Annotated in this window: 102 protein-coding genes, 1 rRNA gene and 3 pseudogenes (1 of these 106 only partly in view); 64 read left to right on the forward strand and 42 right to left on the reverse strand. The window is 71.6% G+C overall.

Features of this window, described 5'->3' with window-relative positions:
* Both rrf and ACWDGI_RS13435 read left to right on the forward strand, forming a co-directional pair.
* A 5S ribosomal RNA gene (gene rrf, locus ACWDGI_RS13430) occupies positions 1-93 on the forward strand; the annotation flags it as partial.
* 1,408 nt (positions 94-1,501) lie between these two features.
* Positions 1,502-2,518: a tetratricopeptide repeat protein gene (locus tag ACWDGI_RS13435; RefSeq protein WP_450759277.1), complete on the forward strand. Its 1,017-nt coding sequence runs from the start codon at positions 1,502-1,504 to the stop codon at positions 2,516-2,518.
* Positions 2,519-2,591: 73 nt separating this feature from the next.
* Here the strand turns inward: ACWDGI_RS13435 and ACWDGI_RS13440 are convergent, their stop codons facing one another.
* The gene (locus ACWDGI_RS13440) at positions 2,592-3,875 is read right to left on the reverse strand and encodes a DUF1015 domain-containing protein (protein ID WP_450758516.1); all 1,284 of its coding nucleotides are present in this window, start codon (positions 3,873-3,875) and stop codon (positions 2,592-2,594) included.
* A gap of 85 nt (positions 3,876-3,960) precedes the next feature.
* Between ACWDGI_RS13440 and ACWDGI_RS13445 the strand changes: the two genes are divergently transcribed.
* The 4 genes from ACWDGI_RS13445 to ACWDGI_RS13460 all read left to right on the forward strand — a co-directional run bounded on the left by ACWDGI_RS13445 (position 3,961) and on the right by ACWDGI_RS13460 (position 7,968).
* Complete coding sequence (locus ACWDGI_RS13445; RefSeq protein ID WP_450758518.1) at positions 3,961-4,989, forward strand: HAD hydrolase-like protein; 1,029 nt, start codon at positions 3,961-3,963, stop codon at positions 4,987-4,989.
* Between the two features lie 62 nt (positions 4,990-5,051).
* Entirely contained in the window at positions 5,052-6,095 is a 1,044-nt protein-coding gene (locus tag ACWDGI_RS13450; protein ID WP_450758520.1) for a FecCD family ABC transporter permease, read from the forward strand.
* The gene (locus ACWDGI_RS13455; protein ID WP_450758522.1) at positions 6,092-7,129 is read left to right on the forward strand and encodes a FecCD family ABC transporter permease; all 1,038 of its coding nucleotides are present in this window, start codon (positions 6,092-6,094) and stop codon (positions 7,127-7,129) included. Before ACWDGI_RS13450 ends, ACWDGI_RS13455 begins: the two co-directional genes overlap by 4 nt.
* Positions 7,126-7,968 carry an ABC transporter ATP-binding protein gene (locus ACWDGI_RS13460; RefSeq protein WP_450758524.1) on the forward strand — a complete coding sequence of 281 codons (843 nt, stop codon included), beginning with the start codon at positions 7,126-7,128 and terminating at the stop codon, positions 7,966-7,968. The genes ACWDGI_RS13455 and ACWDGI_RS13460 overlap by 4 nt, the downstream gene beginning before the upstream one ends.
* Here the strand turns inward: ACWDGI_RS13460 and ACWDGI_RS13465 are convergent.
* Complete coding sequence (locus ACWDGI_RS13465; protein WP_351699480.1) at positions 7,952-8,299, reverse strand: sterol-binding protein; 348 nt, start codon at positions 8,297-8,299, stop codon at positions 7,952-7,954. The genes ACWDGI_RS13460 and ACWDGI_RS13465 overlap by 17 nt on opposite strands.
* 42 nt (positions 8,300-8,341) lie before the next feature.
* Here ACWDGI_RS13465 and ACWDGI_RS13470 point away from each other — a divergent pair, with 42 nt between their 5' ends.
* The 5 genes from ACWDGI_RS13470 (at position 8,342) to ACWDGI_RS13490 (ending at position 13,721) form a co-directional block, all read left to right on the forward strand.
* A complete protein-coding gene (locus ACWDGI_RS13470) occupies positions 8,342-8,662 on the forward strand; it encodes a hypothetical protein (RefSeq protein ID WP_450758526.1) in 321 nt (106 codons plus the stop codon).
* Positions 8,663-8,669: 7 nt separating this feature from the next.
* Complete coding sequence (locus tag ACWDGI_RS13475; protein WP_450758528.1) at positions 8,670-9,485, forward strand: TlyA family RNA methyltransferase; 816 nt, start codon at positions 8,670-8,672, stop codon at positions 9,483-9,485.
* The gene (locus ACWDGI_RS13480) at positions 9,482-10,387 is read left to right on the forward strand and encodes an NAD kinase (protein WP_384489717.1); all 906 of its coding nucleotides are present in this window, start codon (positions 9,482-9,484) and stop codon (positions 10,385-10,387) included. The genes ACWDGI_RS13475 and ACWDGI_RS13480 overlap by 4 nt, the downstream gene beginning before the upstream one ends.
* A 204-nt stretch (positions 10,388-10,591) precedes the next feature.
* Positions 10,592-12,319, forward strand: a complete 1,728-nt coding sequence (gene recN / locus ACWDGI_RS13485) for a DNA repair protein RecN (RefSeq protein ID WP_450759279.1) — start codon at positions 10,592-10,594, stop codon at positions 12,317-12,319.
* Positions 12,320-12,587: 268 nt separating this feature from the next.
* Entirely contained in the window at positions 12,588-13,721 is a 1,134-nt protein-coding gene (locus tag ACWDGI_RS13490; protein WP_450758530.1) for a glycosyltransferase family 4 protein, read from the forward strand.
* A 3-nt stretch (positions 13,722-13,724) separates the two neighbouring features.
* Here the strand turns inward: ACWDGI_RS13490 and ACWDGI_RS13495 are convergent, their stop codons facing one another.
* From ACWDGI_RS13495 to ACWDGI_RS13510, 4 genes are all read right to left on the reverse strand, one after another.
* Positions 13,725-15,362, reverse strand: a complete 1,638-nt coding sequence (locus tag ACWDGI_RS13495; RefSeq protein WP_450758532.1) for a PucR family transcriptional regulator — start codon at positions 15,360-15,362, stop codon at positions 13,725-13,727.
* Between the two features lie 43 nt (positions 15,363-15,405).
* Positions 15,406-16,788: an FAD-binding oxidoreductase gene (locus tag ACWDGI_RS13500; protein ID WP_450758534.1), complete on the reverse strand. Its 1,383-nt coding sequence runs from the start codon at positions 16,786-16,788 to the stop codon at positions 15,406-15,408.
* Positions 16,789-16,918: 130 nt separating this feature from the next.
* Complete coding sequence (locus tag ACWDGI_RS13505; RefSeq protein ID WP_450758536.1) at positions 16,919-17,710, reverse strand: class I SAM-dependent methyltransferase; 792 nt, start codon at positions 17,708-17,710, stop codon at positions 16,919-16,921.
* A 251-nt stretch (positions 17,711-17,961) separates the two neighbouring features.
* On the reverse strand, positions 17,962-19,764 hold the full coding sequence (locus tag ACWDGI_RS13510; protein WP_450759281.1) for a glycoside hydrolase family 15 protein: 1,803 nt from the start codon (positions 19,762-19,764) through the stop codon (positions 17,962-17,964).
* Between the two features lie 512 nt (positions 19,765-20,276).
* On the opposite strand from ACWDGI_RS13510, the gene ACWDGI_RS13515 reads away from it, so the two are divergent.
* The 11 genes from ACWDGI_RS13515 to ACWDGI_RS13565 all read left to right on the forward strand — a co-directional run bounded on the left by ACWDGI_RS13515 (position 20,277) and on the right by ACWDGI_RS13565 (position 33,144).
* The gene (locus tag ACWDGI_RS13515; protein WP_450758538.1) at positions 20,277-21,965 is read left to right on the forward strand and encodes a CTP synthase; all 1,689 of its coding nucleotides are present in this window, start codon (positions 20,277-20,279) and stop codon (positions 21,963-21,965) included.
* 112 nt (positions 21,966-22,077) lie between these two features.
* Positions 22,078-22,704: an NUDIX domain-containing protein gene (locus tag ACWDGI_RS13520; RefSeq protein ID WP_450758540.1), complete on the forward strand. Its 627-nt coding sequence runs from the start codon at positions 22,078-22,080 to the stop codon at positions 22,702-22,704.
* Positions 22,705-22,875: 171 nt separating this feature from the next.
* Positions 22,876-24,933 (forward strand): tetratricopeptide repeat protein, encoded by a 2,058-nt coding sequence (locus ACWDGI_RS13525; protein WP_450758542.1) that lies wholly within the window; start codon positions 22,876-22,878, stop codon positions 24,931-24,933.
* Positions 24,934-25,077: 144 nt separating this feature from the next.
* Entirely contained in the window at positions 25,078-26,193 is a 1,116-nt protein-coding gene (ald, locus tag ACWDGI_RS13530; RefSeq protein ID WP_450759283.1) for an alanine dehydrogenase, read from the forward strand.
* A gap of 412 nt (positions 26,194-26,605) precedes the next feature.
* Positions 26,606-27,733 carry a ParA family protein gene (locus ACWDGI_RS13535; protein WP_450758544.1) on the forward strand — a complete coding sequence of 376 codons (1,128 nt, stop codon included), beginning with the start codon at positions 26,606-26,608 and terminating at the stop codon, positions 27,731-27,733.
* Positions 27,718-28,344: a hypothetical protein gene (locus tag ACWDGI_RS13540; protein WP_450758545.1), complete on the forward strand. Its 627-nt coding sequence runs from the start codon at positions 27,718-27,720 to the stop codon at positions 28,342-28,344. The genes ACWDGI_RS13535 and ACWDGI_RS13540 overlap by 16 nt, the downstream gene beginning before the upstream one ends.
* A gap of 18 nt (positions 28,345-28,362) precedes the next feature.
* Positions 28,363-29,454 carry a segregation and condensation protein A gene (locus ACWDGI_RS13545; RefSeq protein WP_450758547.1) on the forward strand — a complete coding sequence of 364 codons (1,092 nt, stop codon included), beginning with the start codon at positions 28,363-28,365 and terminating at the stop codon, positions 29,452-29,454.
* Positions 29,451-30,101, forward strand: a complete 651-nt coding sequence (gene scpB, locus ACWDGI_RS13550; protein ID WP_450758549.1) for an SMC-Scp complex subunit ScpB — start codon at positions 29,451-29,453, stop codon at positions 30,099-30,101. The genes ACWDGI_RS13545 and scpB overlap by 4 nt, the downstream gene beginning before the upstream one ends.
* 11 nt (positions 30,102-30,112) lie before the next feature.
* Positions 30,113-31,234, forward strand: a complete 1,122-nt coding sequence (locus ACWDGI_RS13555) for a pseudouridine synthase (RefSeq protein ID WP_450758551.1) — start codon at positions 30,113-30,115, stop codon at positions 31,232-31,234.
* A gap of 171 nt (positions 31,235-31,405) precedes the next feature.
* Positions 31,406-32,125, forward strand: a complete 720-nt coding sequence (locus tag ACWDGI_RS13560; protein WP_450759285.1) for an NUDIX hydrolase — start codon at positions 31,406-31,408, stop codon at positions 32,123-32,125.
* Positions 32,122-33,144 carry an ADP-ribosylglycohydrolase family protein gene (locus ACWDGI_RS13565; RefSeq protein ID WP_450758553.1) on the forward strand — a complete coding sequence of 341 codons (1,023 nt, stop codon included), beginning with the start codon at positions 32,122-32,124 and terminating at the stop codon, positions 33,142-33,144. The genes ACWDGI_RS13560 and ACWDGI_RS13565 overlap by 4 nt, the downstream gene beginning before the upstream one ends.
* Here ACWDGI_RS13565 and ACWDGI_RS13570 read toward each other — a convergent pair.
* The 3 genes and pseudogenes from ACWDGI_RS13570 to ACWDGI_RS13580 form a co-directional block, all read right to left on the reverse strand.
* Positions 33,141-33,827: a nucleotidyltransferase domain-containing protein gene (locus tag ACWDGI_RS13570; protein WP_450758555.1), complete on the reverse strand. Its 687-nt coding sequence runs from the start codon at positions 33,825-33,827 to the stop codon at positions 33,141-33,143. The genes ACWDGI_RS13565 and ACWDGI_RS13570 overlap by 4 nt on opposite strands.
* 22 nt (positions 33,828-33,849) lie before the next feature.
* On the reverse strand, positions 33,850-34,350 hold the full coding sequence (locus ACWDGI_RS13575; protein ID WP_450759287.1) for a Rieske (2Fe-2S) protein: 501 nt from the start codon (positions 34,348-34,350) through the stop codon (positions 33,850-33,852).
* Positions 34,351-34,383: 33 nt separating this feature from the next.
* Positions 34,384-34,587 (reverse strand): annotated as a pseudogene (locus ACWDGI_RS13580) (DUF6529 family protein); the annotation flags it as partial.
* Here ACWDGI_RS13580 and ACWDGI_RS13585 point away from each other — a divergent pair.
* The 6 genes from ACWDGI_RS13585 (at position 34,573) to der (ending at position 39,573) form a co-directional block, all read left to right on the forward strand.
* A complete protein-coding gene (locus tag ACWDGI_RS13585; RefSeq protein WP_450758557.1) occupies positions 34,573-35,016 on the forward strand; it encodes a YidB family protein in 444 nt (147 codons plus the stop codon). The pseudogene ACWDGI_RS13580 and the gene ACWDGI_RS13585 sit on opposite strands and share 15 nt — an antisense overlap.
* A 96-nt stretch (positions 35,017-35,112) precedes the next feature.
* Complete coding sequence (gene aroH / locus ACWDGI_RS13590; RefSeq protein ID WP_450758559.1) at positions 35,113-35,475, forward strand: chorismate mutase; 363 nt, start codon at positions 35,113-35,115, stop codon at positions 35,473-35,475.
* Positions 35,472-36,557, forward strand: a complete 1,086-nt coding sequence (locus tag ACWDGI_RS13595; protein ID WP_450758560.1) for a prephenate dehydrogenase — start codon at positions 35,472-35,474, stop codon at positions 36,555-36,557. Before aroH ends, ACWDGI_RS13595 begins: the two co-directional genes overlap by 4 nt.
* A gap of 96 nt (positions 36,558-36,653) precedes the next feature.
* The gene (cmk, locus tag ACWDGI_RS13600) at positions 36,654-37,340 is read left to right on the forward strand and encodes a (d)CMP kinase (RefSeq protein WP_450758562.1); all 687 of its coding nucleotides are present in this window, start codon (positions 36,654-36,656) and stop codon (positions 37,338-37,340) included.
* A complete protein-coding gene (locus tag ACWDGI_RS13605) occupies positions 37,298-38,017 on the forward strand; it encodes a lysophospholipid acyltransferase family protein (protein ID WP_450758564.1) in 720 nt (239 codons plus the stop codon). Before cmk ends, ACWDGI_RS13605 begins: the two co-directional genes overlap by 43 nt.
* 77 nt (positions 38,018-38,094) lie before the next feature.
* Entirely contained in the window at positions 38,095-39,573 is a 1,479-nt protein-coding gene (der, locus tag ACWDGI_RS13610) for a ribosome biogenesis GTPase Der (protein WP_450758566.1), read from the forward strand.
* A 55-nt stretch (positions 39,574-39,628) separates the two neighbouring features.
* On the opposite strand, the gene ACWDGI_RS13615 is transcribed toward der, so the two are convergent.
* Together ACWDGI_RS13615 and ACWDGI_RS13620 are read right to left on the reverse strand one after the other, a co-directional pair.
* Entirely contained in the window at positions 39,629-40,039 is a 411-nt protein-coding gene (locus ACWDGI_RS13615; RefSeq protein WP_450758568.1) for a hypothetical protein, read from the reverse strand.
* Between the two features lie 160 nt (positions 40,040-40,199).
* Positions 40,200-40,985, reverse strand: a complete 786-nt coding sequence (locus tag ACWDGI_RS13620; RefSeq protein WP_450758570.1) for a hypothetical protein — start codon at positions 40,983-40,985, stop codon at positions 40,200-40,202.
* 541 nt (positions 40,986-41,526) lie between these two features.
* Here ACWDGI_RS13620 and ACWDGI_RS13625 point away from each other — a divergent pair.
* Together ACWDGI_RS13625 and ACWDGI_RS13630 are read left to right on the forward strand one after the other, a co-directional pair.
* Entirely contained in the window at positions 41,527-42,219 is a 693-nt protein-coding gene (locus ACWDGI_RS13625; RefSeq protein ID WP_450758572.1) for a transglycosylase family protein, read from the forward strand.
* Positions 42,220-42,681: 462 nt separating this feature from the next.
* Positions 42,682-42,897, forward strand: coding sequence for an I78 family peptidase inhibitor (locus ACWDGI_RS13630; protein ID WP_450758573.1), 216 nt, complete (start codon positions 42,682-42,684; stop codon positions 42,895-42,897).
* Between the two features lie 108 nt (positions 42,898-43,005).
* On the opposite strand, the gene ACWDGI_RS13635 is transcribed toward ACWDGI_RS13630, so the two are convergent.
* Positions 43,006-44,037 carry a phosphatase PAP2 family protein gene (locus ACWDGI_RS13635; protein ID WP_450758575.1) on the reverse strand — a complete coding sequence of 344 codons (1,032 nt, stop codon included), beginning with the start codon at positions 44,035-44,037 and terminating at the stop codon, positions 43,006-43,008.
* A gap of 238 nt (positions 44,038-44,275) precedes the next feature.
* On the reverse strand, positions 44,276-45,607 hold the full coding sequence (locus ACWDGI_RS13640; protein ID WP_450758577.1) for a mannosyltransferase family protein: 1,332 nt from the start codon (positions 45,605-45,607) through the stop codon (positions 44,276-44,278).
* Between the two features lie 260 nt (positions 45,608-45,867).
* On the opposite strand from ACWDGI_RS13640, the gene ACWDGI_RS13645 reads away from it, so the two are divergent.
* Positions 45,868-47,475, forward strand: a complete 1,608-nt coding sequence (locus ACWDGI_RS13645; RefSeq protein WP_450758579.1) for an MFS transporter — start codon at positions 45,868-45,870, stop codon at positions 47,473-47,475.
* A 101-nt stretch (positions 47,476-47,576) separates the two neighbouring features.
* Positions 47,577-48,770 (forward strand): acyl-CoA dehydrogenase family protein, encoded by a 1,194-nt coding sequence (locus tag ACWDGI_RS13650; RefSeq protein WP_450758581.1) that lies wholly within the window; start codon positions 47,577-47,579, stop codon positions 48,768-48,770.
* 37 nt (positions 48,771-48,807) lie between these two features.
* Here ACWDGI_RS13650 and ACWDGI_RS13655 read toward each other — a convergent pair whose 3' ends face one another.
* Positions 48,808-49,248 carry a cell division protein SepF gene (locus tag ACWDGI_RS13655; RefSeq protein WP_351699550.1) on the reverse strand — a complete coding sequence of 147 codons (441 nt, stop codon included), beginning with the start codon at positions 49,246-49,248 and terminating at the stop codon, positions 48,808-48,810.
* Between the two features lie 889 nt (positions 49,249-50,137).
* On the opposite strand from ACWDGI_RS13655, the gene ACWDGI_RS13660 reads away from it, so the two are divergent.
* The 10 genes from ACWDGI_RS13660 to ACWDGI_RS13705 all read left to right on the forward strand — a co-directional run bounded on the left by ACWDGI_RS13660 (position 50,138) and on the right by ACWDGI_RS13705 (position 59,858).
* Positions 50,138-50,299, forward strand: coding sequence for a hypothetical protein (locus ACWDGI_RS13660; RefSeq protein WP_450758583.1), 162 nt, complete (start codon positions 50,138-50,140; stop codon positions 50,297-50,299).
* A complete protein-coding gene (locus tag ACWDGI_RS13665; protein WP_450758585.1) occupies positions 50,296-52,053 on the forward strand; it encodes an FAD/NAD(P)-binding protein in 1,758 nt (585 codons plus the stop codon). The genes ACWDGI_RS13660 and ACWDGI_RS13665 overlap by 4 nt, the downstream gene beginning before the upstream one ends.
* A gap of 36 nt (positions 52,054-52,089) precedes the next feature.
* Entirely contained in the window at positions 52,090-52,221 is a 132-nt protein-coding gene (locus ACWDGI_RS13670; RefSeq protein WP_450758587.1) for a hypothetical protein, read from the forward strand.
* On the forward strand, positions 52,218-52,376 hold the full coding sequence (locus ACWDGI_RS13675) for an amino acid ABC transporter ATP-binding protein (protein ID WP_450758589.1): 159 nt from the start codon (positions 52,218-52,220) through the stop codon (positions 52,374-52,376). Before ACWDGI_RS13670 ends, ACWDGI_RS13675 begins: the two co-directional genes overlap by 4 nt.
* 22 nt (positions 52,377-52,398) lie before the next feature.
* Positions 52,399-53,214: an LLM class flavin-dependent oxidoreductase gene (locus tag ACWDGI_RS13680; RefSeq protein ID WP_450758590.1), complete on the forward strand. Its 816-nt coding sequence runs from the start codon at positions 52,399-52,401 to the stop codon at positions 53,212-53,214.
* A 93-nt stretch (positions 53,215-53,307) separates the two neighbouring features.
* A complete protein-coding gene (locus tag ACWDGI_RS13685) occupies positions 53,308-54,084 on the forward strand; it encodes a DUF1684 domain-containing protein (protein ID WP_450758592.1) in 777 nt (258 codons plus the stop codon).
* A 250-nt stretch (positions 54,085-54,334) separates the two neighbouring features.
* Positions 54,335-55,234, forward strand: coding sequence for a S1 family peptidase (locus ACWDGI_RS13690; protein WP_450758594.1), 900 nt, complete (start codon positions 54,335-54,337; stop codon positions 55,232-55,234).
* 123 nt (positions 55,235-55,357) lie between these two features.
* The gene (locus ACWDGI_RS13695) at positions 55,358-56,206 is read left to right on the forward strand and encodes a slipin family protein (RefSeq protein WP_450758596.1); all 849 of its coding nucleotides are present in this window, start codon (positions 55,358-55,360) and stop codon (positions 56,204-56,206) included.
* A 232-nt stretch (positions 56,207-56,438) separates the two neighbouring features.
* Entirely contained in the window at positions 56,439-57,518 is a 1,080-nt protein-coding gene (locus tag ACWDGI_RS13700; protein WP_450758598.1) for a S1 family peptidase, read from the forward strand.
* A gap of 258 nt (positions 57,519-57,776) precedes the next feature.
* On the forward strand, positions 57,777-59,858 hold the full coding sequence (locus ACWDGI_RS13705; RefSeq protein ID WP_450758600.1) for a SpoIIE family protein phosphatase: 2,082 nt from the start codon (positions 57,777-57,779) through the stop codon (positions 59,856-59,858).
* A 38-nt stretch (positions 59,859-59,896) separates the two neighbouring features.
* On the opposite strand, the gene ACWDGI_RS13710 is transcribed toward ACWDGI_RS13705, so the two are convergent.
* Together ACWDGI_RS13710 and ACWDGI_RS13715 are read right to left on the reverse strand one after the other, a co-directional pair.
* On the reverse strand, positions 59,897-60,142 hold the full coding sequence (locus ACWDGI_RS13710; RefSeq protein WP_450758602.1) for a hypothetical protein: 246 nt from the start codon (positions 60,140-60,142) through the stop codon (positions 59,897-59,899).
* Positions 60,139-61,635 carry an MFS transporter gene (locus tag ACWDGI_RS13715; RefSeq protein ID WP_450758604.1) on the reverse strand — a complete coding sequence of 499 codons (1,497 nt, stop codon included), beginning with the start codon at positions 61,633-61,635 and terminating at the stop codon, positions 60,139-60,141. Before ACWDGI_RS13715 ends, ACWDGI_RS13710 begins: the two co-directional genes overlap by 4 nt.
* Before the next feature lie 168 nt (positions 61,636-61,803).
* Between ACWDGI_RS13715 and ACWDGI_RS13720 the strand changes: the two genes are divergently transcribed.
* The 3 genes from ACWDGI_RS13720 to ACWDGI_RS13730 all read left to right on the forward strand — a co-directional run bounded on the left by ACWDGI_RS13720 (position 61,804) and on the right by ACWDGI_RS13730 (position 64,711).
* Entirely contained in the window at positions 61,804-62,706 is a 903-nt protein-coding gene (locus tag ACWDGI_RS13720; protein WP_450758606.1) for a LysR family transcriptional regulator, read from the forward strand.
* Between the two features lie 201 nt (positions 62,707-62,907).
* Positions 62,908-63,873 (forward strand): alpha/beta fold hydrolase, encoded by a 966-nt coding sequence (locus ACWDGI_RS13725; protein WP_450758608.1) that lies wholly within the window; start codon positions 62,908-62,910, stop codon positions 63,871-63,873.
* 172 nt (positions 63,874-64,045) lie between these two features.
* On the forward strand, positions 64,046-64,711 hold the full coding sequence (locus ACWDGI_RS13730) for a CBS domain-containing protein (protein WP_450758610.1): 666 nt from the start codon (positions 64,046-64,048) through the stop codon (positions 64,709-64,711).
* Here ACWDGI_RS13730 and ACWDGI_RS13735 read toward each other — a convergent pair.
* The 3 genes and pseudogenes from ACWDGI_RS13735 to ACWDGI_RS13745 form a co-directional block, all read right to left on the reverse strand.
* Positions 64,677-64,922, reverse strand: a complete 246-nt coding sequence (locus tag ACWDGI_RS13735) for a hypothetical protein (protein WP_450758612.1) — start codon at positions 64,920-64,922, stop codon at positions 64,677-64,679. The two genes, ACWDGI_RS13730 and ACWDGI_RS13735, sit on opposite strands and share 35 nt — an antisense overlap.
* A gap of 47 nt (positions 64,923-64,969) precedes the next feature.
* Positions 64,970-65,381: pseudogene (locus ACWDGI_RS13740) on the reverse strand (amino acid kinase family protein); the annotation flags it as partial.
* Positions 65,377-65,577 (reverse strand): annotated as a pseudogene (locus ACWDGI_RS13745) (ornithine carbamoyltransferase); the annotation flags it as partial. The pseudogenes ACWDGI_RS13745 and ACWDGI_RS13740, both read right to left, overlap by 5 nt.
* A gap of 40 nt (positions 65,578-65,617) precedes the next feature.
* On the opposite strand from ACWDGI_RS13745, the gene ACWDGI_RS13750 reads away from it, so the two are divergent.
* A complete protein-coding gene (locus tag ACWDGI_RS13750) occupies positions 65,618-65,962 on the forward strand; it encodes a hypothetical protein (protein WP_450758614.1) in 345 nt (114 codons plus the stop codon).
* A gap of 186 nt (positions 65,963-66,148) precedes the next feature.
* Here ACWDGI_RS13750 and ACWDGI_RS13755 read toward each other — a convergent pair whose 3' ends face one another.
* Both ACWDGI_RS13755 and ACWDGI_RS13760 read right to left on the reverse strand, forming a co-directional pair.
* On the reverse strand, positions 66,149-67,132 hold the full coding sequence (locus ACWDGI_RS13755) for a DNA polymerase Y family protein (protein ID WP_450759289.1): 984 nt from the start codon (positions 67,130-67,132) through the stop codon (positions 66,149-66,151).
* A gap of 5 nt (positions 67,133-67,137) precedes the next feature.
* Positions 67,138-70,590 (reverse strand): DNA polymerase III subunit alpha, encoded by a 3,453-nt coding sequence (locus ACWDGI_RS13760; protein ID WP_450758616.1) that lies wholly within the window; start codon positions 70,588-70,590, stop codon positions 67,138-67,140.
* 683 nt (positions 70,591-71,273) lie between these two features.
* On the opposite strand from ACWDGI_RS13760, the gene ACWDGI_RS13765 reads away from it, so the two are divergent.
* Positions 71,274-72,134: an esterase/lipase family protein gene (locus ACWDGI_RS13765; protein WP_450758618.1), complete on the forward strand. Its 861-nt coding sequence runs from the start codon at positions 71,274-71,276 to the stop codon at positions 72,132-72,134.
* Positions 72,135-72,208: 74 nt separating this feature from the next.
* Here the strand turns inward: ACWDGI_RS13765 and ACWDGI_RS13770 are convergent, their stop codons facing one another.
* Entirely contained in the window at positions 72,209-73,165 is a 957-nt protein-coding gene (locus tag ACWDGI_RS13770; protein ID WP_450758620.1) for a lytic polysaccharide monooxygenase auxiliary activity family 9 protein, read from the reverse strand.
* Between the two features lie 228 nt (positions 73,166-73,393).
* Between ACWDGI_RS13770 and ACWDGI_RS13775 the strand changes: the two genes are divergently transcribed.
* The gene (locus ACWDGI_RS13775; protein ID WP_450758622.1) at positions 73,394-73,843 is read left to right on the forward strand and encodes a GNAT family N-acetyltransferase; all 450 of its coding nucleotides are present in this window, start codon (positions 73,394-73,396) and stop codon (positions 73,841-73,843) included.
* A 20-nt stretch (positions 73,844-73,863) separates the two neighbouring features.
* Here ACWDGI_RS13775 and ACWDGI_RS13780 read toward each other — a convergent pair whose 3' ends face one another.
* Positions 73,864-73,998 (reverse strand): hypothetical protein, encoded by a 135-nt coding sequence (locus tag ACWDGI_RS13780; RefSeq protein WP_360489678.1) that lies wholly within the window; start codon positions 73,996-73,998, stop codon positions 73,864-73,866.
* A gap of 140 nt (positions 73,999-74,138) precedes the next feature.
* Here ACWDGI_RS13780 and ACWDGI_RS13785 point away from each other — a divergent pair, with 140 nt between their 5' ends.
* Positions 74,139-74,753 carry a class I SAM-dependent methyltransferase gene (locus tag ACWDGI_RS13785; RefSeq protein WP_450758624.1) on the forward strand — a complete coding sequence of 205 codons (615 nt, stop codon included), beginning with the start codon at positions 74,139-74,141 and terminating at the stop codon, positions 74,751-74,753.
* Positions 74,754-74,834: 81 nt separating this feature from the next.
* Here the strand turns inward: ACWDGI_RS13785 and ACWDGI_RS13790 are convergent, their stop codons facing one another.
* A complete protein-coding gene (locus ACWDGI_RS13790) occupies positions 74,835-75,335 on the reverse strand; it encodes a DUF402 domain-containing protein (RefSeq protein WP_450758626.1) in 501 nt (166 codons plus the stop codon).
* On the reverse strand, positions 75,316-76,245 hold the full coding sequence (locus tag ACWDGI_RS13795) for a GNAT family N-acetyltransferase (RefSeq protein WP_450758628.1): 930 nt from the start codon (positions 76,243-76,245) through the stop codon (positions 75,316-75,318). The genes ACWDGI_RS13790 and ACWDGI_RS13795 overlap by 20 nt, the downstream gene beginning before the upstream one ends.
* 70 nt (positions 76,246-76,315) lie before the next feature.
* On the opposite strand from ACWDGI_RS13795, the gene ACWDGI_RS13800 reads away from it, so the two are divergent.
* The gene (locus tag ACWDGI_RS13800; protein WP_450758630.1) at positions 76,316-76,684 is read left to right on the forward strand and encodes a GntR family transcriptional regulator; all 369 of its coding nucleotides are present in this window, start codon (positions 76,316-76,318) and stop codon (positions 76,682-76,684) included.
* A gap of 203 nt (positions 76,685-76,887) precedes the next feature.
* Here the strand turns inward: ACWDGI_RS13800 and ACWDGI_RS13805 are convergent, their stop codons facing one another.
* Both ACWDGI_RS13805 and ACWDGI_RS13810 read right to left on the reverse strand, forming a co-directional pair.
* Positions 76,888-77,658 carry a DUF72 domain-containing protein gene (locus ACWDGI_RS13805; RefSeq protein WP_450758632.1) on the reverse strand — a complete coding sequence of 257 codons (771 nt, stop codon included), beginning with the start codon at positions 77,656-77,658 and terminating at the stop codon, positions 76,888-76,890.
* Positions 77,659-77,673: 15 nt separating this feature from the next.
* Positions 77,674-78,768, reverse strand: a complete 1,095-nt coding sequence (locus tag ACWDGI_RS13810; protein ID WP_450758633.1) for a DUF5925 domain-containing protein — start codon at positions 78,766-78,768, stop codon at positions 77,674-77,676.
* A gap of 175 nt (positions 78,769-78,943) precedes the next feature.
* Here ACWDGI_RS13810 and ACWDGI_RS13815 point away from each other — a divergent pair, with 175 nt between their 5' ends.
* Positions 78,944-80,368 (forward strand): GH39 family glycosyl hydrolase, encoded by a 1,425-nt coding sequence (locus ACWDGI_RS13815; protein ID WP_450758635.1) that lies wholly within the window; start codon positions 78,944-78,946, stop codon positions 80,366-80,368.
* A gap of 24 nt (positions 80,369-80,392) precedes the next feature.
* Here the strand turns inward: ACWDGI_RS13815 and ACWDGI_RS13820 are convergent, their stop codons facing one another.
* The 5 genes from ACWDGI_RS13820 to ACWDGI_RS13840 all read right to left on the reverse strand — a co-directional run bounded on the left by ACWDGI_RS13820 (position 80,393) and on the right by ACWDGI_RS13840 (position 87,729).
* On the reverse strand, positions 80,393-84,244 hold the full coding sequence (locus tag ACWDGI_RS13820) for a lipopolysaccharide biosynthesis protein (RefSeq protein WP_450758636.1): 3,852 nt from the start codon (positions 84,242-84,244) through the stop codon (positions 80,393-80,395).
* Positions 84,237-85,037: a polysaccharide deacetylase family protein gene (locus tag ACWDGI_RS13825; RefSeq protein WP_450758638.1), complete on the reverse strand. Its 801-nt coding sequence runs from the start codon at positions 85,035-85,037 to the stop codon at positions 84,237-84,239. Before ACWDGI_RS13825 ends, ACWDGI_RS13820 begins: the two co-directional genes overlap by 8 nt.
* Entirely contained in the window at positions 85,030-86,043 is a 1,014-nt protein-coding gene (locus ACWDGI_RS13830; RefSeq protein WP_450758640.1) for a glycosyltransferase family 2 protein, read from the reverse strand. The genes ACWDGI_RS13825 and ACWDGI_RS13830 overlap by 8 nt, the downstream gene beginning before the upstream one ends.
* The gene (locus tag ACWDGI_RS13835) at positions 86,040-86,861 is read right to left on the reverse strand and encodes a glycosyltransferase family 2 protein (protein ID WP_450758642.1); all 822 of its coding nucleotides are present in this window, start codon (positions 86,859-86,861) and stop codon (positions 86,040-86,042) included. The genes ACWDGI_RS13830 and ACWDGI_RS13835 overlap by 4 nt, the downstream gene beginning before the upstream one ends.
* A gap of 421 nt (positions 86,862-87,282) precedes the next feature.
* Positions 87,283-87,729: a hypothetical protein gene (locus tag ACWDGI_RS13840; protein WP_450758644.1), complete on the reverse strand. Its 447-nt coding sequence runs from the start codon at positions 87,727-87,729 to the stop codon at positions 87,283-87,285.
* Positions 87,730-87,988: 259 nt separating this feature from the next.
* On the opposite strand from ACWDGI_RS13840, the gene ACWDGI_RS13845 reads away from it, so the two are divergent.
* Positions 87,989-88,786 carry an SGNH/GDSL hydrolase family protein gene (locus ACWDGI_RS13845; protein ID WP_450758646.1) on the forward strand — a complete coding sequence of 266 codons (798 nt, stop codon included), beginning with the start codon at positions 87,989-87,991 and terminating at the stop codon, positions 88,784-88,786.
* A 112-nt stretch (positions 88,787-88,898) separates the two neighbouring features.
* Here ACWDGI_RS13845 and ACWDGI_RS13850 read toward each other — a convergent pair whose 3' ends face one another.
* From ACWDGI_RS13850 to ACWDGI_RS13865, 4 genes are all read right to left on the reverse strand, one after another.
* On the reverse strand, positions 88,899-90,506 hold the full coding sequence (locus tag ACWDGI_RS13850; protein ID WP_450758648.1) for a serine/threonine-protein kinase: 1,608 nt from the start codon (positions 90,504-90,506) through the stop codon (positions 88,899-88,901).
* 45 nt (positions 90,507-90,551) lie between these two features.
* Positions 90,552-92,405 (reverse strand): nickel transporter, encoded by a 1,854-nt coding sequence (locus tag ACWDGI_RS13855; RefSeq protein WP_450759291.1) that lies wholly within the window; start codon positions 92,403-92,405, stop codon positions 90,552-90,554.
* Positions 92,406-92,434: 29 nt separating this feature from the next.
* Positions 92,435-93,841, reverse strand: coding sequence for a tetratricopeptide repeat protein (locus ACWDGI_RS13860; RefSeq protein WP_450758650.1), 1,407 nt, complete (start codon positions 93,839-93,841; stop codon positions 92,435-92,437).
* Positions 93,842-94,046: 205 nt separating this feature from the next.
* Positions 94,047-95,570 (reverse strand): DUF4331 domain-containing protein, encoded by a 1,524-nt coding sequence (locus ACWDGI_RS13865; protein ID WP_450758652.1) that lies wholly within the window; start codon positions 95,568-95,570, stop codon positions 94,047-94,049.
* Between the two features lie 206 nt (positions 95,571-95,776).
* On the opposite strand from ACWDGI_RS13865, the gene ACWDGI_RS13870 reads away from it, so the two are divergent.
* The 3 genes from ACWDGI_RS13870 (at position 95,777) to ACWDGI_RS13880 (ending at position 97,518) form a co-directional block, all read left to right on the forward strand.
* Positions 95,777-96,319 (forward strand): sigma-70 family RNA polymerase sigma factor, encoded by a 543-nt coding sequence (locus tag ACWDGI_RS13870; RefSeq protein WP_450758654.1) that lies wholly within the window; start codon positions 95,777-95,779, stop codon positions 96,317-96,319.
* The gene (locus tag ACWDGI_RS13875) at positions 96,316-97,119 is read left to right on the forward strand and encodes an anti-sigma factor (protein WP_450758656.1); all 804 of its coding nucleotides are present in this window, start codon (positions 96,316-96,318) and stop codon (positions 97,117-97,119) included. Before ACWDGI_RS13870 ends, ACWDGI_RS13875 begins: the two co-directional genes overlap by 4 nt.
* A 126-nt stretch (positions 97,120-97,245) precedes the next feature.
* A complete protein-coding gene (locus ACWDGI_RS13880; RefSeq protein ID WP_450758657.1) occupies positions 97,246-97,518 on the forward strand; it encodes a hypothetical protein in 273 nt (90 codons plus the stop codon).
* Between the two features lie 15 nt (positions 97,519-97,533).
* On the opposite strand, the gene ACWDGI_RS13885 is transcribed toward ACWDGI_RS13880, so the two are convergent.
* The 3 genes from ACWDGI_RS13885 to ACWDGI_RS13895 form a co-directional block, all read right to left on the reverse strand.
* Positions 97,534-98,730, reverse strand: a complete 1,197-nt coding sequence (locus ACWDGI_RS13885) for a CaiB/BaiF CoA transferase family protein (RefSeq protein ID WP_450758659.1) — start codon at positions 98,728-98,730, stop codon at positions 97,534-97,536.
* A gap of 175 nt (positions 98,731-98,905) precedes the next feature.
* Entirely contained in the window at positions 98,906-99,682 is a 777-nt protein-coding gene (locus tag ACWDGI_RS13890) for an ABC transporter permease (RefSeq protein ID WP_450758661.1), read from the reverse strand.
* Entirely contained in the window at positions 99,679-100,614 is a 936-nt protein-coding gene (locus tag ACWDGI_RS13895; protein ID WP_450758662.1) for an ATP-binding cassette domain-containing protein, read from the reverse strand. Before ACWDGI_RS13895 ends, ACWDGI_RS13890 begins: the two co-directional genes overlap by 4 nt.
* 63 nt (positions 100,615-100,677) lie before the next feature.
* Here ACWDGI_RS13895 and ACWDGI_RS13900 point away from each other — a divergent pair, with 63 nt between their 5' ends.
* Complete coding sequence (locus ACWDGI_RS13900) at positions 100,678-101,388, forward strand: TetR/AcrR family transcriptional regulator (protein ID WP_450758664.1); 711 nt, start codon at positions 100,678-100,680, stop codon at positions 101,386-101,388.
* Between the two features lie 25 nt (positions 101,389-101,413).
* Here the strand turns inward: ACWDGI_RS13900 and ACWDGI_RS13905 are convergent, their stop codons facing one another.
* The 3 genes from ACWDGI_RS13905 to hmgA are packed head-to-tail and all read right to left on the reverse strand — an operon-like array spanning position 101,414 to position 104,709.
* The gene (locus ACWDGI_RS13905) at positions 101,414-102,565 is read right to left on the reverse strand and encodes a type ISP restriction/modification enzyme (protein WP_450758666.1); all 1,152 of its coding nucleotides are present in this window, start codon (positions 102,563-102,565) and stop codon (positions 101,414-101,416) included.
* A 12-nt stretch (positions 102,566-102,577) separates the two neighbouring features.
* Positions 102,578-103,327, reverse strand: coding sequence for a GntR family transcriptional regulator (locus tag ACWDGI_RS13910; protein WP_450758668.1), 750 nt, complete (start codon positions 103,325-103,327; stop codon positions 102,578-102,580).
* 26 nt (positions 103,328-103,353) lie between these two features.
* Entirely contained in the window at positions 103,354-104,709 is a 1,356-nt protein-coding gene (gene hmgA / locus ACWDGI_RS13915; protein WP_450758670.1) for a homogentisate 1,2-dioxygenase, read from the reverse strand.
* 157 nt (positions 104,710-104,866) lie between these two features.
* Here hmgA and ACWDGI_RS13920 point away from each other — a divergent pair, with 157 nt between their 5' ends.
* From ACWDGI_RS13920 to ACWDGI_RS13955, 8 genes are all read left to right on the forward strand, one after another.
* Entirely contained in the window at positions 104,867-105,592 is a 726-nt protein-coding gene (locus tag ACWDGI_RS13920; protein WP_450758672.1) for a hypothetical protein, read from the forward strand.
* 64 nt (positions 105,593-105,656) lie between these two features.
* Complete coding sequence (locus ACWDGI_RS13925) at positions 105,657-106,274, forward strand: TetR family transcriptional regulator (RefSeq protein WP_450758674.1); 618 nt, start codon at positions 105,657-105,659, stop codon at positions 106,272-106,274.
* A 235-nt stretch (positions 106,275-106,509) separates the two neighbouring features.
* A complete protein-coding gene (locus tag ACWDGI_RS13930; RefSeq protein WP_450758676.1) occupies positions 106,510-107,970 on the forward strand; it encodes a CitMHS family transporter in 1,461 nt (486 codons plus the stop codon).
* Between the two features lie 23 nt (positions 107,971-107,993).
* On the forward strand, positions 107,994-109,238 hold the full coding sequence (locus ACWDGI_RS13935; RefSeq protein ID WP_450758678.1) for an MFS transporter: 1,245 nt from the start codon (positions 107,994-107,996) through the stop codon (positions 109,236-109,238).
* A gap of 101 nt (positions 109,239-109,339) precedes the next feature.
* A complete protein-coding gene (locus tag ACWDGI_RS13940; protein ID WP_450758679.1) occupies positions 109,340-110,101 on the forward strand; it encodes a hypothetical protein in 762 nt (253 codons plus the stop codon).
* Complete coding sequence (locus tag ACWDGI_RS13945) at positions 110,088-110,744, forward strand: class F sortase (RefSeq protein ID WP_450758681.1); 657 nt, start codon at positions 110,088-110,090, stop codon at positions 110,742-110,744. Before ACWDGI_RS13940 ends, ACWDGI_RS13945 begins: the two co-directional genes overlap by 14 nt.
* 187 nt (positions 110,745-110,931) lie before the next feature.
* Entirely contained in the window at positions 110,932-111,384 is a 453-nt protein-coding gene (locus ACWDGI_RS13950) for a DUF3574 domain-containing protein (RefSeq protein ID WP_450758683.1), read from the forward strand.
* A 102-nt stretch (positions 111,385-111,486) separates the two neighbouring features.
* Positions 111,487-112,410: the 5' portion of an aldehyde dehydrogenase family protein gene (locus ACWDGI_RS13955; RefSeq protein WP_450758685.1), read on the forward strand. 465 nt of this gene lie beyond the right edge of the window; only the first 924 of its 1,389 coding nucleotides appear in the window; the start codon lies at positions 111,487-111,489; its stop codon lies beyond the right edge, outside the window.

The raw sequence follows: 112,410 nt of genomic DNA on the forward strand, positions 1-112,410 counted from the left end.
ACGCCCGGTTACATTCCGAACCCGGAAGCTAAGCCTTACAGCGCCGATGGTACTGCAGGGGGGACCCTGTGGGAGAGTAGGACACCGCCGAACAATCTTTGAGGACCCCTGGTCACCAGCGTTCAGCTGGGACCAGGGGTCCTTTTGTTTTTACAATGCTTGTGTACCTAAGACAGGAGTCACCATGTCCACCAACTCTCCCGACGAGCGACCGGAGCGCGACCAGCGGCGACGGGACAGTGGTGACCGCGGTGACCGTGGCGGATACCGCGGCGACCGCAACGACCGCAGCAACGACCGCGGAGACCGCGGCGGTTACGGCCGTCGCGACGACAATCGCGGCGGCAGCGGAGGCGGTGGCTACGGTCGCCGCGACGACAACCGCGGTGGTGGATACGGCCGTCGGGACGACCGTCGTGGTGACGAGCGTCGCGGCGACGACCGCGGGGGCAGCGGTGGCGGTGGCTACGGTCGGCGCGACGACAACCGCCGTGACGACAACCGGCGTGATGACCACCGTGGTGGCGACCACCGTGGTGGTGACAACCGCGGTGGTGGCTACGGCCGTCGGGACGACAACCGCGGTTCCCGTCCGGCGTTCCAGCGGGACGACCGTGGCGACCGGGGCGGCTTCCGTCGGGACGACAACCGTGGCGGCGGTGGCTACCGCGGCCGGGACGACCGGCGGGACGACCGTGGTGACCGTCCGGCGTTCCGCCGTGATGACCGCGACGACCGTGGCGGTCGCAGCGACTTCCGTCGGGACGACAACCGTGGTGGTGGCGGCTACCGCGGCCGGGACGACCGGCGCGATGACAACCGTGGTGGCGGCGGTGGCTACGGTGGCCGCCGGGACGACAACCGCGGTGGTGGCGGTTACGCCCGCCGCGACGACCGCCGTGACGACAACCGGCGCGATGACCACCGTGGTGGTGACAACCGTGGTGGTGGCTACGGCCGTCGGGACGACAACCGCGGTTCCCGCCCCGCGTTCCAGCGGGACGACCGTGGCGACCGGGGCGGTTTCCGCCGGGACGACCGCGGTGGCGACCGTCCGGCGTTCCAGCGGGACGACCGTGGCGACCGGGGTGGCTTCCGCCGGGACGACCGCGGTGGCGACCGTCCGGCGTTCCGTCGTGATGACCGCGGCGACCGTCCGACGTTCCGTCGTGACGACCGCGACGACCGTGGCGGGCGGAGTGACTTCCGTCGGGACGACAACCGGAGCGGTGGTGGCTACCGGGGCCGGGACGATCGGCGTGACGACCGCAGGGACGACCGGCGCGACGACAACCGTGGTGGCTTCCGCGGCCCCCGCAGCGACGACCGCCGTGATGACCGCCGAGACGACCGTGGCGGCTTCCGTCGGGACGACAACCGTGGCGGCGGTGGTTACCGCGGCCGGGACGACCGACGTGACGACCGGCGTGGCGACGACCGGCGCGGCGGTGGTGGTTACGGACGCCGTGACGAGCGGGAGCGGGACCGCGACCGGGAGCCCATCAAGCGGCTGCCGATCCCGGAGGACGTCACCGGCGACGAGATCGACAAGGACGTACGGCAGGAGCTGCAGAGCCTGCCCAAGACGCTCGCGGAGGACGTCGCCAAGAACCTGGTGATGGTCGCGCGGCTCATCGACGAGGACCCCGAGGGCGCGTACGGCTACTCCAGGGTGGCGCTGCGCCTCGCGTCCCGTGTCGCCGCGGTACGGGAGGCCGCCGGGTTCGCCGCGTACGCGAACCAGAAGTACAGCGAGGCACTCGCAGAGTTCCGGGCCGCGCGGCGGATGACCGGCAGCGTGGACCTGTGGCCGGTCATGGCCGACTGCGAGCGTGGGCTCGGGAGGCCGGAGAAGGCGCTGGACATGGCCGGCGCCCCCGAGGTGCACAAGCTCGACAAGGCCGGCCAGGTCGAGATGCGGCTCGTCGCCGCCGGTGCCCGGCGTGACATGGGGCAGCTGGACGCGGCCATCGTGACGCTGCAGAGCCCCGAGCTGGCGTCCAACTCCGTGCAGCCGTGGACCGCGCGGCTGCGGTACGCCTACGCCGACGCCCTGCTCGAGGCCGGGCGTGTGGACGAGGCGCGGGAGTGGTTCGCCAAGGCCGTCGAGGCCGACCGGGACGGCAGCACGGACGCCTCCGACCGGCTGGCCGAGCTGGACGGGGTCGAGTTCGTCGACGCCCTGAACGACGAGGACACGGAGACGGACGCGGACGCGGAGACGGCGGCGGACGAGGACGAGGACCTGGACGAGGGCCCGGACGAAGACGCGGATGACGACGCGGACGAGTCCGAGGAGACCCTCGTCGAGACCGAGACCGCGACCGAGCCCGAGGCCGCGACCGAGCCCGAGACCGAGCCCGAGGCCGCGACCGAGGCTGCCCCCGCCCCCAAGGCTGAGCCCGAGGCAGCGCCCGAGACCGCCATCGAGCCCAAGGCGGAGTCCGAGACCGCCATCGAGCCCAAGGCGGAGTCCGAGCCCGTGTCTGAGGCCGAGGCCGAGGCCGACAAGGACTGATCACCGCGTTCGACAAAGGGCAGGCTCCGACCGGAGCCTGCCCTTTGTCGTTGTCGTCTTGTCGTCGTCGCTCTCAGATGTCGAGCGCCCGCAGCACCAGCCCCGACGCCGGCTTCGGGCCGAAGGACGTCGACTTACGGGGCATCGTCACGCCTTGGCGGGCCAGGTCGCGGACGACCTCCTCGCGGACCGGGTGCAGGAGGACGGCCGTGCTGCCGGCCCGTTCGGCCTTGGCGACCGTCGCCGCCGTGTCGTGGATGTACGCGATGTGCGCGTTCGAGTCCTCGGGGATGCGCCAGACGTGGTCGAGGAGCGTGGCGTGCAGGACGGTGGCGTCGAGCGTGCGCCACGCGGCCGGGCGGTCCGCGGGGATCGTGCGGGCCAGGAGATCCGGGTCCGGGCGGTCGATGAGGTGGAAGGTGCCGTCACCGGCCAGCAGGAACGCGTTGCCGGCACAGGCCGCGTCCGCGAGCGCCTCCTGGGCCTGCGGCAGGGGGACGTCGAGCCGTCGTACCCGGAAGTGGTCCCGCACGGCCGCCAGGGCGTCCGCCACCGGCAGGCCGTGCAGCAGGCGGTGGATGGCGCGGACGCGCAGCGGGTAGCGGCCGGTGTCGACCAGGAGCACCAGGCCGTAGTCCCAGGGGCTGGGCGAGGCGTGCTCCGCGCGTAGACGTAGGTAAGTGGCCCAGCGGTGATGGCCGTCGGCGATCAGGGCCTGGTGGTGGGCCAGGTCGGACTGGACACGTGCCACCTCGGCCGGATCGGTGATCGACCAGAGGCGGTGGTGGAAGCCGTCCTCCGTGGTGGTGGCCAGGAGCGGGGGGCGGTCGGCCGCCGCTTCGACGACTTCGGCGGCCGCGCCGTTGCCCCGGTAGGTCAGGAGAAGGGGTTCGAGGTTCGCGGAGGTCGCGCGCATCAGGGCCGCGCGGTCGGCGACCACCGGGGGCATGACCTCCTCGTGCGGCAGCACCACGCCCTCCGACGGTTCCGAGACCCGCAGGGCGCCGATGACGCCGCGCTGGAGCATGCCGTTGCCGTCGTGCTGCTCGTAGACGTACAGGCCGGGTTCGGGGTCCGTGGTGAGGACACCCTCGGCCTGCCAGCGGTGCAGGGTGTCGGCCGCCTGTTCGGTGCCGGCGCTGGGGGTGCCGGCCTGGGGAAGGATCAGGCGGACGATGTTGTACGGGTCGGCGGACTGGAGGTGGTGTACGCCGTCGGGGCGTACGACGACGTCGTACGGTGGGGAAGTGACGGCGGCGAGGCTGCCGACCCGGTCGGGGTCGTAGCGAAGGCCTCGGAACGGGTTGAGTTCCAGGCCTCGGCGCTCCGTTGCTTCCGAGTGACCTGCAGTGTTCATCCCGGCATCGTACGTGTGTCAGTGGCGTGCGGGATGATCGATGGGGAAAGGCGGGGCAACGAAGAGTGACGAGGAGCGATGGGGAATGAGCCAGGGTGTCAGGACGGGTCCCGAGGGCAGCGGACAGGCTCTGAGCACGGCGTATGACACGGCGCTGCTGGATCTGGACGGCGTGGTGTACGCGGGCGGCAGCGCGATCGCGCACGCAGTGGAGTCGCTGGCGGCGGCCCGCGCGGGCGGGATGCATCTGGCGTACGTCACCAACAACGCGCTGCGGACGCCGGACACGGTGGCGGGGCATCTCACCGAGCTGGGGATCCCGACCGGCGCCGAGGACGTCATCACCTCGGCGCAGGCGGTCGCGCGGCTGATCAGCGAGCAGGTGCCGGCGGGGGCGCGGGTGCTGGTGATCGGCGGGGAGGGGCTGCGGGTCGCGCTCCGGGAGCGGGGGCTCGAGCCGGTGGAGTCGGCGGACGACGATCCGGCGGCGGTGGTGCAGGGCTTCGGCGGTCCCGATCTGCCGTGGGGACGGTTCGCCGAGGCGTCGTACGCCGTCGCGCGCGGGGTGCCGTGGTTCGCGTCCAACACCGATCTGACGATTCCCAGCGGGCGCGGGATCGCCCCGGGCAACGGCGCGGCGGTGGAGGTCGTCCGGATCGCGACCGGTGCCGAGCCGCAGGTGGCCGGCAAGCCGCTGCCGCCGATGCACCGGGAGACGGTCCTGCGGACGGGTGCGAAGCGGCCGTTGGTGGTCGGGGACCGGCTGGACACCGACATCGAGGGCGCGTTCAACGGCGAGGTCGACTCGCTGCTCGTCCTGACCGGCGTCACCGACGGGCGGCAGCTGCTCGCCGCGCCGCCGCAGCACCGGCCGACCTACGTCGACGCCGATCTGCGGGGGCTGCTCACCGGGCAGCCGGAGGTGACGGCGGACGGCGACGGCTTCCGGTGCGGTGGCTGGACGGCGACGGCGGCGGCGAACGGCCTGGAGCTGGAGGGGGACGGCGAAGCCCTCGACGGCCTGCGGGCCCTGTGCGCCGCGGCCTGGACGGCGGCCGGGGAAGGCTCCTGCGAGCTGGACGGAGGCAAGGCGCTGGCCCGGCTCGGGCTCTGAGTCCACGCTGCTCACGGGACCGGGCATCGAAAGCCAAGGGGAGGGTAGGCTAACCTAACCGGGTGTTGGTCGACAGTCCTCCCGAACAGCGCGCGGAGACCGCCCCCGCGCCCCCAACCCGCCGGGCGATACGAACCCTTGGGCTCCTCGGCTCCGTCGCGGTCCTGATGCTCGTCGCCCTGGCGAGCATCGCGATCGGAGCGAAAGAGCTGCCGCTGGACCAGGTCTGGCACGGCCTGTTCCACAACACGGGGACGTACGGCGACGTGGTCGTCGACGAGCGGCTGTCCCGGACCGTGCTCGGTCTGCTGGCCGGTGCCGCCCTCGGCCTGTCCGGGGCGGTGCTCCAGGCACTCACCCGCAACCCGCTCGCCGACCCCGGACTCCTCGGTATCAACGCGGGCGCGTCGGCCGCGGTCGTCACCGCCATCACCTACTTCGGCGTCACCACCCTCAACGGCTATGTGTGGTTCGCCTTCTTCGGGGCGGCCGCGGTGGGCGCCCTGGTGTGGTTCCTGGGCGGCAGCCGGGGCGCCACCCCGGTCCGGCTGGCGCTGGCCGGCACGGCTATCAGCGCCGCGCTCTACGGCTACCTCCAGGCCGTGATGATCACGGACGGCGCGGCGCTCAACAAGTGGCGGTTCTGGACGGTCGGTTCGCTGGCCTCCGCGAACAACTCGACGATCATGCAGGTACTGCCGTTCCTCGTGGCCGGCACCCTGCTAGCCCTGGGCCTCGCCCGGCCGCTGAACGCGGTGGCGATGGGCGACGACACCGCCCGTGCCCTCGGCGCGAACCTGGGCCGCACCCGGGCCCTCGCCATGCTCGCGGCCGTCGTGCTGTGCGGCGCGGCCACCGCGGCATGTGGACCGATCGCCTTCGTCGGCCTGATGGTGCCGCACGTCGTGCGCTCCTTCACCGGCCCCGATCTGCGCTGGATCCTGCCGTACGCGACGATCCTGTCGCCCGTGCTGCTGCTGGGCGCCGATGTCGTCGGCCGGGTCGTCGCCCGTCCCTCGGAGCTTCAGGTCGGCATCGTCACCGCGATCATCGGCGGGCCGGTCTTCATTCTTCTCGTACGACGGCGGAGGACGGCCCAGCTGTGAGGAACACGCGTACCCTACGCACCCCTGGCGGGCTCTCCCTGCGGACGGAGCTGCGCGCGCTGGTCGTCGTGACCGCGTTGCTGCTGGCCGCGTGTGCCGCGAGTGTCGTGCTGATCGGCACCGGCGACTTCCCGATCTCCTTCGGCGACGTGGTGAGGACGCTGGCCGGCAACGGCACCGCGGGCCAGGACTTCATCGTCAACGAACTGCGGCTGCCGCGCGTTCTGGTCGGTCTGCTGGTCGGCGCCTCGCTCGGCCTCGGCGGCGCGCTGTTCCAGTCGATCTCCCGCAACCCGCTCGGCAGTCCGGACGTCCTCGGCCTCTCCCAGGGTTCGACGTCCGGCGCGCTCGTCGTCATCGTGCTGACGTCCGGGGACGCGGCCCAGGTCACCGTCGGCGCGCTGGTCGGCGGTCTGCTGACCGGCCTCGCCATCTATCTGCTCGCCTGGAAGCAGGGCGTGCACGGCTACCGGCTGGTCCTGGTCGGTATCGGCGTGTCGGCGGTCGTCACCGCGGTCAACGGCTATCTGCTCACCAAGGCCGACTTCGTCGACGCGACCCGGGCGGTCGTCTGGATGACCGGTTCCCTCAACGGCCGGGACTGGAGCCAGGTCTGGCCGCTGCTCGCGCTGTGTGCCGTCCTCGTCCCGGCGGCTCTCGCCAACGCGCGCGGCCTGCGGATGATGGAGATGGGCGACGACGTGTCCAACGCCCTCGGCGTGCGCGTGGAGCGGGTACGGCTGCTGCTGATGGTGTCGGCCGTGCTGCTGACCGCGGCCGCCACCGCCGCCGCGGGCCCGGTCAGTTTCGTGGCGCTCACCGCCCCGCAGCTCGCCCGCCGTCTCACCCGCTCGCCCGGCCCCAACCTGCTGCCCTCGCTCTGCATGGGCGCCACCCTGCTGGTCACCGCCGACTGGGCCTCCCAGCGCGCCTTCGGCGCGGACCAGCTGCCCGTGGGCGTGGTCACCGGCGTCCTCGGCGGGATCTACCTGCTGTGGCTCCTCGTCACCGAACGCAGGGCGGGCCGGATATGAGCGCGAATCCCCAGACAGACAGCAAGAGGAGCACAGTGAACCGCCTGTCCGCCGAGAACGTCACCCTCGCCTACGACCAGCGGGTCATCGCCGAGCAGTTGTCGGTGGAGATCCCCGACAACTCCTTCACGGTGATCGTCGGCCCCAACGCCTGCGGCAAGTCGACGCTCCTGCGCGCGCTGTCCCGGATGCTCAGGCCCAGCCAGGGCCGGGTGCTGCTCGACGGGCAGGTCATCCAGTCGATGCCGGCGAAGAAGGTCGCCCGCACCCTCGGCCTGCTGCCCCAGTCGTCCATCGCGCCCGACGGCATCACCGTCGGCGACCTGGTCGGCCGCGGCCGCTACCCGCACCAGGGACTGCTGCGCCAGTGGTCCGCCGAGGACGAGCGGGTCGTCCAGGAGTCGATGGCCCAGACGGGTGTCGCCGAACTCGCCGACCGGTACGTCGACGAGCTGTCCGGCGGTCAGCGGCAGCGTGTGTGGATCGCCATGGCGCTCGCCCAGCAGACCCCGCTGCTACTCCTCGACGAGCCGACCACCTACCTGGACATCCAGCACCAGATCGACGTCCTCGACCTCTGCGCCGAGCTGCACGAGGAGCAGGGCCGGACGCTGGTCGCCGTGCTGCACGACCTCAACCACGCGGCCCGGTACGCCACCCATCTCATCGCGCTGCGCGACGGCGAGGTGATCGCCGAGGGCGCCCCGAACGACATCGTCACCGCGAAGCTGGTCGAGGACGTCTTCGGGCTGCGCTGTCAGATCATCGACGACCCGGAGACAGGCACCCCGCTGGTGGTGCCGGCCGCCCGGAAGGCACGGCTCACAGCAGCTTCCTGAGCCGGAACAGGTCCAGCAGGTTCGCGTCCAGTTTCACCCGGCCCGAGCCCCAGGCCCCGGCGAAGTTCAGCTCGCCGTCGACCAGGGCCACCAGGTCGTCGCCGGCCATGGCCAGCCCGATCTGCGCCTTCTCCCGCGGCGGCCCGGGAAACGTCTCCTCCACCTCGATCCGGCCGCCGGTGAGCCGGCCCGCGAAGGTGACGTCCAGGTCGGTGATGTGGCAGCTGACGGTTCGGTCCATGGCGGCGGCCGCGCGGACATCGCCCTCGGCGCCGCCCATGGTGTGGGAGAGCTTGTCGAGTGCGGCGCGGCACTCCTCGATCGTGGCCATCGCGATCGACGGTACCCCAGCGGTTCGGGGTAGCGTCGGGGCATGACCGACTCTGTGCCCGAGGGCCGGGTGGCGGAGGCGGCGGAAGCGGTACCGGCCGAGCCCGAGTACGACCCCGCCGCCCCGGCCCCGTTGAACGTCCCCCGCACCCCCACCGGCGACGCCGAGGTCGACGACCGGCTCGACCGGCTGGGCGACGCCGACCACCTCGCCACGGACGGGCATCTGGAGGTGTACGAGGATGTACACCGGGGGCTGCGCGACGCGCTCACCGCGCTCGACGCCCGCCCCGGGCCTCCGGCGCCCACACCGCCGTACGGCGACCGGGCGCCCACACCGTCGTACCACCAGAGCAGGAGCTGAACCGAACGTGGCAGGAGTCGCACGCCGCCGTCTGGACGCGGAGCTGGTCCGCCGTAAGCTGGCGCGCTCGCGCGAGCACGCCAGCCAGCTGATCGCCGCCGGGCGGGTCACCGTCGGCAAGACCCTCGCGACCAAGCCGGCCACCCAGGTGGAGACCGCCGCGGCCATCGTGGTGCAGTCCGACGACAGCGACCCCGAGTACGTGTCCCGGGGCGGTCACAAGCTGGCGGGGGCGCTGGCGGCGTTCGTCCCGCAGGGGCTCGTGGTCGAGGGGCGGCGGGCGCTGGACGCGGGTGCGTCCACCGGAGGCTTCACCGACGTGCTGCTGCGCGCGGGCGCCGCGCATGTCGTCGCCGTCGACGTCGGATACGGCCAACTCGCGTGGTCTCTGCAGAGCGATGAACGCGTCACCGTCAAGGACCGTACGAACGTACGCGAGTTGACGCTTGAAGCGATCGATGGGGAGCCTGTGGATCTTGTCGTGGGTGATCTGTCCTTCATCCCGCTCGGGCTGGTGCTGCCGGCCCTGGCGCGGTGTGTGAAGCCGGACGCCGACCTGGTGATGATGGTCAAGCCGCAGTTCGAGGTGGGCAAGGAACGGCTGGGCAGCGGGGGAGTCGTACGGAGTCCGCAGCTGCGGGCGGAGGCCGTGCGGGGGGTCGCCGAGCGGGCGTGGGAGCTGGGACTCGGGGTGAACGGTGTCACCGCCAGTCCGCTGCCCGGGCCGTCCGGCAATGTCGAGTACTTTCTGTGGCTGCGGGCCGGGGCACCCCGACTGGACCCGGCCGACGTTGACCGTGCAGTGGCGGAGGGGCCGCGTTGACACAGAACCGAGCTCGTACTGTTTTCCTGCTGGCCCACACCGGGCGGCCTGCGGCGATCCGCAGCGCCGAGCTTGTGGTGAAGGGGCTGCTGGCGGCCGGAGTCGGCGTGAGGGTCCTGGATTTCGAGGCCCGCGACCTGCCGCTTCCCGAGGAGGTCGAACTCGTCGAGGAGGCCTCGCCGCACAGCCTCGACGGCTGCGAGCTGCTGATCGTGCTCGGCGGTGACGGGACGCTGCTGCGCGGCGCCGAGTTCGCACGGGCCTCCGGGGTGCCGATGCTCGGCGTCAACCTCGGCAGCGTCGGCTTCCTCGCGGAGGCCGAGCGGGACGACCTCGACAAGGTCGTGGACCGGGTGGTGAGCAGGGCGTACGAGGTCGAGGAGCGGATGACCGTCGACGTCGTCGTGCACCGCAACGGGGACATCGTGCACACCGACTGGGCGCTGAACGAGGCGGCCGTGCAGAAGGCGGGCGCCGAGAAGCTGCTCGAAGTGGTGCTGGAGATCGACGGGCGGCCGGTGACGGGGTTCGGGTGCGACGGGATCGTGCTGTCGACGCCTACCGGGTCCACGGCGTACGCGTTCTCCGCGGGCGGCCCGGTGGTGTGGCCGGAGGTGGAGGCGCTGCTCATGGTGCCGATCTCCGCGCACGCGCTGTTCGCCAAGCCGCTGGTGACCTCGCCGGACTCGGTGCTGGCGGTGGAGGTGCTGCCGCACATCCAGCCGGGCGTGCTGTGGTGCGACGGACGGCGGACCGTCGAGCTGCCGCCGGGGGCGCGGGTCGAGGTGCGGCGGGGGGCGGTGCCGGTGCGGCTGGCCCGGCTGCACCACGCGTCGTTCACGGACCGGCTGGTGGCGAAGTTCGCGCTGCCGGTGTCCGGGTGGCGGGGGGCGCCGCAGTAGCGTTTCGAAAGGGGGGCGGGGAGCGTCGGCGAGTGCGGGTGCTTCGTGGCCTGTCGCGCAGTTCCCCGCGCCCCTTGGCAGGTGTACTCGCCGGCGTGTCGATGCGGCCCCGCCCCCTTGGGGACGCCTCCACCCGCCCGAGTGACAAGGGCACCTCGCACTCTGCGGCCCCGACCTCGTAAGGTCTTCTCCGTGCTGGAAGAAATGCGGATACGGTCGCTCGGGGTCATCGACGACGCTGTCGTCGAGTTGTCGCCGGGGTTCACCGCCGTCACCGGTGAGACCGGTGCGGGCAAGACCATGGTGGTCACCAGCCTGGGGCTGCTGCTCGGTGGGCGGGCCGATCCCGCGCTCGTGCGGATCGGCTCCGAGAAGGCGGTCGTCGAGGGACGGCTCACCGTGCCACCTGGCACCTCCGCGGTCGTACGGGCCGAGGAGGCAGGCGCCGAGCTGGACGACGGGGCGCTGCTGATCAGCCGTACCGTTTCCGCCGAGGGCCGCTCCCGGGCGCACCTCGGCGGGCGGAGCGTGCCCGTGGGGCTGCTCGCGGAACTCGCCGACGACCTGGTGGCCGTGCACGGCCAGACCGACCAGCAGGGCCTGCTGAAGCTGTCCCGGCAGCGGCAGGCCCTGGACCGGTACGCCGGCGACGGGGTCACCGTGCCGCTCGCCAAGTACGGCGAGGCCTACCGGCGGCTGCGGGCCGTGGCGGTGGAGCTGGAGGAGATCGTCACCCGGGCGCGTGAGCGGGCCCAGGAAGCCGACATGCTGCGCTTCGGCCTCGATGAGATCGCCGGCGTGGAGCCGCGGGCCGGCGAGGACGTCGAGCTCGCCGAGGAGGCCGAGCGGCTCGGGCACGCCGAGGCGCTGTCGTCGGCCGCGACCGCCGCGCACTCCGCGCTCGCGGGCAACCCCGAGGACCCCGAGGGCATCGACGCGACCACCCTCGTGGCGGGCGCCCACCGGGCCCTGGAGGCCGTACGGTCGCACGACCCGGCGCTGGCCGCGCTCGCCGACCGGATCGGCGAGGTCGGGATCCTGCTGGGGGACGTGGCGGGCGAGCTGGCCGGATACGCCGACGACCTCGACGCCGACCCGCTGCGGCTCGCGGCCGTGGAGGAGCGGCGCGCCGCGCTCACCGCGCTCACCCGCAAGTACGGCGAGTACGGCGACGGCATCGACGCGGTGCTGGCCTGGGCCGAACGGGGTGCCGCGCGGCTGACCGAACTCGACGGCGACGACGAGCGGATCGACGGGCTGACCGCCGAACGCGATGCCCTCCGTGCGGAACTGAGCGGGCTCGCGCAGGCGTTGACCGACGCGCGTACCGAGGCCGCCGCGCGCTTCGCGGCCGCCGTCACCGCCGAGCTGGGCTCGCTCGCGATGCCGCACGCGCGCGTGTCCTTCGACATCCGCCAGACCGAGGACCCGGAGGGCGTGGAGGTCGGCGGGCGCACGGTCGCCTACGGTCCCTCGGGCGCCGACGAGGTCGAACTGCTCCTCGCCCCGCACCCCGGCGCCCCGCCCCGGCCGATCGCCAAGGGCGCCTCCGGCGGTGAGCTGTCCCGGGTGATGCTCGCGGTGGAGGTCGTCTTCGCGGGCACCGACCCGGTCCCGACCTACCTCTTCGACGAGGTCGACGCGGGCGTCGGCGGCAAGGCCGCGGTCGAGATCGGCCGTCGGCTGGCGAAGCTCGCCAAGTCGGCGCAGGTGGTCGTGGTCACGCACCTCCCCCAGGTCGCCGCCTTCGCCGACCGGCAGTTGCTGGTCGAGAAGACGAACGACGGGTCGGTCACGCGCTCGGGTGTGAAGGTCCTGGAGGGCGAGGAGCGGGTCCGGGAGCTGTCCCGGATGCTCGCCGGACAGGAGGACTCGGAGACGGCACGGGCCCACGCGGAGGAACTGCTCGCCACCGCGAGAGCGGACGCCTGACGCGCCCCTGCGGGGGGCGCGGGGCCTCGTCGGTGAGCGAGGGCTCCGCCAGGTGGGCGCGACAACGCGCCCACCCCTCCGCGCGCGAGCCCGCGCCCGTGCCCCCTCGGCTTGCCGTACTGTCACTCTCACGGGTGACACACTCCGGCGCGTGCCCCGGCCCGCCCCGGTATGCCCCTCCTCGGAGCCCCGCAGTGCCCCCCTCGGCCGATACCTTCTCTACGTACCCTCGTGACCGCCCCGACGCCGAACACAGGAGCCCGGCTGCGTGAGCCCCGTGAGCAGCAACGCATCGCACGGTCAGTCGCCGCTGCGCACCGTGCAGGTGCTGGGCGGTGGCAACGCCGGCAGCAGTGCGCACGTGCGTTCGCTCGCCGCCGGTCTTGTCGCACGGGGCGTGCGGGTCACGGTGTGCGCCCCCGTCGAGGCCGACCGCGCCTACGACTTCTCGGGCGTCGGCGCCGACCACGTCCACGTACCGCGCAGCAGTGACCCGGGGTCGGTGGCCGCGCTGCGTGCCGCCTGTACCGATGCCGACCTGGTGCACGCGCACGGTCTGCACGCCTCCTTCCGTGCCGTGCTGGCGCTCAGCGGCCGCAGTACCCCGCTCATCGTCACCTGGCACAACCGGGCGGAGGCCGAGGGCGCCCGGGCGCATCTGCTGCGGATGCTGGAGCGACGGGTGGTGCGCACGGCCGCCGTGGTGCTGGGCACGACCTCCGACCTGGTGGACCGCGCCCGCCGTACCGGCGCCCGGGACGCGCGGCTCGCCGCCGTGACGCTGCCCGGTCTACGGCGGCCCGTGGAGCAGGAGGACGCGGACCGGCTGCGGCCCAAGGTGCGGGCCGAACTCGGCGCCATGGGACGGCCGTTGCTCATCGCGGTCGGCTCCCTCGACCGGCACCGCGGCTATGACGTCCTGCTGGACGCGGCACGTGCCTGGTGCCGGCTCGATCCGGTACCGCTGCTCGTCATCGCGGGGGAGGGGCCGCTGCGTGCGGTGCTGCAGCGGCGGATCGAGGACGAGCAGCTGCCCGCCCGGCTCATCGGCCGCCGCGACGACGTCGGCGAACTGCTCGCCGCCGCGGATCTGGCGCTGCTGCCCAGCAGTTGGGAGTCGCGTTCGGTACTGGCCCAGGAAGCCCTGCACGCGCGTGTGCCGCTCGTCGCGACCGCTGTCGGCGGTATCCCCGACCTGGTCGGCGACGCGGCCGAACTCGTCCCCTACGGCAACGCTGCCGCCCTCGCCGACACCGTCCTACGACTGCTCGACGACCCGGAGCGCTGCGAGGAACTGCGCGAGAAGGGCGCCCGGCAGGCGGCGAGCTGGCCGACGGAGGACGAGACGGTCACCCAAGTGCTCAGTGTGTACGACGAGTTGACCCAGCCCCGGCCGCTGTAGCGGCTACGGGGCGTGCCGGCGGGCCCGCAGGGCGAGGCTCAACGCCAGGACCACCTGGGGGTCGTCGAGGTCGGTGCCCAGCAACTCGCCGATCCGGGCGAGCCGGTTGTAGAGGGTCTGCCGGTTGAGGTGGAGTTCACGGGCCGTCTCCGCCTTGCGGCCGGCATGCGCCAGGTAGGTCTCCAGGGTGGGCAGCAGGGGCGGCCTGGAGCGGTTGTCGTGGTCCCGGAGCGGGCCGATCGCCCGGTCGACGAAGGCCGCCAGGTCGGGGTGGTCGCGCAGCCGCCACAGCAGGAGGTCGATGTCGAGGCGGCGGGCGTCGTACCAGGGGCGGTCGGACAGGCCCTGGGCCGCCGTCGCCGTCTCGGCCGCGTGCCGCAGACCCGCCGAGGCGGCCGCCCAGCCGCCGGCCGCCCCGACCACCACGACCGGGGGAGCGGACCCGGGACGCCGCATCCCGGCGCGCTCCACGCCCGCCCGCAGCGCCGCCGCGACCCGGTCCGCGACCGTCGCCCGCTCCGCCTCCGAGCGCAGGCCCAGCAGGAGCGGTACCCGGCCCTCCACCGGCCGTACCCCGAGGAGCACGGGCGCGCCCACGGCCGCCAGCTCCTCGCCGACCGCCCGGGCCAGTACCGCCCAGCCCCCGCTCGGGGACAGCGAGTCGCCGACCCGCATGACCACCGGCAGCAGCGGGCTGTTGCCGGGCTTGAAGCCGAGGACGCGGGCCTGGGACGGGGCGTCCGCCGCGGTGATGCGGCCCTCGGCGAGATCGGTCAGGAAGTCGCCGCGGCCGCGGGCCGCCAGCTCCTCCTCCTGACGGGCCTGCATCAGGACGACGGCCAGGATGCCGGCGGCCCGCTCGGCGGCCATGCGGTGCACGGAGGTGAGCGGCCCGCGTACCGGCAGCAGCACCAGCCGGGCGCGCACCGAGCCGGTCCCCGGTCCGCCGCCCGGCACATCCACCAGGACGGCCCCGGTCGGCGGCGGCGCGTGCTTGTGCTGGCCGCGCAGCCCCTCCCACACCTGGAGCGGATCCGCGCCCTCGGGCCCCGATCCGGCGGCGTACAGCAGCTGGCCGTCGGTGGTCTCCAGGAAGACCGGGTTGCCGCAGAAGCCGGCGAGGATCGCCAGGACCTGGGGGACCCCGCCGCCGCCCAGCAGGGCCTCGGTGCAGCGGCGGTGCACCTCCTCGGCGCGCTGGAGGAGCGTGTAGTGGTGGTTGACGATCTCGGTGTGGATCTCCTCCGTCACCGTCACGAAGGGCACCTCGCGGTGCAGCGCGACCAGCGGCAGTCCGGTCGCCCGGGCGGTGTCGACGAGGGTGGCGGGCAGCCGGGAGAAACGCGGGCCCAGCTCCACCACCAGGGCGGCGATGCCCCGATCGGCGAGCGTGCGCACGAACGCCCGCTGGTCGCCCGGCCGGGTGCCCAGCCCGTAGCCGGTGGTGAGCAGCAGCTCGCCGCCCTTCAGCAGCGAGGCGATGTTCGGCACCTCGCCGGCGTGCACCCAGCGCACGGTCCGGCCCAGCCGGTCGGCGCCCGCCAGGATCTCCGGGAGCCCGCTGCGCAGCCCGGGCAGCTCCAGCGCCCGCTGCACGGTGATCCCGTGGGTGTCGAATCCGCTGCCCGTACCGCTGTCCATGGAGCGGACGCTACCTGGGCGAACGGCTTCCCGGCACCTTCCGCTAGAGCGGTTCGATGTTGTGGTTGAAGCGGAAGACGTTGTCGGGGTCCCAGGTCCGCTTCACCTTGCCGAGCCGCAGCGCGTTCGCCGTGCCCAGACCGGCCCGCACCCGCTCGGGGCCCTCGTCGCCGATGAAGTTGAGATAGACCGCCCCGGTGGACCAGGGCCGTACCGCGCTGCGGACGTCCCGCACCCAGGCGACCGCCTGTTCGTCGTCCTCGGGCCGAGCCCACATGCCGAAGGGGTGCACCGCCCAGGCCGCGCTCCGGTACGGCACCGGGTACTCGGCCGGCCCGGCCGCGATCGCCCCGCCCTGCGGGAACAGCACGTGCTGGGTGCCGGACGGCACCGGCATGCCGTCCGCGCAGGCGCAGTAGGCGTCCACCGCCTCGTCGGGCAGCGCGGCCAGGTACTCGGCCGACCAGTAGTTCCGCAGCCCGGCCGGGAAGTCGAGCATGCACTGCACCTCGGTGTACGGCATCGGGCCGACCACCTCCGCCTCGTGCGGCAGCGCCAGCAACGGCTCGGCGACCTTCCGCAGGCCCTCCTCGCCGCCGGCGTAGGTCACCAGGGCGACGCACACCAGCCTGCCCACCAGGTGCTCCGGTACGAACGGCAGCGGCGGGCCGGTGAGGTACTGCACCACGCCGGCCGCCTCGTCGGGGCCGGTGCGGATCACCTCGCGGAAGGTGCGCACCGCGTCCGGGCCGGACTGCGGCGCGAACAGCAGCAGCGCGATCGAGAAGGCCGGCAGTTCGTGCAGTTCGAGGGTGAGGGCGGTGGCGACGCCGAAGTTCCCGCCGCCGCCGTGCAGGGCCCAGAACAGCTCCGGGTTCTCGTCGGCGCCGGCGTGCGTGAGCTCGCCGTCGGCGGTGACCAGGTCGACGCCGAGCAGGTTGTCGACGGCCAGGCCGAAGGCACGGTCCAGCCAGCCCGTCCCGCCGCCCAGCACGAAGCCGCCGACACCGGTGGTGGGGGCCCGGCCACCGGTGGTGGCGAGGCCGTACGGCTCGGTCGCCCGGTCCAGATCGCTCATGGTGGCGCCGCCCTGCACGCGCACCGCCTCCGCCGCGGGGTCGACGGTCACCGTGTGCATCCCGCGCAGGTCCACCACGAGCGCGCCGTCGCCGGTCGCCGAGCCCGCCACACTGTGGCCGCCGCCACGCACCGCGATCGCCAGGTCCAGCTCCCGGCCGAACCGCACCGCGCGGACCACGTCGGCGTCGTCGGCGCACTGGGCGATCACGGCGGGCCGCCGGTCGATCATGGCGTTGAAGACGGCACGGGCGTCGTCGTACCCGACGTCCCCCGGCGCGAACACCGTACCGACCAGATCCTCACGCAACGCGGCGAGCGCCGTGTGCGCCTTGGAGGGGGAAGCCATGGCCGCCCCCCTTTCGCAAAGAGGGGATTCGTCCTAGACCAACCTAAGCACGAGCGCCCCGCAAGGGGCGCGGGGAAGCGTCGGCCATGCGGCTGCCGCCGCGTGGGCGCGACCAGCCCCCCACGGCGGGTCAGCCCGGCTTGACCGCCAGCGTCGCAAAATAGTTCGACATGTATTGAGCGGATGCGTTGGATTGGTGCGGCGCTTCCGCGAAGCCGGTGAGGACGAACCCCGCGGCGAGTTGCCCGCCGATCTGGTCGGTGAGGGTGTGGCTGTATTCAAGAGCGGCATCCGCGCCGAACTTCGTGGCGCGTTCCTCGGCGGAGTACTGCGTGACATCGCTGTAGGGCAGCTTGTGCACGACGATCAGCTCGCCGCGCTCGTCGAGCGCCTCGTGGTCGAACAAGTACACATCAGGGTTGAGGAAGCCCGCGAGCAGAGTTCCGCCCGGTCGCAGGACGCGGAAGCACTCACGCCACACCGGTGCCAAGTCCGGTACGAACAGGTTGGAGACCGGATGGAATACGACGTCGAATGTCGCGTCGCCGAACGCGCTGAGGTCGCGCATGTCGCCCAGGACGGTGCGCAGCTCGAGTCCCTCGCGCGCCGCCACCATCTGGTCCTGGCCGAGCTGGCGGGGTGAGTTGTCGAACACGGTGACCCGCGCCCCTGCAGCGGCGAGGATCGGACCCTGCTGGCCACCGCCGGAGGCCAGGCACAACACGTCCTTGCCGGTCAGGTCCGTCGGCAGCCAGGAGCGGTCGACCGGCTCATGCCCGACGAGAACGATCGACCAGTCGCCCGTGCGGGCGCGCTCGACATCCTCAGCACTCACCGGCGTCGACCACTCGTTTCCCTCTTGGACATACCTGTCCCAGGCTGCCCGATTGTGGGCAACGGGGTCGACAACAATGTCCTGCACGATTAACTCCCTGCAACAGCCAAGCGGACACCTGCGGTACTGACAGTTCGGTGCCGCTAGCCAACATGATTGCGGGGTGCGGGCTCAACCAAATTGTCGGGCGTCCGAAGTACTCCAGAACGGCCCGGTTGAAATCGCGCATTCCGGTGTCGCTGGTCAGACCGACGCGGCAGACCGGCCAGCGCTTGTGGCCGTCGTCGGTGTACTTGCCTTCTTCCTTGTTGGGGAACGGGATCCCACACGACCGCCACCTACCCCCCGTACGCCCCCGACGCCGTGAGGCGGAGCGCCGTGTCGATCAGCGGCACATGGCTGAACGCCTGCGGGAAGTTCCCCACCTGCCGTTGCAGCCGCGGATCCCACTCCTCCGCCAGCAGCCCGAGGTCGTTCCGCAGCGCGAGAAGCTTCTCGAACAGCTTCCGGGCCTCGTCGACGCGGCCGATCATCGCGAGGTCGTCGGCCATCCAGAACGAGCAGGCCAGGAACGCCCCCTCGTCACCGGGGAGGCCGTCCACGCCCTCCTCGCCGCCCGAGGTCGGGTAGCGCAGGATGAAGCCGTCCGACGTGGACAGCTCGCGCTGGATCGCCTCGATGGTGCCGATGACCCGCTTGTCGTCCGGCGGCAGGAAACCCATCTGGGGGATCAGCAGCAGCGACGCGTCCAGCTCCTGCGAGCCGTACGACTGCGTGAAGGTGTTCCGCTCCTTGTCGTAGCCCCGCTCGCAGACGTCCCGGTGGATGTCGTCGCGCAGTTCCTTCCAGCGCTCCAGCGGGCCGTCCGCGTCCCCGGACTCGATCAGCTTGATGGTGCGGTCCACCGCCACCCAGGCCATCACCTTGGAGTGCACGAAGTGCCGGCGCGGGCCGCGCACCTCCCAGATGCCCTCGTCCGGCTCGTCCCAGTGGTCCTCCAGGTAGCGGATGAGCTTCAGCTGGAGGAGGGAGGCGTAGTCGTTGCGCGCGAGGCCGGTCATGTGGGCCAGGTGCAGGGCCTCGATGACCTCGCCGTAGACGTCCAGCTGGAGCTGGTGCGCCGCGCCGTTGCCGACCCGGACCGGGGTCGAGTTCTCGTATCCGGGCAGCCAGTCCAGCTCGGCCTCGCCCAGCTCGCGCTCGCCCGCGATGCCGTACATGATCTGCAGGTTCTCCGGGTCGCCGGCGACCGAGCGCAGCAGCCACTCGCGCCAGGCGCGGGCCTCCTCGCGGTAGCCGGTGCGCAGCAGCGAGGAGAGCGTGATGGCGGCGTCGCGCAGCCACGTGTAGCGGTAGTCCCAGTTGCGGACGCCGCCGATGTCCTCCGGCAGGGAGGTGGTGGGCGCGGCCACGATGCCGCCGGTCGGGGCGTACGTCAGCGCCTTCAGCGTGATCAGGGAGCGGATCACCGCCTCGCGGTACGGGCCGTGGTACGTACAGTGCTCGACCCACTCCCGCCAGAACTCCTCGGTCGCCTCCAGCGACTGCTCGGGCTCCGGCAGCGCCGGCGGCTCCTTGTGCGAGGGCTGCCAGGAGATGGTGAACGCGATCCGGTCGCCGGGGGCGACGGTGAAGTCGGCGTAGGTGGTGAGCGCCTTGCCGTAGGTCTCCGCGGAGGTGTCGAACCACACGGAGTCGGGGCCGGCGACGGCGACCGTGCGGCCGTCGTGCTTGTGCACCCAGGGGACCACCCGGCCGTAGGAGAACCGCATCCGCAGCATCGAGCGCATCGGCACCCGGCCGGTGACGCCCTCGACGATCCGGATCAGCTGGGGCGCGCCGTCACGCGGCGGCATGAAGTCGGTGACCCGGACCGTGCCGCGCGGGGTGTCCCACTCCGACTCCAGGATCAGCGAGTCGCCGCGGTAGGTGCGGCGGGCGGCGGTCGGCGGCTCGGAGTCGGCCGCGTGGGCCGGGCCGAGCCGCCAGAAGCCGTGTTCCTCGGTGCCGAGCAGACCGGCGAAGATGGCATGCGAGTCGAAGCGGGGCAGGCACAGCCAGTCCACTGTGCCGTCCCGGCAGACCAATGCCGCGGTCTGCATGTCTCCGATGAGTGCGTAGTCTTCGATGCGCCCGGCCACGTGCAACTCCAGTCGAACGGCCACGTCACCCCCCAGGCAAAAGGGGGCTGTCGCTAGTGCGGTCAAGGGGGGTTGTTGTTGTGCGTCGTTAAGCGGTGAAGCAAAGCAGCCCGCCGCGCCCTGAGGCAAAACGACAGTCATAGCTCAACGAACTGCCAAGCTCTCGTGTTCCGGGTGTGACGGGCGGGGGTGTGCCGTGTTTTCCGGCCGGCTCGGCAGCGAGTGTCCGAGCAGGATACGACGCACGTAGATGATCTGCGTGCCGCTCCGGGCAACCCGTGTGGGCCGAATGGGTGAGCCCTGAGTGAAAACACGGTAAGCCAGGCCCCACGTCTGTGCCGATGTGTGTACGGAGCGTGGCCGGAAGCCATCTCTCCGCGGCGCTGATACCCTGGTAGCCCGTGGACCGGTGGGCACGAAACCCCCGAACCGCCGCGACGGCACCCCCGGAGATTTCCGGCGGGCGGCCGTACCGCATGACAGACCGCGACCACGGGAGCCCCCTCTTGGCCATGCCGACGCCTGCTTTTCGATCGGGCACAGCTACGACGACCAAGCACATCTTCGTCACCGGGGGTGTCGCCTCCTCGCTCGGCAAGGGCCTCACCGCCTCCAGCCTGGGCATGCTGCTCAAGGCCCGCGGCCTGCGTGTGGTGATGCAGAAGCTCGACCCGTACCTGAACGTCGACCCGGGCACGATGAACCCCTTCCAGCACGGTGAGGTGTTCGTCACCAACGACGGTGCCGAGACCGACCTGGACATCGGCCACTACGAGCGTTTCCTCGACCGCGACCTGGACGGCTCCGCCAACGTCACCACAGGTCAGGTCTATTCGACGGTGATTGCCAAGGAACGGCGCGGCGAGTACCTGGGCGACACCGTCCAGGTCATCCCGCACATCACCAACGAGATCAAGCACCGCATCCGCCGGATGGCCACCGACGAGGTGGACGTCGTCATCACCGAGGTCGGCGGCACGGTCGGCGACATCGAGTCGCTGCCCTTCCTGGAGACCGTCCGCCAGGTCCGCCACGAGGTCGGCCGGGACAACGTCTTCGTGGTGCACATCTCGCTGCTGCCCTACATCGGGCCCTCCGGCGAGCTGAAGACCAAGCCCACCCAGCACTCGGTGGCCGCCCTGCGCAACATCGGTATCCAGCCGGACGCGATCGTGCTGCGCTGCGACCGCGAGGTGCCGACCGCCATCAAGCGCAAGATCTCGCTGATGTGCGACGTCGACGAGGCCGCGGTCGTGGCCTGCCCGGACGCCCGCTCGATCTACGACATCCCGAAGACCGTGCACGGCGAGGGCCTGGACGCCTATGTCGTCCGCAAGCTGGACCTGCCGTTCCGCGATGTGGACTGGCGGACCTGGGACGACCTGCTCGACCGCGTCCACAACCCCGACCACGAGATCACCCTCGCCCTGGTCGGCAAGTACATCGACCTGCCCGACGCCTACCTCTCGGTGACCGAGGCGCTGCGCGCCGGCGGCTTCGCCAACAAGGCCCGCGTGAAGATCAAGTGGGTGACGTCGGACGAGTGCAAGACGCCGGCCGGTGCCGCCGCGCAGCTCGGTGACGTCGACGGCATCTGCATCCCCGGCGGCTTCGGCGACCGCGGTGTGCTCGGCAAGGTCGGCGCCATCAGGTACGCCCGCGAGAACCGGATCCCGCTGCTCGGCCTCTGCCTGGGCCTGCAGTGCATCGTGATCGAGGCCGCGCGCAACCTGGCCGACATCCCGGACGCCAACTCCACCGAGTTCGACTCCGCCACCGGCCACCCGGTCATCTCCACCATGGCCGAGCAGCTGGACATCGTGGCCGGCGAGGGCGACATGGGCGGCACCATGCGGCTCGGCATGTACCCGGCCAAGCTGGCCGAGGGCTCCATCGTGCGCGAGGTGTACGACGGCAAGGAGTACGTCGAGGAGCGCCACCGGCACCGCTACGAGGTGAACAACGCCTACCGCGGCGAGCTGGAGAAGAAGGCCGGCATCGTGTTCTCCGGCACCTCCCCGGACGGCAAGCTCGTCGAGTACGTCGAGTACCCGCGCGACGTCCACCCCTACCTGGTCGCCACCCAGGCGCACCCGGAGCTGCGGTCCCGCCCGACCCGCCCGCACCCGCTCTTCGCGGGCCTGGTGAAGGCCGCGGTCGCCCGTCAGCAGGCCGAGGCCGAGCAGCCGAATTCGAAGTGACACACCGGTTGTACGGTGGCCGGGGTGCATACCTTCAAAGGGCGGGCACCCCGGTTTCGTCCGGCCGGTCTTCTCGGCCGGTCTTTGAGAAGCGTGTGCGGAAGGGCAGGGCATGACGATCAAGGACACCCCCGAGGAGTGGGAGATCCGGGCGACGGAGACCCCCTTCGTGGGCAACAAGACCTCCGTCCGCACGGACGAGGTGGTCATGCCCGACGGCTCGGTGGTCCGCCGTGACTACCAGGTCCACCCCGGCTCGGTCGCCGTCCTCGCCCTCGACGAGGAGGACCGGGTGCTGCTCATCCGCCAGTACCGCCACCCGGTCCGGCACAAGCTCTGGGAGATCCCGGCCGGGCTGCTCGACGTCCCCGGCGAGAACCCGCTGCACGCCGCCCAGCGCGAGCTGTACGAGGAGGCGCACGTCAAGGCCGAGGAGTGGCGGGTGCTGACCGACCTCTACACCACCCCCGGCGGCTGTGACGAGGCCGTACGGATCTTCCTCGCCCGCGATCTCTCCGAGGCCGAGGGCGCGCGCTTCGAGACGGAGCACGAGGAGATCGACCTGGAGTACGCGCGCGTGCCGGTCGACGAACTGGTGCGCCTGGTGCTCGCCGGCGACGTGCACAACAACTGCCTGGTGACGGGCGTCCTCTCGCTGGTCGCCGCCCGCACCGGCGACGGCCTCGACACGCTGCGCCCGGCCGACGCGCCGTGGCCGGCCCGGCCCTTCGAGTCCTGACCCCCCTCAGGCGGTCCGGTGTGACCATCGCCTGATCCGATCGGGCGATGTGCCCGCCGCGCTCCACCCGGAACGTCCTTGCACGTGAACTAGGCTCGACGCGATTGAGCCGAAAGGCCCGAACCGGAGTCCCGGCGGGCATGCGTGTGCGGTGGGACGGGAGTGTGGCCCGTGACGGATCAGGCGGTGGACACAGGCGGCGCGCGAGTGCCGGCGCCCGCGGCCACGGAAGACCAATTCCTGGGCCGTACAAGGGAGTTGAAGGAACTGCGCGCCGACATCGAGCGCGCGGGCCTGGACACCATCGCCGGCCGCAAGGCACCGCGCGCCCGGGTCCTGCTCATCGCGGGCAGACCCGGATCCGGCCGCACCGCCCTCGCCGGGGAACTCGTACGGCTGGTCGCCGCCGACTACCCCGACGGGGTGCTGCGCGCCCGCCTCGCCGAGCCCGACGGCACCCCCGTCCCCATCGAGCGCACCGCCCGCGAACTCCTCACCGCCCTGCGGCTGCCCACCCCGGCCGGCGCCGCCGAGGACGACCTCACCCACGCCCTGCGCACCGCCCTCGCCGAGCGCCGGATGCTGCTCTTCCTCGACGACGCGCCGGGCGCCGAACACGTCGACGCGCTGCTCCCGGACACCCCCGGCTGCCTGGCCGTCGCCGTCTCCGGCGGCCCGCTCACCGGGATCTCCGACGTCCGCCCGTGCACCCTGGGCGGCCTGGACACCAAGTCGGCCGTGGAACTCCTCGCCCGGTACACCGGCTCGGTCCGCATCACCGTCGACCCGCGGTCCGCCGAGGCGCTGGTCGAGGTGTGCCAGGGGCAGCCCGCCGCGATCACCCTGGCCGGCGGCTGGCTGGGGGCACATCCCAAGGTGGCCGTCTCCGACCTCGCCAAGCGGCTGCACGCCGACCCCGAGGACGGCACCGCCCTCGCCCGGGTCTTCCGGTTCGTCCACGACGACCTGCCCGCCCAGTCCGCCCGGATACTGCGACTTCTCTCACTGGCCCCGGCCGGCCTGGTCGACCCGCACACCGCCTCCTCCCTGGCCGGCTGCTCGGTCGACACCGCCCGCACCACCCTGGACGAGCTGGTCCGCCTCAGCCTGCTGCACCCCGCGACCACCCCGCTGCCCCAGTACGAGGTCCCCGGCTGCCTGCACCCCCTGCTCCGCGGGCTGGCCGAGACCCAGGAACGCGCCGGGGAACTCCAGCTGGCCCGGGCCCGGATGCTGGAGCGCACGGTACGGCTGCTGCAGTCCTGCCGGGCGATCACCGAGACCGACAACCCGCAGGCCCGCGAGAAACTCCAGGCCCTGCCCCGTGAGCTGCGCTTCCCCACCCCCCGGGCCGCCGCCGACTGGCTGCGGGTCCGGCGCCCGGCCCTGCTCGCCGCGGCCCGCGCGGCGGTCGCCGACGGCGAGCTGGACACCCTGGCCCGCCGGCTGATGTCCCAGCTGGTCAAGGCCATGGCGGCACACTTCGGCACCCAGGCGGCCGCCCCCGACCTGTACGGGATCCACCGGCTCGTCCTCGATGTCGCCGAGCGCCGTCACCTGCCCCGCGAGCAGGCCGCCGCGCTGCTGAACCTGGCCGACCTGGACGCGCAGACCGGACGCACCACGGACGCGCTGGTCCGCTATCGGTCCGCTCTGAACGCCGGACGCAGTGCGAATGACCCGTACGCGACCGGCCGCGCAATGGAATCCGTAGGTGGCGCGTACCAGGAGCTGGGGGACTACGACCGGGCCGCCGACTGGTTCGGCCGCGCCCTCGCCGAGCGCCTCGCCCGGGACGAGCGCGCCGAGGCCGCCCGGCTCTACGGCCGTATCGCCGGCGCGCACACCTACGCGGGCCGCTACGGCGAGGCGCTGCGGGCCTGGCGGGCGGCCGTTTCCGGACACCGCAAGAACGGCGATGTGGCCGCGCAGGCACGGGCGTTGAGCGAGCTGGCCCGGGTGCAGGAGTACGCCGGCCGGCCCACGGAGTCGCTGCGCACCTGCCAGGAGGCGGTCGAGTGGGCGCGCCGCGCCGAGGACATCCGGCTGCAGGCCGCGCTCCAGCTGCGGCTCGCCGACACGCTGGAGCGCCTCGGCGACTCCACCGCCGCGAGCCTGCACCGCTCCGCCGCCGAGCGCATGCTGGGTGAGGAGCCCCTCGACCAGGACTCCAGCCCGGAACAGGGAGATAACGCCTGCGAAATCCGTAGCGAGTCCGGCGAAGATTGATGCAATGAAAGGCTAGACAGCCGGAACGCCTTCATTAAACTGGCTCTGCCGCCGGTTCTCCTGCGGTGTCTCCTGGTGTGTTCCCGCATGCCGGGTATGTGCTGTTATGCCCCCACACCCTCTGAGCCAAGGACCGTGATCCACGTGAAGGTCGGCATCCCCCGCGAGGTCAAGAACAACGAGTTCCGGGTGGCCATCACCCCCGCCGGTGTGCACGAGCTGGTGCGCCACGGCCACCAGGTCGTCATCGAGCGCGGCGCCGGTGTCGGCTCGTCGATCCCGGACGACGAGTACATCGCCGCCGGTGGGCAGATCCTGGACACGGCCGACGAGGTGTGGGCCACCGCCGACCTGCTGCTGAAGGTCAAGGAGCCGATCGCGGAGGAGTACCACCGTCTCCGCAAGGACCAGACCCTCTTCACCTACCTGCACCTGGCCGCGTCCAAGGAGTGCACCGACGCCCTCCTGGAGTCCGGCACCACCGCCATCGCCTATGAGACCGTCGAGCTGCCCAGCCGCGCCCTGCCGCTGCTCGCCCCGATGTCCGAGGTCGCGGGCCGGCTCGCCCCGCAGGTCGGCGCCTACCACCTGATGCGCGCGGCCGGCGGCCGTGGCGTCCTGCCCGGCGGCGTCCCGGGTGTGCTGCCCGCCAAGGCCGTCGTCATCGGCGGCGGCGTCTCCGGCTGGAACGCCGCGCAGATCGCCATCGGCATGGGCTTCGACGTGACCCTGCTCGACCGCGACATCAACAAGCTGCGCGAGGCCGACAAGATCTTCGGCACCAAGGTCAAGGCCGTCATGTCCAACTCCTTCGAGCTGGAGAAGGCGTGCCTGGAGGCCGACCTGGTGATCGGCGCGGTGCTCATCCCGGGCGCCAAGGCCCCCAAGCTGGTCACCAACGAGCTGGTCTCCCGCATGAAGCCGGGAAGTGTTCTTGTCGACATCGCGATCGACCAGGGCGGCTGCTTCGAGGACTCCCGCCCCACCACGCACGCCGAGCCGACCTTCCGGGTCCACGAGTCGGTCTTCTACTGCGTCGCCAACATGCCCGGCGCGGTGCCCAACACCTCCACCTACGCGCTCACCAACGCCACGCTGCCGTACATCGTGTCGCTGGCGGACAACGGCTGGGTCGAGGCGCTGCGCCGCGACGCCGCGCTCGCCCGGGGTCTCAACACCCATGACGGCAAGGTCGTTTACCGCGAGGTCGCCGAGGCGCACGGTCTGGAGCACGTGGAGCTCGACACGCTGCTGGACTGAGCCGCTCCGCCGAGGCGGTGACTAAGTCACCTTTTCGTAAAGGCGATACGTCAACAAGCCGCGTCAATCGCGTACACCCGGCCGGACCTTGCCCGACAAGGTCCGGCCGGATGTGTGTATGGTCACTTTGCGACGCTCGGTCAACTCGCCTCGAACGTAACCCTTCGACCGATTCGCACACCGGTGAAACCTGCTGTGCGACGGCCGTACGCCCTTGACAGCGGGATGTTTCATTGCCGACACATCCTGCCGGGTCCGGCGGATTGTGTTGCTGCGGACGCCCGACACGCCATAGAGTCGCCAACCGTCGGCATGGTGCCACGCTGACCTGTCTAGAAGTTTCCTGGTCACCAAGGAGGTAAGACGACTTGTGAATGAGTCGACATTTTCTCCCGGGGGTGGTCAACCAGGAATGCCGGTGAGGGACCAGGGTCCCGCGGGGTTCGAGGCTGTCGGCTCCGTCGCGGTGCGCACCTTCGCAGCCCATCAGAGTTCGCTGACCACGCGGACAGCACACCAGAGCATGGATGGCCATCACGTGAACGCCATGGCCGGCGACGGAAGTGGCGCGCCCCACAGCCAGTTCGCCGACTACGACGACCTGCCCGACGGGCACTTCTACGACCCCGACGCCGAATACGAGCCCGATCCGGAGTACGCGGCCACACTCGCGCCCGACGCGGCCCGCCAGCGCCGCGAGCGCGTCGGCCCGACCGGGCGTCCGCTGCCGTACTTCCCGATCCCGGGCCCGGTGACCAGTCACGGCCCCGCGACGATCATCGCGATGTGCAACCAGAAGGGCGGCGTCGGCAAGACCACGTCGACCATCAACCTGGGTGCCGCGCTCGCGGAGTACGGCCGCCGGGTGCTGCTCGTGGACTTCGACCCGCAGGGCGCGCTGTCGGTCGGTCTGGGCGTCAACCCGATGGAGCTCGACCTCACCGTCTACAACCTGCTCATGGAGCGGGGCATGGCGGCCGACGAGGTGCTCCTGAAGACGGCGGTCCCCAACATGGACCTGCTGCCCTCCAACATCGACCTGTCGGCCGCCGAGGTCCAGCTGGTCTCCGAGGTCGCCCGCGAGTCGACGCTGCAGCGCGCCCTGAAGCCGCTGCTGCCCGACTACGACTACATCGTGATCGACTGTCAGCCCTCGCTCGGCCTGCTCACGGTCAACGCGCTGACGGCCGCCCACAAGGTGATCGTGCCGCTGGAGTGCGAGTTCTTCGCCCTGCGTGGTGTCGCCCTGCTGACCGAGACCATCGAGAAGGTCCAGGAGCGGCTCAACCCGGAGCTGGAGCTCGACGGCATCCTCGCCACCATGTACGACTCCCGCACCGTGCACAGCCGTGAGGTGCTCGCGCGTGTCGTCGAGGCCTTCGACGACCACGTCTACCACACGGTCATCGGCCGCACGGTCCGCTTCCCGGAGACCACGGTCGCCGGCGAGCCGATCACCACGTACGCCTCCAACTCCGTCGGTGCCGCCGCCTACCGCCAGCTCGCCAGGGAGGTGCTCGCCCGGTGTCACGCCGAGTGAGTCTGCCGGGGGCCGACGAACTGTTCCGTACGACCGGGGGGATGGCGCTGCAGCCGTCCACACCCAGGCGCCCGGCCAACGGCGAGGCCCGGGTGCCGGCTCCCGCGAGTCCCGCGGAGAGCGACGGCACGGCGGCCGAGGCCGCCGACGACGCGCCGCACTCGGTGCCCGTGCAGGGCGGCGACGGCGAGGGCGCGGAGCACGTGGCGGCGGAGGCCGAGTCGGGCGACGCCGGGGAGTCCCGCAACCACGCCGTGGCACCGGCCGGGTCCTCGGCGACGGTCACGCCGTCGGTCGACCGGTCCGGGCGGCGGCAGGCGGCGCAGGAAGGTTCTGGCGCCTCCGCCGAGCAGGCCCAGCCCCGCAAGCGCGGCGGCCGGGCACCCGCGCGGCGGCCCAGCGGCCGCGAACGCCACGACGAGAAGATCACCGTCTATGTCTCCGCCGAGGAGCTGATGGATCTGGAGCACGCGCGTCTCGTGCTCCGCGGCGAACACGGACTGGCCGTGGACCGGGGCCGGATCGTCCGCGAGGCGGTCGCCGTGGTGCTGGCCGACCTCGAGTCCCGAGGGGACGCGAGCATCCTCGTACGACGGCTGCGCGGCCGGTAGGGGTAGCCTGCGGGGGCTATGACCTCGACCGACGCTCCCGTTCCCGGCCCCTCCGGCGGCCGTCGGCGTGTGCTGGGACAGGGTCCTGGCACGGCGGCTGCGACGGTTTCCGCGGAGGCGGAGGCGGAGGCGGCGCCCGAGGCCGTCGTGGCGGAGCCGGAGCCTGTCGTACCGGGGCCCGTCGTACCGGAGCCGGAGCCCGTCGTGGCGGAGCCCGGACCCGAGCCGGAGGCTCCCCCTGCCGAGGAGGCCGGCGAGGCTCCCGTCGAGACCACCGAACCGGAACCCGTACCCGACGGGGTCTTCAAGGTCCGGCTCGCCAACTTCGAGGGTCCCTTCGACCTCCTCCTGCAGCTGATCTCCAAGCACAAGCTGGACGTCACCGAGGTCGCGCTCTCCAAGGTCACCGACGAGTTCATGGCGCACATCCGGGCCATGGGGCCGGACTGGGACCTGGACCAGACGACCGAGTTCCTCGTCGTCGCCGCCACCCTGCTCGATCTCAAGGCCGCCCGGCTGCTGCCCGCCGCCGAGGTCGAGGACGAGGCCGACCTGGCCCTCCTCGAAGCCCGGGACCTGCTCTTCGCGCGGCTGCTGCAGTACCGCGCGTACAAGCAGATCACCGACATCTTCAACCGGCGCCTGGACGAAGAGGCCCGCCGCTGGCCCCGTACCGTCGGCCTGGAGCCGCACCTGGCCGAGCTGCTGCCCGAGGTCGTCATCAGCATCGGCCCCGAAGGCTTCGCCAAGCTCGCGGTCAAGGCGATGCAGCCCAGACCCAAGCCGCAGGTGTACATCGACCACATCCACGCCCCGCTGGTCAGCGTGCAGGAGCAGGCCGGGATCGTGGTGGCGCGGCTGCGGGAGCTGGGCGAGGCCAGCTTCCAGTCGTTGATCGAGGACACCGACGACACCCTCACCGTCGTCGCCCGGTTCCTGGCCCTCCTGGAGCTGTACCGCGAGAAGGCCGTCGCGCTGGACCAGGAGACCGCGCTCGGCGATCTGATCGTGCGGTGGACCGGCGGGGACGGCGCCACCCAGCCGGTGGTGACCGACGAGTTCGACCGGCCGCCCGAGCCGCCCGAGCCGCCCAAGGAGGAGAAGGCGTGAGCGAGGACACCACCCAGCTGCCGGCCGGGCTGCGCCCGGTCGCCGAACTCGACCTCAAGCCGGCCCTGGAGGCCGTCCTCATGGTCGTGGACGAGCCCGCCACCGTCGAGCACCTGGCCAAGATCCTGGAGCGGCCGAGGCAGACGATCACGAAGGCGCTGCGGGCGCTGGCCGAGGAGTACACCGCCCAGGGCCGCGGCTTCGAGCTGCGCTTCGTCGCGGGCGGCTGGCGCTTCTACACGCGGGGCGAGTACGCGCCCGCCGTCGAGCGGCTGGTCCTGGAGGGCCAGACCGCCCGCCTCACCCAGGCCGCGCTGGAGACCCTGGCGGTCGTCGCCTACCGCCAGCCGGTGAGCCGCAGCCGCGTCTCGGCCGTACGAGGAGTCAACTGCGACGGTGTGATGCGCACCCTGCTGCAGCGCGGTCTGGTCGAGGAGGCGGGCGCGGAACCCGAAACAGGTGCGATCCTGTACAGGACGACGAACTACTTCCTGGAGCGGATGGGCCTGCGCGGCCTGGACGAACTTCCGGAACTCGCGCCCTTCCTCCCGGAGGCGGAGGCGATCGAGGCCGAGACCCAGGAGGGCGTACCGTCGTTCGATCCGGACGCACCCGATGCGCCGGGTACAGACGACGCAGACGACTAGACGGAAATTTGATGCGAAGCAGCAGCGGCAGGAACAGCAGCGGAAACAACGGCGGGAGCCGTGGTGGCAACAGCGGCGGCCGCGGCGGGAGCAGCGGTGCCCGCGGTAACTACCGCGGCGCCGGTAACGCCCGCGACGACAAGCAGGGGGGCCGGCCGAAGAAGCCGCGCCCGGAGGAGCGGCGCTACGACGTGGGTCCCGGCGCGACTCAGGACGGCCCGAAGTCGGGCCGTGGCGCCTCGGCGCGCGGCGGCGCCAAGGGCGGCCCCAGGCAGGGCCAGGGCACCGGGCGCGGCCGTACCGCTCCGGCGAGCTCGCGTGAGTACGACGCCCGGGCCGAGGAGCGCAACCGGGAGCGGTACGCCGGCAAGCCGGACGTGAAGCTCCCCAAGACCTTCCCGGGCGCCGAGCAGGAGGGCGAGCGGCTGCAGAAGGTCCTCGCCCGCGCGGGCTACGGCTCGCGGCGCGCCTGTGAGGAGCTGATCGAGCAGTCCCGGGTCGAGGTCAACGGCGAGATCGTCGTCGAGCAGGGCAAGCGGGTCGACCCGGAGAAGGACGAGGTCAGGGTCGACGGGCTGACCGTCGCCACGCAGTCGTACCAGTTCTTCTCGCTGAACAAGCCGGCCGGCGTGGTGTCCACCATGGAGGACCCGGACGGGCGGCAGTGCCTCGGTGACTACGTCACCAACCGGGAGACCCGGCTCTTCCACGTGGGGCGCCTGGACACCGAGACCGAGGGCGTCATCCTGCTCACCAACCACGGCGAGCTGGCGCACCGGCTGACCCACCCCAAGTACGGCGTGAAGAAGACCTACCTCGCGCACATCGTGGGCCCGATCCCGCGCGACCTCGGCAAGAAGCTCAAGGACGGCATCCAGCTGGAGGACGGGTACGCGCGCGCGGACCACTTCCGGGTCGTCGAGCAGACCGGCAAGAACTACCTCGTCGAGGTCACCCTGCACGAGGGCCGCAAGCACATCGTGCGGCGCATGCTGGCCGAGGCCGGCTTCCCGGTCGACAAGCTGGTGCGGGTCTCCTTCGGGCCGATCACCCTCGGCGACCAGAAGTCGGGCTGGCTGCGCCGCCTGTCCAACACCGAGGTCGGGATGCTCATGAAGGAAGTCGACCTCTAGAGGGTCCTGTGTCTTCCCTGACGGCCGGTTCCGCGTGCGACGGGACCGGCCGTCGCCGTTCGCGTGAACGGGGCTCCAGCGGCCGCTGAGGGCCTTGCGCGGCGACCTGCACTTTCTTTATAGTCGTAGCGACTATAAGTCGGAGTGACCAGTAAGGGGGTGGACGGGCCCATGCGGGGCTACGACAAGTACGCCTACGAACCCTTCGCCGTCACCGTCGACCTCGCCGTCCTCACCCTCCGCGCGGGTGCCCTGAACGTGCTGCTCGTCGAGCGCGGGCAGGAGCCGTACGCCGGACGGTGGGCGCTGCCGGGCGGCTTCGTGCTGCCCCGGGAGTCGGCCGAGACGGCGGCTCGGCGGGAACTCGCCGAGGAGACCGGACTGTCGGACGTGTCGGGGCTGCACCTGGAGCAGCTGCGCACCTACAGCGAGCCGGACCGCGACCCGAGGATGCGGGTCGTCTCCGTCGCCTTCACCGCGCTGCTGCCCGACGCGCCCGAACCGCACGGCGGCGGCGACGCGGCCCAGGCGCGCTGGCTGCCCTACGACGCGGCGCGGCCGCTCGCCTTCGACCACGAGCGGATCCTGGCCGACGGCCATGACCGGGTCGGCGCGAAGCTGGAGTACAGCAGCCTGGCCACCGCCTTCTGCCCGCCCGAGTTCACGCTCGGCGAGCTGCAGAACGTCTACGAGACCGTGTGGGGCGTCGAACTGGACCGCCCCAACTTCCGCCGCAAGGTGCTCGCCACACCCGGGTTCGTCGAACCGGTGCCGGGTGCCGCCCGGCTGACCGGCGGCCGCGGCAAGCCCGCCGCGCTCTACCGCGCGGGCACCGCCGCCACGCTCCATCCGCCCCTGCTCCGCCCGTCCCGGGAAGGACGCCCCGCATGACCTCGAACCTCGCGTACAAGCGTGCCGCCAGCGGCTCCCTGATCGGTCTCGCCCTCGGGGACGCCCTCGGCTTCCCGACCGAGTTCAACGACGTGCCCTCGATCCTCGCCAAGTGCGGGCCGTGGCGGGAGATGGAGCTGCCCGCGCGGGCCTTCGTCTCCGACGACACGCAGATGACGCTCGCGGTCGGGCACGGGCTGCGCACCGCCATGGACCGGGGGGTGCTCGCGCCCAAGCGGCTGGAACGGCCGCTGCGCGAGGAGTTCGTCAACTGGTACCAGTCGCCCGAGAACAACCGGGCGCCCGGACGGACCTGTCTGAAGGCCTGCGATCTGCTGAAGGAGGAGGGGCGGCTCTGGCAGGACGCCAGCCAGATCGGCTCCAAGGGGTGCGGGGCCAACATGCGGGTCGCGCCGGTCGGGCTGGCGCCCGGGCTGAGCGACGAACAGCGGGCCGGCGCGGCCCAGTTGCAGTCCGGCCTCACCCACGGCCACCCCACCGCCCTGGCCGCCTCCGACCTCACCGCGCGTGCCGTACGACTGCTGGCGACGGGGACCGAACCGGCCGCCCTGGTGGGGCAGTTGCGGTCGTACGCCGTCGGCAACCGCACCCACTACCACCACACCTGGCTCGGCGACCTGTGGACCCGGAGCCAGGATGCGACCCCTGAGGCGTTCATCGCGCGCGGCTGGGACGAGTGCCTGGCGATGCTCGACCGCCTCCAGGAGGCCGTGCGGACCGCCTCCCCGGAGGCCGACCCGTGCCTGGCCACCGGCGCCGGCTGGATCGCCGAGGAGGCCCTGGCCACCGGGCTGCTGTGTTTCCTGCTCTTCACCGAAGAGCCGGTGACGGCCCTGCGCCGGGCCGCCTGCTCCTCCGGCGACTCGGACTCCATCGCCTGTCTGACCGGCGCCTTCGCGGGCGCCTGGCTGGGCGTCGAGGCCTGGCCGACGCAGTGGGCCGACCGCATCGAGTACCGAGGAGACCTGCAGGCCCTGGGTGCGCTCTGGGACGCCTAGGCGTGAAGAGCCGAGGCGCGGCGGGCCCGGAGCAGGAAGTCCGCCACGCGCGCGTGGTCCGGCTCCGCCGGCAGCGGGCTGCCGTGCAGGGCCCGCTCGGCCTCCTCGGCGAGCCGGGTCATCCGGGTCTCGATCTCCGGCCAGGGGACCTCGCCGCGCTTCACCGCCAGGAGTGACTCGCGCGCGTCGCCGACGTCGATCGTCAGCTCGCCCTCGCGCAGCAGATCACGGGCGCTCGTCAGGAGCCGCAGGAGATGCATCGCGTGCTTCCAGCGCGGGGCGCCGTGGACCCGGACGTCGGCGTCGAGCTTGCGGCGCTGGCCCAGGGCGTAGCCGGTGAAGGTGGCGTACGCCTGCCGGGAGAGGAAGGCGCCACGCAGGCCGCGCAGTTCGCGGCCGGTGTCGTCGATGTGCTCGACCAGGGGCGAGTGCAGGCATTCCAGGATGTTGGGGTTGGCCCGCAGTGCCAGCTCGCAGAACCGCTCCAGCTCCCAGGAGAACCGCTCCTCGCCCGGACCCTCCACATGCGTCGGCGGCTTCTCGAAGCGCCAGAACAGGGGCGTGGGGGCGAGGAACACGCCCCGGCGGTCGGTGTCGCTGTCCTCCGTGGCCAGCCCGAAGGCCCGCGACCCCATGACACAGGCGTAGATCGTGTGGTCGCGTACCAGGTCCTCGGGCTGCATGGCCGGGAGCGTACGCGGCCGGTCACGTCAGGGTGATCGAATTTCCGCTCACCGCGATGGACTTGGTGGGCAGCGGCCTCGTGGCCGGGCCGTGCGCGACCGAGCCGTCGGCGATGTGGAACTTGCTGCCGTGGCAGGGGCAGTCGATGGTGCCGTCCGCCACCTGGGAAACCGTGCAGCCCTCGTGGGTGCAGATCGCCGAGAAGGCCTTGTACTCGCCCTTCTTCGGCTGTGTCACCACGATCTTCTGCTCCTTGAAGATCATGCCGCCGCCCTCCGGGATCTGACTGGTCTGCGCCAGCGCCTTGCCGGCGGCCGCGCTCGCCGACCCGGAGGAGGACGCCTCGGCGGAGGCTGACGCGGAGGCCGACGCCGCAGCCGACTCGGAGGCCGGCGCGGAGGCGGAGGCCGATGCGGAGGAGCTGGAGGAACTGTTGTTGCTGTTGCTGCATCCCACGCAGCACGCGGCGAGCGCCGACGCGCCCGTCGTGAGCATTGTGCGGCGGGTGGATCCGTCGGGCATGTCGTCACTCCGAACGTGCGAAAGAACCAGAAGGCGGACGCCAGGGAGTCGCTCCGATCGGAGCAGCAGCATCTTGGCACTGAAAGCACCCAAGGAGAAGCAAGTAGGGATGGAGTGCCACAAAACGTGTGATTCGTACGTCTGATAGCTCAACGCGGGGCGGCCGCGCACCGCACTGGGGCGTTTCACCCCAAGTAGCGGGACGGGGCGATTCGGGTCAGATTGGCGACGGGACACAACCGGTACCGAGAAGACTCCCCGAAAGGCGCGGCCATGGCGGGCAACGATCTCGACCGAATACTCGGCAGCCTGCTGGGCGGCGACGGGAACGGCGCCGGACCGCTGTCCACGCTGATCGGCGCCCTCAGCCAGGGCCAGGGCGGCGGTTCGCTGGACGGCCTCCTCGACAGCCTGGCCAGGTCCGGTCTCACGCGGAAGGACTCCTGGGGCGGCACCGGCACCGACCGGCCCGTCACCGGCGACCAGACCCAGCGGGCCCTGCCCGACGATTCCCTCCGCCAGGTCCCCGAACGGGCCGGCGTCAGTCCAGGGCAGGCCGCGGACCGGACCGCCCGGGGGCTGCCCCGGGAAGTCGACAGGCCGACGCCCGCCGGCGAGGTGCCGCAGGACTCGGTCGAGGACCTGGTCGGGCAGCAGTCCCGGTGAGCCGTCGTCTCAGCGGGCGGGCACCGCGCACCGGCCCGCCGGCGGTCTGACTAGGCTGGACGGACCAAGCGCCGACGTCAGAACAGGAGCAGTGCCGTGGCGGTACGAGCGGTCCGGGGGGCCGTCCAGCTGGAGCGGGACGAGGCCGGACACATGGACGAGCAGGTCGGAGCGCTGCTCACCGCCGTCCTGGAGCGGAACGGGCTGACCGCCGACGACCTGATCAGCATCTGGTTCACGGCCACGCCCGACCTGCACAGCGACTTCCCGGCGGCCGCCGCGCGCAAGCTCGGCATCGTCGACGTGCCCCTGATCTGCGCCCAGGAACTGGACATCGAGGGTGCCATGCCCCGGGTCGTCCGGATCCTCGCGCACATCGAGTCCGACCGGCCCCGCACCGGGATCAACCATGTCTACCTCGGCGCCGCGGCCGCCCTGCGCAAGGACATCGCCCAGTGAGAACCGCGCTCGTCATCGGTACCGGTCTCATCGGTACGTCCGCCGCACTCGCCCTCTCCCAGCGGGGCGTCGTCGTCCACCTCGCCGACCACGATCCCGAGCAGGCCCGCACGGCGGCCGCGCTCGGCGCCGGCACCGACGAGAGCCCGCCCGGCCCCGTCGACCTGGCGATCGTCGCCGCCCCGCCCGCCCATGTGGCCGCCGTCCTCGCCGACGCGATGAGCAGGGGCCTGGCCCGCGGCTACATCGACGTGGCCAGCGTCAAGGGCGGCCCGCGCCGCGAGCTGGAGGCGCGGGGCCTGGACCTGTCGTCGTACATCGGGACCCACCCCATGTCCGGCCGGGAGAAGTCCGGGCCGCTGGCGGCCACCGCGGACCTCTTCGAGGGCCGCCCCTGGGTGCTCACCCCCACCCGGGACACCGACACCGAGGTGCTGAACCTCGCCCTGGAGCTGGTCTCGCACTGCCGTGCCGTGCCGGTCGTCATGGACGCCGACGCCCACGACCGCGCGGTCGCCCTGGTCTCCCACATGCCCCACCTGGTCTCCAGCATGGTCGCGGCCCGTCTGGAGCACGCCGAGGAGGCGGCCGTACGGCTGTGCGGTCAGGGCATCCGAGACGTGACCCGGATCGCCGCCTCCGATCCCCGGATGTGGATCGACATCCTCTCCGCGAACCCCGGCCCGGTCGCCGACCTGCTCGCGGACGTCTCCGCCGACCTCGACGAGACCGTGCGCGCGCTGCGGGCCCTGCAGTCCTCGGACGACGCCAAGCGGCACGAGGGCGGGGCCGGCATCGAGGACCTGCTGCGGCGCGGCAACGCGGGCCAGGTCCGGGTGCCCGGCAAGCACGGGTCCGCGCCCCGCGCCTACGAGGTCGTGGCGGTGCTCATCGACGACCAGCCCGGTCAGCTGGCCCGGATCTTCGCGGACGCCGGCGCGGCCGGGGTCAACATCGAGGACGTGCGGATCGAGCACGCGACCGGACAGCAGGCCGGTCACGTCCAGATCTGGGTGGAGCCGAAGGCGGTGCCGGTGCTCACCGCGGCGCTGCGGGACCGCGGCTGGGCGCTGCGGCAATAGGCTGAATCAGGCGGTCGCGGGGGCCGGTAACCTTGTGCGGGGCGCGACGGCGCCCCGCACACCACCCACCACCCTGCACCCGGAAGGTGTCCCCCCGTGGAAAACGGCGCCGTAAAGCCCGTGATTGTCGCGATCGACGGCCCCTCGGGCACCGGCAAGTCGAGCACGTCCAAGGCCGTGGCCGCCCAGCTGGGCCTCAGCTACCTGGACACCGGCGCCCAGTACCGGGCGATCACCTGGTGGATGGTGAACAACGGCATCGACCTCACCGACCCGACCGCCATCGCGGCGGTCGCCGGCAAGCCGGAGATCGTCTCCGGGACCGACCCGGCCCACCCGACGATCACCGTCGACGGCGTGGACGTCGCCGGGCCGATCCGCACCGAGGAGGTCACCTCCAAGGTCAGCGCGGTCAGCGCCGTCCCGGAGGTGCGGACGCGGATCAGTGAGCTGCAGCGGTCGCTGGCCCACGGCATCGAGACCGGGATCGTCGTCGAGGGCCGGGACATCGGCACGACCGTGCTGCCCGACGCCGACCTGAAGGTCTTCCTCACCGCCTCCGCCGAGGCCCGCGCGGCCCGGCGCAGCGGTGAGCTCAAGGGCGCCGACGTCAACGCCACCCGCGAGGCCCTGGTCAAGCGGGACGCGGCCGACTCCACCCGCAAGACCTCGCCGCTCGCCAAGGCGGACGACGCGGTCGAGGTGGACACCACCGAGCTGACGCTGGCCCAGGTCATCGAGTGCGTCGTCACCCTCGTCGAGGAGAAGCGGGCGGGGAAGTGAGCCTTCCGTCGAACCCGTCGAACCCGTCGGCCCCGTCGATTCCGTCGCAGCGGGGCGCCGAGGTGGGGCGGCGCATCGGTGTCGGCCTCATGTACGGGCTGTGGAAGCCGCGCGTGCTCGGTGCCTGGCGGATGCCGGCGCACGGCCCGGCGATCCTCGCCGTGAACCACTCCCACAACATCGACGGCCCGATGGTCATGGGCGTGTCGCCCCGGCCGACGCACTTCCTCATCAAGAAGGAGGCGTTCATCGGGCCGCTTGACCCGTTCCTGAACCGGATCGGCCAGCTGAAGGTGGACCGGCAGTCCACCGACCGCACGGCGGTCACCCGCGCGCTCGGCGTGCTGGCGGCCGGGGGAGTGCTCGGCATATTCCCCGAGGGCAGCCGGGGCGAGGGCGACTTCGCCTCGCTGCGCGCGGGCCTCGCCTACTTCGCGGTCCGCTCCGGGGCGCCGATCGTGCCCGTGGCCGTGCTGGGAAGCTCCGAGCGGCGCGGACGGTTGGTGAAGGGGCTGCCCCCGCTGCGCGCCCGTGTCGACGTCGTCTTCGGCGACCCCTTCGAGGCGGGCGACGGCAGCGGCCGGCGCACCCGCACCGCCCTGGACCAGGCCACCGAGCGCATCCAGAAGCAGCTCACCAGTCACCTGGAAAACGCCAGGCGTCTGACCGGACGCTAGGCGACACTAAGTAGTGGATCAGCCCGATACGGGGCCTATCCACCGATCACCACGATGAACGACGAGGTACGGACTTCATGAACGACCACATCCAGCCCGGCGACTCGGCTGAGCACGAGTACGACCACGGGGCGCTCGGCGACGCCGAGTACGCGGAGTTCATGGAGCTCGCCGCCGAAGAGGGCTTCGACATCGAGGATGTCGAGGGTGCCATCGAGGCGGCGGGCCACGGCCCGCTGCCGGTGCTCGCGGTCGTCGGCCGCCCGAATGTCGGCAAGTCGACGCTCGTGAACCGCATCATCGGCCGCCGCGAGGCCGTCGTCGAGGACAAGCCCGGCGTCACCCGCGACCGGGTGACCTACGAGGCCGAGTGGGCCGGCCGCCGCTTCAAGGTCGTCGACACCGGCGGCTGGGAGCAGGACGTCCTCGGTATCGACGCCTCCGTGGCCGCCCAGGCGGAGTACGCGATCGAGGCGGCCGACGCGGTCGTCTTCGTCGTGGACGCCAAGGTCGGCGCGACCGACACCGACGAGGCGGTCGTACGACTGCTGCGCAAGGCCGGCAAGCCCGTGGTGCTGGCCGCCAACAAGGTCGACGGACCCAGCGGCGAGGCCGACGCGGCCTACCTCTGGTCGCTCGGCCTCGGCGAGCCGCACCCGGTCTCCGCCCTGCACGGGCGCGGCACCGGCGACATGCTCGACGCCGTCCTGGAGGCGCTGCCGGAGGCGCCCGAGCAGACCTTCGGCACGGCCGTCGGCGGCCCGCGCCGGATCGCGCTCATCGGCCGCCCGAACGTCGGCAAGTCCTCCCTCCTCAACAAGGTGGCGGGCGAGGAGCGGGTCGTCGTCAACGAACTCGCCGGGACCACCCGCGATCCGGTCGACGAGCTGATCGAGCTCGGCGGGATCACCTGGAAGTTCGTCGACACCGCCGGTATCCGCAAGCGGGTCCACCTCCAGCAGGGCGCCGACTACTACGCCTCGCTGCGCACCGCGGCCGCCGTCGAGAAGGCCGAGGTGGCGGTCATCCTGATCGACGCCTCCGAGAACATCTCGGTCCAGGACCAGCGGATCGTCACCATGGCCGTCGAGGCGGGCCGGGCGATCGTCGTCGCCTTCAACAAGTGGGACACCCTCGACGAGGAGCGCCGCTACTACCTGGAGCGCGAGATCGAGACCGAGCTCGGCCAGGTCGCCTGGGCGCCCCGGGTCAATGTCTCCGCGCAGACCGGCCGCCACATGGAGAAGCTGGTCCCCGCCATCGAGACCGCCCTCGCCGGCTGGGAGACCCGCGTCCCCACCGGCCGCCTGAACGCCTTCCTCGGCGAGCTGGTCTCGGCTCACCCGCACCCGGTCCGGGGCGGCAAGCAGCCCCGCATCCTGTTCGGTACCCAGGCCGGCACCAAGCCCCCGCGGTTCGTCCTCTTCGCCTCCGGCTTCATCGAGGCGGGCTACCGGCGCTTCATCGAACGCCGGCTGCGCGAGGAGTTCGGCTTCGAGGGCACCCCGATCCACATCTCCGTCCGGGTGCGCGAGAAGCGCGGCAGGAAGAAGTAGCCGTACGCCTGAGGGGCGGCCACCGTCACCGGTGGCCGCCCCTCAGGCATATCCGTCACTGACCCCGGCGCGGTCCCGGCGGAAGCGCTGCCGGCACGGGAAGCATCCCGGTGTCGTGAGAGCGCCCGAGTGTCCCGATCCGCTGCCACTGCGGCGGCTGCGGCTGGTCACCGCCGTTACGGGCACTGTAGGCGCCCGCGCTGTACGCGCTGTACGAGTTCCCTCCGTACATCCCCAGACCGTGCGTGCTGCCGGTACTGAAGGGGGTCGTGCCGAAGGCGACGAACCCCAGCCCCTCCTCACCGCTGCGGTCACCCGGCAGCGTACGGAAGGCCTTGACCCACTCCGCGTAGAGCGAGTCGTAGATCGGCGTGGCCGAGAGCGCGCCCAGGCTCTCCTGCCCCGTCCGAGCGGACGGAACAGCGGAGAAGGACGGCCGGCGGGGCGGAAAGTCGTATGCGTGCACGTATGTCCAAACGACCGGGTCACCAAAGAGATGCGGCTATGCGGCGCCCCGTTGGGGCGCGGGGCCGCATCCGACATGCGGCTCCGCCGCGCGGGCGCGACCAGCCACGACGCACCCGTGCCCGCCGACGGGGCCGGCACCTCCGCCCTCTGGGCGACCCTCAGACCCCCGCGAGGGGCAACGCCGCCGCCACCAGCTTCCCGTTCGCCGCCGCCTTGTCCAGCGCATCGCGCAGCAGGTCCTCCCGGGGCTGCCGCCCGATCGACCCGACCGGCGCCGCGAACATCAGGACCTGCTGGTGCTTGTTGGCTGCCGCCCGCCACCCGTCGGTCACCTGCAACGGCTGGTGCGCCTGCCACCAGGCAACCGGCTGCCCGCCGTTGTTCCCCGGCTGGAGCACCGCGTGCAGCTGGCCCACCGCCAGCAGCACCGACCATCCGTGCAGCACCGGCGGCACCGCGGCCAGCTCCGTCACCGGCATGAAGCCCTGCTCGATGAGGAGCGGCAGGAAGTCGTCGCCCACCCCGTCCGTGCCCGGCCGCACGATCGGCGAGGTCGGCTCGACGACGAGCGCGGGGTGCAGTTCCCCGGCGATCAGTACGAGTCCGCTGGTCACGCCGAGCACCGCCTGCTCGGGCACGGACTTCCGCGCCCCGCCGCCGGGCGCGCTGTCGCCGCTGATGGAGCGGACCGCGCCCTGCAGTTGCTCCTCGGTGACCTGGACGACCTGCGAGGGCAGGCAGCCCGCGTGGGCGAAGGCGAGGACGGCGGTCTCGTCCCCGATGAACAGGACGGTGCTGGTGCGCTCCTGTTCGGAGTCGCCCGGGGTACGGCAGGACGTGCAGTCGTAACTGCCTGGGGCGTTGTCTCCGGCGAGCAGCCGGTCGGCTTCTTCGTCGCCGATCTCGGCGCGTACCTCGTCGCTGACGTCGAGCATGCGCGGCACGGTGGCTCCCTCGGGATGCGGTCGTGAAGGCCCGGGCGGATCCCGGTCCGTGAGCCCCAGGGGGTTGCGGGCTCATGAAGAAGACAACGGGTGATCTGTGGTGGTGGTCACGCCCCGGGGGGATCGGGATCCAACCATCCATCGCACAGGGTCACTCGGCGTGCGGAATCCGGCACTCACCGTCAACTCTTCGCAAGCCAAAGGAATTTGACGTGGTGAAGTGAATCACAGATCCATCGATCAGATGGTCGACAAATCATGAAATCAGGGAATGTAGCGGGTGTCCGAAAATCGCCGCTACCTACGGTAACGCTGAACTGGCCTGGCCCGACGGGGAGTTGGTTGATTTCGGGCGTTCCAGATCTCTAGATTCCTCCGCCGTGTGCAACGAGCACCGCTCGGGTACGTCCGCCGGCCGGCACCAGGCAGAGCACCATCGCAGTACCGGCCGCGGCGGACGGGGCGAGCGCGACGAACCGCGTCCATCGCGCGGGGACCGCGTCCCGCTTGGGGGATCCCGGGTATGTGGAGAGGGAAATACATGTCCGAGTGTGCCGATACCACCCGTGAGACCGTCGCCAAGAACGGCTCCCGCAAGGGCCGTACGACCGCGGCCCTGGCCGGAGCGGCGCTGCTCGCCCCGCTGGGCCTGCTGGCCGCGACCGGCAACGCCGCGGCGGCGGACAACGGAGTGTGGGACCGCATCGCCCAGTGCGAGAGCGGCGGCAACTGGCACATCAACACCGGCAACGGCTACTACGGCGGACTCCAGTTCTCCGCCTCCACCTGGCGCGCGTACGGCGGCTCCGCCTACGCGTCGACGGCCGACCAGGCCTCCAGGGAAGCGCAGATAGCCGTCGCCACCAAGGTTCAGCAGGCCCAGGGCTGGGGTGCGTGGCCGGTCTGCTCGGCGCGGGCCGGTGCGACCGGTTCGGCGCCCGAGGGGGCCTCGGCGACCACGAGGAGCAGCACCGAGCCGGCCACCAGGTCCACCGGCGGATCGGCCGCCAGGCCGACCACCGAGTCGGCCCCGGCGCAGAAGAAGGCGCAGCGCCCGACGGCCCACACCGGCCGTGACTCCGCCCGGGGCGACTACACCGTCCGCGAGGGCGACACCCTGAGCGAGATCGCCGAGCGCCACGGCACCACCTGGCAGCACGTGTACGCCGCCAACGAGGCCGTCATCGGCGACGACCCGAACCTCATCGTGCCCGGGCAGCGCCTCGCGCTCTGACGCGCGCCCCTGCCCCGCCACGCCCCGCCCCGCCCGGTCCGACCGGGCGGGGCCCGGTGCGTTGTGAGGGCGATTCATGTGAGGTCGACCGGCTTCGAGTTCGCGCCGCCGGAACCGGCCCGGGCCCGGGGCCGTAGGGGGGTTCTGTGCCGAAGCGGTGAAACTCTTATGCGGTGTCAGCTTCGGCGGCGACTCGCGGATTCGGAATGGAATGGGCTCCCCTGAGCGCCCCTGATCCTTGCTTCCGGTTCTTTCCGGCTGGCTTTTCGGAAGACCCTACCGGCATCAGGGAATTGCACGGGAATGCGCCAGGAAGGCGTACTGAACCGCCCGTACGTGTGACAGAGTTCGAACGAAACGCGTGTCGTGATTCTGTGACAGAAGTGTGACCGGAGACGGACGGCGGACTTCGCCGGCCGTTCTCGACTTCCGTCGCCGCCGGAAGCGGCCTAGCGTGGCCGCATGGCACCGAATCCGGCTCCGCCGAAGGAGCCCCAGGACAGCCCGCAGGGGTACGTAGGCCTCGACGCGGGCGACGCGGAACGGCTCGCCCGGCAGCGCGGGTGGCCGACGATCCGCTCGCTGCCGCCGGGCGCGATCATCACCATGGAGTACCGGACGGGACGGCTCAACTTCGAGGTACGGGACGGCGTCGTGGCACGTGCCTGGAAGGGCTGACCGTACGAAGGCGAAGGCCCCGGTTCCCGCAGTGGGGAACCGGGGCCTTCGCCGTGCGGGCCGGCTGTGCGTACCGGGCTCCCGCGCTGTCGTGTCTCCGTTCGGCCGTCAGCCGCCCGTCAGCGGGCGGGCCGGCTGGGTGGCGCCGCCGCGCGGCTGACGCTCGGGGTGCTGCGGGCGGCGGCTGCCGACCGGGGTCACCGGGGTGCGCTCAGAGCGGGCCGTGTGCGGCCCGGGGGCCAGATGGATCGGGGCCCGGGGCGAGCGGGCCGAGGAGACCGGCTCGCGCTCCGGTGCGGGCGCGTCCCCGGCGGGCGCGGTACGCGGCTTGAGCACCACCGGCGAGACCGGGACGGGCGCGGGCACGGGTGCCGTACGGCCGCGGCCGGCGCGCCAGCGGTCGCGCAGGTCGAAGAGCCAGGTCTCGGCACGGGCGATGAACGGCTCGCACCACGGCAGTGCCAGCAGGATCAGCAGCCCGGCGGCCCAGCCCAGCAACACGTCGCTGAGCCAGTGCGTACCGAGGTAGACGGTGGACATGCCGACGCCGAGCGAGGTGACCGCGGAGGCCGCGGAGAGCCAGCGGCGGGCTCTCGGGGTGGAGGCCAGATACGCCAGAATTCCCCAGGTCACCACCGCGTTGGCGGTGTGGCCGCTGGGGAATATATCGCCGCCCAGGCCCATCTCGTTCGAGCCGATCACGGTCGCGTAGTGCGGTCCGAGGCGCCCCATGCCGAGCTTGGCGGCGCCGACCGTGATGTTGAGCAGCAGCAGCGAGGCGCCGAGGGTCAGCAGTGGGCGCAGGGTGTGCTGTCGCCATGAGCGCCAGCCCAGCCAGGCCGCGACCATGACGGCGGTCGGGCCGCGCTGGCCGAGGACCACGTAGTAGTCGACGAACCAGTGGATTCCCGACCACTGCTGGTACGGCCGGAAGAACATGACCTGCCAGTCGAGCCGGACCAGCCAGGACGTGATCACGACGGCCCACACGATCGCCAGGTAGAAGGCCAGGGTCGCGGTGAACAACACGACCCGGTGCCGGCTCATCTTCGGCAGATCAAAGTGGGCCGGTCGTTCCGGCTCACGGTCCAGCCTGGTGAACACCCGGTCCAGACGGGTGAGGTTTCGTTCGGTACGCACCCAATCGACGTTACAGCGAGTGAGCTCTGTTCCCGGTCGAAACTGCGGCTTTGTGATGACGATGTGATGTGGGAAACCTCTCAGGAGGCCTCCGAATTCTAAGGATTTCGTAATCCTCGGCGCGCCTGTCCTTCAATTCCTTTGATCATGTCGGGCAGCCGTTTTATGGCACTTATGAATTCGTTAACCAAAGCGTGGCGTGGAATCCTCCGACTGCTCACCGTCGCCACGCCGATGATCATGGTGGCCCCGAACCGTTCAGCCAGAACGCGCCATACATCGCCGAGGCCACCGCCACACCTACCGTGACCAGCGTCGATCTACGGGTGCGCGCCCGGGCGAGGAGCCGGGCCGGCGGCAGCAGTACCGGGAAGGCCGGCATCAGCAGGCGCGGCTTGGAGCCGAAATAGCTCGACGCGCACAGCGCGAGCGCGAGGACGACACCCGTGTAGACCAGCAGGGGGAGTGGTTGCCGCTGCCGGACGCCGATCACGTAGAGCCACAGCAGCAGGCAGACAGCGACGATCAAACCCGCTCCGGCCAAGGCGGACGGAAATGACGCGAACTTGTCGGCGACGAAGCGCGCGAAGGCGTAGCCGCCGTCGAAGCCGTTGCGCCAGCCCGCCTGGACGTCCAGATAGCCGAGCGGGCCCCTGCCGGTGCGATGGCCGACCCACAGGACATAGGCGGCGGCGCCGGCGGGGGCGACGAGCATCCCGAGGACGCGGCGCCAGGGGGGTACGCCGGAGGCGCGTGCGCTGCTTGCGGTGCCCGGGGCGCGTGTCGTGTGCGGGGCGCGTGTTGTCTGGGGCGCGCCGGTCGTTCGCGGAACGCGCCGGGCGCGGGCGGCGCTGGACGGCTCGGGGGCGCGTCCATCGTCCCGCGCGCCCCGCGCGCGCTTCTCGCCACGGTCGCGCACGCCCCCGCTCCTATCCCGCACGAACGAGGCCACCCCCGCCGTCCACACCGCCGCCACGACGGCCAGCCCCACCGGCCGGGTCAGCCCGGCCAGCGCGGCCAGCGTGCCCGCGCTCAGCCAGCGGCCGGTCAGCACGGCATACAGCGACCAGGCGGCCAGCGCCGTGAAGAGGGACTCGCTGTACGCCATCGACTGCACGATCCCGACCGGCAGCACGGCCCACAGCAGCACCGCGCAGAGGCCGACCCGCGGGCCGTACACGAAGTCGGCGACCGCGAAGATCCCCCAGGCCGCGGCGAGCGAGGCGAGCAGACCGACCGTGAAGCCCGCGCCGGCGTACGACAGGGGCGTGAGCGCGTGCAGCACGCGCTCCAGCCAGGGCAGCAGGGGGAAGAAGGCCAGGTTGGAGTGGACGTCGCCGTTCGGCAGCCGTACCTCGTAGCCGTACCCGTGCTCGGCGACCCGCGTGTACCACAGCGAGTCCCAGCGTGCCGTCAGCAAGGTGTACGCGCTCTTGCCGCGCGCCCCGCTCCACACGGCCAGCGCCAGCAGGCCGAGGGCGCGCACGGCGGCGTATCCGAGCAGGGCCGGCGCCGCCCGGCGCGGGGTGGGGGCGTGCGGTACCGCCACGGGCGTTTCAAGATCGGTCACGGGCTCGATTATCGGGGGGACACGGAACCGGAGGGCGCGCCGCGGCGTGGTGCGAAGCGGGGCCAGTGGCGTACGCCACACGACTTCCGTGGAGCGTGTGAGAGGTCCGCCACGTGCCACCGGAACGAACTCGCGTACGCTGACGTGTCACTCGCGTTCGTATGCGCGGGCCGGAGATCCCGCTCCTCTCCGGCCGTACGACGGGGAGTCCCCACCCCGCCGATCCGCCGCACGCGAGGGATCATCTGGGAGGTACGTACATGTCCGGGACGACCACGGCAGCCGTACGGCCGCGCCGTCGGGCGACCGGGGCCGGTGCAGGTGCCAACCGCTGGGTCGTCCTCGTCGTCCTCTGCGTCAGCCTGCTGCTGGTCGCCCTCGACGCGACCGTGCTGCACGTCGCGGTGCCGGCCGTCACCGCGGACCTCAGGCCCGGCGCCATGGAACTGCTCTGGATCGTCGACGTCTACCCGCTGGTCTGCGCCTCACTGCTGATCCTCTTCGGCACGCTCGGCGACCGTGTGGGCCGGCGGCGCGTCCTGCTCCTCGGGTACGCCCTGTTCGGGGTCGCCTCGGCGGCGGCGGCCGTCGCGCCGACGGCCGAGGCGCTGATCGGGGCCCGGGCGCTGCTCGGCGTCGGCGGTGCGATGATCATGCCGGCGACGCTGTCGATCCTCCGGCAGGTCTTCCCCGACCGCCGTGAACGGGCCCTTGCCATCGGCGTGTGGAGCGCGGTGGCGGCGGTCGGCGCGGCCGTCGGGCCGCTGTTGGGCGGCTTCCTGCTCGAACACTTCTGGTGGGGCTCGGTCTTCCTGGTCAACATCCCGTTGATGCTGATCAGTCTCCCGGTGGGGCGGCTTCTGCTCCCCGAGTCGCGCGGCGACCGCAACGGCCCCTGGGACGTCGTGGGTGCGCTGATGGCGGCGGCCGGACTCTTCGGCGTGGTGTTCGCCGTGAAGCGGCTGGGCAGCGGCGAACCGGCCGCCGACGCGCTCACGACGGCGCCGCTGGTGCTCGGCGCGCTGCTGCTGTTCCTGTTCGTACGACGGCAACGGCGGCGTACCTACCCGCTGGTCGACCTGAAGATGTTCGCGCGGCCCGCGTTCAGTACGGCGGTGGGCTGCATCGTGCTTGCGATGCTCGCGCTGGTGGGTCTCGAACTGATCGCCGCGCAGTATCTGCAACTGGTGCTGGGCCTCTCGCCGTTGCAGACGGGGCTGCGACTGCTGCCGCTGACGCTCGCCGCGATGGCCGCCGGGCTGGCGGGGGCCCGGCTGCTGCGGCGCTTCGGGCCGCGCCGGATGGTGTGTTTCGGCTTCTGCCTGACCGCGGCGGCGGTGCTGACGCTGACCGCGATGGGCGGGGTGGACAACGCGGGCCTGCTGCTGTTCGGCTTCGTGCTGCTCGGCTTCGGCCTGGAGACCACGCTCTTCGGGGCGTACGAGTCGATGCTGAGCGAGGCGCCCGCGGCGCAGGCCGGTGGGGCGGCGGCGATCGGCGAGACCTCGTACCAGCTGGGGGCGGGCATCGGGATCGCGCTGCTGGGCAGCGTGATGAACGCGGCGTACGCGCCGGGGCTGTCCCGGGTGCCCGGGGTGCCGGAGTCGGCGTCCGCCGCGGCCGGGCATTCACTGGGCGAGGCCTACGAGGTCGCCGGACGGCTCGGCGGCCCGACGGGTGCGGCGTTGCGCCGCGCGGCGCGGGACTCCTTCGTGCACGGTTTGCATGTGACGTTGCTGGTGAGCGCGGGACTGCTGCTGCTGGGCGCGGTGATGGCGCTGCGGCTGCCGCGGGCGATGCAGTGCGAGGAGCCGGCGGTGGAGGTCCCGGCTCCCAGAGAGCCCCAGAGGTCCCGCGTCTCCGCGTGACCCGACGATCTTCCACGCCCTGCCCGTGCGGGTGGGTGGGAGAAGCGGCGGACACCGCGTAACCTGGTGTAACTAGCGGTGCTAGTTTTGGGAGGGTTTTCATGTCCGCGTCCGGGAAGTTGCCTCCGTTCGATGCCGGTGATCCGCTCGGCATCGACGATCTTCTGGAGCCGGAGGATCTCGCCGTCCGCAAGACCGTGCGGAGCTGGGCGGCGGACCGGGTGCTGCCGTTCGTCGCCGAATGGTACGAGAGCGGGGAGCTGCCGGGTATCAGGGAGCTCGCCAAGGAGCTGGGCGGCATCGGGGCCCTGGGGATGTCGCTGACCGGGTACGGCTGCGCGGGCGCGTCCGCCGTGCAGTACGGACTCGCCTGTCTGGAGCTGGAGGCCGCCGACTCGGGCATCCGCTCGCTCGTGTCCGTGCAGGGGTCGCTGGCCATGTACGCCATCCACCGGTTCGGGAGCGAGGCGCAGAAGCAGCGCTGGCTGCCGCCCATGGCCGCCGGTGACGTCATCGGGTGCTTCGGCCTCACCGAGCCCGACCACGGCTCCGACCCGGCCGCCATGCGGACGTACGCCAAGCGGGACGCCGGCGGCGACTGGGTGCTCAACGGGCGGAAGATGTGGATCACCAACGGCTCGGTGGCCGGCGTGGCCGTCGTGTGGGCGCAGAGCGACAACGGGATCCGGGGGTTCGTCGTGCCCGCCGACACGCCCGGCTTCTCGGCACCGGAGATCAAACACAAGTGGTCGCTTCGGGCGAGCGTCACCAGCGAGCTCGTCCTGGACGACGTACGGCTGCCGGCCGACGCCGTGCTGCCGGAGGTCACCGGCCTCAAGGGCCCGCTCAGCTGTCTGTCGCACGCTCGCTACGGCATCGTCTGGGGCGCCATGGGCGCGGCACGCACCTGCTTCGAGACGGCCGTCGACTACGCGAAGTCGCGGGAGCAGTTCGGCAGGCCCATCGGCGGCTTCCAGCTCACCCAGGCCAAACTCGCCGACATGGCGGTCGAACTGCACAAGGGGATCTTGCTCGCCCATCACCTGGGGCGGCGGATGGATGCCGGCCGCCTGCGTCCCGAGCAGGTCAGCTTCGGCAAGCTCAACAACGTACGAGAGGCGATCGAGATCTGCCGTACGGCACGGACGATCCTCGGGGCGAACGGGATCTCGCTGGAGTATCCCGTGATGCGGCACGCGACCAACCTCGAGTCGGTGCTCACCTACGAGGGCACCGTCGAGATGCACCAGCTCGTGCTGGGCAAGGCGCTCACCGGGCTCGACGCCTTCCGGTGACCCCTGCGCGGGGGCAGGGCCGGCGAGCGGCCCTGCCTCAGCTCTGGTTGAAGAAACCGTCCTCCCGGCGCGAGGCCGGTTCACCGTTGACGATCTCCGTGTTGGCGGGGGAGAGCAGGAAGACCCGGTTGGACACCCGGTCGATCGAACCCCGGAGGCCGAAGATCAGCCCGGCCGCGAAGTCCACGACCCGCTTGGCGTCGCCGGCCTCCATGGCCGTGAGGTTCACGATGACCGGCACGCCCTCGCGGAACAGCTCGCCGATCGCGCGGGCGTCCCGGAAGCTGTCCGGGGTGACCGTGCCGATCCGGCGGCCCTTCTCCTCGGCGGTGTCCGAGGCCACCTTGACCCGGGGGTCGGTGACCCAGGCATCCCCGGGCTGCTCGGTCCCTTCGGAGTAGTCGTCGTCGTAGTAGCGCTCGTCATCGTTGTCGTCGACGAGGCCAAGCCAGGCACTCGCCTTGCGTACCGATCCCATGGACGCCTCCTCTCACAGCGGTCTTTCATGCTTCCGCATCCCTATGGTCGTCCATGATGCGGATGGCGCGCCAAGTGGATAGACGCCGCGCGGGGGGTTTGTGACGGTACTGGTGCAGAGCGAATACGTCGAGAGCCCAAGTGTGCCAAGGGGCGTAGCCCGCACGGCTGCTGACTGTGAGTGAAATATGATTGTTCCGGGCGTATGGGTGATGAGCGGTGCGTCCGGGTGAACCGGCGGCGGGTGCCGAACCGACAGTAGGCCGATACGACGGCGCAGCTCAGCGTCGTATCAGCCCTGACGTACTGTCAGTTATTCGGCCCGGCGGGCAGATCCGGAAGGTGCCGACCGCCGACGCGGTCGTCCCTCCCGCATCTTCGGAATTCGGTCGTACGTACCGCCGGTGACGAGTTTGTTCACAGCCGCCTGGATGTCGTCCAGCGGTCTCCTGGGATCAGCAGGCGTGCGGAGCGCGGGGTGCGAGGGAGGGGTGCGCGAGGGGAGGGGTGCGCGTGTGAAGGCGAAGCGAGGAGCGCGAGGGAGAACGCGAAGAGTCCCCGCCGACGGCGGGGCGCGCAGTGGGTCAGCTCAACAGGAACAGGACCACACGCGACCGAAGTCGATGTGGGAGCGGGTGACCAGCCACTGCTGTGGATGCATGGGCCAAGTGGAACAGGTCTCCGGTTTTACGTCAACTGACTTGAGACGCGCTGCTCACAGTCTGGACATCCTTGACAGAGTGGGGAAACGGCCCCGTAGAGTCGACGGACGGCCCTGCTGAGGGGCTCGGCCGTAAGAGCGCCGCCCAGCGGCGCTCCGTGTGAAGGCACCCGCCGCACCACCGTGCGCGCGTCCACCGTGTTCGATCGATCCGCCACGGAGCCTTCGCATGTCACCCGACACCCTCGCCCCAGCCCCCACCGTCTCCGGCATACCCGGGCGCACGGACGTCCTGAGAACCGTCCCGCGGCGCCGGTACGGGCAGGGGGCGGCCGCCGCCGGCTGCTTCACCTCGGACTCCGTCCCGAACGGCACGGGGACGGCCCGATGAGGCCCCAATTGGTGATCGTGGGGGCCGGTCCGCGGGGGACCGGGCTCCTCGAGCGCATCGCCGCCAACGCGCCCGAGCTGTACGCCGGTTCGGGTCTCGACATCCATCTGGTCGACCCGCATCCACCGGGCGCCGGCCGTATCTGGCGGGCCGCCCAGTCGCCGCTGCTGTGGATGAACTCGCACGCCGAGGACGTCACCATGTTCACCGACGAGACGGTGCGGATGACCGGCCCGGTGCGCGAGGGGCCGACCCTGCACGAGTGGGCGGGCCTGGACGGCTCCACCTTCGCCGACCGGCAGATCCAGGGCCGGTACCTGCGGCACGTCTACGACCGCGCCGTGGCCGACCTGCCCGAGGGCGTCACGGTGCACCACCACCCCCGCCGTGCCCTGCGGGTGAGCGGGCCGCGCGAGGGACGCCAGCAGGTCTGGCTGGACGGCCGCCCGCGCCCGCTCCTCGCCGACCTCGTGGTCCTCGCCCTCGGCCACCTGGACGCCGAACTCGACCCCGAGCAGACCGCCCTGGCCGGGTACGCCGACGCCCACGGCCTGGTCCACCTGCCGCCGGACTTCACCGCCGACAGCGACCTGTCCGCCCTGCGCGCCGGAGAACCGGTGCTGGTGCGGGGGTTCGGGCTCGCCTTCGTCGACCTGATGGTGCTGCTCACGGAGGGCCGGGGCGGACGGTACGACGGTGACACCTATGTGCCGTCCGGACAGGAGCCGGTGCTGTACGTCGGGTCGCGGCGCGGAGTGCCGTACCACTCGAAGATCGGCTACGACTGGACCGGCGAACGCCCGCCGCTGCCCCGGTTCCTCGGACCCGGCGAGGTCGACGAACTGCGCGCCCGGCCGGGCGGGTTCGACTTCCGCCGGGACGTGTGGCCGCTGGTGGAGAAGGAGCTGGGCTTCGCCCACTACCACCGGCTGTTCGCCGTCCATCCCGAGCGGACGGCCGTCGCCTGGCGGGATTTCGAGGAGAAGTACGCCGCCGCCGAGGGGGACGCCGAGGTGCGGGCGCTGGTGGCCGCCGCCGTACCGGACCCGGCCGACCGGCTCGACCTCGCGGCGCTGGACCGCCCGCTGGACGGGGTGCGGTACGGGTCGCACGAGGAGTTCCAGGAGGGGCTGCGGGCCTATGTCGAGGGCGACCTGAGCCGCCGTCACAATTCTGAGCACAGCCCCGATCTGGCGGTCTTCCTCGGACTGCTCTCCGTCTACGGGCAGTTGGTGCGGCTCGGGGGCATCGGGTCCTGGTGGCACGGGTTCTTCAGCTACCTCGCCTCCGGGCCGCCCGGGCCCCGGCTGCGGCAGCTGCTCGCGCTGTCCCGGGCGGGGGTGGTCAGGTTCGTCGGCGCCGGGATGACGGTGACGGCGCGGGACGGGGTGTTCCGGGCGTCCGCGGACACCGTCCCCGGGTTCTCCGTCGAGGCGCGGGCGCTGGTCGAGGCGCGGCTGCCCGAACCGACCGTGCGGCGGGCCCGGGACGCGCTGCTGCGCGAACTGCACGGCGACGGGGCCGCCGAGACGCCCGACGGGCTGCTCAGGGTGGACCCCGCCGACGGGCGGGTCCTCGACGAGGGCGGGCGGCCGCACCCCCGGCGGTTCGCGCTCGGGCCGTTCACCGACGGACGTACGCCCGGCGCGTTCACCCGGCCGCGTACCGGAGGGCCCGCGTTCCGGCAGAACGACGCCACCGCGCGGGCGGCACTGGCCTTCCTGCGGGACCTGACGGGCCGGGCCGCCGCCTAGTCCGCCTCCCACCACTTCTCCAGAGGGACTCACTCCATGACAGTCACGGTCGACATCGGCTCCGCGCACAAGAGATCCGGCCTGCCCGGGCCGGAGGTGCTGAAGCGGCGGACCCGGACCGGATTCGTGTTCCAGGACGTCCGTCTGGTCGACGAGCCGACGCCATGAGCGCCGTGGCGCGCGGGACCGGGTTCGCCCGGGAGGCCGCCGACACCGTTGTCCACCTGGTCGGCGGACGGGCCGCGGAGGCCGGACCCCCGACGGAGCTGCCGGACGCTCCGCGGCAGGAGCGGACCAGGGCGTTTCCTTCCGAGGTGCTGTGATGTGCGGAGAGGATGGTTTGTCATGACCGGCTCGTACGGCCGGGGGCTGCTGCACCTGGCCGCCGCCGTGGACCAGGTCGGCGTGTTCGACGCGGAGCGCTATGTGGAGCTGGTGCGGCTCGCCGAGAGCGGGGGCCTGGACTTCGTCACGCTCGACGGCCGGTTCGGGTGGACGGAGACCGACCCGCTCGCCGTGCTGTCGCAGGTGGCCCCGGCCACCCGGCGGATCGGGCTGGTGCCGCTGGTCACCGCCCCGCAGGCCGCCCTTGCCCACCTCGACCAGGTCAGCCGGGGCCGGGCCGGCTGGTGGAGCGACGCGCCGGGACCCTCGCCCGGGCATCCGGTCCGGGTGGCCGACGCCACCGAGGGGACCGCCCGGCAGACCGCGGCCCGGTACGCCGATGTGGTCCTGGTGCGGGCCGCGAGCTCCGCGCAGGCCGCCGACGTACGCGATGAACTACGGAGCCGGGCACGGGAGTCGGGGCGGGAGCCGGACGCGCTGCGGGTGCTGGTGAGCCTGCTGGTGGACCTGGGGGACGGGGAGCGCGCGGCCGAGCCGGGGCACGGTGGCGGCGGGCCCCGGCAGACCGTGCAGGGGCCGCTGTACCGGGGCGGTCCGGTGGACCTCGCGGAGCTGATCGCCGGCTGGCACGGCGAGGGCGCCGCCGACGGCTTCCACCTGGTCCCCGCCGAACCGCGCCGCGATCTGGAACGGCTGGTCAACGGCACGGTGGCGCTGCTCCAGCACCGCGGGCTGTTCCGCACCTTCTATCCGGGCAGCACCCTGCGCGAGCACCTGGGCCTGGCCCGGGCCGCCGGGCAGTTCGCGGCGCCCTGAAACAACCAGGGGCGCCCGGCTGTTGTCGACGGGTCGGGTGCACATGAGAGACATGAGGTAAACCATGCCGAGAGCAGGGGAAGGGCTGATCGTATGACCGAGGACGCGAACGACGACTGGAAGCGCTGGCACGAAGACCGCGTGGAGACCGTGTCGGCCCCCTACGGGCCGCTCGCGCTGACCGGCACCCACTGGCTGGAGGACCACCCGGACGGCCGGCTCCCCGGAGTCCCCGGCGCCTGGGCGGTGGACGGCGACACCGTGCTGCTCACCGCGACGGCGGCCGACGGTCTGGCCCTGGACGGCGAGCCCTTCGCCGGTACGGTCCGGCTCGCCGCCGACCGCGAACCGTCGGCCCGGGTCACCCTCGGCGAGCGCCGGCTGGTCGTGCTGGTCCGCGAAGGCGTCTGGGGCGTACGGGACTACGACCCGGCCGCCCCGGCCCGCCGCACCTTCCTCGGTATCGACGCCACCCCTTACGACCCGCGCTGGTCGGTGCCGGGCCGCTTCACGCCGTACGACGACCGGCGCACCGTCCGCGTCGACACCGCGGACGGAGTGGAACGCGCGCTCGTGCTCGCCGGGGAACTCGCCTTCACCCTGGCGGGCCAGGCCCTGACGCTCCAGGTCGCCGAGCAGACCGACGGCCGGCTGTGGGCGGTGTTCGCCGACGCCTCCAGCGGGGCAGGCAGCTACCGTTTCAGGTTCCTCTATTCGGCCGCCCCGGGCGCCGACGGCTCCACCACCGTCGACTTCAACCGGGCGCAGCTGCCGCCCTGCGCCTTCGCGGACCACTTCATCTGCCCCTTCCCGCCGCCGGGGAACAGGCTGGGCCTCGCGGTCGAGGCGGGAGAGCGCATAGTGGCCTGAGGGTTTCGCGGGAATTGTGACCGGGAGTCAACTCGCCCGGACCGCGACGAGATCACACAAAGTCGGCATGGTTCGAACACAGTCGCACGGCCGAAAGGCACTCTTGCGGGAACCGGTCGTTCGCCCGAATACTCCCCCTCAGCGCTTGTCAGGGGCATTGCGTGTCCGGAACCCGGACGTCCTCCCTGGCTGCGCCTCACGGGCCCCGACCCCACGCGGGCCCCCTGATTCCCCTGGGAGGGAACGAAAAGTGAGGATCAAGCGCACGACCCCCCGCAGCGGTATCTCGAGACGGACCCGGCTGATCGCCGTGGGCACCGGTTTCCTGGCCGCGGCAGCGTTCGCCGTCCCCACCGCGAGCGCGAGTCCCGTCCACACCTTCAGCGCGAGCGAACTGAAGGCCGTGAACAGCTCCGTTCTGAAGGCGGACGTCCCCGGCACCGCCTGGGCCGTCGACAGCAAGACCAACCGTGTCGTCGTCACCGCCGACTCCACGGTCTCCGCCGCCGAGATCGCCAAGATCAAGCAGCAGGCGGGCGCCGACGCCGGCGCGATCACCGTCAAGCGCACCCCCGGCACCTTCAAGAAGCTGATCACCGGCGGCGACGCCATCTACGGCGGCGCCTACCGCTGCTCGCTCGGCTTCAACGTGCACAGCGGCAGCACGTACTACTTCCTGACCGCCGGGCACTGCGGTGAGGTGGCCTCGACCTGGTACAGCAACTCCGCCCACACCACGGTCCTGGGCACCAACGTCAGCTACAGCTTCCCGACCAACGACTTCGCGCTGGTCCGCTACACCAACAGCTCGATCGCGCACCCGAGCGCGGTCGGCAGCCAGACCATCACCAGCGCGGCCACCCCGTCCGTCGGCACGACGGTGTACCGCCGCGGTTCGACCACCGGCACCCACAGCGGCCGGGTCACCGCGCTCAACGCCACCGTCAACTACGGCAGCGGTGACGTCGTCTACGGCATGATCCAGACCACGGTCTGCGCCGAGGGCGGCGACAGCGGCGGCCCGCTCTACGGCGGTTCCGTCGCCTACGGTCTGACCTCCGGCGGCAGCGGCGACTGCACCTCCGGTGGCACGACCTTCTTCCAGCCGGTCACCGAGGCGCTGAGCTACTACGGCGTGAGCGTCGGCTGACGATCCTCCCGGATCCGTTCTCCCAGTGGACCCCCGTACGCAACCGGCGTGCGGGGGCTCCCCTTTGACGGGGTGCCGGAGTTACCGTCGAAGGACCATTGGAGTCACCCCCTGGGGGCCGGCATGGTCGAGGCGCTGGTGGCGGCCGGAGCCGCTCTCGTGTCCGTCGGAGCGGTCTACGCACTGGCCGCGGCACGGGTCGTCAGACAGTACGAGCGAGGCGTGGTGTTCCGCCTCGGCCGCCTCCGGCCGGAGGTGCGCGAGCCCGGGTTCACCATGATCGTCCCGTTCGTGGACCGGCTCCAGAAGGTCAACATGCAGATCGTCACGATGCCCGTGCCGGCGCAGGAGGGCATTACCCGGGACAACGTGACCGTCCGCGTCGACGCCGTCGTCTACTTCAAGGTGACCGGACCGGCCGAGGCGATCGTCCGGGTCGAGGACTACCGGTTCGCGGTCTCGCAGATGGCACAGACCTCGCTGCGGTCCATCATCGGCAAGAGCGAGCTGGACGACCTGCTGTCGAACCGCGAAAAGCTCAACCAGGGGCTCGAGTTGATGATCGACAGTCCGGCCGTGGAGTGGGGCGTCACCATCGACCGCGTCGAGATCAAGGACGTCTCGCTGCCCGAGACCATGAAGCGGTCCATGGCCCGGCAGGCCGAGGCCGACCGGGAGCGCCGGGCCCGGGTCATCAACGCCGACGCGGAACTCCAGGCGTCCAAGAAGCTCGCGGAGGCGGCCAAGGAGATGTCGGAGCAGCCCGCCGCGCTCCAGCTGCGGCTGCTGCAGACGGTGGTGGCGGTCGCCGCCGAGAAGAACTCGACGCTGGTGCTGCCGTTCCCGGTGGAACTGCTGCGGTTCCTGGAGCGGGCCCAGCAGCAACTGCCGCCAGGGGCCGACGGGTCCGCGGTGCGCGGGGCCAAGAGCGAGGCGGGTGAGCCTGGAGGGGCGAATTCCGGCCAGGGGTGAGGGTTACTCTCCGCCGAAGGTTACTCGCCCGTAGTGTTTGCAGTGCGAATCCTCCTGGGGTGACTGTGAACGGCCCGGGCACGGGGGGCGCACAACATCCGCGCACGCGCGTCCTGAAGTCGACCTTGTGTGCCCCCTGTGGGTGTCGGAATAGTAGGCGCCCGTCAACCAGCCTTCCGGCCCCCGAGGTCCCCACAACCTTACGGGCCGACCCCCCACAGGAGGACATGAGTTGAAGCACCGACGCATACCCAGGCGCCGGGCGGCCCTCGCGGGCGCGGGAGTAGCCGCGCTCGTCGCCGCCGGAGTGACCTTCCAGAGTGCGAACGCCAGCGAGCCCACGAAGGGCGCCGTACCGCAGATCCTGTCCGCACCGGCGGCCGGAAAGCTCGCCTCGACGCTCGCCGCCGACCTCGGCACCGACTCGGCCGGCACGTACTACGACGCCAGGACGAAGAACCTCGTCGTCAACGTGCTCGACGACACCGCCGCGAAGACCGTCGAGGCGGCCGGGGCCAAGGCGAGACTCGTCGCCAACTCCCTCGCCGAACTCGACGGCGCTCGGACCACGCTGAAGCAGGACGCCACCATCCCCGGCACCTCGTGGGCCACCGACCCGGTCACCAACAAGGTCGTCGTCACCGCCGACAAGACGGTCGCCGGGACCGCGCTGAGCAAGCTCACCAAGGTCGTCGACGGGCTCGGCGAGAAGGCCGAACTGCGCCACTCGAAGGGGGAGTTCAAACCCTTCATCGCCGGTGGTGACGCGATCAGCGGGTCGGGCGGGCGCTGCTCGCTCGGCTTCAACGTGGTCAAGGGCGGCGAGCCGTACTTCCTGACCGCCGGGCACTGCACCGACGCCATCTCCAGCTGGTCGGACTCCTCCGGCAACGTGATCGGCCAGAACGCCCAGTCCAGCTTCCCGGGCAACGACTTCGGTCTGGTCAAGTACACCTCCGCGGCGGACCACCCGAGCGAGGTCGACCTCTACAACGGCTCCACCCAGAAGATCACGGGTGCGGCCGAGGCGACCGTGGGCATGAAGGTGACCCGCAGCGGCTCCACCACCCAGGTCCACGACGGCACGGTCACCGGGCTCAACGCCACCGTGAACTACTCGGAGGGCACGGTGAGCGGGCTCATCCAGACCGACGTGTGCGCCGAGCCGGGCGACAGCGGCGGCTCGCTCTTCTCGGGCAGCAACGCGATCGGGCTGACCTCGGGCGGCAGCGGCGACTGCACCTCCGGCGGGGAGACGTTCTTCCAGCCGGTGACGGAGGCGCTGTCGGCCACCGGCACCCAGATCGGCTGACCCGCGCCGAATCCCCGAGATGCCCCGCCCCTGTCCGAGGGGCGGGGCATCTCCGTGTCGCGCCCCTCGGACAGGGGCGGGGCATCTCCGTGTCGCACCCCCGTCCGAGGGGCGGGGCATCTCCCTGTCGCGCGCCGGGCGGCCTCGGCCGGAAGGGGCGCGAGCCGGTACGGCGCTGCCGTGCACACGACACGGTGGCCGCGCGAGGGAGCGGCTCATCGGGGCTCGGTGCAGGCTGGACTAGGGAGGTGGGTTGCCGTGGCGCACAACGAAGCCGTCTCGCCGGGCAAGGGTGCCGCAGTGCTGGAAGCCCTGTTCCACCAGTCGCCCACCGGCCTGCTGATCCTGGACACGGGGCTGCGCATCCTGCGGATCGGCCTCACCAGACCGGATCTGCACGGAACGCCGCCCCATGACCGGATCGTGGGCCGGTACGTCACCGACGTGTACGACCTTTCCGCGCCCGGTGAGGTGGAGGCGATGCTGCACGGCGTGCTGGAGAGCGGCGAGCCGGTGCGGGGGCGACTCGTGGGGGTGCGGCGGAAGGGCGCACCGGGGCCGGAGTACCTGTTCTCCGTCTCGGCGTCCCGTCTGGAGGACGCGCAGGGGAGGGTCTGGGGCGTGCTCACGGAGATGCTCGATGTCACCGAGTGCGAAAGGATCGGTCTCCGTATGCGGGTCCTCGGCTCCGTGCGCGAGCACGTGGGACGGACCCTCGACGTGGTCGCCACCTGCGAGGAGCTGGCCCAGGCCGTGGTGCCGGACCTCGCCGACATCGTCGTGGTGGAGGTGGTGGACGCCGTGATACGCGGCGAGGAACCTCCGCTGAGCCCGCTGGGACCGGAGGTGCCACTGCGCCGTGCCGCCTACCGTCACAGCGGCGGCGAGGAGCAGATCCAGGCACATCCGGTGGGCGACGTACGCGCCCTGCCTTTCCCCACGCCCTACGCCCAGACGCTGACCGACCTCAAGCCCCGCCTCGTCACCCTGGGCCCCGACACGCCCTGGCTGGCGGCCGACCCGCCCCGCGCCAAGGCGATCCGCGCCTCCGGTGCCCGCCTGCTCATCACGGCACCCCTGACCGTGCGCGGAACCGTGCTGGGGCTGCTGAGCCTGTACCGCACCGACCATGCCGACGTCTACGACCAGGGCGATGTCACCGTCGCCCTCGAAGTGGCCGCTCACACCGCGCTGTGCATCGACAACGCCCGCCGCTACACCCGCGAACACACCATCGCCCTGACGGTCCAGCGGCACCTGCTGCCACCCCAGCCCGCGCCGCGGCGCACCGTCGAGACCGCGTACCTGCATGTGCCGTCCGAGGTGGGCGGGGGCGGCGGGTTCGACACCTTCGCCCTGTCCGGAGCCCGCACCGCGCTGGTGGTCGGCGAAGTCGCCGGCGAAGGCATCCACGCGGCCATCACCATGGGACAGATGCGGACCGCCGTCCACTCCCTGGCCGCTCTCGACCTGGAGCCCGACGAACTCCTCGCCCGCCTCAACGACACCGCCCTCACCCTCGCCCAGGAACGCGTGGCGCTGCCGCCCGGTGACCCGGTGCCCCTGACCGGAAGCTGTCTGTACGCGGTCCACGATCCGTTCGCCCAGACCTGCACCGTCGCCCTGGCCGGGCATCCGCCACCCGTCATCGCCCATCCCGACGGGACCACCGAGATCCTGGACCTGCCGAGCGGACCTCCCCTGGGCAGCGCCGCGGGCCCGCCCTTCGCCGCCACCACGGTCTCCGTCGCCGACGGCAGCGTCCTCGCCTTCTACACCGCGGCCCTGCTGCACGCCTCACCGGCCCCGGACACCCTGCGACGGGTGCTGGCCCACCCCGGGCGGCCGCTGCAGGACCTGTGCGACGACGTGCTCTACCGGCTGCGGAACGACAGCCGTCACAGCGACGTCATCCTCCTCCTCGCCCGCGCCCACCCCTTCCCCGCCGACCAGGTCGCCACCTGGCATCTCGGCCACCACCCCAAGGCCGTCGCCAAGGCCCGCAGCCAGGCCCGCCACCAGCTCGTGCGGTGGAGCGTCGACGAGGAGACCGCCTACACCACCGAGATGATCGTCAGCGAACTGGTCACCAACGCCGTCCGCTACGGCGCCCCGCCCGCCCGCTTGCAGCTCATCAAGGACCGGACCCTCACCTGCGAAGTCCACGACAGCAACTCCCTCGCGCCGCGGCTGCGCCATGCGAAGACCGCCGACGAAGGGGGACGGGGTCTGTTCATCGTCGCCCAGCTCGCACAGAACTGGGGCGTCCGCCATACGCCCGACGGCAAGACCGTGTGGGCCGAACAGACCCTCCCGCCCCCGGACCGCCGTCGCCGGTAGCCATCGGCCGTGCACCGCCGGTTCGCGCCGCCGGCGGGTCACGCCGGTCTGAGCCGGGCGTTGTCGCGGTGTTGCGGGCCGCGCGGCCCGCAGCCGATGCCCGCGCCGATGCTGCTGCTGGCCACGACCTCGGCGGGGACGTCGCAGGGACCTTCCAGGTGCGTGGCACCGCCAGGACCCCGGCCGAGGCCGTCGGCCCGGACCCGGACGACGGCGGCCGGCCCGGACCCGGACGACGGCGGCCGGCCCGGCGAGCAGCTCGCCGGGTAAACGCGTCCAGTCACCCCTTGTCTGGCAGCGTCGGGGCGGCCTGTGTGGCGGGCGGTCCGTCGGGGGCGGCCTGCTGGTGCTCGGGTCCGACGCGGTGGGATTTCGAGCTGAGCTGGAGCGCGACGATGATCGCGGCGAGGATTGCTAGACCGGTCGCGATGAGGAACGACAGGCGGTAGCCGTCCACCAGAGAGCCGCTGTGGCCGGCGGTCGCCGCGGCGGCGGTGGCGAGGATCGCGAGGCCGACCGCGGCGCCGGTCTGCTGGCTGGTGGTGAACAGGGCCCCGGCCAGTCCCTGGTCGCCGGCCCGGACTCCGCTGGTCATCGCGACCGACGCGGTCGGCAGGGCGAGCCCGACCCCGGCCGCGGTCAGCACCAGGCCGGGCAGGACCGCCGCGAGGTAGCCGGCCCCGGCGGTGATCTGGGCAAGCCACAGCTGCCCGGCGCCCATGCAGGCCAGACCGGCGAGCAGGACGGCCTTGATGCCGAACCGGGCCAGCAGCCGGCGGGTACCGAGGGTGGAGACGAGCACGACGGTGGCAGTCGACGGGACCAGCGCCAGGCCGGTCTCCAGCGGGTTGAACCCCAGTACCTTCTGCAGGTAGAGCGACGCGAAGTAGACGTAGCCGGCCAGGATGGCGCCGATCAGCAGCATTGCCGCGATCGCGGCCCGCCGGGCCGGCTCCGCCAGGATCGACAGGGGCAGCATCGGGGCCGCCGACCGCTTTTCGGCGAACACGAAGCCCGTGGTCAGAAGCACCGACAGAGCGAGCGCGACGAGGGTGGCGGGTGCGGTGAAGCCGTGCTGCTGCCCGCTGCCGAGCCCGAAGATCAGCGCTGCGATACCGGTGGTCACCAGCAATGCGCCGCGTACGTCGACGCTGCCGCCGCTGCCGGACCGCTTCCCGGCCGGCAGCCGCGGGACCAGCGCGAGCATGATGGCGATGACCGGCGGATTGATCAGGAACACCGCCCGCCAGCCGAAGTACTGGGTGAGCAGCCCGCCGGCCACGATCCCGGCGGTCGCGCCCGCCGCGGTGGTGGCCTGCCAGATCGTCAGCGCCCGGGTGCGCGCGGCCCCTTCTGCGTTGGTCGTCGTCAGCAGCGACAACGCCGCCGGGGAGACCATCGCCCCGGCCGCGCCCTGCACGATCCGGGCGATGATCAGCATGATCGGCCACTGCGCGAGCCCGCAGGCCAGCGACGCGATCCCGAACAGGGCCAGGCCGACGGCCAGCACCTGCCGCCGGCCGAGCAGGTCCGCCAGACGGCCGCCCGCCAGCAGCAGCGCCCCGAACGCCAGCGCGTACCCGGTGACGATCCACTGCAACTCCGCCGCGGCCATGCTCAGCTCCCGCTGGATCGACGGCAGCGCCACGTTCACAATGCTGAAGTCCAGCTGCAGCACGAACTGGGCGGCGCAGATCAGCGGGATGACAGACACGGCCCGCCGCGAGCCGCCGGCAGCGGGCAGTGGCGCGGTGCCATCCGTCGAGTGGTCCGCCATGGGCAAATCTCCTGTCCTGACTGTGTTCCTTGCTGGTTCGTCGGCGTCAACGACGCTCGTCAGAACTTCGATGGCGATCCGGTGGCAGTGCGCACAGATACAGTGCATCTGTCTGGCAGATCAAAGATGGCCGGATGTGCTGCGATTCAGTCCTGGAGGCGGTGCCCGATGGAACTCAGACAGCTACGTCACTTCCTGGCGTTGGTCGAGGAACGCAGCATCACCCGAGCCGCCAAGCGCGAGCTCATCGTGCAGTCAGGCCTGTCGAACTCGCTCCAGGCCCTCGAACGCGAACTCGGTACGCCCCTCTACATCCGCGGAACCAGGCCCGTCCGACTCACCGCGGCCGGCGAGGCTCTGGTGGGCCCGGCTCGCCGGACCGTGGCCAGCGCCGCGCACGCGGAACAGGCCGTGCACCACACCCGTGACGTGCTCATCGGCACCCTGCGCCTCGGCGTCTCGCTCTCCGCTCAGCATCTGGTGCCGTTCGCCTCCTATCTCGGTGAGTTCACTCGCGATCATCCCGGCATCGACCTGCGCCTGCGGTACGCGCCCGGGTTGACGATGATCTCGATGGTCGAGACGGGAGAACTGGATTGCGTGATCGGACCGGCGGTCGGCCAGGTCCCGGGCGTCCGGATGACTCGCCTGGCGCGAGAGCAGCTGCACCTCGTCTGCCGTGCTGATCACCGCCTCGCGGAGCGGGCTGAGGTCAGCATCAGAGAACTCGCCGACGAGCGGTTCGTCGAGGTACCCCCGGGATGGACGGCTCGCCTGTTGAGCGACGCCGCGTTCGCCGGCGAAGGAATACCGCGCCGCATCGCCTGTGAGGTCGGCGACTGGGAACTGTTCCTCGAGCTGGTCAGCGCGGGCGTCGGTATCGGCTTTGCTCCGGTCGGCCTGCAATACCCGGTGCTCACCGCACCGGACAGCGTTCTGCGGCTCATCACGGTCGAGGGCGTGCGTCTGGAAAGACACATCTACCTGATGCTGCCCTCGGTGGGCGAGACCAGCCCGGCAGCACGGCGGTTCGCCGACCAGCTGCTCCGTGTCCACCACGCGGGCAGCTGACCCGACGTCTGTTGACCAACGCGGCCCTGTCGACTCGCAAGTGGCGCGGCTGCGGGTGCGCTGATGCCGCGACCATCTGATCGCCAGATGGACTCCATCTGAGGCGGGCGCGACGCAGGCGACATCGGCGGCGACGGAGGCGCGGTTGTACGGGGCGGAACTTCCATGCCGACCGTGGACGCCGGCCAAGGCAGAAAAAAGATGCCACTCCGGAAGATCCGCAGCCCGGTCGGCGCCTGCACGGCCGAAGAGAAGAAGGAGTTCGCCGAGATGAACCTCACTGACCACGCCGGAGTCCGGCTCACACACGGCAAGCCCAAGGTCAACGGTGTGGAGATCCACTACGCGATCGGCGGCTCCGGTGAGCCGGTGTTCCTGCTGCACGGTGTGCCGAAGACGATGTCGTACTGGCGCCACGTCGTGCCGCTGCTGACCCCGCACTACACCGTCGTCGCGGTCGACAACCGAGGCTTCGGCGGCTCCCAGCGCCCCCTGAGCGGCTACGACACCGCCACGATGGCCGGTGACGTCGCCGAACTCGCCACCCACCTGCGCTTCGACCGGTTCCGCGTCGCCGGCGAGGACTGGGGTGCGGCCATCGCCTACGCCGTCGCCGCCTTCCACCGGCCCCGGGTGCGGCAACTGGTCTTCCAGGAAACGCTCCTACCGGGATTGCCGGCCGGCCCAGGACTGCCAGGCGGCGAACACGACCCCTCGCTCGCCGCCGACGACGGCCGCACCGGCTGGCACTTCAGCTTCTTCAGCCTGCCGAACCTGCCCGAGCTCCTGCTGGCCGGAAGGGAACGGCCTTTCTGGACGTACTACGCCAGACGTCAGATGTGGGACCCCAGCGCGCTGACCGAGGAGGACATCGACGAAATGGTGCACTCGGCCGAGCAGCCGGGCGGCACCAGGGCCATCCTGGAGATGTACCGCGCCCGCCAGACCGACGCCGAACAGAACCGCCCCCATTACGCCGACCCGATCAGCTGCCCGGTCCTGGCCGTCGGCGCGCAGGCCTATCTCGGGGACGAAGTGTCCAGACAGCTCGCGCAAGTGGCCCGCGACGTCCGCGGCGCCGTCATCCCCGCGTCCGGTCACAACATCGCGCTGGAGAACCCGACCGTCCTGGCCCAGGCCTACCTCGACTTCTTCGCAGGCGGCTGAGGTTCGGCAAGCGCCTCTTGCGGCAACCCCGGGCGCGGGCAGGCCAAGGGCGCGCGCCGAGGGCCGAACGACCCTGTGCCAGGTCCGGGCGCCCCGTGGCGCCGGGTCCTGGCCGGGCACACCCTGGGGTCAGGGACCCTTCGGCCCCGCCCGTCCTCCCGAGGAGGAGATCATGCACGGCAAACCGCACACCGTGGGCGACGTGATGACCCGCTCGGTCGCCGCCGTCGGCCGCGACGCCCCGTTCAAGGACGTCGTCACCCTGATGGAGGAGTGGAAGGTCAGCGCCCTGCCCGTGCTGGAGGGCGAGGGCCGGGTGATCGGTGTCGTCTCCGAGGCCGATCTGCTCCCGAAGGAGGAGTTCCGGGACAGCGACCCGGACCGGTTCACCCAGCGGCAGCGCCTCGACGACCTGGCGAAGGCCGGCGCGGTGACCGCCCAGGAGCTGATGAGCACGCCCGCCGTGACCGTGCATCCGGATGCCACGCTCGCCCAGGCGGCGCACATCATGGCCCAGCGCACGGTCAAGCGGCTGCCCGTCGTCAACGCAGAGGGCGTGCTCGAAGGCGTCGTCAGCCGCTCGGATCTGCTGAAGGTGTTCGTGCGGGACGACGAGGAACTCGCCGAAGAGGTGCGGCACGAAGTCGTCGACCGCCTCTTCCCGCTCTCCGCCGACCACATTCAGGTCGAGGTTGCGGAAGGTGTCGTCAGCCTCACCGGGTGGGTCGACGACAACGGGTTGGCCCGGGTGGCCGAGCAACTGGCCCGCGCAGTCGAGGGCGTGGTCGACGTCCGCTGCTGCCTCATGCCGATGCCCCCGCGGAACGACCCGCGCTGACAGGCCTGGGCGTGCGGAAACACCGCCGTCCCGTGCCCGTTGACGACTCGGCGCGGCGGTGTGCGCCCGGGAGTTCGGCCCACAGCACGTAGGCGGCGTCCTTGAACTCCTCCTCCACGCGGATGCCGCGCAGACCGGGGAAGCCGGACGCGGCGGCCCAGCCGGACAGGCCGCCGGGCAGCATAGGCCGGCCGCGCAGCCGCTCGATCATGCCACTCGAGTGCTTCTTCCTTTCGGATTCTCATCTCCGGCCTCGTGTCAGGGCGTTGGCACAGCCGTGGGCCTACCGGCCCTCTCTTCACCCGAGCGGCCGTGGACGATCTCGTAGGCCGCGCCCAGGGCCCCGATGGCGGCCAGCCCCCCCGGTCCGCTCCACGAAGCGGGCGACCGGCTCCGCCGTGGGGCCCATGGAGCCCTCAGGGAAGCCGGCGCCGCGCAGCTGGGCCGGGATGGCATCGAGCACGGGGTGCTGGTCCGGGGTGCCGTAGCCCTCGTACACGCACGTCACATCGGTGAGGACGAGCAGGAAGTCGGCCTTCAGCTCCTCGGCGAGCAGGGCCGCCGTGAGGTCCTTGTCGACGACCGCCTCCACTCCGGTGAGGGCCCCGGTGTCCTGGTCGGCGGTGACGGGTATGCCTCCGCCGCCGGCGCAGATCACCAGCGTGCCGCTCGGTGAGGACGTCGCACAGGCTCTGGGTGGGGTGCGCGGTGTCGGTGAGACCGTTGTTGACGGGCACGCCGGAGTGCGCGGCTGGTTCGGTGACGATCGACTGGGCGCTGCCCCGGTATTCGATCGCGTCGAACATCCGGCCCAGTACGCGGGCGGTGTCGGCGATGGACTCCTTGCCACCGACGTGGGTGTCTCCGGCGAGCGCGCCGAAAGTCATCGCCAGGGCCAGCGCTCCGATGGTGACGACGCCGAACGCGACCAGCGCGATCGGCCCGTATGGCGCCAGTGCCGAGGGCAGGGCGAAGACGCCGGTGCCGATGATGCTGCCGATCACGAGGGCGGAGGCGGCGGGGAGCCCGAGGGCGGCCATGGGGGCGGCTCGTTTCCCGCTCGTCGCCATCCGGGCCCGGCCGGTGACCAACGGCCCACTGACGACGCCGCGCCGGCACGACGTGACCATCCACCCCGGCTGCAAGGTCACCGACCTCCTGGACCTGGCCGCGGACGAGGCGCCCCGGCGCGGAAGCGTGCGACACCCCGCTCTCACTGTGGTGACCAGCGCCGAAGAAGGAGACCCGTGAAGGCGTCGACTCGGGAGAGCAAGGACGCCGCCCTTGTCGTAGTGGGCAAAGTGGCAGTCGTCGTCATGGAAACCCCTGAACCTGTCGGCCGTTGCCGAGCCCGTATCGGGCTCGTCGCCCACGTCTTCCTCCGCCATTCCCACTGCCCCGTTCTTGTCGTCCCCATCGGCTGATCTATGCACAAGGTCAGTCCGTCGCCAGAGCAGCTGGGCGTACGGCATCTGGCCCGAAGCGCCGCCGGGCGCGGTCCGCGGCGGCTTCGGCTGCGCGGGCGCGGACATCGCCCGGGTCCAGAGAAAGCTGCCGGTAGGCGCTGTCGGCCGGCAGCAGACCGTCGGCCCGGATCGCGCAGGCGCGGACCCTTGCTCGCTGCAGTCCCAAGGAGGTCAACAGTCCCAGGGCCGCTGCGCTGAGGGCGGGTGAGTGGTTGGTGGGTTCCGGCAGGGTGCGCGTGCGGGTGGTGGAGCTGCGGTCGGCGTATCGCATGGTGAGGGTGAGCCGGCCGGCGACCTGGCGTTCGCCGCGCAGGCGTTGGCCGATCCGGTCGGCGAGTCCCAGCACGGCGCGGTGGTGCTGGGCCGGGTCGAGGCAGTCCCGCTCCAGTACGAGGTCGGCGATCAGATGTTCTGCCGGTTCCGCGGGGACGACCGGGCGAGGGTCCCGGCCGCGGGCGCGTTCGGCCAGCAGCCGGGCGGGACCCGCGCCGAGGAGCCGTTGCAGGGTCGCCGGGGGCAGGTCGGTGATCTGGCCGATGGTGTGCAGGCCGTATCTGGCGAGCGTCTGCGCCGTGGTGCGGCCGATCCCGGGCAGTGCGGTGACCGGCCGCGGGTACAGCCAGTCGGTCACACGGCCGGTGGGGACCCAGGTGGTGTCTCCCGGTGCGGATGCGTCGGCCGCCATGGCGGCCAGCATGCGGTTGCCGGCGAGCCCTGCGCTGCTGTCGATGCCGTAGAGCGCCTTCAGCCTCATCATCGTCGTCTGGACCATGTCGTAGGGAGACAGGTCGAAATACCGGAGCGCCGAAGTCAGGTCCAGTTGCACGGCGTTGGGCGGGACGGCTTGGACGTGGGGCGTGATTCCGGACACCAGTTCGATTATATCGGCGTACTGAGCCTCATTCAGTGAGGCGTGCAGGTGGAGGTGGACGATGTGCCGCTGCCGTGTGGTCACCTCGTTCATCCCGCGCTCCCGGGGCTTCGGTGGCCGAACTTCTTCAGATCGGCCGAGCGGGTGCCGGCGGGCTGGAGGTCGGCGTAGGGGTGCAGGCGGGCGCCCGCGGTGCCGTCGGCCAGGGTGCGGTGCGGCTGGGCCGGGGTCGGATGCGGGCGGCTCGCACCGAGGAGGGCGAGGGCGGCCTCGGGGCCGTTGTCGCGGCGGGCGGCGGCGATCTCGTCCAGGTCCCAGGCCATGGTGCCGACGACGGTACGACGGGTACCGCGCACCTGGACCGTGCCACGGACGAGGAGCAGTCCGCTGTGGAAGACGGTGTGTGCGCAGGCCGGGTGGGAGTCCTCGAAGAAGGCCAGGTCGACCAGGCCGGAGCCGTCCTCGAGCGTGACGAAGATGATCCGCTTGCCGCTCGCGATCGGCGGGGTCTGGGTCGAGGCCCGCACCCCGGCCACGAGGACCTGCTGACCGGCGCGCAGGCCGGCCAGATGGGCCGCGTCGGTCGCGCCGATCTCGCGCAGCAGCCGGTGGTGGTGCTCCATCAGGTGCCGGGAGATGTCGATGCCGAGGGTGTTCAGCTCGGCGCTCAGGGCCTCGCGGCCGGTCATCTCCGGCAGGCCGCTCGGCTCCGCCCCGCCGACGGGGTCCGCGGTGATGGGCAGTTGTCCCTCGTGCGCGGAACGGTTGCGGGACTGCCGGTGCAACTCGGCGATCTGGAGCAGCAGATCGCGGCGCGTGAGGCGGCCGTCGTGCAGACCGTTCAGGGCACCGATCTCGGCGAGGCGTTCGGCGACCGGTCTGCTGGGGTGTGCCCGCTGCCAGAAGTCCGACAGCGATCGGTACGGCTGCCCCTCCTCGATCCGCGCACACTCCTCCTCGCTGATGCCGTGCACCGCGGAGAGGGCGAGACGTACCCCCCACTGGTCCCCGTCGGCCTTCTCCACGGTGTGCCGCACCCGGGAGCGGTTGACGTCGACGGGCAGGACGGGGACCCCACGGCGACGGGCGTCGGAGACGAGGACCCGCTTGGGCCACATCCCGGGGTCGTGTTCGAGAAGGCCGGCCAGCAGGAACGCCGGATAGTGCGCCTTGAGCCAGGCGCTCTGCAGAGCGGGTACGGCGAAGGCGACCGCGTGGGCCCGGCAGAAGCCGTACGCCCCGAAGGCCTCGACGGTCCTCCAGACCTCGTCCCGGACGGCCGGACTGTAGCCGCGGGCCTGTGCTTGGCGGTGGAACCAGTCCCTGATCCTGGGCAGCTGCTCCTTGTCGCCGAGCGCCCGCCGGGTGATCTCCGCGAAGGCCCGGTCGCAGCCGGTCAGCACCGAGAGCGTCTCGATGATCTGCTCGTGCCAGATGGTCACGCCGTAGGTGTCGGAGAGTACCGGTTCGAGGTCCGGGTGGGCGTAGTCGGGTGTGCCGCCGTGGCGGGCGGCGATGTACCGCTCGGGCATGCCGCCGGCGACCGGCCCGGGACGGAAGAGGCTGATGTCGGCGATGACGTCCTGGACGTCGCGGGGCTGGAGCCGGGACAGCAGGTCCTGCTGGCCGGGGGACTCCAGCTGGAACAGGCCCAGGGTCTGGCTGGCCTGGATGAGCTTGAACGCGAAGACGTCGTCGAGCGGCACCTGCCGGGGGTTGTCGAGGTCGATGTGGTTGCCGGTGGTGCGTTCGATCTCGGTGACGGCGTGGGCCATCGCGGACTGCATCCGCACGCCCAGGACGTCGAGTTTGATGTTGCCGAGCGCCTCGATCTCCTCCTTCGCGGCCATGGCCATGGGGTAGTCGCCCTGCGGGGTGGGCTGCACGGGCAGCCGGTCCAGGAGGGTGGCGTCACTGATGACCACGCCACAGGGGTGCATGGCCATGCCGTGGACCAGGGAGTCGAGGCCTTCGGCCAGCTCCCACAGGGGGCCGTAGCGGTGTGCCTCGGCGGCCAGCTGCCGTAGCTCGGGCAGTTCGGCGAGGGCGCCGGTGATGTCGGAGGCGCGCAGGTGCGGGAAGCTCTTGGCGATCCGGTCGATCTCGGCCGGCGCGATGCCGAGAGCGAGGCCGGTGTCCCTGAGCGCCCTGCGCGCCCGGTAGGTCTCGGGCATGGCGGTGACCGCCACCCGCTCCTTGCCGAAGCGTTCGAAGATCGTGTCGTAGCACTCCAGGCGTCGGGCGGACTCCACGTCGATGTCGATGTCGGGCAGGGACGCCCGGCGCGTGCTGAGGAAGCGTTCGAACAGGAGGCGGTGGTCGAGCGGGTTGGCGGTGGCGATGTCCAGCGCGTGGCAGACCAGCGAGCCGGCCCCGGAGCCGCGGGCGGCGACCCGGATGCCCTTGGCCCGGATGTCGGCGACGACCTGGGCCACGGCGAGGAAGTACGAGTCGTAGCCCAGCTCGGAAATCACCTCGAGCTCTTCGTCCAGCCGGTCGAGCGCCGTACGGTCGCGGTCGAGGCCGCGCCCGGCCAGGCCGGCCTCGCACTGCCCGCGCAGCAGCTGTGCGGCTCCGCCCGCTCGGGGATCGGCGCCGAAGAGCGACGGTTCCGGGAAGTGCCGAGCGCCGAGCCCGAGGTCGGACGCCGGATCCACGGTGCACGCGGTCGCGGTGTCCGCGGTGTCCGCCAGGAGCCGGCGGGCCCGGCGGATGTCTCCTCCGGCGCATTCGGCGATCATTCGCGCGACGGTCTCCATTCCTCGCTCGTCCTTGAGCCAGCGCTGTCCGCTGTCCAGCCGGCGCCGGTCGATCGGTCTGAGCAGCCGGGCCGCGTCCAGGACGTCGGCGAGGCGGTGCTGGTCCGCATCCGCATAACGAACGGCATTGGAGAGCACGGCGGTGGTACGGGTGCGGTCGGCCAGCGCGAGGGTACGGGCGGCCAGGCGCAGGGACCCCGGACCGATGCCGGAACGTTTCTGCGCCACGGCTTCCAATCGAACATCCCTCCCGAAGATCTCCGTCCAGGGCGCCAGCAACCTCATCGCCACGTCCTCCCGGCCCACCGACAGCGCCCGCACCGGCTCCGAGAGCGGCCCGAGCAGCACGGTCAGGCCGGGGCCGCCGTACTCGCGCAGCGCCTGCCACGGCACCACCGGCGGTGTACCGGACACGGCACCGACATGGGCGGCCGAGGTGATGCGGCACAGCCGTGCCCAGCCCTCCCGGTTCTGTGCGAGCAGCGCGAACCGCAGCGGCGGCTCCATGACGTGCGCGCCACCGCGCGCCGGGGTGCGGCGGTGCTGGGCGGGCGGCGGAGGCGCCAGGGCCTCCACCGCCAGGTCGATGCCGAAGACCGGCCGGACCCCGTCCTTCGCGCAGGCCTGCGCGAACCGCACGGCCCCGGTGACCGTGTCCCGGTCGGTGAGCGCGAGCGCCGGCATGCCCCGCTCGGCCGCCCGTCGGACGAGCTGCTCGGGGTGGGAGGCGCCGTAGCGGGCGGAGTAACCGGACGCGACGCGCAGATGGGCGAAGCCCGTCATGCCGCACCTCCATCACTCCACCCCTTTTCGGCAGTAAGCCCGATATGTTCATCGTACGCTCGTTCGATTACTCTAACCCCATCAGCCCAGGTAGGCGACTGGAATCGAACGCGTAAACGATTCTTTGGTGGCGTGGGCGGCGGGAGGGGGAGGTGCCGCTCCGTCACCCCTTCGGTCGGGCGGGGCTGTTGGGGCTCCAGGTGGACGAATGGTGGCCATTTGTAGCGAAGGCGATACCTTCCGTCACGTCGGTGGCGCCTGTCGCCCCTCGGTGGAGCGATTCGTGTGCCATCGGACGGCTCGGCCCCCGGGCCGGTGGGCGTGGTGGCCCGGGAGGCTGCGGCGTGGCCGGTCGGCTTCTCGACGGCGAAGGTGGTGCCGGCGCATTCGCGAGGGGGTCGTCACTCGCTGCCTCGAGGGGCTCGGGCCCGACCTCGCCCGGAGTGAAGTGTGCGTGTTGTGCGACGGTTTGGCGCGTTTCGCGCCCTATGGTCCCCTCGGGCCCAACTGGTGACATCCCATCAGGTGGGTGGCGTGCGACCGGTTACTCGGAAGTTTTACCGACGCGTAACTTCACGCTTGCACTACTCGTCCGTAACTTGATGAGTGAACAGCATCCTCGTGATCCGGATCACAGGGCGTAAGGCCGTCGCAACTCCCTTGAGCCGCAAGGAGATCACACGATGCTGCCCTGGAAACGAGTGCTCAGACCCCTGACCGCACTGCTCTTCGCAGCCGCCGTCGCCACCGTCCCCGCCGCCACCGCCCATGCGTCGAGCGCCCCCAGCAGTGGCTGGAACGACTACTCCTGCCGCCCCTCCACCGCCCACCCCCGCCCCGTGATCCTGGTCCACGGCACGCTGGGCAACTCCGTCGACAACTGGCTCTCCCTCGCCCCGTACCTGGAGGACCGCGGCTACTGCGTCTTCTCCCTCGACTACGGCCAGCTGTCCGGCGTCCCGCTCTTCTACGGCCTCGGCCCCATCGACAAGTCGGCAGAGCAACTCTCCGCCTACGTCGACAAGGTGCTGAGCGCGACCGGTGCCGCCAAGGCCGACCTCGTCGGCCACTCCCAGGGCGGCATGATGCCCCGCTACTACCTCAGGTTCCTCGGCGGCGCCGCCAAGGTGAACGCCCTCGTCGGCCTCGCCCCCGACAACCACGGCGCCACCATCAGCGGCCTCACCAACCTGCTGCCGTACTTCCCCGGCGCCGCGGACCTGATCAAGGCCAGTACCCCCGGACTCGCCGACCAGATCCCCGACTCCACCTTCCTCGCCAAGCTCAACGCGGGCGGCGACACCGTCCCCGGCGTGCACTACACGGTCATCGCCACCAAGTACGACGAGGTGGCCACCCCCTGGCAGAGCCAGTACCTGAGCGGCTCCGACGTCCACAACGTGCTGCTCCAGAACCTGTGCTCGCTCGACCTCTCCGAGCACGTGGCGATCGGGCTCTTCGACCGGATCGCCTTCCACGAGGTGGCCAACGCGCTCGACCCGGCACACGCCACCGCCACCAGCTGCGCGTCGGCGTTCAGCTGAGCGGCCCGCCCAACTGAACGCCGCCGGGGCCTGTCCGGCCTGAGCCGCCGGTCAGGCCCCGGAGTCATGAGGGATCAGCGCCGGTGCGCCCGCCGCCGTACGGACAGGAAGAGTGCGCCGGAGCCCAGGGCCAGGGCGGCCGCCCCGCCGACCGCGAGGTACGGCGTACTGCCGCTGCCGCCGGTCTCCGCGAGGACCGTCTGCGGACTTCCGGCCGCCGCGGGTGCGTTGGCCGGCGGGCTGCTCGGCTCGGCCGACGTACGGGCGTCGTCGTCGCCGTGACCGTGGTGCTCGACCGTCGACTTGTCGGCACCGGCCGCGATCTGCTCGTCGGTGGGGGAGGAGGCGGTCGGGGCCGGGGTAGCGCTGGTGGCCGTACCGCCACGGGTGCTGGCGCTGCCGCCGCCGAAGTCCACGTCCGAGCAGGAGTAGAAGGCCTCCGGGCTGTCCGAGCGCTGCCAGATCGCATACAGCAGCTGGCGGCCGGTGCGCTCGGGAAGCGTGCCGGAGAACGTGTAGAAACCGCCGGCGGCGACCGGGTCGGTGGCCGTCGCCACGGGGTGGTCGAGATCCAGGTCCGCCCAGGCCGGCGGCTTGGCCGGGTCGTAACCGGCCTTGGTGAGGTAGACCTTGAAGGTGCCCTTGTGCGGCGCGGTCACCCGGTACCGGAAGGTATACGACCCGCTGCCGACGCTCGTCGCCGGCCAGTCGGCGCGGGCCAGGTCCAGGCCCTTGAACTCGTCGTTGCCCGCACTGCACAGCCTGCCGTCCGGGATCCGAGCCCGGTGCTGCCCGTTCGCGTCGCCGATGCGGATGCCGTTCCAGTCGTAGAGGGCCTGCGTGCCGCCGGCCGCGACCGCCGCCTTGCACGCGGCCGACTTCGGGCTCTCCGGGTTCTCCGCGTAGCACTGGGCGACCCGGCTGACCGGGTCGCCCATCGTGCCGTGCGCGGACGCCGGCGCCGCGGCGAGGGCGACCGCTCCCACACCGAGCGCGACGACGGCGGCGGCCCTGCGGCGTGCTGCGAACATGCGGGAACTCCTCGGAACGGTCCTCGGGGCGGGCTCGGTCCCGCCGGGCCGGATCCGGCCGGGCTGGATCCGGTCGGGCTGGATCCGCTCGGGCTGGATCCCGTGGGGGCGATCAGAAAGCTAGCCCCAAGAAACCGTGAAATCGCCTGCTGGGAGGGGGCGAAGGAGATCCTTATGGTCGCCTTAAGGGAGTGCTCAGGCTGCGCTGAGGAAGCTAGCGTTCGCGCCATGGCGAACGACGAGATCCGGCCCGCACGGGCCGCCGACGTACCGGCCGTGAAAGCCGTCACAGACATGGCGTACCACCACTACATCGCACGCATAGGGGTGGTGCCGCAGCCCATGGAGGCGGACCACATGGCGGATGTGGCCGCGGGCAGGGTGTTCGTCCTCGGGGAGCCGGTGATCGGGCTCGTCGTCATCGAGGTCCACGACGACCATCTGTTCCTCGACAGCATCGCCGTCCACCCCGACGCGCGTGGCCAGGGGGTGGGGCGGCGGCTGCTGGAGTTCGTGGACGAACGCGCGCGTGCACTCGGCCTGTCCGAGGTCAGGCTCTACACCAACGCGCTGATGTGGGAGAACCGGGAGCTCTACCCGAGGTACGGCTACGAAGTCGTCGGGCGGCGCGTGGACGGGCCGTACGACCGCGTCCACTACCGCAAGCGGCTGGGCTGAAGGGGCGGGGACGGGCGCGGTCAGCCGTCCGGCCACCAGGTGCGTGCGATGTCCTTCCGCACCTCCGGGCGTCCGGCGGGGCGCTCGTCGGCCTCCTCGCGGATCCGGCGGCGGTCCGTCTTCTTCAGGGGCTTCTGCACGGTTGCGCGGCGCATGGCTGCCTCCTTCAGTGCCTACCGAGTTCCGTGGTGTCACGGAGGTAGACCCTTTTGGCGAGAGTTCCTCATCGGTGCCGGTCTGTCAGTGGTCGCTGTCACACGGACCGAGTGTCAGTGGTGGGTGTCACGCTGGGGGCATGACGAACGAGAGTGATCGGACAGTTGCGGTGAGTGTCGACTGGGATGCGCAGGCCGCCACCTTCGACGCCGAGCCGGATCATGGGCTGGGGCCGCCCGAGGTGCGCGCCGCCTGGGCGGAGCGGCTCCGGGCCTGGCTGCCCGGACGCCCCGTCGACCTCCTGGACCTCGGCTGCGGCACCGGCAGCCTGGCCCTCCTCGCCGCCGAGCAGGGCCACCACGTGACCGGGGTCGACAGCTCGCAGGCGATGGTGGAGCGGGCCCGCGCCAAGCTGGCCGGCCGTGACGCGGTGTTCCTGCTCGGTGACGCGACGGCACCACCGGTGGGCGAGCGGCTCTTCGACACCGTGCTCGTACGGCATGTGCTGTGGGCGCTGCCCGACCCCGCGCGCGTGCTGCGCCACTGGCGCGGCCTGCTGCGTCCCGGAGGGCGGTTCGTGCTGGTGGAGGGGGTGTGGGGGACCGTGGCCCCGGTCGGCATACCCGCCGAGCGGCTCACCGCCCTCCTGACGCCGCTCGCCGCGGACGTGCGCGTGGAACGGCTGTCGGCGCAGGCGGTGCTGTGGGGCAAGGCGGTGAGCGACGAGCGGTACGCGGTGGTGGCGACGGTGTGACGGCCAGAAGGGGCGTCAGCCAGGAGGGGGTGTCAGTCTGAAGGGGCGTCAGCCTGCAAGGGCGTCAGCCCGAAGGGGGTGTCAGGACAGCAGGGTGTCGAAACCGCCCTCGCGGGCCAGGGCCTCCAGCGTGTCGAGTGCCGTCACGGCGGCCGTGGCGGCGGCCGGGTCCCGGTCCGCCAGCCCGCTCTCGGCGAACTCGTCCTCGTCCAGTCGCCGTACGTCCGTGCCGTCGGCGGACCGCCACAGGTCCAGGTCGAGGTCCTCGACAACCAGTTCACCGCCGGTGAGCGTCGCCGGGCGGGTGATGTCGCAGTACCAGCCCTTCAGCGTGCCGTCGGCGGCGCGGACCTCCTTGACCGCGTACCAGCGGTCGCGCCAGTAGAACTCGGTGAAGACATCGCCCTGTTCGAATCGGACGAAGCCGAAGTCGCGGGACACGTCACCGGCCCACGGCGCGCGTACGGCGATCCGGGTGCCGTCGTCGTGCAGCAGCTCGGCGGGGTAACGGATCTTCGTCCGGCCCGCCTTGACCAGGACGACGTCCACCGTGGCCGGCGGCTCAGCCGAGTTCGCGGACATACCTGACCTCCGTCGCGCAGATGTCATACCCGAACCACTTGTTGATCGCCAGCATCGGGCCGTTGCCGCTGTCGTTGCCCGTGAACGCCTCCGTGCAGCCGGCGGCGCGGGCGCGGTGCAGGGAGTCGTTCTTGGCGAGCTTGGCCAGGCCCCGGCCGCGGAAGGCTCGGGCCGTGCCGGTCATGACGGTGCCATACCGGGTGCCGCCGTCGGTGCGCGCCGCGCTGAACGCGGCGGGGCGGCCGTCGACCAGGACGACCGAGGTCAGCTCCCGGCTGAACAGGGGATGCCGCCAGGTGCCGTCCAGCCAGGCCTCGTAGTCGGCGAACTCGGTGTCGATGTCGCTCGGTTCGTCCAGCGTCGTCTCCGCGTCGAGGGCGAAGAGCGGACGCGGGTCGTCGGCGAAGTCGGCGGCGGAACGGAGTTCGACGCCGGGCGGGGGAGTCCGGAGCGGCGGGAGTGTGCCGTGCGCGAGATCGAGGCGGAGGAAGTGGGCGGAGCGGCTGGCCGTGTAACCGCGGCGCTCGGCGAAGGCGCGGTGGGACGGGGTGTCCAGGACCCAGGCGTACGAGGTGGTCGCGCCGGTGTCCGACAGGTGTGCCTCCGCCGTACGGACGAGGAGGGTGCCGGCGCCCCGGCCGGTGCGCTCCGGGTGTACATACACGTTGGCGAAGCCCTGGCCCGGCTCGGTGCTCTCGTGGGCGAGGCCGACCTGCGCCGTGCCGATGATCTCGCCGTCCTCCTCCGCGATCAGCTGGCGGAAGCGGGCGTCGGGATGGGTGTGCGTCAGGTCGTGGACCAGGGACTCCGGGGTGAACAGCAGGTAGGGAAGGGCGAGCTGCCGGACCCGGGCGAAGCCTTCGGCGTCCGACCGGACATCGGGGCGCAGATCGCGCACGATCACTGTCATAGGGCGCACGCTATGCGGGGGCGAATGCGCGATGCCTCTCATTTTCCGGCGGATACGGGAGAATCGGGCCGTGACTCTGAAGATCCACATCGATGACAGCGCGCCGCCGTACGAGCAGGTAAGGGCGCAGATTTCCGAGCAGGCGCGGGGCGGGGTGCTGCCGGTGGGGTACCGGCTGCCGACGGTGCGGGGGCTGGCCGAGTCGCTGGGGCTGGCGGTGAACACGGTGGCCAAGGCGTACCGGGCGCTGGAGACGGACGGGGTGATCGAGACGCGGGGCCGTAACGGCACGTTCGTCGCCGCCGCGGGGTCGGCCGCCGAGCGTGAGGCGTCGGCGGCCGCACAGGCGTACGTGGAGCGGGTGCGCCGGCTGGGATTGGGGGAGAAGGAGGCGCTGGCCGCCGTGCGGGATGCCCTGCGGGCGGCCTATGGGGGGTAGGGGGGCAGCGGGGGCAGGAGGGGCAGGGGGTTTCGGGCTACGGCTGAGCAGGGCTCGGCACCGCCGAGAGGCGCCGTGGCGGCTGATCGCCGTCGCGGCGGGAAAAGAATTCAAGCGGCGGGAGAGAAGGGGGCGGCGGGAGAGAGGGGAGCGGCGAGGGAGGCGGATGGGGCGGTGGGAAGTGAAGGGGCAGGGGTAGGTGATCAACCGCTGGGGGTCGGCTGCGGTGTTCGGGTCACCGGCAACCCCGCCTGCTCCGCGACCCTCGCGAACGCCGCCGCGTCCCGCACCGCCGCTCCGCCCGGGTCGTTGTTGAAGTACGTGTAGACGTCGGCCTTCTCGGGGTACGCCGTGGCGATGCGGTCGGCCCAGGTCTCCAGGGCGCGGCGGCCGTAACGGGGCCAGGGGGCGGCCCGGCCCTCGTGGAAGCGGACGTAGGCCCAGTCGGTGGTGTGCCAGAGCGGGGTCATGGGGTGGGCCCGGATGTCGGACCAGCACAGGGCCGCGCCCCGGGATTCCAGGACCTCGCGGGTCTTTCGTGTCCACCAGGAGTCGTGGCGGGGTTCCACCGCCACCCTCGTGCCGCGCGGGAAGCACGCCAGGCAGGCGTCCAGCAGGGCCGGGTCGGCCTTGAGGGTCGGCGGGAGCTGGAGCAGGACCGGGCCCAGCCGGTCGCCCAGACCCGCCGCGTGGGTCATCAGCCGGTCGACCGGCTCCGCGGGATCCTTCAGGCGCTTGATGTGTGTGAGGTAGCGGCTCGCCTTGACCGCGATCACGAAGTCCGCTGGGACCCGGTCCCGCCAGGACGCGAAATTCTCGCGGCTCGGCAGGCGGTAGAACGCGTTGTTCAGCTCGACGGTCGTGAAGTGTGCCGCGTACTCCTCCAGCCACCGCCGCACGGGCACGTCGGCCGGGTACAGGACGTCCCGCCAGTCCTTGTACTGCCAGCCCGACGTCCCGATGAACAGGGGCATACCCCCATCAAAGCACTACAGGTACAGCCCCGCGTCCGCGTCCTCCCGCGCGCCCGGTACCGAGGTCGGTGCCGTGCCCCGGCGCAGTGCGTACAGCTCCGCCAGGGTCGCTCCCTCGCGGCCCACGCCCTCTTCCGTGCCGAGCCAGTTCGCCGCCTCGGGGCGGGTCAGCGCGCCCACCTCGATACGGGCGAGGCAGCGGCCGGGGCGGACCACGGCGGGGTGCAGGCGCTCCAGGTCCTCGTTGGTGGTGACCCCCACCAGGACGTTGCGGCCCTGGCCGAGCAGTCCGTCGGTGAGGTTCAGCAGCCTCGACAGCGCCTGGCCCGCGGTGTGCTTGGCCTCGCCGCGGATCAGCTCGTCGCAGTCCTCCAGCAGGAGCAGCCGCCAGCGGCCCTTGCCGGCGCCGTCCTCCTCGCCGATCGCGATGTCCATCAGATAGCCGACGTCGGAGAAGAGCCGTTCGGGGTCGAGGACGCAGTCCACCTGGCACCAGTCCCGCCAGGAGCGGGCGAGCGTACGCAGGGCGGAGGTCTTGCCGGTGCCCGGCGGGCCGTGCAGCAGCAGGAGACGGCCGGCGATGTCCTCGGGCGTCGTCTTCATCAGGCGGTCCATGGCTTCCGCCACCGGTGCCGTGTAGTTGGCGCGCACCTCGTCCCAGGTGCCGGCGGAGATCTGCCGGGTGGTGCGGTGCGGGCCGCGCCTGGGGGAGACGTACCAGAACCCCATGGTCACGTTGTCCGGCTGGGGCTCCGGCTCGTCCGCCGCGCCGTCCGTCGCCTCGTTCAGCACCTTCGCGGCCAGCTCGGCGGTGGTCGCGGTGACCGTGACGTCCGCGCCCCGGTTCCAGCGGGAGACCAGCAGCGTCCAGCCGTCGCCCTCCGCCAGCGTGGCGCTGCGGTCGTCGTCGCGGGCCACCCGCAGCACCCGCGCCTCCTTCGGCAGCAGGGTCGCCCCGGTGCGCACCCGGTCGATGTTGGCCGCGTGCGAGTACGGCTGCTCGCCCGTCGCGAAGCGGCCGAGGAACAGCGCGTCGACGACGTCGGACGGAGAGTCGGAGTCGTCGACGTTGAGCCGGATCGGCAGCGTCTCGTGCGGCTTGGCAGACATGCCGCCATGATCCGACACCGGGGCCCGCCGCGCACCCGTTTTCCGAAGTGGGCGGAGAGTGTCGGATGTGCGCCGAGCTTCCGGAGTATCCGGAGTGCCCCCCTGGTCCTGTCGCACGACCGTCGATCGCCGATACCTGCCCCGGGGGCGATTTCCGCCACTACTGTTGTCCTTGATGGGACGTCATGAGTGGAATTCGGGGGCTCGGCGGTGGCGGCTCACCGCCCTGCTCGGTGTGGGCGTGGCCGCGCTCGCGCTGATCGTGACACTGATCAACACCCTGCCCGGGGGCGGCGGCAGCACCGCGGGCACGACCCGCGACGGCGACAAGGTGCACGGCACCCCGGCCACCCCGCCCGACGCGGCCCAGCCGTATGTGGGCTGGGGCTTCACCCACACGCAGTACAGCGCGGACGAGGGCAGCGCCACCGCCACCGACCGGGTCGAGAACCTGCTGGCCCAGGACGGCGGGCTGCCCCAGGACCAGGCGGTCATGGGCTGGGGTGCCGACAACCCCGAGCCGGTGAAGGGCCGTTACGACTTCGGCGCCCTGGACCGCCGGGTCGACTTCATGCGCAGGTCGGGCGGCACCCCGGTGATCACCCTGTGCTGCTCGCCGGACTGGATGAAGGGCGGCAGGGCCGGTGTGAACAACACCGACTGGAGCCAGGCCGCCCTGGAGACCGCCCCCACCCCCGGCCACTACCAGGACTACGCGAACCTCGCCGCGACCGTCGCCAGACGCTATCCCGACGTACGGCACTTCATCGTCTGGAACGAGTTCAAGGGCTTCTGGAACAACGACAGGGCCCGCTGGGACTACGAGGGCTACACCGAGCTGTACAACCGCGTCTACAAGGCGTTGAAGGCCGTGAACAAGGACATCATGGTCGGCGGCCCGTACCTCGTCATGGACAGCTTCGACCCGCGCCAGACCGAGAACGCCTCACCCACCCTCAAGGGCCCCTGGGGCGTCATGGACCAGCGGGTGATCGACGCCTTCGACTACTGGAACACCCACAAGGCGGGCGCCGACTTCGTGGTCGTCGACGGGTCCAGCTACACCAACGACGACGACCTGCTGCCGGACGAGTTCGCGGCCACCGACAAGCTGACGTACGTCAGCGAGTGGGTGCGGAAGCAGACGCACGACCTGCCGCTGTGGTGGGCCGAGTACTACGTCGAACCCGCCGACGGCAGCGACGGACGCGACGGCTGGACCGAACCGCACCGGGTCGCCGTCCAGGCGGCCGGCATGATCGCCATGGTGAAGGGCGGCGCCGGCTCCGGCTTCTACTGGAACCCGGAGGACGAGAAGGGCGGCGACTGCGCCGGCTGTCTGTGGACCACCACCGACAGCGCCGACGGAGGACGGCAACTCCCCATGTACGACCTGGTGTCGAGGTTCGGGAAGGCATTCCCGCCGGGGACCCGCTACGAGACCGTCTCCGTCGCCGAGGACGACGCGCCCAACGTGCGTGTCCTCGCGAGCGACAGGACCGTCCTCGTCGTCAACACCCTCGGCCGGACGATCGGCGCGCAGGTGGACGGGAAGCGGTTCGACCTGAAGGGCTACGAGGTCAAGTGGCTCACCCGGTGAACCGGGTGAGCCACTTCGTCCCTCCTACTTGAGCGTCAGGAACCGCTGCGCCAGCGATGCCAGCACCATCGCGAGCAGGGGCAGCGAGAACCAGAAGCTGCCCTGCAGCCACCGCAGCTGACGCACCCCGGGCCGGACCGCGACCCGGACCACCTCGCGTGCCGTCAGCAGCAGGATCAGGGCCACGGCGGCGAGACCGCCGACCACCGACCACGGCGTCCAGGTGATCCGCGGCCCGATCGGCCCCGGATCAGGCTCCTCCACCGCACCCGCGGGCCGCGTGCGCAGCGTGTACATGGTCACGTCGTCGTTGACCAGGACCTTCGTCAGATCCTGCCGGTCGTCCAGGTTCTGGATCAGCCGGCTCTCCCAGGTCGCCGAGTATCCGGCGTCCATCTGGAGATAGACGACCTGACTCCTGTTGATCATCAGATACGAGTTCGGGCCGGCCTCCTTCAACGCCTTGACCAGGCCCGACACCAGCACCGGGTCGGCCGGCGCCAGTGTCGGCACGTAGTCGACCCGCTCCATGTCCTTCGCGCCCCACGGAATCGCCGGGGTCACGTCGTTGACCGTGTCGTTGCTCAGCCACAGCAGCCGTACGGTCGGCTTGTCATGGGCGTAGACGTAGTCCATCGCGGCGACCTCGCCGGGCCGGACCCGTTCGAAGGACTCGTTGCCCCAACGGGCCACCAGGAAGCCGCCCATGAGCAGCAGCCCAGCCATCAGCGCGGCCACCGGCGCCAGGCTGACCCGGTCCTTCTCGCGCTCCTTCGCCGTGGCGCCGGTGCGCGGGAACAGGGCGAGAGCCGCCAGCAGGGCCGCGCCCGGCAGGGCGAACATGAAGACCCGCAGGGCCATCTCGCCGCCGTACGACTGCATGCCGAAGCCCAGGAACGGCACGAAGGTCAGGACCAGCAGGGACCGCTCGCGGTACTTGTGGAAGCGGCGGCGCCACCAGCCCCAGACGGCGAGGACCATCATGCTGCCGGCCAGCAGGACCCGGACGTACAGGACCAGCTTGTGGGTCGAACTGCCGCCCTGGATGCGGCCGGAGACCGAGGTCGAGACATTGCTGCCGACTCCGCCGACCCCGCCGAACAGGTCGTTGAAGTGACCCGACCAGTACGGCTCGGCCATGAAGCCCAGCCAGACGGCCGCGACCACTCCGAACAGGATGGGCAGGCCGCGCAGTTCGGACCTGCCGACCAGGACCAGGGCCGCCAGCACGCCCAGCATCACGAACGGGGTCAGCTGGTGTGCCGGGACGGTCGCCGCGTACAGGCCGATCAGCACCATGAGCATGACCGCCTGTTGGCGGCGGTCGGTCGGCTCGACCTCGGCCTCGCCCGGACGGAACCTCGTCCAGACGACATGCGGGGCACGGAACCAGACGAGCAGGATCGCCACGAACATCAGGTAGAGGAGGTACGTGAAGCCCTGCGGGGAGAAGTAGTCCTGGCCGACCCAGCCGCACAGCACGAAGATCCAGATGCCGGTCCACTTCGCCCGCCAGCTCGCCCGCAGCGACCGTACGAGCAGGAACATCGGTGCCAGGTACGCGAGTTGCACGAACGTCGGCCACCAGCGGATGACCTCGGTGAAGTCCGTGACCCCGCAGGCCCGGCCGATGAAGGCCGCCGCCGCGAAGAAGCCCGGCCAGCTCCAGCGGGCGTCCAGGTCGGGGACGGCCGACCCGGTGCGGTCGATGTAGTCGATGAACCCGAGGTGCTGCCAGGCGGTCGGGAACCGCGGTTCCGTCTCGATCACGGCGGGCAGCGCGTGCAGCGACACGACCGTGGCCAGCAGGGTGACCAGGAGCAGCGCCTTGTGCTCGCGGCGCAGCCACAGCAGTGCGGCGAACACCGTGACCAGCAGGGCAGCCCCGACCAGCGTCGGCAGCGGCAGCGCCGAGATCAGCCCGAGCCCGCCCATCCGGTCCAGGTCGGCGTCGTCGAGCCGGGCGGCCGGCACCCAGTAGAGCAGGAGGGCGGCGACCAGGAGACAGCCGAGGACGACTCCCTGGCGGGTCGGGACCAGCCGCTCCCGCAGCGACAGCGCGGGCTCCGCCGGAGGTCCGTCCGGCAGCTCTTCCTGTTCCTCCGGTACGACCGCCTCCCCGAACGGCGCGTCGACCTCCGCCTCCTTCGGCGGCGAGGACTCGGCCGGCCCGAGCGAGGACTCGGCCGGCCCGAGCGAGGCCTCCGAACCCGGCTCCCTTCCCCAGTCCCCGCTTCGCTCGACCGGGGTGACCCCCAGCTCCACCGGCAGCCCCAGGTTCCGCGGTGGCCGCGCCGCCCAGGTCGGCCGGTCGTCCGGCCGGACGACGGACGTGCCCGAGGGCGGGGTTCCCGGACCCGGTCGGACGTCCGGGCGGCGCTCCACATGGTCGAAGTCCACATGGATGCCGAGGGCGAGGGTGTCGGTGTCCAGGGCCCAGGCCGGGCCCCGCCTGCGCGGTGCCGCGGTGGTGGCCGGGACCCCCAGGTCGGCGAGGTCCCCGTCCGGTGCCGCGTCCTCCGGGACGTCGGCCGGAGCCGCCCGGAGCGTCCGCCACAGCCTGGGCGCGGCGATCGTCACGATCACCGCGAGGCTGGAGATCTCGGCGACGCCCGCGCCGGTCAGCCCCATCCGGGGCAGCAGCAGCAGGGTCAGCCCGAGCACCAGCACGCACAACAGGCCCTGCAGCCAGGCCAGCCCGCCGGTGCGGCTCTGGGCGCGCAGTACCGCGAAGTAGGTCTCCATCACGACCCTGAGCAGCGCGCCGACCGCGAACCAGCGCAGCAGCGGGGTCGCCGCGTCCGCGTAGCCCGCGCCGAACACACCGAGGATCCAGGGCGCCCCGAAGAACAGCAGCGAGCAGATGGGGATCATGATCCGGGCCATCCGCTTCAGCGCGGCCCGGGTGTTGGCGGCCAGCCGGGCCGGGTCGTGCGAGCCCTCGACGGTGAGCGAGGCGCCCATGTTGATGGCGAGCAGGTTGGTGGTGCCGCCGATGGTGGTGGTGATGTAGAAGTACGCGTTGTCCTCGGAGCTGACCTGCGAGGCGATGATCACCGGGACCAGGTAGACGACGGCGAGGGAGAACAGCGAACCGGTGTAGTCGCCGGCCAGGAACCTGCCGATCTCCTTCAGCGTGGGCGGCCTGGCGTGTTCCTCGGTCGCCCTGACGTGCCGGGGCACCAGGCGCCGGAACACCAGCCAGCCCAGCGGCACCACCGAGGTGGCGATGGCGGCGACCCAGGAGACGAAGACACCGGTCAGCGGGATCGCCACCGAGAAGGCGACGAGCAGACCCAGCTTGACCGCCGAGAACACGGTGTTGCCCACCGGCACCCAGGGCGCGTTGCGCAGCCCGGTCAGCACGCCGTCCTGGAGCGTGAGCAGGTTCCAGGCCATCACCGCCACGACGAACCCGAGCCCGTTGACCGGCCCGTGCAGGAAGCGGTACGACGGCCCCCACACCCCGAGCGTCATCAGGAAGACGCCGGCCGCCATCGCCACGATCAGCGAACTGCCCACGTAGGTACGGAAGATGAGCTGTCCGGTACGGCGTCCGGCCACCGGGATGAAGCGGGCCAGCGCGCCGGTCAGGGTGACCGCGGTCAGCCCGGCGAGGAACTTCATGGCCGCGATCGCGGCGGAGCCCTGGCCGACCGCCGACTCGGAGTAGTAGCGGGCCGCCGCCAGCCAGAAGCCCAGGCCCAGCACGGCGGAGATGCCGGTGTTGAGCATCAGCGCGTAGGCGTTCCGGAAGAGCGGGCTGCCGCCGGAGGAGCTGCCTCTGCCGGGCAGCCGAAGACGGCGCCCCGACTGCTCGGGCGCCGCGGTGTCGTTGGTCGCGGCCTCGGTTGTGGTGGTCGTCGTGTCAGACACGGGAACGGATGGCCTTCCGGCGGAGCTGGCGGGCTCTGCGGAGAACGGCGTACCCCTTGGTGAGGGCACGGTCCTTGGCGAAGTTGCGGGCGATCGCACGGCCTTCGAGCAGCTGTGCGAACTCCGCGGCGTCCGTGCTGCGGCGTACGGTGACGCGACGCAGCGCGTACGGACCCTGGCGGCGGCGGGCGAGGCCGTTCTCGACGGCGAGCGCCTGGGCGTACCCGGTGTCCCGCACGGCCTGCCGGACCCGGCGGCTGGAGTAGCCGTACGGGTAGGCGAACGAGGCCGGCTCGGCGCCCAGTTGCTCGGCGACGATCTCCCGGCACCACACCAGCTCCTCGCGCAGCCGGTCGTCGGCCAGCTGGTCGAGCTGCGGATGGGTGTGGGTGTGCCCGCCGATCTCGCAGCCGGCGTCCGCGAGTTCGCGTACCTGGTCCCAGTCGAGCATGGCGTCCAGGCCGCCTCCGGTGTCGTACGCGCCCCGGATCCAGCCCGTCGAGACGAACAGGGTGGACGCGAAACCGTGCTTGGCGAGGACGGGGAGGGCGTGCCGGTGCACGCCCTCGTAGCCGTCGTCGAAGGTGATCAGGACGGGCCGGTCGGGGAGCGGGTCGCCGGCGCGCCATCCTGCGGCCAGGCCGGCCGTGTCGACGGGGGTCAGGCCCAGGTCGTCGATGAGCGCCATCTGCTCGGCGAACGCCTCCGGCGCCACCGACAGCGCGCGGGTGGCCTCGTTCGGCGCGGTCGCGACCGAGTGGTACATGAGGATCGGCACCGGTGTCTCAGCCATGAGGTCTCCGCTCCGCTTCGGCCATGAGATGGTCCTCGATCTCGGCGACGGTGAAGGTCGCCCCGCCCCGCCGTGCCCGCACGCTCCCCACCACGTAGCCGCCCGCCGCCGTCAGTACCCCGGTGACGATCGCGCCGGCCCGGCCGGCGCCGCCCGGCCGGGCCAGGAGTGCGTCCCGCAGGCCACGAGCGACCCCCGCGGGCAGCACACGTGTGGTGTACCGGCGTTCGGACTCGAGTCCCTTGCCGGCGCCCACACTCCGGGCGACCAGCGCCTTGGAGAGGCCCTCGGCGTAGGCGCGGGTGCGGAAGTAGCCGAAGTGCTCACGGGCCCGCGGCACCCGGTGGTGGATCACCGCGCGGTCGTCGATGAGCAGCACGGCGTCCGGGCGGGCCCGGGTGAGCCGGATGCACAGCTCGGTCTCCTCGCAGCCCAGCGGGCGCTTGTCGCCGTCCCGTCCGATGCCGGTGGCGAAGCCGCCCGCCGCGTCGAACGCGGTACGCCGGAAAGAAGCGTTTCCGCCGAGGACGTTGCGGACCCGGACCCGGCCCGGTGGCAGCCCCCGGTAGGTGCAGCCGACCACCCAGTCGAACTCCTCGGGGAACCAGTGCGGGCGGCGGCCCGAGGCCCAGACGGGCATGGTCCGGCCGCCGACCGCCATCACCTGCGGGTCGGCGTACCCCTCGGCGAAGCGGCGCAGCCAGTCCCGTTCGGCCACGGCGTCGTCGTCGAGGAAGGCGATCACCTCGCCGTAGGAGCAGGCGATACCCGTGTTGCGGCCCGCGGACAGGCCGCGGGGGCCCGCGTTGGCGAGCACCCGGACGTCCGTGGCCTGCTTGTACTCCTCCGTGAGCCGTTCCAGGAGCGCCGGGTTGTGGTCGACGACCAGCAGGGTCTCCAGCGCCGGATACGACTGGGCGCGCACCGAGGAGACCGCCGCGAGGATGTCCTCCCAGCGGTCCTCGGTGTACACGCAGATCACGACGGAGATGTCGGGATCGCTCAAGACGACTCTCCCTGGCCCGTGCTGAGCATCGGGGAGTGCCGGACCTGCCGGCGCAGCGCACGCCGGTTGGAGCGCTCCCCGAGGATCACCTTGAGGACCCGGAACCCGTCCCGCACGGCGCGCAGATTACTGGTGCCGTGGATGCGCAGGTACTCGTAGCTGGGTATCTCCTGCACCTTCAGACCCGCCTTGACCACCCGGACGTTGATCAGGGTCTCGATCTCGAAGCCGGTGCAGTCGAGGTCGATCTTGTCGAGGCAGTGCCGCCAGAAGGCGTTGTATCCGTAGCAGAGGTCGGTGTACCGGGCGCCGAACTTGCGGTTGACGATCGTGCACAGCGCCCAGTTGCCGAGCTTGCGGATGAAGGTCATGTCGTCCGTGCCGCCACCGTTGGCGAAGCGCGAGCCCTTGGCGAAGTCGGCGCCGGAGACCAGGGCGGAGACGTACGACACGATCTCGTGGCCGTCGGCCGAGCCGTCCGCGTCCACCATGACGATGATGTCGCCGGTGCACGCCTCGAACCCGGTGATCAGGGCATCCCCCTTGCCCTTGCCACTCTGTTCGACGACTTTCACATCGGGCCACAACTCCCGCGCGACTTCCACGGTGTTGTCGGTGGAATTGCCGTCCACAAGGACCACTTCGTGTATCCAGCCGGGAAGTGTCTTGAAGACGTAGGGGAGATTCTCCGCCTCATTCATGGCGGGGATCACCACGCTCACCGGCGGTGTGATCGCCAGGTGCGAGGAGATCGGTCGGTATTCGGGAGCCATTAACGGATCTTGGTCCGAGGCAGGCTGGCGCAGAACAGAACTCATGAGTCTTGTCCCTCTCGTCCGGTGGACCACCCGCCCCTGGGCGGCCCGCTTCTGTGTCCGGTTCGAAAGGGGGGTTATCACCCGTGGCACGGAAAACGGATCTCCGTACCCGCAGGTGAGCTGGCAAAGCTAACCGGTCTGCCGGAAAACGGCAGCCGGTCGCGCGGCACGACTCGGAAACAGCAGTGGTCACACTCGAAATGACAGTGGTCATTGCGGTCACCGAGCACGGCACCCCCCTACCGCGCCCCGCTCCGGAACATCGCGGTCCTTGAGCCCTCCCCTGGTGCCGCTTGATGATGATCCGATGCGGGTGAGATGTACGACGGTATTGATGATTGAACCAGTATGGCAAGGCCTGGAAGTGCGCCTCACGTTTTTGTTGGTTTGACCGTTACGTAAATTTGGCCGACCTTGTTCCTCAACTCGAACGGACTTTCCCGGTCCGTCGGGACGTCCGTTCGAGAATTCGCTCCACCGGTCGCATTCGTACCAGCAGAAGCAGGAGAACGCTGATCGCGGTCACGGCGACGACTCCGCCGCGCCAGGACCAGCGGTGCGTGGCGAGCATGCCCTGTGCGATCAGCATGTCCAGGGCGACGGCGCCCGCCAGTGCGGTGAGTGCCCGGGCGAACGGATCGAGCCCGCGCAGCGCCAGACCGATCGCCCCGGCAGGCGCGGCGATCAGGAAGAGCAGCGTGAACGGGCCGCGCAACGGCGAGCCCGAATCGGTCAGTGCGAGCAGCGCGCCGGTCCCGGCGACGGCGGTCGCGGCGCCCGCGAGCAGTGGTCCCAGGCCCCTCCCCGGTCCTGGTCGTGCCCGTTGGTCGCCCTCTGACGATGGTGTCTTGAACCCTATGGTCTGCATGGCCGACTTTGCCCCCCAAGGCGTCGGATGCCGGGCTTCAATGTCGCGCAGGCGAACGCGGAGCGTCAAGCGGGTCTCCGGACATGACCGTTCCCCGGGGACACCTGATGCCTCCTGGGGACAAGTCGCCCAATTCCTTTACGACATCGGTCCGGTGCGGACCGGTTGAGGGCCCGAAAAGTTTTGGCATGGACACTTCCCGTCAACACGCGTAGTTGGTACGACGGTTGTGGCAGAGATCCTGCTAAAGGGAGGTTCCATGAGACGTTCCCGAATTACGGCATACGTGACTTCACTCCTCCTCGCCTCCGGCCTCGCTCTCGCCGGGGCCGCAACCGAAGCCCAGGCCGCGACCGGCGGCTACGTGGCGCTCGGCGACTCGTACTCGTCCGGTGTCGGCGCCGGCAGCTACATCAGCTCAAGCGGCAGCTGCGACCGCAGCACGAACGCCTATCCGTACCTGTGGAACGCCGCCCACGGCCCGTCCTCGTTCTCGTTCCTGGCCTGTTCGGGCGCCACGACGGGCGACGTGCTCTCCGGTCAGCTGGGCACCCTCAGCTCCTCGACCGCCCTGGTCTCGATCACCATCGGCGGCAACGACGCGGGCTTCGCCGACGTCATGACGACCTGTGTGCTCAGCTCCGACAGCACCTGCCTGTCCCGGATCAGCACCGCTGAGGCCTACGTCGACTCCACCCTCCCCGGCAAGCTCGACAGCGTGTACAACGCGATCAGCGCCAAGGCCCCCAACGCCAGGGTCGTCGTCCTCGGTTACCCCCGCTTCTACAAGCTGGGCACCACCTGCCTCGGCCTCTCCGCGGCCAAGCGCTCCGCCATCAACAACGCCGCCGACTACATCGACGCCGCGATCGCCAAGCGCGCCGCCGATCACGGCTTCGTCTTCGGCGACATCCGCACCACGTTCACCGGCCACGAGATCTGCTCCAGCAGCTCCTGGCTGCACAGCGTCAACTGGCTGGACATCGGCGAGTCGTACCACCCCACCGCGGCCGGCCACTCGGGCGGCTATCTGCCGGTCCTGACCAGCAACGCGTGACCTTCGGTCCTCAGTGCCGACGCGCGACCTCCGGTCGTCAGTGCCGACGCGCGACCTCGGGTCGTCAGTGCCGACGCGTGACCTCCGGTACTCGGTACGGGCTTGCCGGCACTCAGGACGAGCTTGAAGGCGAAGGCGAAGAGGAGGCCCCGCCGGTCGGGGTCTCCGTCGTTTTGGTGCAGGTCACCGAGAACGGGACCGAGTTGGACGTGGTCGTCACCGGACTGCGCACCTCGACGGCGATCGCGTCGTTCAGCGTCCCGCTGTCGGACCAGGTCGTCACGGTCACCCCGGTCTGCCGGGTCTTCCCGCCGCCGTCCGGGAAGGACAGCGTCTTCCACCCCTGGTCGTCGAGCGAGCCGTTCTTCAGCACCCAGCGGTACTGCACCTCCGCGGGCGCCCTCCCGACCGTGAACGTCGCCGTGAAGGCGGGGGCCTGTGCGGTCGACGGCGGGCAGCTCCCCGAGTAGTCGGTACGGGATCCGGCCACGCTGACCTTCACACTCTGCGCGGCCGTGCTGCTGCTCGCGGACGGCGACGGGGACTTGGACTCCTTCTTGCTGCTCCGGCTGGGCGCCGGGGAGCTGAGGTTGCTGGCCGACTGGCTGGGGCCGGCGTTGTTGTCGCCGCCATCGCCGTTGCCGTGGTTGAGAAGGGCGTACGTCAGCCCGCCCAGCGCGAGGACGACCAGCACCAGCCCGATGACCAGCACGGTACCGGCCCTGCGGTTGCCGTCGCGGTCGGACGCGGGCGCCCGGGTGTCCGTGGGGGTGGGCAACGGCGGTGTGGGGGACGGCGGTTGCTGCTGGTGGGCGACGCGGGTCGGGGCGTCGTACCGCCCCGGGACCGGCACCGTGGCGGCGGTCCCGGGCGTGCCCCCGAACGAGGGGGTACCGCCCGCCGCGACCAGCCGCAGGTCGTGCTCGGCCTGTTCGGCCGACAGCCGGTCGGCCGGGTCCTTGCGGAGCAGGCCCTCGATGACGGGCGCGAGCGGCCCCGCCCGGTACGCCGGCGGCAGCTCCTCGTCCACCACGGCACGCAACGTGTTCAGCGGGGTGTCCAGCCGGAACGGGGAGGTGCCCTCCACCGCCGCGTACAGCAGCACACCGAGCGACCAGAGATCCGACTCGGGGCCGAACGCGCGCCCCAACGCCCGTTCCGGGGCGAGGAACTCGGGTGAGCCGATCACCTCGCCGGTCATGGTCAGCGCCGAGCTGCCCTCGACGGTGGCGATCCCGAAGTCGGTGAGCACCACCCGCCCGTCGTTCGACAGCAGTACGTTGCCCGGCTTCACGTCCCGGTGCAGCACCCCGGCGGCATGCGCGGCCCGCAGCGCGGACAGCACCTCGGCGCCGACACCGGCGGCCCGTTGCGGGGACATCGGGCCCTCGGTGTCCAGTACGTCGGCGAGGGACACCCCGCGGATCAGCTCCATGACGATCCAGGGCCGTCCGCCCTCCATCGCCACGTCGTACACCGTCACCACATTGCGGTTCGCGACCCGGGCCGCGGCCCAGGCCTCGCGCTCCAGACGGGCGTACATCCGCTCGACGTCGGGGCCGGGCAGCCCGGCCGGCGCCCGTACCTCCTTGACGGCGACCTCGCGTCCCAGCACCTCGTCCCGGGCCCGCCACACGGTGCCCATGCCACCCTCGCCGAGCGGGGACAACAGTCTGTAGCGGCCCGCGATCACTCGCTCACGGCCCGGCTCTTCGGTCACGGGTGCTCCCCACGGCAGCTCGCGCTGATTCATCACAAAAGTAACTCAGAGCAGTGCGGATGCGGCGCCCTTGAGCACCAATCCGGCGCCCAGGGCCACGACCACGAGCGCCGAGGCGAGCGGGGTGGTCCTGCGGACCAGTGTGGCCATGGGGTGGGTGGTCCACCGAGGGCGTTTGTCGAGCATCCGGGTCATTCCCGTACCCAACTTGACGACGGCGAACCCGGCGGCGGTCAGCGTCAGTGCGAGACCGATGCCGTAGGCGACGACGAGAAGCAGCCCGAACCAGGCCTGCCCGAGTGCGGCGGCACCGACGAGCACGACCACGGCGGAGGGGCTGGGGACCATGCCGCCGGCGAACCCGAGGAGGAGGGTGCCGCGGAGGGTGGGGGCCGTGTCGTGGGTGTGGGTGAACCCGCCGTGGCTGTGCGGCACGGCGGTGTGACCGCTCTCGGGGCCTGCGCCCCCGGACCCCGCCTCGGCCTGAACGGCCGCGTCCGCAAGCGCCGGACGGGCCGTGCGGGGTGCGGACCGGCCGTCCGCCTCAGCCGTCGTGGCGGTGAGCCCATGTGACCCGGCGTCGTGACCGTGGCTGTGACCGTCGGCGTGGCGGGGGCCGCGGTCGTGGGTGTGCGCCTGACCGTGGTTGTGGTCGTGGTCGTGATCGGCGTCGTGGTCGTGCGGGTGCGCGTGACCGTGTTCTTGGTCGTGTGCGTGGCTCCGCTCATGTGCATGGGCGTGACCGTCGCCGTGGTCGTGCGCGCGGGCGTGTGCGTGGCCCTGCCCGTGGGCTCCGGCCAGGGCGAGCTCTCGCTTCTCGGCTGCCGCGTGCGCGTGCTCGTGCTCGTGTTCATGCGCGTGGTCGTGGTCGTGGTCATGGTGATGGCCGTGGCCGTGCGCCTGCTCGTGGGTCCTGTTCCGCCATGCTCGGCGGGTCAGGTTCGCGCCCGCCGCCAGGACCATGAGGCCGCTCGCGATGCCTAGCCAGGCGATCACCGACGGGGTGGCCGCCGAGCCCGCTGTGACCAGGACACCCAGGGCCACCACGCCCAGCGTGTGGGTGACCGTGACCGACGCGGCCAGCGGGAGCACGTCGCGCAGGCGGGCGCGGCCGCCGCGGGCCGCCGCCGTCGCCGCCATCAGGGTCTTGCCGTGGCCCGGCGCCAGGGCGTGCATCGCGCCGAGGCCGATCGCGATGAACAGCGCGAGCGCCGCGAACCCGACGGTGAGGTGGTTGCGGGCGACCAGGTCGGTCAGGGCCTGGGTCCAGTGGTCGACGCCCCGGGGGAGGATCGCGGCGCCCGATGCGTCCTGCCGTTCCTCGGCGAGGGCCGGCCCGCCCGGCCGTACGCGCACGGCGGCGGTCGTGATGTCCGCCGGGGAGGAGAGCAGGTCCTTGGGATAGCTGGTGAGTTCGTGGGAGACGGACGTCTTCGGTACGTCCGTCCTCGTCAGCGTCATCCGGTCGCCGCGCGCCGTGATCTCCCGCCAGCCGGGACCGGTGTCGGTGCCCGCGCTGTGGAAGGAAAGGGTGACCGTGCTGCCCTTGGGGAGGGGCGCGGTGAACCGGCACTCCACGCGGAGGGTGTTCAGACCGGCCTGGCCGGGCCGCAGTTCGGCGTGGCTGGTCCCCACGGTGAGCGCGGTCGCCCTGCCGTCGACGGTGAGTGTGCTGCCGTCGGCCGCGGTCGTGCAGCGCTGCTCGGCCCACCTGGCCGTGCCCAGCCGTTTCAGGTCGGGCTTGGCCTGGGTCGCCGGGATCTCGGCCAGGTCCTCGACATGGTCGACGCGGAGCTGTCCGGGGGCGGCGACGAGACCGTCGTACTTGTTGACGGTGAAGTTGCCGAGCGGGTGGGCGCTCGCGGCCGTGGCCGGCAGGAGCGTGAGACCGCCGGCCATGACGAAGAGCGCGGCGACGCGGCGGAGGTTCACTTCGAGGCCTCCAGCGCCTTGCGGGCCGTACGGGCGCCCAGCGGGGAGAAGCCGGGGTTGAGCGTGAGGGCCTTGCTGAGGGCCGCCCGCCCGGCCGACTTGTTGCCGGTGGCCAGCTCGATCATGCCCAGGTGGTAGCCGAAGGAGGCGTTGCGGTAGCCGGTGGCGGTGGCCCGGCGGGCGTACGGCAGCGCTTCCTCGTCCTTGCCGTTCACGTGCAGCGCCCAGGCCAGCGCGTCCGCCGTGTGCACGGTGTGGCGGCGGGCCCACTCGGCGCGGGCGGCCTTCAGCGCCTCGGCCTTGTCGCCGTGGTCGGCGGCCGCGAGGGCGGTGTCGAGGTCGGCGTTGACGCCGTTGGCGCGGGCGAGCGCGATCCACGCCTCGACCAGCGCGTACTGGTCCTCGGCCTTCGCCTTGTCGCCCTCGGCGCCCCGGTCCTCGTACAACTCGCCGAGCTCCACGAGCGGCTGGGGCAGGGGGTAGCGGGAGACGACCAGTTCCATGCCCTTGATGGCGGCGGCCCGGTCGCCGCTCGCCGCCTGGGCGCGGGCCCGGCCCTCCAGCGCGGGGAGGTAGTTCTCGTCGGCGGCCAGCGCGCGGGCGTAGTAGTCGAGCGCGCTCTTGTAGTCGCCCTGGTTCCAGGCGAGCAGACCGAGCTGCGCGGCCACGTAGGCGATGTCGCCCTTCGAGGTGGCCGTGGACAGCGCCTGTTCCAGCACCCGCCGGGCCGTCTTCACGTCACCCCGCAGCTCCCGCACATACGCGTACCGGGTGAACACCGGTACGCCCGGCTTGCGTTGGTCGGCCAGGTCGGCGGCCTTCGCCGCATCGCCGTAGCGGCCGAGTTCGACCAGGGCGTCGATACGGGAGGACAGGGCGCCCGCGTTGTACGGGTTCTGCTTGAGAGCCTGGTCCGCGTAGGTGAGAGCCTCCGCGAACTGGTGCCGGGCGGCGGCCAGCGCGGCCTGGCCGGCCAGCGCCTGGTCGTTGCCCGGGGTGATCCGCAGCGCGCGCTCGAGGGCCTTCTCGGCCTGCGGGTAGCGGGACGGATCGCCCTTGGTACGCGCCTGCTCGACATAGGCGAGGCCCAGGGTGGCCCAGCTGTCGGAGTCCTTCGGCTGGGTGCGGAGATGGGCCTGGAGGGAGGCGATGCTGGTGTCGAGATCCCCGCTCGCGAGCAGCGCCGGTGACACGGCACTCGACGCGGCCATCGGCGTGCCGCCGTTCCCGGACGCCCCGAAGGCGATCGCTCCACCGGTCAGCGCGATGGCCAACAGCACTGCGGAACCCGCGAGTTGAGCCCGCCGCCAGTTCCGCCCCGCGGCGGCGAAGCGGCGCAGGGCGGTGACCCGCTCGTCGTCCTTCGGCTCGGCGGGCTGCTTGTCGTTCGTACCCGGGGCCATGCCCTCTCCTCATAGGTGTCGCATGGGGGTGGCGCGGCCCGCTGCCGTGGGGGATTGAGTGGGAAGCGGGCCGCGCCAGTCAATGGGTTGCATGCAGCGCCCGGTAAGGGGCGCGGGACTGCGTTGGACATGTGGCTACCGCCGCGCGTGCGCGACCAGCCACACCGGGCCCGCAGTCACCCCACTACCTGAATTGGGACGGCGCTCAGTACGGCCGCTGCATCCGACGGCGCCACCAGCCGAACGCGGTGCCGATCAGCAGCACGCCCGCCGCACCCGCGGCCGCGGACCCGGCGATCAGCGTCGTGTTGCTGCTGCCGGAGCTGGTCAGGGCGTCACCCAGGGCGCTCTTCGTGCTGCTCCCGGCCGCCTTGGCGAGCGCGCCGCGCGAACCGGACGTCGGCTCGGCCACGTACGGGAAGTACTTCTCGAAGCCCTTGTCGTTCTTGTCGACCGCGTCGCCCAGGTCGTTCTTGGAGCCGACCAGTTCGCCCTCGACGACCTGCAGTGCCTCGTCGATCACGTCGTCGGTGAGCCGGCGCCCGTTCGGGAAGCCCGCGTTGTCACCGTCCAGGACACCGAGCCGCTTGGGCTTCGCGGTGGGCTTGATGGACGTGTTCAGGCGGAGCATCTCCGACGGCGTCGCGTACGGCTGCTCCTGGTTGAGACCCTTGACGCCCTTGAGGAACACGTCCACGAGGTCGTTGCGGGGCTCGGACGGCGCCTTGATGTTGTAGATCGCCTGGATGAGCTTCGGCAGTTCCGGGTTGGTCACGTTCTTCAGGAACTGCGCGTCGTCCTTGGGCTGGGACGCGTTGAACTTGTCCTTGTCCTTCTGCGGGTTGACGACCTCGTTGACCAGCGGGTTGCCGAGGCGCGAGACCTGGGCGTAGTAGCCCTGGGCGTTCCTGCGCTGGGTCGTCGCGTAGATGCCGACGGTCGGACGCGACGCCGACTGCCGGATCAGGGAGTTCGGCACCTGGAGGGCGATCGTGTTGACGTTGTAGCCCTTGAGGGTGTCCCGGCCGACCTCGCTGAGGTTGCCGCCGTACAGCAGGTCGAAGACGCGCAGGTCGGCGAAGAACGGGTCGTCCGCCTGCCCGGCGAAGGTCGCGCCGCCGTTCGACGTCTTGTAGACGGCCTGGGAACGCAGCTTCGCGTAGTTCGGCATCGACGCCTTGCCGACGTCGGACGGGGCCGCCGGGATGTTGTCGGCGACCTTCGTCTTGTACTGCTCCTTCCCCTTCTTCAGCTTGATGAGGTCGATGTCGTACGACTGCGTGACGTTCAGGTCGGGGTCGGTCAGGTTGTCGACCACCCCCGTGTTGTAGAGGAACGTCTTCTTGTTCTTGATCTGGGTGTGGAAGGTGTAGCGGAAGATCAGGTCGTCCAGCGCGTCACCGTTGTTGTCGATGTGGATGTCGTACTGGGCGTCATCCGCGAACTGGTAGAAGTTCGGGCCGCCGGCCGGTTCCTCGAAGGGGATGTAGTCCGACACGATCGTCGTCGTGTCGGGCTTGTCCGGGCTGACGAACGCGTACAGGTCGGTGTTGTCGTACTGGGGGGTGCCCGAGATGAGCGGGGCTTCCCGGTGGGAGGAGGCGGAGGCCGCTCCCGGTTCCAGCGCGGCGACGCTGGCGGCTGTGATCCCGCCGGTGGCCAGTGCCCCACATATGAGCGAGACAAGGCCCTTGCGCCCCGCGCCACTCCTGGAGATTAGAGGTGTCATGCCGTCCGTCCCTCGGTCCCAACTTGCTTGACGGACGGGTATACGGAGCAGGAGGGCCGTTTGGATTGGTCCGAAGAAAAAAATCTTTTCTTCCTGCTCGACCCGCGTTTTTGCCTCCCGCATACGTACTTCTGCCGGAGGTGCGTCAGTTGCCAATGCCTGGTGTGGGAGGACGGGCCGGGTGCGGCCACAGAAGGGGGAACGGGGTGGAGGCGGACGAACTGCTGGTGCTCGTCGCGGCCGGCGACCAGAAGGCGTTCGAGGACCTCTACGGACTGGTGTCCGGTCCGGTGTTCGGACTCGTACGACGTGTGGTGCGCGACCCCGCCCAGTCCGAGGAGGTGGCCCAGGAGGTGCTCCTCGAACTCTGGCGTTCCGCACCCAAGTTCGACCCGGGCCGGGGCAGTGCTCTCTCCTGGATCCTCACCCTCGCCCACCGCCGGGCCGTCGACCGGGTGCGCAGCGCCCGCGCGGCCGGCGAACGCGAACAGCGCGAGGCGCTGCGCGCGGGCGAACCGGCCTTCGACCAGGTCGCCGAGGAGGTGGAGGCCGGCCTGGAGCGCGAATGGGTACGCCGCTGCCTGGACCGGCTCACCGCACTCCAGCGCCAGTCGGTCACCCTCGCCTACTACGACGGCTACACGTACCGTGAGGTGGCCGAGCGGCTCAAACTGCCGCTGGGCACGGTCAAGACACGGATGCGTGACGGACTCACCCGGATGCGCGACTGCCTGGGAGGTGCCGCATGAGCCTGGTCGGCCGCCTGCTGCACCGCGAGGACCTGCATTCGCTGGCCGCGCCCTACGCCCTGGACGCCCTGGAGCCCGGCGAACGGCGCCGCTTCGAGAAGCACCTGGGGGACTGCGACCGGTGCGCCGCCGAGGTCCGGGCGCTGACCGAGGACGCGGTACGGCTGGCCTGGTCCACGGCCGCCTCGCCGCCCCTCGCGATGCGTGACCGGGTCCTGGCCGCCGTACGCGCCACCCCGCAGGCACCGGCCCCCGCCCGCGAGCACGTTCCCAACCTGCCGCCGCATGTCTGGGGCGGGCAGCCCCCGCCGCCGCGCAGACGGCGGCGTCCCCTGTTCGTGCCGTTCGCCACCGCCACCGCGGCCGCCGCGCTGGTCGTCGCCTCCCTCTTCGCGGTGCAGGCCGGCCGGACCCAGGACCAACTGGACGCGGAGCGGGCCCAGTCGCGTGACATCGCCCACGTTCTGGCCGCGACCGACGCCCGTGCGACCAGCGGCAAGGACGCCCAGGGCCGAAGTATGGGCGCGGTGGTCTCCGCTTCGCAGGGGCAGGCCGTCGTCACGCTCAGCGGATACGGTGGCCTGCCGAAGGGCCGCGTGCACCAGCTCTGGCTGATGCGCCCCCATGTGCAACCGCGCTCCCTCGGGCTTTTCAAGGCCGACACGCCCCTGGTCGCCACCGGGATCGACAAGTCCGCCACGTCACTCGCCGTAACCGTCGAGCCCGCCGGCGGCTCGGCGCAGCCCACCAGCCAGCCGGTTGTCCAACTCGCCCTGAAATCGGTCGGATTCGGAGAGTAGTCGAAGAGGGGTCGTCAACAGCCTTGCGGGGAAGGTGAATCCTGTGACCGCGATACACGAGTGCCCCATCGGGGCGATAGGGTTACCCTGCCCGGGCCGGGTGGACTCGTACGGGTGGGGAGTGACATGGATCAGATAACACGCAGCAGGGCGAGGGTTCCTGCGATCACCTGCGGGAGCGGCGCCACCAGTTCGCGCCTCGACCGCCATCTGTCGGTGCTGGCGGGTCCCGCCATACCGCAGCAGCAGGCGGTCGAGGCGACGTCGCTGATGCGTGAGCTGACCGCGCGTGAACCCGCGCGGCGCAGCGACCGGGGTGCGCGGGTCAGCCGTGTCTCCCTCTTCGCACCACTGCGTCGACTGCGCCGTTCGCTGTTCGGCGGCAGCGACAAGCACTGACCGTCAGGCTCGCGCTCAGGCAGCCACACCGTCCCGGCGCAGCGCTGCTGTCTCGGCGTCCGTCATCCCCACGGCGCGCAGCAGCGCCTCGGTGTGCTGTCCGAGCGCGGGCACGTCCCCCATCCGTGCCTCGTCCCCGCCGGGCAGCGTGATGGGCGGCAGCAGCGCGCGCAGCGGCCCGACCGGCGACCCCACCTCCCGCCACCGCTCCCGGGCCGCCAGCTGCGGATGATCCGCCAACTCGTGCAGGTCCCGCAGCCGCGCGCACGCGATGCCCGCGACTTCGAGGCGCGCCACCGCCTCGTCGGTGCCGACCGATCCGAGGGCCGTCGCGACCAGCTCGTCGGTCCGCGCCCGGTTCGCCACCCGCGCGGGGTTCGTCGCGAACGCCGGATCCGAACCCAACTCCGGCCGCCCGATCACCTGTTCGGCGAGCCGCCGCCACTCCCGGTCGTTCTGCACCGACAGCAGCACCCGCCCGCCGTCCCCGGTCGGGTAGGCGTCGTACGGCGCGATCACCGCGTGCGCCAGGCCGGTGCGCTCCGGCGGGGTCCCGCCGTGCAGGGTGTGATGCAGCGGATGCCCCATCCACTCGGCGAGCGCGTCCAGCATGGACACCTCCACCGGCCCGCCCCGGCCGGTCGTCCCGCGCCGCACCAGCGCCGCGAGGACGCCCGAGAAGGCGTACATGCCCGCCGCGATGTCCGCCGCCGGGATCCCGGCCTTCACGGGCTGCTCCGGCGTCCCGGTGACCGAGACCAGCCCCGCCTCGCACTGCACGAGCATGTCGTACGCGCGTTTGCCGGCGTACGGTCCTGACGCGCCGTATCCGGACACGTCCACGGCGACCAGGCGGGGGTGCGCGGCACACAGCGTGGCCGCGTCGAGGCCGAGCCGGGCGGCGGCCCCCTGCGCGAGGTTCTGCACGAAGACGTCCGCGTCCGCGACCAGTCGTCGCACGACGTCCAGTCCGCGCGGGTCCTTCAGATCCAGCGCGATGGACTCCTTGCCCCGGTTGCACCACACGAAGTGCGAGGCGAGCCCGCGGGCGGTGGTGTCGTAGTCGCGCGCGAAGTCGCCGCCGTCGATCCGCTCGACCTTGATGACCCTGGCCCCCAGATCGGCGAGCTGCCGAGTGGCGAAGGGCGCGGCCACGGCCTGTTCGACGGCGACGACGGTGATGCCCTCCAGGGGCAGCGGGAGACGGTCCATGGGCTGGATCATGTCCCGCGACCGGCGGTCCTGTCAGCAGCGCCGCCACGGCCGGGGCCGTCGGCCGCGCCCCTGCCGGCGGCTCGGTCGGCCGGGCCGCTGCCGCGGGGCCGGTCGGCGACGCCCGTGCTGCCGGGTCGGTCGGTGGGTCGGTGCGTCGGTACAGCGGGTTGTGTCAGTTGCGGCCGTACCGGCGTACGGCCGGCGGTAGGAAGACGGCGATCAGGAGCGCGCTCCAGGCGACCGAGCCCGCGACCGGGTGGGCCACCGGCCAGGCGGCGCCCGCGGGGACGGACGCGTTGCCGAAGAGGTCGCGCAGGGCCGTCGTCACCGCGCTGATGGGGTTCCACTCGGCCGCCGTGCGCAGCCAGCCCGGGAGGTTGCCGGTGGGGATGTAGGCGTCGGAGAGCAGCGGCAGGACGAAGGACGCCGCGCCGAGCTGACCCGCGGCCTCCTCGCTGCGGCTGAGCAGACCGAGGAAGATGCCGACGCACGTGCAGGCGAACCGGAACAGGAGCAGCAGCCCCACCGCGCCGACGGCCGCGACCGCCGATCCCTCGACGCGCCAGCCCACGGCGAGGCCCACCAGGAGCAGGGGCACGGTACCCGCCGTGGTGACGACGAGATCGGCCACAGCCTGCCCCAGCGGTACGGCGGCCCGGCTCACCGGCATGGTCCGGAAGCGGTCCGTCACACCCCGGTGGGTGTCCTGGGCGGCCTGGAACATCCCGGTCATCACCCCGCCGGCCGCGGTCGCCACCAGCAGCCCCGGCACGAGGAAGGAACGGTACTCCGGGCCCGGCATCGCCAGCGCGCTGCCGAAGACGTAGCCGAAGAACAGCAGCATGTTGACCGGCATCATCTGGGTGAGGACCACCAGACCCGGGCTGTTGCGGACCCGGCGCAGCTGCCGGCCCACCATCGCCGCACCGTCGTACGCGAGCGTGCTCATGCGGGACTTCCCGTCAGTCGGAGGAAAACGTCGTCCAGGGTCGGCGGTCTGAGGCTCGCGTCGAGCAACCGCACCTCCGCCGCGTCGAGTTCGCGTACCAGCCGGGGGAGGGTGAGCGTCGGGTCGGTGGTGAGGGCGCCGACGGTGTGCCGGTCGTGGTCGAACCGCGGCTCGGTCCCGGTGAGGCGGTCGAGGACGGCGGCGGCCCTGGCCAGCGCGTCCGGATCGGCTACCACCGCCTCCGCGTACCAGCCGATGAGCGCCTTGAGTTCGGCGGGGGTGCCGGTCTGCGCCACCCGGCCCTCGCCCATCAGCACGATGTCGTCGGCGAGTCGGTCGGCCTCCTCCAGGTACTGCGTGGTCAGCAGCACGGTCGTACCGTCCGCCGTCAGCTCCCGCACCGCGTCCCAGACGCCGTTCCTGCTGACCGGGTCGAGGCCGGTGGTGGGCTCGTCGAGGAACAGCACCTCGGGCCGGCGGACCAGGCTCGCCGCGAGGTCGAGACGCCGGCGCATACCGCCCGAGTAGGTGGCGGCCTTGCGGTCGGCGGCCTCGGCGAGGCCGAAGCGGTCGAGCAGTCCGGCCGCCCGGTCGTTCGGTCCCCGCACCCGGTGCAGCCGGGCGAACAGGCGCAGGTTCTCGCGGCCGGTGAGATCGCCGTCGACCGAGGCGTACTGCCCCGTGACGCCGATGCTGCGGCGCACGGCCGCCGCCTGCCGTACGAGGTCGTGCCCCGCGATCCGGGCGGAGCCCGCGTCCGGCCGAAGGAGCGTGGTCAACAGCCGTACGGCCGTCGTCTTCCCCGCCCCGTTCGGCCCGAGCAGTCCGCAGACCGAGCCCTGCCGGACGGCCAGGTCGAGGCCGCGCAGGGCGTGCACGGCGCCGAAGCACTTCTCCAGACCTTCACTAAGTACAGCGTACGTAGTATCCATGGGTCGACCATAGCGCACTACGTACGGTGTACGTAACTAGCATGGTGGGCGAGGTGATGACCGATGTCAGTCCGAGGGGCCGAACCCGAGGTGATCTGGGCCCGCCCCGAACGGGCGGGACGGGGGCCGAGGCCCGCGTTCACGCGTGCCGACGTCGCGGCGGCCGCGGTGCGGATCGCCGATGCGGAGGGGCTGGACGCCGTGTCGATGCGGCATGTGGCGGCCGCGTTGGGATGCGGGACGATGTCCCTGTACAACTACGTCCCCCGCAAGGAGGACTTGTACGAGCTGATGGTTGACGCGGTCGGCGCGGAGCACGAGTTGTGGGAGCCGACGGGAGACTGGCGGGCCGACATGGTGCGGGTCGCCGAGCAGACGCGGGAGCTGATGTACCGGCATCCCTGGATGCCACGTCTCATGTCACCGGTCTATGGGTTCAGCCCCCACGCCCTGCGGTATCTGGAGCACTGCCTGGCCTGCCTGGATCCGCTGGATGCTCCGTACGGGACGAAGCTGGAGCTGATCGCCATGGTGAACGGCGTGGTGACCACCTATGTGCGGAACGAACTCGACACGGCCGAGCGGGCTCGGAGTCTGCCGTGGTCGGAGGAGCAGGAGAACGCGGTGCGCATCGCCTATCTCGGAGGGCAGATCGCTTCGGGGGCGTATCCGCGGATGGCCGCGGCGTTTGCGGAGGATGCGGGGCCGATTGATCTGGAGGGGGTCTTCCGGCGGGCGCTGGGGAGGGTTCTGGACGGGTTCGCGTCGTCGTAGGCGCCACCCCTCCCGGGAAGGGTGGTCACAGCAGCGTCAGCTGACCCGCCGGGCCTTCTTCCGTGTGCTCCAGGATCGAGGCTGGTCTGCGGGCTGCCTCCGGGGGTGGGAGCAGGCCGGCCGTCGTCAGGTCCGTGGCCGTGATCTGTGACTCGATCTCCCACTCGGCTCGCTGGGCGCGCACGTCCGCCAGCAAGGTCAGGACCGTGATCAGCTCCAGCAGATCCGACGTCCATGACTGGGGCCAGGCCCGCGGGACGATCGCCGCCAGCGTTCCCGGTTCCGCCGGGGTCGTCCGTGCCGCGAACCACGCCTCCAGGATCTTCACGTCACCCATCGCGAACTCCCACGCCTGGGGCGGTACCGGCGAGACGCGGCCCTCGTCGATGTGCAGGGTCTCCTCCTGCGGGTCGTAGCGGACGGTGAGCGGGCGGGAGGGGAGCGGGGCGCGCACGTAGGGGCGGCGGCCGCCCGGGAGCTTCGGGCGTTCGCCGTCGCGGCGCAGCAGCCAGAGGGCCCGGTGGCCCAACCGCACGCCCCGGGACCAGAGATCGGGGTCCTCGGTGAGCGGGACCGTGTGGTCCGGGCGGATCGTCGCCAGGGCCCAGGCCAGGACGTCCGGCGGGGCGGGAGCGACGCCCAGGCGGTCGGCGAGGTGCTCCAGCAGTCCCGGTGCCAGGTTCGGCTCCGCGCCGCCCGGGCGGCGGTACAGCGGGCGGACGCGGCCGGCGCGAAGGGTGGGCAGCAGGGAGGTCGCCAGCAGCGGCATGCCCTCCGCCGACTCCACGGCGAAGATCTGGTGGCCGTCCGCCACCCGCCACAACTCCGGTCGGGCCGTGTCGATGAGGCGGTGGTCCGGGACGAGCCACTGTTCGTCGAACGGAGCGGACAGCACGCGGACCGGATCCGCGCACGGGCCCGAGGCCTGCGCCAGCCGCTCCGTACCGGTCGGCTGCCCCGGCAGCTGGGGCACGGCCGAATGGACCGTGCGGGCGCGCGTCGGTTCGAACAGGGTCTCGCGGTCGGGGCCCTCGGCCTTGAGGAGGGTGTCCCAGCGGGCCTTGAGGGTCGCCGGATCAGGGGCCGTCGGCCACCCCCGGCCGAGCCGTAGTGGTGCGACGGACCACGGCATGAGGTCCGCAAGCAGCGGAGCGTCGTCGTGCGTCACGCCCGGCATCGTACGACGAGTTCAGGTGGCGTCGAGGGTGACCGTGAAGGAGAAACGGTCGCCCCGGTAGTGGATGACCGCCAGGTCCAGGACCCGGCCGGCGGTGTCGTAGGTGACCCCCGTGTAGTGCAGGATCGGGCTGAGGAGGGGGACCTGGAGCAGCCGGGCCGTCTCCGGGTCGGCCAGCCGGGCCTCGACCGTGTCCGTGATACGGCTGATGTCCGCGCCGACCACGTCGCGCAGCACCTTGGTCATGGGCTGCCGGGCCAGGTCCTCCGGGTCGATGCGTCCGGCCAGTTCGGGGCGGACGTGGTTGCGGGCGTGATTGGTCGGCTCACCGGTCTGTTCGTCGCTGCGCAGGCGGTGGTACGTCGCCACCACGTCGAGATCCGGGAAGTACTCGGTGAGTTCGCCCGTCACGGGTGCCGTGCCGTGGTCCAGCAGCTCGGCCGTCATGCCGGACTGCTGGGCCACGATCGCGTCCACCGAGCCGAGGAGCCGTACCGGGGTGCCCCGCCGGGCGTCCGGTTCGATGAAGGTGCCCCGGCGGCGGTGCCGGCTGATCAGGCCCTCGTCCTCCAGTTCCTTCAGCGCCTGCCGCATGGTCAGCACGCTCACGCCGAAGTGCTCCGCCAGCTGTTCCTCGGTGGGCAGCCGGAGCGGGTCCCGGGGCGAACGGCCGAGTATCGAGGCGCGCAGCGACTGCGACACCTGGTACCAGAGCGGCAGCTTGCGGTTCAGGACGATCGAGTCCGGGGCGAAGGAGGTCACGGGCCATCCGTACCGGTAGGGAATCTTCAGTGCAAGGGCCGGAAGTGGCGTTCCATGCCCTGCCACACGTCGTCGTAGCGCCGTTGCAGGTGCTCGGCGGTCGCCGCCTGCGGGGTGAGCGTCACCGGCCAGCGGGTCTCGAACATGAAGGCGAGGCCGTCGTCGATCTTCTGCGGGCGCAGGTCGGCCGCGCTCGCCCGGTCGAACGTCTCCCGGTCCGGGCCGTGTGCCGACATCATGTTGTGCAGGGAGCCGCCGCCGGGCACGAAGCCCTCCGCCTTCGCGTCGTAGGCGCCCTCGACCAGGCCCATGTACTCGCTCATCACGTTCCGGTGGAAGTACGGCGGCCGGAAGGTGTTCTCGCCGACCAGCCAGCGCGGGGCGAAGACCACGAAGTCGACGCCCGCCAGGCCGGGAGTGTCCGACGGGGACGTCAGCACCGTGAAGATCGACGGGTCGGGGTGGTCGTACGAGATGCTGCCGATCACATTGAAACGGTGGAGATCGTAGAGGTAGGGCACATGTGTGCCGTGCCAGGCGACCACGTCCAGGGGGGAGTGGTCATATGTGGCGGTCCACAGGTGGCCGCAGAACTTGTTGACCACCTCCACCGGGCCCTCCACGTCCTCGTAGGCGGCCACGGGGGCCTGGAAGTCACGGGCGTTGGCGAGGCCGTTGGCGCCGATCGGGCCCAGATCTGGGAGGCGGAAGGGCGAGCCGTAGTTCTCGCACACATAGCCCCGGGCCGTGGCATCCAGCAGTTCCACACGGAAGCGGACCCCACGGGGGATCAACGCCACATGTCCCGGCTCCATATGCAGCAGGCCGAACTCCGTGCGCAGCAGCAGCCCGCCGCGCTCCGGGACGATCAGCAGTTCGCCGTCCGCGTCCGAGAAGACCCGCTCCATCGAGCAGTTGGCGTGATAGAGGTGCACGGCCATGCCGGTGCGCTGGGTCGCGTCGCCGTTGCCGCCGAGGGTCCACAGGCCCGCGAGGAAGTCCGTACCGGGCGCCGGCTCCGGCAGCGGGTTCCAGCGCAGCCGGTTCGGGTCAGGGGCGACATCCGTGAAGGGGCCGGTGCGCAGCGCCCCGTCGCCGGCGGCCCGGGTGAACGCCGGGTGGGCGGCCGAGGGCCGGATCCGGTACAGCCAGGAGCGGCGGTTGCTGGCCCGCGGCTCGGTGAAGGCCGTACCGCTGAGCTGCTCCGCGTACAGGCCGAGGGGGGCGCGCTGCGGGGAGTTGCGGCCCTCGGGCAGGGCGCCCGGCACCGCCTCCGAGGAGTGCTCGTTGCCGAACCCCGAGAGATATGTCAGTCCCTCGGCGGTCTTCCGCGCTCCCTCATGCTCGAACACGCTCGCGCGGGAGGTGCCCCCATCGCTCATGATCGCTCCCTGGGCCGGTGCATGCCTGATTCCTATGTAACACCGTAGGATTGAGTCGGGGCGGGTGCAAGAGGGCCGGGATCATCCCAGCGGGGGACGGCGAGAACCCGACTTCAGGGGGATCCGGTCTCGGGCGCGCTGTTCTACGCTCCCGGGCATGTCGTGGACGCGTGGACTGCCGGGCGCGCTCGCGGTCTGCGTGCTGCTGCTGGTCGCGGCGGCGGGGTGCGGGACCGGGGAGGCGCACGAGCAACGGGAGACGGGGTCGCCCTCACCGGTGGGCAAGATCCTGGACGACACGGACGAGGGCGGACGCCACTACCGGGAGATCGGCAAGAAGCAGGCGCCCGAGGTGGGCACGGTGGTCACGCCCGACACCGCCGGAGGCTGGGACGTACGGCTCGACGTGCACCGCTTCCGCTTCTCCCGGGCCGGCACCGCGGCCCGGGCGGTCGCCGGGCACGGCCTCGCCTACCTCTTCGTGGACGGCGGCCTGGTGACCCGGCTGCGCACCCCCGCGTACCACCTCCCCGCCAGGCTCGTCCCGCACGGCACCCACCACATCACCGCCCGGCTCTACGCGGACGACGGCACGGTGTGGGCCGTACAGGGCAAACCCGTCGAGAGCACGGCGGACGTCACGGCGTCGGGTGCGGAGACGGCGAAGGCGACGCCGACGGCCGCACCGAAACCGGCGCGGACAGTCACGCCGACGCCGCTGGACATGACGACACCGGCACGGACGGCCGCGCCGACGGCGACGGCCACACCGACCTCGGCGCGGGCAGCCACGCGGACGCCGACGGCCGGTCTTCCGGAGGCGGGGGCTTCCCCCGCGCACTCCGGTGCCGCGGCCGGCGGCGACGGCACACCGCCCGGATGAGTGCATGGGCCATCCGTCTCCGTACTGGGGGGCGAGGTTCACCTGCTCCCTGCGGAAAGGCATCATGAAGCCCGTGCCCCCAGCGCCCTCGCTACGCAAAGCTCCCGTCCAGCGCCGCAGTGCGGAACGGCTGACCAGGATTCTCGACGCCTGCGCCGACCTGCTCGACGAGGTGGGCTACGAGGAGCTGAGCACCCGGACCGTCGCGGTGCGCGCCGGGGTGCCCATCGGCTCGGTCTACCGCTTCTTCGGCAACAAACGGCAGATGGTCGACGCTCTCGCCCAGCGCAACCTGGAGCGCTACACCGAGCGGGTCGCCGAGCGGCTGAAGGACGCGCCGAAGGGCGACTGGCGGGCGGCGATGGACGCGGTGCTGGACGAGTACCTGGCCATGAAGCGCACCGCCCCCGGCTTCTCCCTCGTCGACTTCGGCAACCAGATCCCGGTCGGCGCCCGCCACGCCGAACCCAACCGCAGGGTCGCCGACCGCCTCACCGACCTGCTCTCCGACTACATCGGCCGCGCCCCGGACGAGGACCTGCGCCGCACGTTCCTGGTGGCCGTGGAGACCGCCGACACCCTGGTCCACCTGTCCTTCCGGATGAACCCGGAGGGCGACGAGACGATCATCACGGAGACCCGGGAGCTGCTGCGGGCCTATCTGGCACGGGTGCTGGACTGAGCCCGACACCTGAGCCCGATTCCCGGGCCCGACTCCTGAGCCCGATTCCCGGGCCCGAATCCGCTGCCGACGGAGCGCCCAGAGCCGCCACCCCGGTCGTCACACCCCCGTGACCTGGAGTTTTGCGCTTATTGCTCGCGTGTCAACGTCTTGTTAACGACGTTTGACGCGACCTAACGTCATCGCACCGCCGGCCCTGGTGGGAGTTCAAGGGCGAACGTTAGGTGTTCCACTCATGCTGACCATCCTCGGCTTCACCATGATCGCGACCTTCCTGGTCCTGATCATGCTGAAGAAGATGTCGCCGATCGCGGCACTCGTGCTGATCCCCGCGCTGTTCTGTGTGTTCGTCGGCAAGGGGGCCAAGCTCGGTGACTACGTCATCGACGGCGTCACCAGCCTCGCGCCCACCGCGGCGATGCTCATGTTCGCGATCGTCTACTTCGGCGTGATGATCGACGTGGGCCTCTTCGACCCGATCGTCAAGGGGATCCTGAAGTTCTGCAAGGCCGACCCGCTGCGGATCGTCGTCGGTACGGCCCTGCTCGCCGCCATCGTCTCCCTCGACGGCGACGGCTCCACCACCTTCATGATCACCGTCTCGGCGATGTACCCGCTGTACAAGCGCCTGAAGATGAGCCTGGTCGTGATGACCGGGGTGGCCGCGATGGCCAACGGCGTGATGAACACGCTGCCCTGGGGCGGACCGACGGCACGTGCGGCGACCGCGCTGAAGCTGGACGCCAGCGACATCTTCGTGCCGATGATCCCGGCACTCGCCGTGGGGCTGCTCTTCGTGATCGCCCTCGCCTACGTCCTCGGCCGCCGTGAGCGCAACCGGCTCGGTGTGCTGACGCTGGAGGAGGCGCTGGTCGAGGAGAAGGAGCGGGAAACGGAGACCGTACTGGTCGGTGCGGGTGCGGGTGCGGGTGCGGGTGCGGGTACTGGTACGAGCGTGGGAACCGGCTCGGGCAAGTCCGCGGTGCACGGCACCGGCACCGGCACCGGCTCCGGCACCGGCTCCGAGGCGGACCGGCCGGCGGAGGACGACGGCTTCCAGGGCCTCGACCCGCACCGCGAGACCCTGCGCCCCGGGCTGTACTGGTTCAACGCGCTGCTCACGGTCGCCCTGCTCACCTCCATGATCATGGAGTGGCTGCCGATCCCGGTGCTGTTCCTGCTCGGCGCCGCACTCGCGCTGACCGTCAACTTCCCGCACATGCCCGCCCAGAAGGCCCGCCTCGCCGCCCACGCCGAGAACGTCCTCAACGTCTCCGGCATGGTCTTCGCCGCCGCCGTCTTCACCGGCGTCCTCCAGGGCACCGGGATGGTCGACCACATGGCCACCTGGCTCGTCGACAACATCCCCGACGGCATGGGCCCGCACCTCGCCCTCGTCACCGGCGTACTCAGCATCCCGCTCACGTACTTCATGTCGAACGACGGCTTCTACTTCGGCATCCTCCCGGTCCTCGCCGAGGCCGGCCAGGCGCACGGCGTCTCCTCCGTGGAGATCGCCCGCGCCTCGATCATCGGCCAGCCGCTGCACATGTCGAGCCCCCTGGTGCCGGCCGTCTACGTGCTGGTCGGGATGGCCAAGGTGGAGTTCGGCGACCACACCCGCTTCGTCGTCAAGTGGGCCGCGCTCACCTCACTCGTGGTGCTCGGGGCAGGCATCCTGTTCGGCATCATCTGACCCACCGCACGGAGGACTTCACCATGGCGCCCGGCAGGAACCGCGGTTGGCTGCTCCGCCTCGTCATCGCCTTCGGCTTCGCGCAGGGCGCGGTGTCGATGGCCCGGCCCGCCGTCTCCTACCGGGCGCTGGCGCTCGGCGCCGACGAACGGGCCGTCGGTGTCATCGCCGGTGTCTACGCCCTGCTCCCGCTCTTCGCCGCCGTACCGCTCGGCCGCCGCACCGACCACGGCCGCTGCGCGCCGCTGCTGCCGGTCGGTGTGGTGCTGATAGCCGTCGGCTGTGCGCTCAGCGGCCTCGCGAACTCCCTCTGGGCGATGGCCCTGTGGAGCGGGGTGATGGGCCTCGGCCACCTCTGCTTCGTGATCGGCGCGCAGTCGCTGGTGGCCCGCCAGTCGGCCCCGCACGAACAGGACCGCAACTTCGGCCACTTCACCATCGGCGCGTCGCTGGGCCAGCTGATCGGGCCGGTCGCCGCGGGCGCGCTGATCGGCGGCCCCGACATGGCGGGCAGCAGCGCGCTCGCCCTCGTCGTGGCGGGTGCGGGGGCGGCGGTCGCGTTCGGTTCGCTGTGGCGCATCGAGGACCGTACGGCGGTGACGTCCCGTCCCGAGCCGGGCGGGCGCGTCCCGGTGGGCGGCATCCTGCGCGCCCGGGGCGTCCCGGCGGGCATGCTGGTCAGCCTGTCGGTCCTGTCCGCGACCGACATCCTCACCGCGTACCTCCCGGTGGTCGGCGAGCACCGGGGCATCGCACCGGCGGTGATCGGCGTCCTGCTCAGTGTCCGGGCGGGGGCGACGATCGCGTGCCGGCTGGTTCTCACGCCGTTGCTGCGACTGCTCGGCCGGCCGCTCCTGCTGACCGTGACGTGCTTCCTGGCGGCCGTGCTGTGCGCGGGGATCGCGCTGCCGGTCCCGGTGTGGGTCCTGGCCCTGATGCTTGCCGCGCTCGGCTTCTGCCTGGGGGTCGGGCAGCCGCTGTCGATGACGACGGTCGTCCAGGCCGCGCCCGAGGGCGCCCGGTCCACGGCGCTCGCCCTGCGGCTGACCGGCAACCGCCTGGGCCAGGTGGCGGCGCCGGCCGGGGCGGGGCTGGTGGCGGGGGTGGCCGGGGTGGCCGCTCCGTTCGTGATGCTGGGCGCGTTGCTGCTGGTCTCGGCGGGGGTGGCGGTGCGCTCGCCGGGGGCGGTGGGGCGGTCCGAGGGCGCCGATCAGGTGACGGGGACACGGCGCAAGGGCCCGGCGTTGCGCCGCACGAGCGATATCTGACGGCGCGTCGGAGGTTGATGCCACGGGCCGTGGAGTGCATGGGTGACAGTCCAGACGAAAGGTCGATTTGTATGAAAATCGTCTAACTCGGAGGAGCTTGCATGCCCACGCTCACACTTCCACGCATCGCCGGACCCCGTGCGGGCGCAACCGTCGTCCTCACCGCCCTCGCCGCGGCGGGCGCGTCGTGGGTGGCGGCGCCGAACGCGGCGGCCGTAGGGGAGAACGGCGACATCAGGATCCACCGGGTGGGCGTGCCCTTCGGCGTGTCGAAGGACGACCCGGTGGTCTGCAGGTTCTATCTCGACGCCGTCAACTTCGACGTCCTCCCCGGTATCGCCTACACCATCACGCCACAGCCCCCGTTGCCCACCGCCGCCACGGTCGCCGGCACCATCCAGCTCGCCGGAGGTGCCGGTCACACCGACCCGCTGGGGCTGGCGGACGGGCAGTACAAGCTCTCGTGGACCGTGTCCGGCGCGTTGAAGGAGAAGGTCTTCCGGCTCAACTGCCATGACGGCAAGCAGGACGGGGCGCAGGGCCAGAACGGTCCGAACGGTCCGAACGGTCCGAACGACCAGAACGGCCACAACGACCAGGGTGGCGCGAACGGGCAGGGCGGCCCGAACGGGCAGGGGGGTCCGAACGGGCAGATCGAGGACAACCAGCGCAATGACGGGGGCTGGGGGCAGGGTGACGAACACGGTGGCCCGCAGGGCGGTGTGCACGCGGGTGGCGGCGGCCTCGCCGACACGGCGGCCGCGTTCTCGCCGGTGGCCGCGGCCACGGCCGTGGGCCTGGTCGCGGCCAGTGGTGTGGTGTACGTCCGGCTGATCCGCCGTCGGCCCCATGGCGCCGCGTAGGCGCAGACGCAGGCCCTGGTACCGGACCCGCGCCTACCGCCTCGCCAGGACGGCCCTGCTGGCGATCATCCTGGTGACCGTGGTCCGGTGCTGGGGGTCCGACGGGCCGGACGGGTCGGACGCCCTGGCGGCGGCCGGCCCGGGCGCGGGCCGGGACGGGGCCGACGGGCCCCCGCCCCGCCCGCTGCCCCGGTCCCGGCCGACGTCGATGCGCATCCCGTTCCTGGGCGTCGACGCGCCGGTCATCGGGGTCCGGCTCGACAGGGAAAGGCAGTTGGAGACACCGCCGGTCGACGACCCGAAGCTGATCGGCTGGTTCCAGGGCGGCGCCACGCCGGGCGAGTCCGGCCTCGCGGTCGCCGTCGGCCATCGCGACACCAGGACGGGGCCCGCAGTCTTCGCGGCGCTCGCCCAGGTGAAGCCGGGCAAGCGGATCGAGGCCGGGCGCGCGGACGGCCGTACCGCCGTGTACACCGTGGACCGGGTGAAGGTCTATGACAAGGCCGGTTTCCCGAGCAAAGAGGTGTACGGCAAGACCCGGCGTCCCGAACTCCGCGTCATCACCTGCGGTGGCCTCTTCAGCCGGACGACGGGCTACACCAGCAACGTGGTGGTCTTCGCCCACCTGACCGCGACGCAGTGACCGGGCGGTGCGGCCGCCCGCACCGCCCGGCCGCCGCGGCCCCCGTCGGATGCGGTCCGCGGCGCCGTCGCGGCTGGTCGCGTGGCTCTCCGCGCCCCCGGTGGGGCGGCGCCGATGTTCGACCTGGATGAGTGAACCCCGGCGGGAATCGGGGACTTGAGAGGGGCAAACCCCCTAAGAAGGGGGCATGCGTACTCATTCGCTCCGTAACCGGTCGGCCCTCGCGCTGGCCGGAGTTCTGCTGGCCGGCACCCCCGCCGCGTACACGGCGCTGGCCGACGACCGGCCCGCGGCCGTGCCGGTGCGCGGAAAGGCCTACGTCGAGACCCGGCTCTTCTTCGGCACCGCCCGGCCGGACGGCGGCCCGGCCGTCACCGACCGGCAGTTCACGGCCTTCGTCGACAAGGAGGTCACCCCGGACTTCCCCGACGGGCTGACCGTGCAGAGCGGGCGCGGGCAGTGGCGGGACGCGCACGGCGCGATCGAGAAGGAGCGGTCGTACGAGCTGACCCTGCTGTACCCGGAGTCGGCGGCGAAGCGCGGCGACCGGAAGATCGAGGAGATCCGGCGGGCCTACGAGAAGGCCTTCGCCCAGGAGAGCGTGGGGCGGGTGGACGAACGAGCCCAGGTCGACTTCTGATGGTCCTGCCACGCACGTGTCTCCGGCGCCGACCCCTGGTGCCGAAAAACTATCGCCGCTAGTTTGTGAGCCGGAGACCCAGCACCGCCGGGAGGAAGCAGCATGAAGGCACACGACGGCCTGTACATCGACGGCGCCTGGCGCGCCGCCGAGAGCCAGGACGTGATCGAGGTCGTGAACCCGGTCGACGAGCAGGTCATCGGCCAGGTCCCGGCGGGCGGTGCGCTGGACGTCGACACCGCCGTACGCGCCGCCCGTGCAGCCCTCCCGGCCTGGGCCGCCACCCCGCCCGCCGAGCGGGCCGCCCTGCTCGGCGCGCTCCGCGACGCCCTGGCGGCCCGCCAGGACGAGATCGCCGAGACGGTCACCGCGGAGCTGGGCTCGCCGCCGCAGTTCTCGCAGGCCGTGCACGCCGGGCTGCCGATCGCGGTCGCCGGCTCCTACGCCGAGCTGGCCGCGACCCATCTCTTCGAGGAGAAGGTCGGCAACTCGACCGTCCACCAGGAGCCGGTCGGCGTGGTCGGCGCGATCACGCCCTGGAACTACCCGCTGCACCAGATCGTCGCCAAGGTCGCCCCGGCGCTCGCCGCCGGCTGCACGGTCGTACTCAAACCCGCCGAGGACACCCCGCTCACCGCCCAGCTGTTCACGGAGACGGTGGCCGAGGCGGGCTTCCCGGCCGGTGTGTTCAACCTGGTCACCGGCCTCGGCCCGGTCGCCGGGCAGGCCCTCGCCGAGCACCCGGGGGTCGACCTGGTCTCCTTCACCGGCTCCACGGCCGTCGGCAAGCAGATCGGCGCGGTGGCCGGTGCGGCCGTGAAGAAGGTGGCTCTCGAACTGGGCGGCAAGTCCGCGAACGTCATCCTGCCGAGTGCCGATCTCGCCAAGGCCGTCAACGTCGGGGTGGCCAACGTGATGGCCAACTCCGGCCAGACGTGCAGCGCCTGGACGCGGATGCTGGTGCACACCGACCAGTACGCGCAGGCGGTGGAGCTGGCGGCCGCCGCTGCCGCCAAGTACGGGGAC

It is taken from the genome of Streptomyces sp. NPDC001220 (assembly GCF_053597895.1).

Bases quoted from the DNA above. Each gene is read 5' to 3' on its own strand.
- ACWDGI_RS13440 (WP_450758516.1), bottom strand. From the start codon at position 3,875: ATGAACACTGCAGGTCACTCGGAAGCAACGGAGCGCCGAGGCCTGGAA.
- ACWDGI_RS13445 (WP_450758518.1), top strand. From the start codon at position 3,961: ATGAGCCAGGGTGTCAGGACGGGTCCCGAGGGCAGCGGACAGGCTCTG.
- ACWDGI_RS13460 (WP_450758524.1), top strand. From the start codon at position 7,126: ATGAGCGCGAATCCCCAGACAGACAGCAAGAGGAGCACAGTGAACCGC.
- ACWDGI_RS13465 (WP_351699480.1), bottom strand. From the start codon at position 8,299: ATGGCCACGATCGAGGAGTGCCGCGCCGCACTCGACAAGCTCTCCCAC.
- ACWDGI_RS13470 (WP_450758526.1), top strand. From the start codon at position 8,342: ATGACCGACTCTGTGCCCGAGGGCCGGGTGGCGGAGGCGGCGGAAGCG.
- recN (WP_450759279.1), top strand. From the start codon at position 10,592: ATGCGGATACGGTCGCTCGGGGTCATCGACGACGCTGTCGTCGAGTTG.
- ACWDGI_RS13495 (WP_450758532.1), bottom strand. From the start codon at position 15,362: ATGGACAGCGGTACGGGCAGCGGATTCGACACCCACGGGATCACCGTG.
- ACWDGI_RS13500 (WP_450758534.1), bottom strand. From the start codon at position 16,788: ATGGCTTCCCCCTCCAAGGCGCACACGGCGCTCGCCGCGTTGCGTGAG.
- ACWDGI_RS13515 (WP_450758538.1), top strand. From the start codon at position 20,277: ATGCCGACGCCTGCTTTTCGATCGGGCACAGCTACGACGACCAAGCAC.
- ACWDGI_RS13520 (WP_450758540.1), top strand. From the start codon at position 22,078: ATGACGATCAAGGACACCCCCGAGGAGTGGGAGATCCGGGCGACGGAG.
- ACWDGI_RS13535 (WP_450758544.1), top strand. From the start codon at position 26,606: ATGCCGGTGAGGGACCAGGGTCCCGCGGGGTTCGAGGCTGTCGGCTCC.
- ACWDGI_RS13545 (WP_450758547.1), top strand. From the start codon at position 28,363: ATGACCTCGACCGACGCTCCCGTTCCCGGCCCCTCCGGCGGCCGTCGG.
- ACWDGI_RS13555 (WP_450758551.1), top strand. From the start codon at position 30,113: ATGCGAAGCAGCAGCGGCAGGAACAGCAGCGGAAACAACGGCGGGAGC.
- ACWDGI_RS13560 (WP_450759285.1), top strand. From the start codon at position 31,406: ATGCGGGGCTACGACAAGTACGCCTACGAACCCTTCGCCGTCACCGTC.
- ACWDGI_RS13565 (WP_450758553.1), top strand. From the start codon at position 32,122: ATGACCTCGAACCTCGCGTACAAGCGTGCCGCCAGCGGCTCCCTGATC.
- ACWDGI_RS13570 (WP_450758555.1), bottom strand. From the start codon at position 33,827: ATGCAGCCCGAGGACCTGGTACGCGACCACACGATCTACGCCTGTGTC.
- ACWDGI_RS13575 (WP_450759287.1), bottom strand. From the start codon at position 34,350: ATGCCCGACGGATCCACCCGCCGCACAATGCTCACGACGGGCGCGTCG.
- der (WP_450758566.1), top strand. From the start codon at position 38,095: ATGAACGACCACATCCAGCCCGGCGACTCGGCTGAGCACGAGTACGAC.
- ACWDGI_RS13625 (WP_450758572.1), top strand. From the start codon at position 41,527: ATGTCCGAGTGTGCCGATACCACCCGTGAGACCGTCGCCAAGAACGGC.
- ACWDGI_RS13630 (WP_450758573.1), top strand. From the start codon at position 42,682: ATGGCACCGAATCCGGCTCCGCCGAAGGAGCCCCAGGACAGCCCGCAG.
- ACWDGI_RS13645 (WP_450758579.1), top strand. From the start codon at position 45,868: ATGTCCGGGACGACCACGGCAGCCGTACGGCCGCGCCGTCGGGCGACC.
- ACWDGI_RS13650 (WP_450758581.1), top strand. From the start codon at position 47,577: ATGTCCGCGTCCGGGAAGTTGCCTCCGTTCGATGCCGGTGATCCGCTC.
- ACWDGI_RS13655 (WP_351699550.1), bottom strand. From the start codon at position 49,248: ATGGGATCGGTACGCAAGGCGAGTGCCTGGCTTGGCCTCGTCGACGAC.
- ACWDGI_RS13660 (WP_450758583.1), top strand. From the start codon at position 50,138: ATGTCACCCGACACCCTCGCCCCAGCCCCCACCGTCTCCGGCATACCC.
- ACWDGI_RS13665 (WP_450758585.1), top strand. From the start codon at position 50,296: ATGAGGCCCCAATTGGTGATCGTGGGGGCCGGTCCGCGGGGGACCGGG.
- ACWDGI_RS13670 (WP_450758587.1), top strand. From the start codon at position 52,090: ATGACAGTCACGGTCGACATCGGCTCCGCGCACAAGAGATCCGGCCTG.
- ACWDGI_RS13675 (WP_450758589.1), top strand. From the start codon at position 52,218: ATGAGCGCCGTGGCGCGCGGGACCGGGTTCGCCCGGGAGGCCGCCGAC.
- ACWDGI_RS13680 (WP_450758590.1), top strand. From the start codon at position 52,399: ATGACCGGCTCGTACGGCCGGGGGCTGCTGCACCTGGCCGCCGCCGTG.
- ACWDGI_RS13685 (WP_450758592.1), top strand. From the start codon at position 53,308: ATGACCGAGGACGCGAACGACGACTGGAAGCGCTGGCACGAAGACCGC.
- ACWDGI_RS13695 (WP_450758596.1), top strand. From the start codon at position 55,358: ATGGTCGAGGCGCTGGTGGCGGCCGGAGCCGCTCTCGTGTCCGTCGGA.
- ACWDGI_RS13715 (WP_450758604.1), bottom strand. From the start codon at position 61,635: ATGGCGGACCACTCGACGGATGGCACCGCGCCACTGCCCGCTGCCGGC.
- ACWDGI_RS13720 (WP_450758606.1), top strand. From the start codon at position 61,804: ATGGAACTCAGACAGCTACGTCACTTCCTGGCGTTGGTCGAGGAACGC.
- ACWDGI_RS13725 (WP_450758608.1), top strand. From the start codon at position 62,908: ATGCCACTCCGGAAGATCCGCAGCCCGGTCGGCGCCTGCACGGCCGAA.
- ACWDGI_RS13730 (WP_450758610.1), top strand. From the start codon at position 64,046: ATGCACGGCAAACCGCACACCGTGGGCGACGTGATGACCCGCTCGGTC.
- ACWDGI_RS13735 (WP_450758612.1), bottom strand. From the start codon at position 64,922: ATGATCGAGCGGCTGCGCGGCCGGCCTATGCTGCCCGGCGGCCTGTCC.
- ACWDGI_RS13750 (WP_450758614.1), top strand. From the start codon at position 65,618: ATGGTGACGACGCCGAACGCGACCAGCGCGATCGGCCCGTATGGCGCC.
- ACWDGI_RS13760 (WP_450758616.1), bottom strand. From the start codon at position 70,590: ATGACGGGCTTCGCCCATCTGCGCGTCGCGTCCGGTTACTCCGCCCGC.
- ACWDGI_RS13765 (WP_450758618.1), top strand. From the start codon at position 71,274: ATGCTGCCCTGGAAACGAGTGCTCAGACCCCTGACCGCACTGCTCTTC.
- ACWDGI_RS13770 (WP_450758620.1), bottom strand. From the start codon at position 73,165: ATGTTCGCAGCACGCCGCAGGGCCGCCGCCGTCGTCGCGCTCGGTGTG.
- ACWDGI_RS13775 (WP_450758622.1), top strand. From the start codon at position 73,394: ATGGCGAACGACGAGATCCGGCCCGCACGGGCCGCCGACGTACCGGCC.
- ACWDGI_RS13780 (WP_360489678.1), bottom strand. From the start codon at position 73,998: ATGCGCCGCGCAACCGTGCAGAAGCCCCTGAAGAAGACGGACCGCCGC.
- ACWDGI_RS13785 (WP_450758624.1), top strand. From the start codon at position 74,139: ATGACGAACGAGAGTGATCGGACAGTTGCGGTGAGTGTCGACTGGGAT.
- ACWDGI_RS13790 (WP_450758626.1), bottom strand. From the start codon at position 75,335: ATGTCCGCGAACTCGGCTGAGCCGCCGGCCACGGTGGACGTCGTCCTG.
- ACWDGI_RS13795 (WP_450758628.1), bottom strand. From the start codon at position 76,245: ATGACAGTGATCGTGCGCGATCTGCGCCCCGATGTCCGGTCGGACGCC.
- ACWDGI_RS13805 (WP_450758632.1), bottom strand. From the start codon at position 77,658: ATGCCCCTGTTCATCGGGACGTCGGGCTGGCAGTACAAGGACTGGCGG.
- ACWDGI_RS13810 (WP_450758633.1), bottom strand. From the start codon at position 78,768: ATGTCTGCCAAGCCGCACGAGACGCTGCCGATCCGGCTCAACGTCGAC.
- ACWDGI_RS13815 (WP_450758635.1), top strand. From the start codon at position 78,944: ATGGGACGTCATGAGTGGAATTCGGGGGCTCGGCGGTGGCGGCTCACC.
- ACWDGI_RS13825 (WP_450758638.1), bottom strand. From the start codon at position 85,037: ATGGCTGAGACACCGGTGCCGATCCTCATGTACCACTCGGTCGCGACC.
- ACWDGI_RS13835 (WP_450758642.1), bottom strand. From the start codon at position 86,861: ATGAGTTCTGTTCTGCGCCAGCCTGCCTCGGACCAAGATCCGTTAATG.
- ACWDGI_RS13840 (WP_450758644.1), bottom strand. From the start codon at position 87,729: ATGCAGACCATAGGGTTCAAGACACCATCGTCAGAGGGCGACCAACGG.
- ACWDGI_RS13845 (WP_450758646.1), top strand. From the start codon at position 87,989: ATGAGACGTTCCCGAATTACGGCATACGTGACTTCACTCCTCCTCGCC.
- ACWDGI_RS13855 (WP_450759291.1), bottom strand. From the start codon at position 92,405: ATGGCCGGCGGTCTCACGCTCCTGCCGGCCACGGCCGCGAGCGCCCAC.
- ACWDGI_RS13860 (WP_450758650.1), bottom strand. From the start codon at position 93,841: ATGGCCCCGGGTACGAACGACAAGCAGCCCGCCGAGCCGAAGGACGAC.
- ACWDGI_RS13865 (WP_450758652.1), bottom strand. From the start codon at position 95,570: ATGACACCTCTAATCTCCAGGAGTGGCGCGGGGCGCAAGGGCCTTGTC.
- ACWDGI_RS13875 (WP_450758656.1), top strand. From the start codon at position 96,316: ATGAGCCTGGTCGGCCGCCTGCTGCACCGCGAGGACCTGCATTCGCTG.
- ACWDGI_RS13880 (WP_450758657.1), top strand. From the start codon at position 97,246: ATGGATCAGATAACACGCAGCAGGGCGAGGGTTCCTGCGATCACCTGC.
- ACWDGI_RS13885 (WP_450758659.1), bottom strand. From the start codon at position 98,730: ATGGACCGTCTCCCGCTGCCCCTGGAGGGCATCACCGTCGTCGCCGTC.
- ACWDGI_RS13890 (WP_450758661.1), bottom strand. From the start codon at position 99,682: ATGAGCACGCTCGCGTACGACGGTGCGGCGATGGTGGGCCGGCAGCTG.
- ACWDGI_RS13895 (WP_450758662.1), bottom strand. From the start codon at position 100,614: ATGGATACTACGTACGCTGTACTTAGTGAAGGTCTGGAGAAGTGCTTC.
- ACWDGI_RS13900 (WP_450758664.1), top strand. From the start codon at position 100,678: ATGTCAGTCCGAGGGGCCGAACCCGAGGTGATCTGGGCCCGCCCCGAA.
- ACWDGI_RS13905 (WP_450758666.1), bottom strand. From the start codon at position 102,565: ATGCCGGGCGTGACGCACGACGACGCTCCGCTGCTTGCGGACCTCATG.
- hmgA (WP_450758670.1), bottom strand. From the start codon at position 104,709: ATGAGCGATGGGGGCACCTCCCGCGCGAGCGTGTTCGAGCATGAGGGA.
- ACWDGI_RS13920 (WP_450758672.1), top strand. From the start codon at position 104,867: ATGTCGTGGACGCGTGGACTGCCGGGCGCGCTCGCGGTCTGCGTGCTG.
- ACWDGI_RS13925 (WP_450758674.1), top strand. From the start codon at position 105,657: ATGAAGCCCGTGCCCCCAGCGCCCTCGCTACGCAAAGCTCCCGTCCAG.
- ACWDGI_RS13930 (WP_450758676.1), top strand. From the start codon at position 106,510: ATGCTGACCATCCTCGGCTTCACCATGATCGCGACCTTCCTGGTCCTG.
- ACWDGI_RS13935 (WP_450758678.1), top strand. From the start codon at position 107,994: ATGGCGCCCGGCAGGAACCGCGGTTGGCTGCTCCGCCTCGTCATCGCC.
- ACWDGI_RS13940 (WP_450758679.1), top strand. From the start codon at position 109,340: ATGCCCACGCTCACACTTCCACGCATCGCCGGACCCCGTGCGGGCGCA.
- ACWDGI_RS13945 (WP_450758681.1), top strand. From the start codon at position 110,088: ATGGCGCCGCGTAGGCGCAGACGCAGGCCCTGGTACCGGACCCGCGCC.
- ACWDGI_RS13950 (WP_450758683.1), top strand. From the start codon at position 110,932: ATGCGTACTCATTCGCTCCGTAACCGGTCGGCCCTCGCGCTGGCCGGA.